The following is a 94,802-nucleotide window of genomic DNA, read 5'->3' on the forward strand; positions in this document are numbered from 1 at the left end:
ACCGGGACAGCCGGCATTGTTGACCAGCGCATCCAGTCTGCCGCGCTCCTCCGCGATCCCCTCCAGAAGATTCGGTCACGTTCTCGGTGACGATGATATCCGCGCCGCGGTACGAGATGATCCCGCTCGACGCCGCAGTCTGCTCCGGGGCGGCATCGGCACGCCCGGCGGCGATGCCTTCCACCCCGGCACCGGCCAGACGTTCGGTGATGGCCCGGCCGATGCCGCTTCCCGCACCGATCCCAGTGCGACACCGTCCTTCCGCTCCAGGCCCACGGTGTGCCCCCATCCCCTCTCCGAGTCGGCGTACCCGAGCATCCGGTTCCTCTGCAGACGCGGCCGACCGGGCGCCGGCCCGCCCCTGACCCCTCTCGGCCAGCGAGATGAGCCCCTCGGCGCGGCGGAAGAGCGCCCCTCATCGGTGAGGATGATGTCGTGACCGATCCTGCGGAACAGCCCGACGCCCGCCTCCTGCTCGAGCCGGCGATCCGCCGCGAGGGCATGGGCTGGGTGACGAAGAGCGTCCGGGCGGCCCGGGGCATGTTCCGCTCCCGCGCGACCATCAGGAAACAACGCAGTACGCGGAAGTCCATGTCGTCCTTCCTCTCACGACCACAGACCGCTCACGAACGCATGCGGCGTCGCACGTGTGCCGATCAGCGAAACGCCGGCACAGGCCGATCGGTGGGCCCCGCGAGGGCACAGCCACCCTTCTGCCGAGGGCGGACATGGTCCGGCCCCGCGTACGCGCCGTTCGGACTCGCGGCGAAACCCCGCCGCCGACCGGAAAAGACAGATGATCAATAGCTGGTTCCAAGGATATTCCAATGAACAGCTGTTCAGCGGAACGGGATCGGCGACGAGTCCAGAACCCAGATTTAATTCACCCCTCGACTCACCCATTGATATAGGCTCGCAGTCCGGCGCTCACCGTCCATACCGCGGCGTACCGGAACAATCAACGAGACGGTACGGGTGAATCGCTGTGCCATGCACCGGGGGCGGGTGAATCCGCATACCGGCGGGGGGCGCCGCCAAGGCCTCCCCGCCGCACTGCCCGTCGCAGGCTCTGGGCCCCGACGAGGTCGCCGTCAGGAGCACGCGCACCCGATCACCCGTGCGTCGGCCCCGAGATGCCCGTGGCCGTGCTCGTCAGTGACGGGTCGGTCATCGGCAAGGAGGCGCTCATCACCCGGGGGGTCATGAACCCGCCGGGACGACCGCCGTGCGGGGGATCTCCGGCGAGGCCCCGGCGCCCGCCAAGGCCTTCCTGTGCGCGTAAGGAAGAACCGGCCGGCCCGGCCCGCCCAGAAAACCTGACGAAACCATCGGGGAGTTTCCAGAATCAGCGGAGCAGAATTCAGCTCGCTGGTGGACCGCGCCGCGAGAAATATTTGTGCTGATCTAATATGATGTGGCCCGTGTTCGGTGGGGGTCCGTCGATGAGAAGTAGGGTCTGTGAGTAAAAACCCGTACAGGCGCCGCAGCACCGCCAGGTACGCGGGCGTGTCAACGTCGCTACTGGCGCTGTGCGGGGCATGGTGCCTCGTGCTCACCGCGATCGACGATCCGCTGGTGCCCCGGGGCGAGATCCCCGCCCTCGAGGTCACGAATGCTGCCGACAGCGGCTCAGAGAACCCGGGCAGCCGGTCCACCGATGCCAACGACAACAGCACCGTGTCGCTGCCTAGCCTGTCGCTGCCTAGCCTGTCGCTGCCGAATCCGTCGTCCACGATCACGATCGTGTCCGAGGGCGGCGGCAGGGGGCGGCAGCGGACCGTTCGCATCATCGAGATCGCGCGCACCGATCCGAGGGGGCCGCAGGACTCCCTGGCGGACGCCCGGATCGTCGAGCGGCTCGTCTCCGCCGAAGCCCGGTTGTACGCCGCGCGCCTGGCCATGGTCGCCGCGCAGCGAGACTACGACATCGCCGCCACCGAACTGGAGTGGGCCAGGCAGCAGGCCGAGGCCGCCGGCCAGCTGCTGAGCCTCGTCTCGATGAGCACCCGCCTGCAACAGTTCGTCAACGAGGCCCGGACCGCCGCCGACCGGCTCAACGAGCAGGCCGATGCTCTCGAAAGGATTCTCGCGCAGACCGACAGCGGCGGCCGGAGCACGACCGGCGGCTCGTACCGAGTGTCGTCGAGCACCCCGGGCTACGTCATCCACATCGTGATGAGCTCCGATGACGCGGGCACCGTCACGGCCTGCAGCGTCTACGGAGCCGCCGAGGACAGCCTCAGCTGCACCCCGCAGACCGAGGTGAACGAGTACATCTCCTGGCTGAGGTCCTCCGCCGAGGAGGAGGAGAGGAGTGCCCGTGAGGCGCAGGCGCAGCTCGACGCCCTGTACGACGCCGAGGGCGGCCAGCTGGTCACGATCCTGCGCACTCTGCTGTCCGGTCTGCTGGCGAGCGGCGACCCGTCGGACGCAGAGTTCGCCAGAAGCATCACCGAGGACGGCTGGGTGAGCCTGGAGGAGGCCAACGCGCTGGCCGGCATCATCGACCGGCGCGTCCGTATCGCCTACAGCAACCACGCCATGGCCGAGATGCGCCTCGAGCAGGCCGTTCGGAACTCCCTGTCCGCTCAGGAACTGGTCGGGGACCTCTCGAGCATGTCCAGGGGGCATCGCACGAACACCTCCGACGCCCCTTCCGGATCGAGAACGGACGATCCCGCATCGGCCGGTACCAGCGGGGGCTCCGGGACCGTCCCGGACACCACGGACGACGAGGCCGCTGACGGCGACCCGAGTACCGCGCAGACCATCGAGGGCACGATCCCACCCGTCGACGAGGCGGCCGCCTCTGCAGAATCCACGATCCCGGACGGGACCGCGACCCCATCGATGGCCGGCACCGGGGAACCGGAGGATTCCGCGGGGTCCTCCGAGGCCGGCTCCGTGGTCCTCGCGTCGCCCTCTCAGACGCAACCCGCTCCTGCGGACACGTCCTCCCCCGCGTAGCATCGCGGGAGATCACCGGGACCGGGGTCGCCCATGACCGGAGGCGGATCGAGGACCGCATCGGGTCCCGGCCCCGCGGTGCGCCGGGCCGCCGCTGCTGCCCGAGCCTCCCCGGCCTGACCTCGCTGAGAGGCACATCGCACTGCCCTGGAAGCGCTTGAGGACGGCCCAGCCGGCCTGCCCGTGCCGTCACAGCGCGAGGCGGGCGCCGGGACCGGTCACTTGTCGTCCCCGGACGCCGGGACGGCATCATCGGGAACGGCCTCGAGTCCGATGGCCGGGCAGTCGCGCCACAGGCGCTCCAGCCCGTAGGCGGCACGATCATCTGCATGCATGGCGTGCACGACGAGGTCACCGTAGTCGAGCAGTACCCAGCGGTTCGTCCCGTAGCCCTCGCGGCGCAGCGGGCGCTCGCGCAGTTCGAGGAGACGGTCCTCGACGGCATCGACGATGGCGCCGACCTGACGCTCGGTGCGCCCGGACAGGATCAGGAAGACATCGGCGATGGCCAGCTGCTCGCTGACGTCGAAGGCCTCGACGTTCTCGGCGAGCTTGTCCTGCGCGGCCGCCGCCGCAGCCCGGGTGATCCGGAGTGCGCGTTCAGTGGCGCTCATCTGTCTCCTTCCCCGGGGCCGCCCCGGTAGGTCGCGCGGGCCGCGGCGCGTCGTCGAGGACGAGCACCTCGGACTCGTTGGCGCCGGTGTACAGCCCGCGCTTGGCGACGTACTGGACGACGCCGTCGGGCACCAGATACCACAGCGGCAGTCCCGAGGCGACGCGATTGCGGCACTCGGTGGACGAGATGGCCAGGGCCGGCACTTCGAGCAGAGTGACCTTGTCGGAGGGCAGATGGCTGACGTCATTCCTGGCCAGGTCGACACCGGGCCGGGATACGCCGACGAAGTGCGCCAGGCCGAAGAGTTCATCGCTGCCCCGCCAGGTGAGGATCGAGCGCAGGGCGTCCGCGCCGGTGATGAAGAAGATCCCCAGGTTGCCCCCGCGTTCGGCACGGATGTCCTTGATGGTGTCGACCGTGTAGGTGTTGCCGGGACGGTCGATATCCACGCGGCTGACCGTGAACTGCGGATTGGAGGCGGTGGCCACCACCGTCATGAGATAGCGGTCCTCGCTCTTGGAGACGCGCCGGCCCGCCTTCTGCCACGGCACGCCGGTGGGGACGAAGACGACCTCGTCCAGCCCGAAGCGAGCCGCGACCTCGCTGGCGGCCACGAGGTGGCCATGGTGAATGGGGTCGAACGTGCCGCCCATGATGCCCAGGCGGTAGGGGCGGACCATGCTCGTGCGCGGCAGCCCCAGACTGCTCTCCTGCTCGTCACCGGCAGCCGCCGGCTCAGCTGTCATCGTCGGCCCTCCGAACGCTTCCGCGACATGGGGCCCAGCCTAACTCGCATCGTCCTGCACTAGGCGCGCGTCTGCCCGGTGCCGGTCAGGAGGTACTTGGTGGTGGTCATCTCGCTCAGGCCCATCGGGCCGCGGGCATGCAGCTTCTGGGTGGAGATGCCGATCTCGGCACCGAAACCGAACTGGCCGCCGTCGGTGAAGCGACTCGAGGCGTTGACCAGCACGACCGCGGCATCCACCTCGGTGGCGAAGCGTCGCCAGCTGGCGGCGTCCGAGGTGATGATCGTCTCGGAGTGACCGGTGCCGTATCGACGGATGTGGGCCAGGGCCGCGCCGATGTCGTCGACGACGGCGCAGGCCAGGTCCAGGCTGAGGTACTCCGCCTCGTACTCGTGCTCGCCGGCCGGCACGATCCGGGGGTCGATAGAACGGCTCGTCCCGTCCCCGTGGACGGTGACGCCCGCCGCGGCGAGGGCGTCCAGCGCCCTGGGCAGGAACTCGCCGGCGATCTGGCGGTGCACGAGCAGCGTCTCGAGCGCATTGCAGACGCTGGGCCGCTGAGTCTTGGCGTTGAGCATGATCGAGATGGCCATGTCCTGGTCGGCCGAGGCGTCGACGAACAGATGGCAGTTGCCGGTGCCCGTCTCGATGACCGGCACGGTGGCATCCTCGACGACGGTGCGGATCAGGCCCGCTCCCCCGCGCGGGACGAGCAGGTCGACGAGTCCGCGGGCTCGTATCATCTCGCCGGTGACCTCGTGGCCGCCCTCGACGAGGTTGACGCAGTCGGCCGGCAGCCCGGCGGCCGCAAGGCCCTCGCGCAGGGCCCGCACGACGACCCGGTTCGTGCCCAGGCAGCTCGCCGAGCCGCGCAGCAGGCTGGCATTGCCGGACTTCAGGCAGATGCCGGCGGCGTCGGCGGTGACGTTGGGGCGCGCCTCGTAGATCATGCCGACGACCCCGAAGGGCACGCGCACCTGGTCGACGTGCACGCCGTTCGGCAGATTCCAGCCGCGGACCGTCTCGCCGATCGGGTCGGGAAGCGGCGCCAGGTCGCGCAGCCCTCCTGCCATGCCGGCCAGGCGCGCAGGGGTCAGGGTGAGGCGATCGAGAAGGGCCTCACCGGTGCCCCTCGCGCGGGCGGTCTCGACGTCGGCCGCGTTGGCGTTCAGGACGCCGGTCGCCTCTGACTCGAGCGCATCGGCCATGGCCGCCAGCGCCGCGTCCTTGCGCTCACGATTCGCTGCGGCCAGTACGCGGGAGGCGGTCCTCGCGCGCCCGGCCAGTTCACTGATCTGCACGCCTCAACAGTAGCGGGCCGGCGACCCGGCTCGCCGCCCGCGCTCAGTCACCGCGGTGCATGAGGACGAGCATGTCGCGGTGCACGACCTCGCGCTCGTAGCCGACGCCCAGTTCTGAGGCCAACTCGGCCGAGTTGCGCCCGAGCATCCCGGGCAGTTCCTCGCTGGAGAAGTTGACCAGGCCGCGTGCGACGACCGCACCGTCGGGCCCGACGAGCTCCACCGGGTCACCGGCCAGGAAGCGGCCGCTCACCCCGGTGATGCCGGCCGCGAGCAGGGACGCCTTGCGCATCGTCAGCGCGCGGACGGCACCGGCGTCGAGCATGAGGCGGCCGCGGCTCTGCGAGGCGTAGGCCAGCCACATGAGACGACGCGGACGCATGTGGTCGACCGGCGCGAAGACGGTGCCGGTCACGCCGGCGAGCGCCTGTTCGGCCCGGGAGGCGCCGGTGAGGAGCACCGGGATGCCGGAGCCCGTGGCGATCTGGGCGGCCTGCACCTTGGTGGTCATGCCTCCGGTGCCGACGCCGGCGGTACCGGCGCGGCGGGTGTCGACCGTCAGCTCGTCGATGTCGCCGACGAAGTCGATGCGCTCGGAGTCCGGCTCGTCGGGGTGGCCCGTGTAGAGACCGCTGACGTCCGAGAGCAGGATCAGAGCGTTGGCCCGCACGACCTGGGCGACGAGCGCCGCCAGGCGGTCGTTGTCGCCGAGGCTGATCTCATGGGTGGCGACGGTGTCGTTCTCGTTGACGATCGGTACTGCTCCCATGCGCAACAACGTGCCCAGCGTGCGCGAGGCGTTGCGGTAGCTGGACTGGCGGGTCATGTCATCGGCGGTGAGCAGCAGCTGGCCGGCGAGCAGCCCGCGCGCCGCGAAGAGCTCGGCGTAGCGCTCCATGAGCAGACCCTGGCCGACGGCCGCAGCCGCCTGCTGGTGGGCCAGGTCGCGCGGGCGCCCGGCCAGCCCGAGTGGGCTCATGCCCGCTGCGATGGCGCCGGAGCTGACCAGGACGACGTCACGGCCGGCGTCGTGGGCGTCGGCCAGCGCCTTGACCAGCCCGGCCAGGCGCATCGTGTCCATGCCGTTCGCGGCACTGGAGATCGACGAGGAACCGACCTTGACCACGACCCGGTGCGCGCCGGCGATGATCCCGCGCAGCGCCGCCTCCTCCCCGGCAGCGCAGGCGTCCCGGGTGTCCTGCTCAGTCATTCATCGTCCATCCCGGTCCGGGCCTGGATGCCGCAGTGCGGATCGCCCCCGGCCCGCTCGGGCTCGGCGCCGTCGTCGTGGGCGGAGACGGCTCGGATCTCGCCGAGCCGGGCGCTGCGCACCTGACGCCAGTCGGCCCCGCGATCGTCACCCATGAGGGCCTCGCGCTCGGCCCGGTAGGCGGCGTCGCGCTCGCGGCGGCGGCGGACGGCGCCGCGGGTCCGGGTCAGACGCTGGTCCTCCCCGCGGCGCGAGAGGATCTCGGCGCCCGCTTCGATCTGCGGGGCGAAGTCGAAGACGACGGGGCGCTCCCCCGAGCCGATCGCGACGGCGTCGTGCGGCTGGGCGCCCGCCTCGAGGAGCCCGTCCTCGACGCCGAGACGGTTGAGGCGGTCGGCGAGATAGCCGACGGCCTCGTCGTTCCCGAAGTCGGTCTGGCGCACCCAGCGCTCCGGCTTGGAGCCGCGCACGCGCCAGACGAAGCCGCCTTCGCCGTCGCCCTGGCGCTTGATGGTGAAATCGGCCGCCTCGTCGACGGCCTTCGGGCGGACGACGACGCGCGGCGCCGGGGTCGGAGGACGCTCGGCCCGGCGCTTCTGGACGAGCTCGCTCATCGTGAAGACGAGCTCCTGCAACCCCTGCCCGGTCATGACGGAGGTCTCGATGACGCGCAGTCCGCGGGCCTCCAGCTCAGGTCCGGCCATGTCGGCGATGACCCTGCCATCGGGCACGTCGATCTTGTTGATGGCGACAATGCGCGGCCGGCCCTCCAGACCTCCATGGGCCCCGAGTTCGGCCTCGATGGCGTCCAGGTCGCTCAGCGGATCCCGACCTGATTCGTAGGTGGCCGCGTCGATGACGTGGACGATCGCCTGGCAGCGTTCGATGTGGCGCAGGAACCCGTGCCCCAAGCCCCTGCCCCGGCTGGCGCCCGGGATGAGGCCGGGCACATCGGCCACCGTGTAGGTGTGCCCGCCGGCCCTCACGACGCCGAGATTCGGCACGAGCGTCGTGAAGGGGTAGTCGGCGACGCGCGGTTTCGCGGAGCTGATCGCGCCGATGAGGCTGGACTTCCCGGCGGATGGGAAGCCCACCAGGCCGACGTCGGCGATGACCTTGAGCTCGAGCTGGATGGTGCGCCGCCCGCCCTCCTCGCCCAACAGGGCGAAACCGGGGGCCTTGCGCGTCCTGGAGGCCAGCGCCTCGTTGCCCAGACCGCCCCGCCCCCCCTCGGCGACCACGCACTCGGACAGCTCGCCGGTCAGGTCGGCCAGGACCTCATCGGTGTCGGCGTCGGAGACGACGGTGCCGGCGGGAACCGGGAGGATGACGTCCTCGCCGTTGGAACCGGCGCGATGCCCCCCCATCCCGTGCTGGCCGTTGGCGGCCCTGAGCTGGGACTGGCGGTGGTAATCGACCAGGGAATCGACCTGCGGGTCGACGCGGACGATGACCGAGCCGCCGCGCCCGCCGTTGCCGCCGTCCGGCCCGCCGAGCGGTTTGAACTTCGCGCGGTGCACCGAGGCGCAGCCGTTGCCGCCATCGCCGCCGCGGACGAGCAGCCTGACTCGGTCGACGAACGAGGGGATTGCCATGGCGACGCTCCTGTAGTGGCTGGGTGAGAGCCAGTCTATTTCGATCCGATCCATTCGGATCCGGTGCGCCCGTGCGGGCCCGGCCCGCCACTGGATGCCGCCCTGCCGGAACGGGTCGCGGGACAGCGTGCGGGCCGGCCCCTCCAGGGGCCGGCCCGCAGATGGCAGGTGGTCTTGCAGGGCTCAGGCGGTGGCCTCCGCCGGTTCGACGTTGACGACACGACGGCCGCGGCGGGTACCGAACCGGACGGCGCCGGGGACCAAGGCGAACAGCGTGTCGTCGCCGCCGCGGCCGACGCCCTCACCGGGATGGAAATGGGTGCCGCGCTGGCGCACGATGATCTCCCCGGCGTTGACGAGTTGTCCGCCGAAGCGCTTCACGCCGAGGCGCTGAGCATTGGAGTCACGGCCGTTGCGGGAGCTGGAACCAGCCTTCTTGTGTGCCATGTCTGTCTCCTCAAGCGTTGATTCCGGTGACCTTGACCCGGGTGTAGCGCTGACGATGACCCTGATGGCGCCTGTAACCGGTCTTGTTCTTGTAATGGAGGACGTGGAGCTTGGGGCCCCTGGAGTCGCCGAGGACCTCGGCGGTGACGCTCACCTTGCCGAGAGACTTCGCGTCGCAGGTGACGGTCCCGCCGTCCACCACGAGCAGGGGTTGGAGCTCGACGCTCTCGCCCACCCCTCCGGCGACCTTGTCGATCTCGACGACGTCGCCCACCGCCACCTTGTGCTGGTGGCCGCCACTGCGCACGATCGCGTACACCCTGACCCACTCCACTTCCTGTATCGCGCCGTCCCCCGCGGGCGGCGCAGCCCTTCTCCATCGGGGTCCCGATGACCCCGTCCCGGCCGACGATCGGGAATAGCCGGGCCAGGGCGCCGAGGAACCAGGTTACCGCCGACCCCGGGCACGGTCAAACGGTGCGCCGGTCGACATGTCGGGGGATCCCCCGGCGCGATCAAGTTGACTCATCGACACGCCTCCGCCTACCATCGAGAAGTCCGCATCGCGGGCCCCCTGTCCAGGGGATGAATCCTATCCAGAGGATGAATCCAGATGAGCGTTCTCGACGGCGGCGACGTCATCGGTGCCGTGCTCTTCTGCCGCCAGCACATCGATCTGATGCTGGTCATCACCGCGTCCTGTTGATTACGGCCCTCATCGCCCCGACGCGCACCATCACACACGCCTGAGGGACTCGGCCCCTCTTGGCTCCTCCCCCGCACGACCGGGCCTCTGCGCCCGGTCGTGCCCCTCGGTGGTTCTCGTGCCGCATTCCGGCCGGCGAGCAGCTGCCGCGCATTCTTCTGGACAGCCATGACCATCCTCGCCCAGCATCACCGGTCCGCCGGTTCCGCCCCGTCGGAGCAGGCCGCGCCCCGGTTGATCAACAACTACTTCGACGGCCTGCCCGTGCGGACCGCCCACCGGCGCGTATTCATCCTGGTGATGATCGCCTATTTCTTCGACCAGCTCGACAACTGGAATTTCGGATACATCGCACCCGCCCTGCGCGGCTCCTGGGGGCTGGATCTGGGACAGATCGCCCGAATCAACAGCGCCTACTTCGTCGGCATGACCGTAGGCGGTCTGCTGGGCGGATTCTGCTCGGACCGCTTCGGGCGCCGCAAGGTCTTCATGTACGGCATGGCGCTGTTCAGCGCCTGCTCGCTCATCAACGGCCTCGCCACGAGCCCGGCCCTGTTCGCCGTGGCCCGGGCGGTCACCGGAGTGGGCCTGTTCGCGATGATGGTCTGCTCCCACACCTACCTGGCAGAACTCTCCCCCGGGGAGTCCCGCGGGCGTTGGCAGGGCAGGGTGGCGGCGGCCGGCTACTGCGCCGTCCCGGTCATCGGCATCGCCGCGAACCTCATCATTCCCCTCGGCTCGCACGCCTGGCGGGCCCTGCTCTTCATCGGCGGGCTCGGGATCATCCCCCTGGCCCTGGCCTGGAGATCGCTCCCGGAGTCGCCGCGCTGGCTGGTCGCCCAGGGACGCCTGCCCGAGGCCGAGCGAACGGTGCGCGCCCTGACCGGCTACGACGTCGACCTCTCCCGGGCTGCTGCGCACGTGCGGAAGCCGCCCGGGGCACTGGCCCGCCCGCGGGCGCTCCTGTCCCGCGCCAACCTGACCCCCACTGTCGTACTGCTCGTCCTGTTCGCCCTGGAGACCCCGGCGAGCTTCATCGTGCGCACGTGGATCACGACGCTGCTGGACGCCCAGGGCATGGGCATGCGGTTGGCGCTGGTCGCCACCTTCTGCATGCAGACCGGAGTGCCCTTCGGCTGCTGGGTCTCGTCGCGCCTGTCCGACTTGGGCGGACGCAAGTGGTCCATCGTCGCGCTGCTGCTCGCCGAGTCCGCGCTCGCGCTCGCCTTCGGCCACCTCCGGGGGCACTGGGCCCTCATCCTGGTCGGTTTCCTGCTCACGGCCAGCGGCATGGCGGTCGGTTTCATCAGCTACACCTACGCCACCGAGAACTACCCGACGGGACTGCGCAACAGCGCCGACGGCGTGCACAACGCGGTCGGGCGCTCCATGGTCGCCGCAGTCCAGCCCCTCGTGCCCGGCCTGTTCGCCTCGGCCGGTTTCGCCGGCGTCTTCTCCACCATCGCCGTCGGCCTGCTCCCCGCGGCGGCCATCGTCGCCGCGGCGGGACGACGCACCGGCGGGCGCCCCCTGGAGGAGATCTCGTGAGCCGGCGGCACGGCAGAGGCCTCGTGGTGCGATGTCGTACTCGCGCCACGGCCCGAAACATCAACGAAGGAATTCCGCAATGACACGAATACGAACCGAGGACGAGCTGCACGCCATCGCCGACCAGGCGGCGCGCGAGCACGCTCGGGACAGCGCCGAGGAACTGCTGGCCTGGGCGGCGCGGACCTTCGGGCGCTCCCTGGCGGTCGCCTGCTCGATGGCAGCCGACACGGTGGTCTCCGATCTGGCCGCCAGGGCCCTGCCGGGGGTCGACGTGCTCTTCCTCGAGACCGGCTACCACTTCCGCGAGACCGAGGACCTGCGGATCGACCTGCCGGTCTTCCAGGAGATCAACCTGATCGAGCTGCGGCCCGATCAGAGCGTGGCCGAGCAGGACGCGCAGTACGGTCCCCGACTGTACGAACGGGACCCCAACACCTGCTGCCGGTTGCGCAAGGTGATCCCGCTCGGCCGGGCGCTGGCCGGGTACGAGGCCTGGGTCACCGGCATCCGCCGCGAGGACAACGACCTGCGCACCCGTGCCGGGCTCGTCGAATGGGACAAGAGCCACAAGATGGTCAAGCTCAATCCCATCGCGGCATGGGGCGCCGATGAGCTCTTCGAGTACGTCGGCGCTCACGGCGTGCCGGTCAATCCCCTGCTCGGGCAGGGTTATCCATCCATCGGGTGCGCGACCTGCACGCGCAAGGTCGCCCCCGGGCAGGACCCCAGGTCCGGCCGCTGGGCCGGCCTGACCAAGACAGAATGCGGGATCCACCTATGACCACCACTGCACCGACTGCGCCGACGAGGACTCCGGGCAGCACCGGGGACGATCACCTGGACGCGCTCGAGAACGAGTCGGTCCACATCGTCCGGGAGGCCACGGCCGAGGCCGAGCGGCCCGTCCTGCTGTTCTCCGGCGGCAAGGACTCGGCCGTCATGCTGCACATCGCGCGCAAGGCCTTCTGGCCCGCCCGGCTGCCGTTGGGCCTGCTGCACGTGGACACCGGGCACAATTTCCCCGAGGTGCTCGCATACCGCGACGGCATCGCGGCCCGCTACGGCCTGCGGTTGGCCGTCGAGAAGGTCCAGGACTGGATCGACGACGGCCGTCTGATGGAGCGCCCCGACGGGACGCGCAATCCGCTGCAGACCCAGCCGCTGCTGCACGCCATCGCGGCCGGCGGCTTCGACGCGGTCTACGGCGGGGGCAGGCGCGACGAGGAGAAAGCACGGGCCAAGGAGCGGATCGTCTCGTTGCGCGATGCCTTCGGCCAGTGGAATCCGCGCAACCAGCGCCCCGAGCTGTGGGGCCTGTACAACACGCGGCATCTGCCCGGCGAGCACGTCCGGGTCTTCCCGCTGTCGGACTGGACCGAGCTGGACGTGTGGAGCTACATCGTGCGCGAGGGCATCGAGCTTCCCAGCCTGTACTTCGCCCACGAGCGCCGGGTCTTCTCGCGCAACGGCATGTGGATGCCGCTCAGCCCCATCACCCCGCCGCGCGACGACGAGCAGGTCGTCACGAGAGTGGTGCGCTACCGCACCGTGGGCGACATGTCCTGCACCGGCGCCGTCGAGTCGACGGCCGCCGACGCCGCGGCGGTGCTCGCCGAGGTGGCGGCCACGAGGGTGACCGAGCGCGGGGCGACCCGCGCCGACGACAGGCTCACCGAGGCGGCCATGGAGGATCGCAAGAAGGAGGGGTACTTCTGATGGGCGAGCTGCTGCGCCTCGCGACCGCGGGCAGCGTCGACGACGGCAAGTCCACTCTCGTGGGCCGGCTGCTCTACGACACGAAGAACATCATGATCAACCAGTACTCGGCCGTGGAGCGGGCCTCCGCCGAGCGGGGCCTGGACCAGACCGATCTCGCGCTGCTCACCGACGGGCTGCGCGCGGAGCGCGAGCAGGGCATCACCATCGACGTCGCCTACCGGTACTTCGCCACGCCGAAGCGCTCGTTCATCCTGGCCGACTGCCCCGGCCACGTGCAGTACACGCGCAATACGGTCACCGGCGCCTCGACCGCCCAGGTCATCGTCGCCCTGGTGGACGTGCGCCATGGCGTCCTGGGGCAGACCCGCCGTCATCTGGCCGTCGCCGCCTTGCTGCGCGTGCCCCATGTCGTGGTGGCCATCAACAAGATCGACCTGGTCGACTTCGACCGGGGCACCATCGAGGGGGTCGCCGGGCAGGTCCGCGAGCTGGGCGCCGGACTGGGCATCACCGATCTGACCGTCATCCCCGTCAGCGCATTGCTCGGGGACAACGTGGCCGAGCGCTCCGGGCGCACCCCCTGGTACCGGGGGCCCGACCTGATGGAGTACCTCGAGGAGGTGCCCGTCGGCCGGCCCCAGGAGGGCGGCCCCGGGCGTCTCCCGGTGCAGTACGTCCTGCGCCCCCAGTCCGGCGCGGGCGGGGAGCTCCGCGACTACCGCAGCTACGCGGGCCGCGTGGAGAGGGGCTCCTTCGACGTCGGTGACGAGGTGCTCGTCCTGCCCGGCGGGCACCGGACGAGCATCGTCGGCATCGACCTGCCGGGGGGCGGGAGCGCCGAACGGGCCGAGGTCCGGCAATCGGTGGCGCTGCGGCTGGCCGATGACATCGACGTCGCGCGCGGGGAGCTCATCGCATCGGGCCAGAAGCCCGAGCCCGTCACGTCCCTCGATGCGACGGTGTGCTGGCTGGGCGACCGGGCGCTGCACGTCGGGGACCGCCTGCTGGTCAAGCACACGACCAGGACCGTCACCGGCATCGTCACCGCCATCGGCGGACGCCTGGACCTGACCACGCTCGGCGAGGAGCCGGCCGACGAGCTGGCCCTCAACGACATCGGACGGGTCGGTCTGAGGCTGGCCGAGCCGATCTGCCCCGACCGCTACGCGGACTCGCGGGCAACGGGCTCGTTCATCCTCATCCACCCCCAGGCCGGCAACACGCTGGCGGCCGGCATGGTCGCCTGAACCGGAGCACATCCCCGGGACCCTCGGTCTCCGGCGCACCCGGACGCCTCCAGCGAATGCCGCGCTCCCCAGCAGACGCCGCGGACATGCGCACGCTGAGGCAGGGACGGTGTTCGCGGGGGCGCGCGACGGCCCCGGGCCCAACTCCAGGATCCAGGACCCACTGGCCGGTGGAGTCGGTTCAGGAGCCCTTCCTTCTGCCGCCGCGGCGACCGCGGCGGTGGCGCTCGCCGCCGTCGGCCGGGGCCTGGCTGGCGACGGGCTCGTCGTGGCGGATGTAGCCGCGGCCGCCGCACGCGTCGCACTCGACGGTGAAGGCCTCGGCCAGGCCGGTGCCGATGCGCTTGCGCGTCATCTGGACCAGACCCAGGCTGGTGACCTCGCTCACCTGGTGACGGGTGCGGTCGCGCTCCAGGCACTCGACCAGGCGGCGCAGCAGCAGCTCCCGGTTGGCCGGCAGCACCATGTCGATGAAGTCGACCACGACGATGCCGCCCAGATCACGCAGACGCAACTGGCGGACGATCTCCTCGGCCGCCTCCAGGTTGTTCTTGGTGACGGTCTCCTCGAGGTTGCCGCCCGAGCCGGTGAACTTGCCGGTGTTGACGTCGATGACCGTCATGGCCTCGGTGCGGTCGATGACCAGCGAGCCGCCGGAGGGCAGGAAGACCTTGCGCTCAAGGGCCTTGGAGATCTGCTCGTCGACGCGGTACGTGGTGAAGGGATCGCCCTGCTCGTCGTTCCAGCGCTGCAGGCGGTCGCGCAGACTCGGAGCCACGTGCTCGACATAGGCGTCGATCGTGTCGAAGGCGTCGGAGGGCCCGCCGTCACCGGCGATGACCAGCTCGGAGAAGTCCTCGGTGAACAGGTCGCGCACGATGCGCAGGGTCAGGTCGGGTTCGGCGTAGAGCTGCTGGGGCGCATTGCCCGTGGCGACCTTCCTCTCGATGACCCCCCACTGGGCTTTGAGCCGGTCGACGTCGTGGCGCAGGTCGTCGGCGGAGACGCCCTCGGCCGCGGTGCGGACGATGACCGAGCTGGACTCGTCCACCACTTCGTTGATGATCTCCTTCAGCCGGCGGCGCTCGGTGTCGGGCAGTTTGCGGCTGATGCCGGACAGATGACCGTCCGGGGAGTAGACGACGTAACGACCGGGCAGCGAGATGTGTGCGGTCAGGCGGGCGCCCTTGGCGCCGATCGGGTCCTTGCTGACCTGGACGAGCACGGTCTGACCGGGTTCGAGCGCGGTCTCGATCGCGTGCGGGGCGTTCTTGTCGGGCGCGGCGTCCCAGTTGACCTCGCCGGCGTAGAGCACGGCGTTGCGGCCGCGACCGATGTCGATGAAGGCGGCCTCCATGCTGGGCAGGACGTTCTGCACCTTGCCCAGGTAGATGTTGCCGATCAGCGAGGTCGAGGCCTTGCGGTCGACGTAGTGCTCGACAAGGACGTCGTCCTCGAGCACGGCCAGCTGCGTGTACTCCTCGCGCTGACGGATGATCATCTTGCGGTTGACGGACTCGCGGCGGGCCAGGAACTCGGCCTCGGACAGGATCGGGGCGCGGCGCCGTCCCGCGGCCCGGCCCTCCTTGCGGCGCTGGCGCTTGGCCTCCAGGCGGGTGGAGCCCTCGATGCCGGTGACCTCGTCGACGGCGCTGTGGCGGGGCTCCCGCACGCGCACGACGACATCGCTGGGGTCGTCGTCGGAACCGCCGACGTCCTCTCCTCGGCGGCGGCGGCGACGACGGCGACGGTTCTGGCCCTGGCCGCCCTCCCCGCGCTCGGAGCCCCCGGACTCATCCTCGCCGGGCTTCCCCCCGGGTTCGGGGGACTCGCTCTCGACGCCGTCCTCGTTCTCGCCGGGCTCGGAGCCGCGATGGCGACGACGACCGCCGCGACGACGACGGCGGTGTGTGGCCGGCTCGGCCTCGGCGCCGTCGTCCCCGCCCCGGGCCGACCCGTCCCGTTCCTCGGCGGCGGGCAGACCGTTCTCCTCGGCCGGTCCGCCGGGAACCTCGGCGGGCGCCTCGCCGCCGGCGATCGCAGCCGTCAGGGAGTCGAGAACGGCCTGCTTGTCGAGATCCTCCTCGTCGGCGCCCCTGGTATCGCCGCGGCCCTTGCCGACCGCCGCCCGCTCCGCCTCGCTCAGCAGCGCGTCGACCTGCCCGGCCGCGGACCCCCCGTCCTCCCCGTCGCCGGGCGCGGGCCTGCGGCGGCGGACGGGCTTCTCGGCGGGCTCGGGAAGACCCTCGAGTCCGGCCTGCTCGGCCGCGCGCTCGGCGGCGACCTCGTTCATCACGGCGGCGATGGCGGCGGCGACCGGGTCGGACTGCTCGGACCCGGACTGCCCGGCAGGGGGCTCCCCGGCCTCGCCGGTCACGGCCCCGGCGGTCTCCGGGTGCGGCTCCTCGGACTCGGGGGCCACGATGGGATCGGCCTGGGGCGGACCGGCCGGGCGGGTCCTGGCACGGCGACCGCGCGGGGGGCACGGCAGGTCGTCATCAGCGGTCTCGGATGCTTCAGATGTCGCGTCATCGAGCATGGAGTGCTCCTCTTGCACCTGGACAGGTGCACGTCAGTCGCATCACGTGCGACAAAAGCTGGCGGCTCCCGCTGCTACCGGGATCCCCCGCGGTCGGCTCTCGCGTCGCGGTGAGGATGCATCCAGCGGCCCGCGGGCACAGGCGCTTGGCGGCCCTTACCTGGAACCAAGTATGACACATGCGCCAATTGCCGAGTGGGGCGGCGCGCTCGCGGGCGCCGTCGTTCATTCGTGGTCCTGCGGCCCGCCGGGAAACCCCGGGATCGTCGGGTCGGGCACGTCGAGCGGGTCGCCGATCGATCCGTCGGGCAGCAGCGGGCCCTGGCGCAGGCGGGTGAACAGGCCGGGGTGGTCCCCGCCCAGCCCGGGGTGCAGCCGACGCAGCGCTTGCAGCACGTCATCGGGGCGCACGAGCGGGGCGCCGTGGGTCACGCGCACCTGCACCCGGCCCTCGTCGTCCACCCGTGCAGAGCTGATGGCCGGGCGCGCATCGAAGACGCGTTCGCCCTTGCGGGTGATACGGCTGACCTCGACGGATCCGGCGGCCAGCAGATCGCGGACCGCCCGTCCGAGGTCCTGCTCGTCAACGACGCCGACGTCGATCGCCCAGTCGGAGGCCTGCAGCACGTCGGACAACGAGGGGCGGCGCTTCTCGACGATGCGCAGCACGCGGAAACCGATCGGCAGGGCGGCATTGAGGTCCCCGCGCACCTGGTCGGGATCGAGCGCCTCGAGGACGGCGATGTCGGCGTACTCGGCGTACGAGGCGGCCGAGGTGGGCGCCGAATTGGCGTAGCTGATGCGCGGGTGGGGCGAGAAGCCCGAGGAGTAGGCCATCGGGATGCCGGCACGGCGCAGCGCACGCCCGAAGGCCCTGGAGAAGTCGCGGTGGGAGGCGAACCTGGCCGCACCGAGCTTGGAGTAGCTCAGACGCAGGCGTTGCACGGGCGGCGGCTGGCGCGGCGGTTCTCGACGGGACACGCACGTATGGTAGGCCCGGCGGGCGGGGTGCGTGGACCGTACCGGCGCCCGCGGGCGATTCCGGACACCGCGCCCCGGGCTCCGGGGTCGGGTCAGGCGTCCGCGCCGGTCCCGGCCCGCCGCGGCGGCAGGGGCGCCAGGGGGAGCAGGGACCTGCCGGAAGGACCCATTTCGATGCCGACACCGAAGTGCGGGCAGACGCCGCAGTCCTTGCAGTCGTCCCAGCGGCAGTCGGCGAGCTGCCGCGCGGCGCACCCGGCGACGTACTCCTGCCACAGCCAGGTGCGGTCCAGGCCGGAGTCGAGGTGGTCCCAGGGCAGCACCTCGGGTTCGGTGCGCCGGCGGGTGGTGTACCAGGCCAGGTCGACGCCCAGGGGTTCCAGCTCGATCGCCGCGCAGTCGACCCACCGCTGGTAGTCGAAATGTTCCCGCCAGCCGTCGAAACGCCCGCCGTCGAGCCAGACGGCCTCGATGACGCGTCCCACCCGGCGGTCGCCGCGGGCCAGCAGGCCCTCGATCTGGCCGGGCTCGCCGCCGGTCCAGCGAACCGTGATGGCCCGGTCGAAGCCGTGGTCCGAGCGCACGGCATCGCGCAGTACGCCGATGCGGTGGTCGATGAGCTCGGCGTCGGCCTGGACGGCCCACTGGAACGGGGTGTGCGCCTTGGGCACGAAACCGCCGATCGAGACGGTGCACGAGACGTCCCGCCTGCCGGTGATCTCCCGGCCGGTCTCGACGACGCGGTGGGCGAGGCGGGCGATGGCCAGCACGTCCTCGTCGGTCTCGGTGGGCAGGCCGCACATGAAGTACATCTTCACCGAGCGCCAGCCCTGGCTGAATGCGGCGGAGACGGTCGTGATGAGGTCGTCCTCGCTGACGTTCTTGTTGATGACGGCGCGCAGGCGCTCCGAACCGGCCTCGGGGGCGATCGTCAGGCCCGGGCGGCGTCCGTTGCGGGCCAGCTCGCGGGCCAGGTCGACGTTGAAGGCGTCGACGCGGGTGCTGGGGATCGACAGTGAGACATTGCCGCCCTGGTACCGGTCGGCCAGCTGGTGGGTGATCTCGTCGATCTCGGTATGGTCGGCGCTCGACAGGCTGAGCAGGCCGACCTCCTCCAGGCCGGTGGAGCGCAGACCGTGGTCGACCATGGTGCCGATGGTGGCGAGCGAGCGCTCGCGCACGGGGCGGGTGATCATGCCGGCCTGGCAGAAGCGGCAGCCGCGGGTGCAGCCGCGGAAGATCTCGGCCGAGTAGCGCTCGTGCACGGTCTCGGCGAGCGGGACGATCGGCGACTTCGGGTAGGGCCAGGCGTCCAGGTCGGTGAGCACCCAGCGCTGGACCGAGGCGGGGACGTCGTCCCTGTTGGGGCTGATGCGCACGATGGCGCCGTCGGAGCCGTAGTCGACGTCGTAGAAGCGCGGCACGTAGAAGCTCCCGGTGGCCGCCAGGGTCCCGAGGACCCCGTCGCGCCCGCCGGGGCAGCCGGCCAGACGCCACTCGCGGACGATGCGCGACAGCTCGATGACCGCCTCCTCGCCGTCGCCCAGGACGACGACGTCGACGAAGCCCGCGATGGGCTCGGGGTTGAACGCGCAGTGTCCGCCGACCAGCACGAGCGGGTCGTCCATGGTGCGCTCGTCGCTGTGGATCGGGATGACCGCCAGGTCGAGGGCGTTGAGCAGGTTGGTGTAGCCGAGCTCGGTGCTCAGACTGATGCCGAGCACGTCGTAGGCCCTGACGGGGCGGTGACTCTCGAGTGTGAACTGCGGCAGGCCGCGGGCGCGCATGAGAGCCTCGAGATCGGGCCAGACGCTGAAGCTGCGCTCGGCGCTCGCCCAGCCGAGCTCGTTGATGACCTCGTAGAGGATGGCGAGCCCCTGGTTGGGCTGGCCGACGCCGTAGGCATCGGGGTACATGAGCACCCAGTGCACCTGCGAGTCGCCCCATTCGCGCAGCTGCGAGTTGATCTCGCCGCCCACGTACTGCACCGGCGTCGAGACCTGGGCCAGCAGCGGGCTCAGCCGGTCGAAGAGTCCGGCCGGCTCGGGGCGCGACCACTCGATCATTCACTCCTCCTGCCGCGGGACGGGCCGCTCCGCAGCGGGCGGTTCCCCGTCCCCATCCATGATCCGCGGCCGGCCGACGGGCGGCTGCCACGATGCCAGGACGTCATCGCCCGGTTCGGCGCCTGGCGCCACGGCGTCCTGCGCGCTCGCCGGCGATCCGCCCCAGGGCTGGTACGGCACCGGCTGCCGATAAGGCATCGGCACGCCGTGGGGACCGGGCGCGGCCGGGTCGCCGCCGACCGGGACCGGGCCGGGTGCGTAGCAGGTCCGCTGCCAGTGGCCGGCCGGCGGCAGGGGGGCCGGGACGGGCTCCGGCTCGCTGGTCGTGGCGAGTCCCCTGGCCCTGGCGCGCCAGCAGGTGAGCGCTGCGGCGATGGCGAGGACGACCAGCTGCAGAAGGCTCGCCGGGCTGCCGGTGCCCTCGGAGCGGTCGAACATGCGGCTGATGTCGCTGAACGGCACGAAGACCATGGACGTCATGTTGTTGAGGATGTGCATGGCCGTGGAGGCCTCCAGGCCCCCGGTGCGATAGCACATGAGGCAGGCCACGACGGCGAAGCCGAAGTAGGTGATGTTGAGCCACGGGTCCTGCGCGCTGTGGGCCCGCATGAAGCACAGCGAGCTGACCGCGCCGCCGACGAGCGCCGAGACGATGCCCAGTGTCCTGGTGCGCTGCGGGAAGCAGCTGGCGACCAGCCGGTTGATGCCGCCGCGGAAGAACCACTCCTCCCCGGCGCACTGGATGGGCGTGGTGAGCAGCACGCCGAGAATGAGCACGGGCGTGTCGGCGGTGACGGCCAGGCCGTCGAAGCCTCCGGCGAGGAGCGTTTCGACCGCGATGAAGACGACCCAGACCGGCAGGAGCACGAGCAGGCAGTGGCCGAACCAGCGCCAGCGGAAGCGCCCGGTGACCGAGTGGACGAAACCGATCGGCTGGGAGTGCAGCCTGGCCACGAGCCAGACGATCGGGATCGAGCAGGCGAGCGCCAGGTTGTTCGCGATGAAGATCGCCGGCGTCAGGCCGCCCCCCGTGGCGGCCTCCCTGAGGTACTCCTGGAAGGAGCCGTAACGTCCGCCGGCGAGATCGATGCCGACGCCGATCGTGGAGAAGACGCTCAAGGCCACGAACCACAGGACGCCGCCGACGAGAGCGCCGACGATCGGCCGCCACACCCGCCAGCGCGGCGAGCGCCACAGCCCGTGGTACCGGGTGGGTTGGACGGGCAGCCCCGACTCGTAAGGCTGCTGATGGGCCGCCGGCCTCGGCGGACAGGCCATCGGCGGGTACGCGGTGCTCATGGCATTCCACCCTAACGGGCCGGCACCGCTGCTTCCGGGCCATCCACAACCGGACACGCCCCCGAACGACCCGGATGGCCCGGCTCACCGCCCGGGGCCGTCAGGGTCCCCGGCGACCGACACGGTGAGCGGGTCGACGACCGGTCCCGGCCCCTCGTCCGCGAGGATGTCGCGGACTTCCCCGGCCAGGTAGACCGAGCCGATGACGAGCACGCCGGCTCCGCCCCCCGAGTCCCGGGCGATCATCATGGCCCTGCTGAGCGCGCCCGTCGTGTCAGCGGCGGTGTGCACGCGGGTCCGGCCGAATGCCCCGATGGCGGCCGAGGCGAGATCCTCGACGCCCATGGCGCGCGGATTGCCGTGAACGGCGGTGACGACGATCTGGTCGAGTTCGTCGGCGAGCAGCCCCAGTACGGTGCCGATCTGCTTGTCGGCCATCATGGCGAGCACGCCGATGGCGGGGCGGGCGTCGAAGGCCTCGCGGAAGCCGGCCAGCGCAGCGCGCACGCCGTGCGGGTTGTGGGCCGTGTCGAGCACGACGAGCGGATCGTGGTGGACGGCCTCCAGGCGGGCCGGCGCCCTGACCCGGGCCAGGCCGCCGGCGAGGATGCCGGGCTCGACGGCGCGGCCTCCGCAGAACGCCTCGACGGCGGCGGTGGCCACGGCGGCGTTGTGGGCCATGTGGGCGCCGTACAGGGGCAGGAAGAGATCGCCGATCGGCCCGCCGGCGCTCTCGATGCGCAGCAGTTGGCCCCCGACCGCGGGCCGGCGGTCGAGCAGGGCGAAGTCCAGGCCCTCGCGCACCATCGCCGCACCGACCTCGACGCAGTGTCGGGACAGCACGGCTGCGGCCTCGGGCTGCTGGCCGGCCAGGACAGCGGTGGAGCCGGGTTTGATGATGCCCGCCTTCTCGCCGGCGATGGCGCCGAGCGTGTCACCGAGGTACTGCATGTGATCCATGTCGACCGGCCCGACGACGGCGACCCGGGCATCGGCCACATTGGTGGCGTCCCATCGCCCGCCCATGCCGACCTCCACGACCGCCGCGTCGACGGGCGCATCCGCGAAGGCCGCGTAGGCCATGGCCGTCATGACCTCGAAGAAGGTCATGGCGATGCCGTCGATCCGCCGGGCATCGACCATGCCGACCATGGGGCCGATCTGCTCCCAGACCTCGTCGAAGCGCTCGGCCGCGATCGGGGCGCCGTCGATGCAGATGCGCTCGGTGACGTCCTGCAGGTGCGGGGAGCTGAAGCACCCGGTGCGCAGGCCCATCGAGCGCAGGACGGCGTCGATCATGATGGCCGTGCTGCCCTTGCCATTGGTGCCGGTGACCGCGATCACCGGGCAGGCGTCCTGCGGTGAGCCGAGCAGGCCGCACAGTGCCCGGACGCGCTCCAGCGAGGGGCCGACGCGGTGCTCGGGCCACCGCGAGGTGATCGACTCGACGATGCGGGCGTGGCCGGTGGGCGGGACGTGGTTCTCAGGTGTCCTGGTCATCGCGCTCAAGAGTAATTGCCGGCCCCGGGCCGGGTAGACTGCCCTCCAGCTCTGTGCACGGACCAGAATCCCCGAGCCGGAAGGTTGACATGGCCTCGAAGAACCCAGGCAAGAAGCAGACTCCTGCTGGCGGGGCGGGCACGAACCGCCGCGAGGCCCTGCGCCAGGCCCAGGCCGCGCAGGCGGCCCATCAGAAGCGCATGCGCGCGATCCTCATCGCAGTGGCCGCCGCCGTGGGCATCGCGATCATCGTCGTCGCGGTCCTCGGCGCCACCGGCAGGCTCGGGACCGGGAAGAACGAGCCCACCACCGTCGTGACGACCCTGGGCGAGCAGATCACCCCGCCGCACGCGAATGCCGACGGCACCGGGATCGTCTCGCAGCTCGGCACCAACGCCTCCGCGCCGACCCTGGTCGTGTACGAGGACTACCAGTGCCCGATCTGCAAGACCTACGAGCAGTACTTCGGACCGACCTTCGAATCGCTGGCCACCAGCGGCCAGATCCAGCTCGAGTACCGCACCCGCACCTTCCTCGACCAGAACCTGCAGCAGCTCAACGAGTCCAACGGCACGCCCGAATCCTCCAAGCGCGCCGCCATGGCCGCCGCCTGCGCCGATCAGGTCGGGAAGTTCCAGGAATACCATGACGCCGCCTACGCCAACGCGCCCGCGCAGGAGGGCAACGGCTACACCATGCAGCAGCTGCGCGAGGACTTCGCCGACACGGCCGGAATCACCGGCGAGAACCTGACGACCTTCCAGAGCTGCGTGGACCAGAACCAGACGAAGACCTTCGTCGAGAACGTCGAGCAGGCCGGCAAGGACGCCGGCGTCAATTCGACGCCGACCTTCACGGTCAACGGCGAGCAGGTCTCGTTCACGGACGCCGATCCCAACAGCGAGCAGTCGGTCATGGACGTCATCAACGCCGCCGTGGCCTGAGCCGGCCGAGCGTTCGTTCTTCCGCAGGGGAGCACCCGCCGCGGCGGGTGCTCCCCTGCGCGCCGAGGCCGCCCGGACGCGGGGTTACGGGTTAGTAGGATGTCCTTCATGACCGAGACACCCGCATCGCCGACCGCTCCGACCTCTCCGGGCTGGCGGGTGCCGGACCGTCCGGCGCTCGAGGGCCTCGAGGACAAGTGGTCGGCGATCTGGGAGGCCGACCAGCTGTACGCGTTCAAACGCCCGCAGGGCCGCCACCAGGTGTTCAGCATCGACACCCCCCCGCCCACAGTCTCGGGCTCGCTGCACGTGGGCCACGTGTTCAGCTACACTCACACCGATGTGGTGGCCCGCTACCAGCGCATGACGGGCAAGCACGTCTTCTACCCGATGGGCTGGGACGACAACGGCCTGCCCACCGAGCGCCGCGTCCAGAACTACTTCGGCGTTCGCTGCGACCCGTCGATCCCCTACGATCCCGACTTCGAGCCCCCGGCCAGGCCGAACCCGAAGAGGCAGGTCCCGATCAGCCGCCGCAACTTCGTCGAACTGTGCCACCGCCTCACCGGGGTGGACGAGCAGGCCTTCGCCGAGCTGTGGCACAAGGTCGGCCTGTCGGTCGACTGGAGCCAGCTGTACACGACGATCGGCGCCGAGACGCAGCGCATCTCGCAGCTCGCCTTCCTGCACAACTACGAGCGCGGCGAGGCCTACATGAGCGAGGCCCCCACCATGTGGGACGTCACCTTCCAGACCGCCGTCGCCCAGGCCGAGCTGGAGGCCCGCGACTACCCCGGCGCCTACCACCGGCTGGCCTTCCACAAGGGGGACGGCACCGATGTCTTCATCGAGACGACCCGTCCCGAGCTGCTCGTCAGCTGCTGCGCCCTCATCGCCCACCCGGACGACGAGCGCTACCAGGGGCTGTTCGGCACGACGGTGACCACGCCCGTCTTCAGCGTCGAGGTGCCCGTCCTGGCCCATCCCGCCGCTGAGATGGACAAGGGCGCCGGCATCGCCATGTGCTGCACCTTCGGCGACCTCACCGACGTCCAGTGGTGGCGCGAACTGCAGCTGCCCACGCGCACGGTGATCGGCCGCGACGGACGCCTGCTGCGCGAGAGGCCCGACTGGCTGCCCGATGCCTCCTTCTACGCGGCCGAGCTGGCCGGCAAGACCGTCTTCAGCGCCCGCGCCGCCATGGTCGCCGAGCTCCGGGCCACCGGGGAGATGACCGGCGATCCCAGTCCCACCCAGCGCATGGCCAACTTCTACGAGAAGGGGGACAGGCCGCTCGAGATCGTCTCCACCCGCCAGTGGTACATCGCCAACGGCGGCCACGACGAGGAGCTCAAGGCCAGGCTGCTGGCCCGCGGCGAGGAGATCTCCTTCGTGCCCGAGCACATGAGGTTCCGCTACTCGAACTGGGTCGAGGGCCTCAACGGCGACTGGCTGATCAGCCGCCAGCGCTTCTTCGGCATCCCCTTCCCCGTCTGGTACCGGCTCGACGGGAACGGCGATCCCGACTACGGTTCCCCGATCGTCGCGGCCCCCGAGGACCTGCCCGTCGACCCGAGCTCGGACTGCCCGCCCGGCTACGGGCCGGCCCAGCGCGGCGCACCCGGCGGCTTCATGGCCGAGCCCGATGTCATGGACACCTGGGCCACCAGCTCGTTGACCCCCGAGATCGTCTGCGGCTGGGAACGCGACCCCGAGCTGTTCGGGCTGACCTTCCCGATGGACCTGGCCCCGCAGGCCCACGACATCATCCGCACCTGGCTGTTCAGCCGCGTCGTACGCTCCGACTCCGAGTTCGGCACCGTGCCGTGGAGGCGCGCCACCGTCTCGGGCTTCGTGGTCGACCCCGACCGCAAGAAGATGAGCAAGTCCAGGGGCAATGCGATCGTGCCCACCGACATCATCGACAGGTACGGCGCCGATGCCGTGCGCTGGCGCGCCGCCATGGCCCGCCCGGGCATGGACTCCCCCTTCGACGAGCGCCAGATGAGGGTGGGCCGCCGCCTGGCGATGAAGGTGCTCAACGCCAGCAGGTTCGTACTCGGCATGGGCGCGCCGACCGGCCCCGACGCCATTACCGAGGCCATCGACCTGGCCGAGCTGGCCGCCCTGCGCGAGGTCGTCGGCAGGGCGGGCCGGGCGCTGGCCGAGTTCGACTACACGAGCGCCCTGGAGGCCACCGAGACCTTCTTCTGGAGCTTCTGCGACGACTACCTCGAGCTCGTCAAGGAGCGCGCCTACGGGGCCCGGGGCGAGCGTGCCGCCGCCTCGGCGAACGCCAGCTTGCAGCTGGCCCTGTCGGTCCTCCTGCGGCTGCTGGCACCGTTCATGCCCTTCGTCACCGAGGAGGTCTGGAGCTGGTGGCAGCCGGGCTCTGTGCACACCTCCGCCTGGCCGGGCGTCGACGAGCTGCCCGCCGGCGGCGACGCCTCGCTGGTGACCGACACGGCCACGGCGCTGGTCCTGGTGCGCGGCGCCAAATCGGACGCCAAGGTCTCCATGAAGACCCCGGTCGAGGCCATTACGGTGACTGCCCCGACGGCATCGATCGCCAGGCTCAGGCTGGTCCGCGAGGACCTGTCGGCCGCCGGCCACATCCGGTGCCCGATCGTCTTCGAGGAGGGCGGCGAGTCCGTCACGGCCGAGATCGTCCTGGGCGAGCCCCCGGCGACGAGGTCGAGGCGAACGCGCCACCAGCGCCGGTAACGAGGACCACCACGGCCACGTCGGGAAGGGCCTGGTCCAGAACCCGACCACTCACATCCGGTGACCGATGCTGCCGCCCCGGGACGCGGGAGCCGTCCGCCGCGGCTCTTCGCGAGGCCGGACAGCCGATGACGGCGACGACGAGCAGGTCACCGCCGGGGCGGTGTCGGGGCCGCGTTCTCAGCACAGAGCCAGGTACCGGCGCCGATTGCACAGCCCAGCGCCAGCGAACCGCGTTAACCTCGGGGCGTCCGCCCTGATCAGGGCCCCTATCCAGGAGTTTCCCACAATGTCCACCACCGTCCAAGGAGTCGTCTCGCGCGTCAGGGGAGCGCCCGTCGAGCTGGCCGACGTCATCGTCCCCGACCCCGGCCCGGGCGAGGTCGTCGTGGACATCACGGCCTGCGGCGTCTGCCACACCGACCTCCACTACGCGACCGGGGCCATCACCGACGACTACCCCTTCCTCCTCGGCCACGAGGCGGCCGGCACCGTGTCCGCCACCGGCGCGGACGTCACGCACGTGCACGTGGGCGACCACGTCGTACTGAACTGGCGCGCCATCTGCGGCCAGTGCCGCGCCTGCCGGCGCGGCGAACCCTGGTACTGCTTCAACACCGCCAACGCCGCCCAGCGCATGAGGCTGGCCGACGGCACCGAGCTGACCGCTGCCCTCGGCATCGGCGCGCTGGCACCCAGGACGCTCGTCGCGCAGGGCCAGTGCACGAAGGTCGACCCGGCGGTGCGGCCGCAGGTCGCCGGTCTGCTCGGCTGCGGCGTCATGGCCGGTCTCGGCGCGGCTCTGAACACCGCCGCGGTACGGCGCGGCGAGCAGGTGGCCGTCATCGGCCTGGGCGGCGTCGGCATGGCCGCCCTGCTCGGTGCCCGGACCGCCGGCGCCACCGGCCTCATCGCCGTCGACACCGATCCCAGGAAGCTGGCACTGGCCGCGGAGCTCGGCGCCACCGCCACGATCGACGCGACCAGTACCGACGTCGTCGCGGCCGTCCATGAGCTGACCGGCGGTTTCGGCGCCGATGTCGTCATCGACGCCGTCGGCACCCCGGCCACCTGGAAGCAGGCCTTCTACGCCCGCGACCTGGCCGGCCGCGTCGTCCTGGTGGGCGTGCCCGTCCCCGAGATGCAGCTCGACATCCCGCTCATCGACGTCTTCGACTACGGCGGCTCGCTCGAATCCAGCTGGTACGGCGACTGCCTGCCCGAACGCGACGTTCCCATGCTGCTCGACCTGTACCGGCAGGGCCGTCTGGACCTGGACGTCTTCGTCTCCGAGACGATCGGCATCGGCCAGGTCAACGAAGCCTTCGAGAAGATGCGCACCGGGCAGGTGCTGCGCTCGGTCGTGCTGATGTAGACGGCTCCGGCACGTGCGCGAACGGCACCGGGGTGCACGGCGGGACGACCGGCCCGACCCGGATGCCCTCGACCTCGAGCATCGCGGCCGCATCCGGCCCGCGCCCCCTGCATCCGCAGCGCTCACCCTGTCGCGGGCCCGGTGGGAGTCGATTTCACGGTGACCCGGTGCCGCGGCCGCGTGCAACCGGCAGGGGCCGGGAACCGTCAGTCGCCGAAACCGGTGTTGACCTCCTTGGCTGCTCTGATCCAGGGGTGATCCGTGGGCACGTAGCGGATCTTGCCGGCCACGTCCTCCAGCGGCACGGGCACGGCGGTCTCCCCCCTCGCGGCGACCATGACGCCGAACCGGCCCTGACTGATCAGGTCCGCGCCGGCCGTGCCGAGCAGGGTGGCGAGCTGGCGGTCGCGGCCGCACGGGATACCGCCTCGCTGGACGTAGCCGAGGATCGAGACGCGCGACTCCAGGCCGGTGGCGGCCTCGAGCTGCTCGGCCAGGGTGAAGGTGTGGGCGCGGTGCGAGGCCTCGACAGCCCTGCGGTGCCTCTTGGCGGCGTCCCGGGCCTCGGACGAATCGGCCTCTCTGACGAGGGTCTCCGCTGCGGCCAGTTCGGCGGCGTCCCTGACGTTGCGGGCGCCCTCGGCGACGGCCACGACCGAGAAGTTGCTGCCGTGGGCGCGGCGGCGCCTGATCGTCTCGGCGATCGACTCGACGTTGTAGGGCATCTCGGGCAACAGGATGATGTCGGCGCCGCCGGCTATGCCCGCACCGAGCGCGAGCCAGCCGGCGCGGTGCCCCATGATCTCGGTGAGGATGATGCGATGGTGGCTGTGGGCCGTCGAGTGCAGGCGGTCGATGGCGTCGGTGGCGATCTCGAGGGCCGTCGCGAAGCCGAAGGTCTGGTCGGTCCCGACCAGGTCGTTGTCGATCGTCTTGGGCAGCGTGATGACGTTCATGCCGGCATCGGACAGGCGCTTGGCGTTCTTGGCCGTCCCGCCGCCGCCGAGGCAGACGAGCGCATCGAGCCTGTCCTTCTCGTAGTTCTTCTTGATCGTGTCGATCATGTTGCGCAGTTTGCCGTCCACCATCATCTTGTGGACCTTGTCGCGGCTGGTGCCCAGGATGGTACCGCCGACGGTGAGGATTCCCGACAGGGCGGCCGAGTCGAGTTCGATGAACCGGTTCTCGGCCAGGCCGCGCATGCCGTCGCGGAAGCCGATCAGCTTCATGTCGTAGGTCCCGATGGCCGCCTTGCCGAATCCTCTGATGGCGGCATTCAGGCCGGGGCTGTCGCCGCCTGCGGTGAGGATGCCGACGCGCATCGTCATGATGTCTCCTTCTTCTCCGGGCGGCCCGCCTCAGCGGGCCGGTTGGACAGTGACTCGACCGTGCTCACGACGAGTCCTCTGAGGGCGTCCACGTCATTCGGCAGCTCGACGACGCGGCGCGGTCCCTCCTCGATGTGGGCGAAGCGCTCCGGCACGGGCGGCGGCTGGCCGGTGGCCTCCTCGATCGTGTCGGCGAACTTCACCGGCAGGGCGGTCTCGAGGACGACGATGGGCTCGCCGACCGCCGCGTGCTGCTCCGCGACCTTGACGCCGTCGGCGGTATGCGGGTCGACGAGGACGCCGTACTCGCGTCGGAGACGACCGATGGTGGCGATGCGGTCGGCATGCGTCGAGGAGCCGGAGACGAAGCCGTATCCGCTGCGCATGGCCTCGAACTGCGGGGTGCCGGAGATGTCGAAGAAGCCGTCCTCCGCGACGGCGGCGAACAGTTCGCGGACCCGGGCGCCGTCGCGGCCGTACAGATCGGCGATGAAGCGCTCGAAGTTGGAGGCCTTGGAGATGTCCATGCTCGGCGAGCTGGTGGCACGGGTCTGCGCGGAGCCGCGCGGACGGTAGACGCCGGTGCGGAAGAACTCGTCGAGAACGTCGTTCTCATTGGTGGCCAGGATGAGGCGACCGATGGGCAGGCCCATGGCGCGGGCGATGTGGCCCGCGCAGATGTCCCCGAAGTTGCCGGTCGGCACGCTGAAGCTGATCGCCTGGCCGGGGCCGTCGGTAACGCGCAGCCAGCAGGCGAAGTAGTAGACGACCTGGGCCATGAGGCGGGCCCAGTTGATCGAGTTGACCGCGCCCAGGTGGTACCTCGCCTTGAACCCGGCATCGGCGTTGACGGCCTTGACGAGGTCCTGGCAGTCGTCGAAGACCCCCTTGACGGCGACGTTGACGATGTTCGCGTCGGTCAGGGAGAACATCTGGGCCTGCTGGAAGGGGGTCATGCGGCCGGCGGGTGTCAGCATGACGACGGAGATGCCGGCGCGACCGCGCATGGCGTACTCGGCGGAGCTGCCGGTGTCGCCGCTGGTGGCGCCGAGGATCGTCATCCAGGAGCCGCGGCGGGCCAGCTCGTACTCGAAGAGCTCGCCGAGCAGCTGCATGGCCATGTCCTTGAAGGCCGCCGTCGGGCCGTTGGACAGGTGACCGAGCCACAGCGGGCCGGCGCCGATACGGGTGACGGGAACGATCCGCGGGTCGGAGAACTTCTGCGCGGTGTAGGCCGCCGCGCTCAGACGCTCCAGGTCGCCGGCCGGGACGTCGTCGATGAACAGGCCGATCAGGCGGGCGGCCAGGGCCGCATAGCCCTCGGCGTCGAGCAGTCCGCGCCATTCCTCCAGCGTGTCGGCGTGCACCTGCGGGTACTGCTCGGGCAGGAAGAGCCCGCCATCGGCTGCGAGGCCCTCGAGCAGGATGTCGCAGAACGGCTTGGCGTCGTCGGCGCCCAGGGCACGGGTCGAAAGATAACGCACAGGTGCAGGTTACCGGTCGCGACTGTGCCGTGCGCATCGCAGTCGTCGGAATGTCGGGCGCGGTGGCGCAATGCGAGCTGTCCCGGTCCGGTTCGGATGGAGGTTGCACCATGCCGTCGTTCCGCGCTCAGCTGCCCGTGCACGACGTGCGCCCCGGCCATCGCCCGCCCGAGGTGCTCGGCGCCGCCCGGGATGCCGTTCCCGGGTTCGCCCACTGCGATGACGTGCGCCTGGACCTGCCGCGCGGCGTACCGATCGTCACCGTCCGCTTCTCGATCCGTCCGGGCAGCGGGAAGGACGAGGACGCCCGGGCCCGGGCGTGCGGCGACGAGATCAGGAACAGGCTCGAGGCCGTGGCCGTCGTCTCGCCACCGCGCATGCACAGGAGACGGGGCGGCGGCTGGCTGGCGCTGCTGCGCTGAGGCCCGCTCCACCGGTCCGCCGGACGGCCCTCATGCCGCCGGCTCGCCGGCCTCGGCCCTCGTGACGAGCTGCGGCTGCGCCGCGCCCAGCACCGCGTCACCGGTGATGACCACCTGGACGACGTCGTCGCGACTGGGCACCTCGAACATGACGTCGCCGAGCGTCTCCTCGAGGATGGCGCGCAGGCCGCGCGCGCCGGTACCGCGTTCGATGGCCCGCTGGGCCACGGCGCCGATGGCGTCCTGCGTGAACTCCAGGACGACACCGTCCAGGTCGAAGAGCTTGGTGAACTGCTTGACCAGGGCGTTGCGCGGCTCGGTGAGGATGCGGCGCAGGGCCGTCTCGTCGAGCTCCGGTACCGTAGCGATGACGGGCAGGCGTCCGATGAACTCGGGGATCAGCCCGAAGGAGTGCAGGTCCTCGGGACGCACGCCGACGAGCGGGTCGGCGCCGACCGGCCGGCTCTCCACCCCGTCGGTGGTGAAGCCCACCGAGCGCCTGCCGACGCGCTCGGCGATGATGTCCTCGAGACCGGCGAAGGCACCGCCGACGATGAACAGCACATTGGTGGTGTCGATCTGGATGAACTCCTGGTGCGGGTGCTTGCGTCCGCCCTGCGGGGGGACCGAGGCGACGGTGCCTTCGAGGATCTTCAGCAGCGCCTGCTGCACTCCCTCGCCGGAGACGTCACGGGTGATCGAGGGGTTCTCGGACTTGCGGGCCACCTTGTCGATCTCATCGATGTAGATGATGCCGGTCTCGGCCTTCTTGACGTCGTAGTCCGCGGCCTGGATGAGCTTGAGCAGGATGTTCTCGACGTCCTCGCCCACGTAGCCGGCCTCGGTCAGGGCCGTCGCATCGGCCATGGCGAAGGGCACGTTGAGCATGCGGGCGAGGGTCTGGGCCAGGTAGGTCTTGCCGCAGCCGGTAGGGCCGATCAGCAGGATGTTGGACTTGCCCAGCTCGATGTCGTCGGCGACGCGCTTGGTGCCCTCGGCACCTGTCCGGGCGTTGAGGCGCTTGTAATGGTTGTAGACGGCCACCGCCAGCGATTTCTTGGCATCGTCCTGGCCGATGATGTACTGGTCGAGGAATTCGCGGATCTCGGCGGGTTTGGGCAGCTGCGAGGGGGCCTCTGCCTCATCGAGCTGGGAGAACTCCTCCTCGATGATCTCGTTGCACAGGTCGATGCACTCGTCGCAGATGTAGACCCCCGGGCCGGCGATGAGCTTCTTGACCTGCTTCTGGCTCTTGCCGCAGAACGAGCACTTGAACAGATCGCTGCTCTCTCCAATGCGCGGCATGGCCACCTCCTCGATGAGCGCTGATCCGGCGCACGACAGCGCACCGGACCGGGTCGATCCGACCCCTCGAATCCATTCAAGCATGCCCGCTCCCATTGGACGCGGCATGGTCACAAAGATTAGCCCCGCCCGCGCAGCGATCCCGGCAGGGACTACTGCGCGGACAGAGTCGTCGTTCAGTCCTTCAGCGAGGTGAGGATGTCGTCGATGATGCCGTACTCGACGGCCTCGGAGGCGGTGAGGAACTTGTCGCGCTCGACGTCGGCGCTGACCTTCTCCTTGGGCTGGCCGGTGGCGTCCGAGAGCATGGTCTCCATGAGCTCGCGGATGCGCAGGATCTCATTGGCCTGGATCTCCAGGTCGCTGGACTGGCCGTAGCTGCCCTCCCCGCCCATGGACGGCTGGTGGATCAGGATGCGGCTGTTCGGCAGGGCCAGGCGCTGGCCCTTGGTGCCGGCCGCCAGCAGCACGGCCGCGGCCGAGGCGGCCTGGCCGAGGCAGATGGTCTGCACGGCCGGCTTGATGTAGCGCATCGTGTCGTAGATGGCGGTCAGCGCGGTGAACGAGCCGCCGGGCGAGTTGATGTACATCGAGATGGAACGATCGGAATCCATCGACTGCAGGCACAGCAACTGGGCCATGACCGCATTGGCGATGTCATCGGTGATCGGCGTACCGAGGAAGATGATGCGATCCTCGAACAGCTTGGTGTAGGGGTCGACCCGGCGCACGCCGTAGCTGGTGCGCTCCTCCCACTGGGGGATGTAGTACTCGGCCGTGGGCGAGACCGCCGTACCGTCTGGGGCAGGGGGCAGCGCCGCGCTGTAGTCGTCAGTCATGGGGTTCCTCACTGGTTCGGCGCGTCGTCCATGGAGATCTTCGACGCGCGGTCGTAGACGTGATCGATGAAGCCGTACTCGAGGGCCTCGCCGGCCGTGAACCAGCGGTCGCGGTCGGAGTCCCTGGTGATCTGCTCGACGGTCTGACCGGTGTGCCTGGCTATGAGCTCGGCCATCTCGTGCTTGAGGTGGATGCTCTGCTCGGCCTGGATCTTGATGTCGGAGGCGGTGCCGCCGATGCCGCCCGAGGGCTGGTGCATCAGGATGCGGGCGTGGGGCAGCGCGTAGCGCTTGCCCGGGGTGCCGCCGGACAGCAGGAATTGGCCCATCGAGGCGGCCAGGCCGATGGCGACCGTGGCCACGTCGTTGCTGATCCACTGCATGGTGTCGTAGATCGCCATGCCGGAGTCGATCGAGCCGCCGGGCGAGTTGATGTAGAGGTAGATGTCCTTGTGGGGGTCCTCGGCGTTCAGGAGCAGCATCTGCGCGCAGATCGCATTGGAGTTCTCGTCCTTCACCTCGGAGCCGAGGAAGACGATGCGATTGGCCAACAGGGACTGGTACACGTTGTCGGTCAGGCCGACGCCACCAGTACCGGCGGCCATTGCGGGCAGCGCGGGATCCTTGACCATGTCGTTGTCATTCACACCGTCGAACCCTACCCGTAGGCCCTGACAAACCGGAGCGGCGTTCTCCCGGGTTTCACTTCTGGCGTGAAAGTTGAGTCTCTGCGACTCATGTTCGTTCGGGGAATCTCCGCCGAGCCGTCCGTGCCGGGCCCAGGAACCGGCTCAGGCGCGCTGCCGGACGGCCCCCTCCGCGTCGTGCGGGTCCGAGGCGATCAAGGCGTTGACCCATTTCGTACGGGGATCGGTGTCGATGACGAGCGCCTTGACGAGCAGGGTCATCGGCAGGGCCAGCAGGGTGCCCAGGGCTCCGAGCACGGCGCCCCATACGAGCAGGGAGATGAACGAGACGGTGGGAGTCACGCCGACGGCGTCGCCGGTGAAGCGCGGCTGGATGATCGTCTGAACGACGAAGTTGAGCACGCAGTAGATGACGATGACGGCGACGGCCTGCTTCCAGCCCAGCGAGACGAGGGCGACCAGGGCCGGCGGGATCAGGCCGACGACGAAGCCTATGTTCGGGATGTAATTGGTCAGGAAGCTCAGCAGGCCCCAGACCACGACGCCCGACACGCCCATGATCTGCAGGGCGACGACGTCGAGCACGGCCACGATGAGGCCGAACACGGTGGTGACGATCCAGTAGGAGCGGACGCCCTGGCTGAAGGAGCGGAAACCCGCGACGATCCGGGAGTGGGTCGAGGCGGCGATCGACAGGCGCTGGGCGAAGCCGGCGGTGTCCATGGCGATGAAGACGAGGGTGCAGACCAGGATCGACAGCCCGCCGAGGAAGCCGGTCGATGCGGTGAGCAGCGAGCTGGCCGCGTTGAGCAGCGAGTTCGGGTCGATCTTGCTCAGGACCCCCGTCAGCGAGGAGCGGTCGAGACCCATGTCGGAGGCGAAGGAGATCGCCTGGTCGTACAGGACGATGAACTGGTCGGCGTACTGCGGGATGATGCCGATGATCTCGTTGACGGCCCAGATGAGGCCGGCCACCATGGCCAGCAGCAGGACGAAGACCATGAGCGCGACGACGGCCGCCGACAGGGCGGGAGGGCAGCCCTTGCGCACGAGCCAGGCATGGAGCGGGTAGGCCGTCACCATGAGGTTCAGCGCGAGGAAGATCGGGCCGAAGATGCCCGAGTAGTTCTTCAGCATCATGAGGGCGGCCAGCACCAGGACGACGCCCAGTGCGACCTGCAGGAATCTCGGCAGACCGCCGATCGGCGTCTGCGCCCCGTCGCCGCTGCCCGTCTCGCCCATGAATGATTCCTTTCGCCCTCTCACCGACCGGACCGAGCGCTCAGCCTGGCAATGCGGAGTCCGGGCCGTCGGCGACCCTGTGCTGCGGATGCCCGGCGCCTCCACCACCGGCCGGCCCCGGATCAGGCCTCGGCCTCCTCCTCGTCCCCGGCGGTCGGGGCCCGCCCGTCCTCGGACTCAGCGGATTCGGGGGCGATGGTGCCGTCGTTCTGCAGGCGGGTGAGCTCGACCTCCTCGCCCCCGGTGTCGGTGACGGTGGCCTCGTCGACGATCACGCCGAGGGCCTTGCCGCGGCGGACCTCGGCCATCCATTCGGGCATGTGGTTGTGCTCGGTCATGTGCTTGATCTCCTGCTCGGGAGACGTGCCGTTCTGCCGCGCCTTCTGGAGGAGCAGCTGGGTGAACTCCTCCTGGGAGACACCGATCTGCCTGTCCTCGGCGAGCTTGTCCAGGATGATCTGGGCGCGCAGGCCCTGCTCGGCGCGCTCGTCGACCCCCTTCCAGAACTCCTCGGGGGTCTCGGCCGTCTCGTCCTCGGCATCGGCCAGGTACTGCTCGACGGTCAGGCCGGCGGCGTTGAGCTGGGACTCGATCTGGTCGTGGTAGGCCTTGACGTCATTGTCCAGAACGGTCTGCGGCAGCGGGAAGTCGAGCTTGCCGATGACCGCCTCGAGAACCTTGTCGCGAGCGGTGTTGGCCTGGTCGAGCCGGCCGATGCGCACGAGGTTCTCGCGCACATCGGCGATCATCTCGTCGACGGTGTCGAACTCGGAGACGAGCTGGGCGAAGTCGTCGTCGAGGTCGGGCAGCTTCTGCTCGTTCACCTTGGTGACGGTCACCTCGATGTCGGCGTCCTCGTCGCGGTGCGGACCGCCGACGAGTTTGGAGGTGAAGGTCTTGGTCTCGCCGGCCCTGAGGCCGATGAGGGCATCGTCGAGCCCCTCGACCATGCCGCCGGCGCCGATGCGGTACTGCATGCCGTTGCTCGCGGCGTCCTCGATCGCCTCGCCGTCCCTCGTGGCGGACAGGTCGATGAGAACGACATCGCCCTCGGCGGCGGCGCGATCGACGACCGTGAGGGTGCCGAAGCGCTGGCGCAGCAGTTCGACGCGCTCATCGACATCGGCGTCGGTGACCTCGACCGGCTCGACCTGGACCTCGACCTCGGAGAAGTCGGGCAGGTCGAATTCGGGACGGACATCGACCTCGGCGGTGACCTCGGCGACATCGCCGTCCTCGAGTCTGGTCAGTTCGACCTCGGGGTTGCCCAGCGGGGCGACCTTGTGCTCGCTGACGGCGGCCGAATAGGCGTCCGGGATGGCGTTGTTCACGGCCTCCTGGAGCACGGTGCCGCGACCGAAGCGCTGATCGATCAGACGCGGCGGCACCTTGCCGCGTCGGAAACCGGGCAGATTGATCTGCTGGGCGATCTGCTTGTAGGCCTCGTCGATCTTCGGCTGGAGGTCGACGAAGGGCAGTTCGATGGTGAGCTTCACCCGGGTCGGGTTCAGCTGCTCGACGGTGCTCGGCACTGGGGACTCCTGTATGTGGGACACATGTGCGCGCCATGGCGCAAAACATGCTTGTGGGCGTGCGCGGGGGCGCACATAACGCCCGCCGATTTTAGTCGGCCGCGCGACAGGCACCAAGAACGCCGCGCCAGCGGTGCGGGATCATGGCGGGCGCGCCACTGGTCGGGGCGCGGCGGGTTCGAGCGAACGACGGGAATCGAACCCGCGTAGCCAGTTTGGAGGACTGGGGCTCTACCATTGAGCTACGTTCGCGCGGCCCCGATGGGCCGTGCCCCATGGTAGCCGACGCGCGGACGGTGTTTCATCCCGGTGAGCCGCCGGGCTCCTGCTCCGACGATGGTCGGGGTGACCGGACTCGAACCGGCGACTTCCTGCTCCCAAAGCAGGCGCGCTGCCAACTGCGCCACACCCCGCGTGATCCGTACGCCCGCCGGGCGGGCACACAGGTGAAGGCTACCGCAGAAGGCCCCGCACCGCCGGGTCCGCGACCGGGCGTTCAGGGCCGGCGCCCGGTGGCGCCGCCCCGGGCCCTGGCCAGCAGATCGGGCAGCTCAGCGGCGGCCCGCCTGCGGAGGGCCTCGCCCGGGCGGCTGATCTCCCGAGCGCGCAGGGCGCGCTCGTGGTCGACCATGACGGTGATGCCGTCGCGGCCCAGCCCCCTGCGGCGTCCGCCCGCCGTGCGAGTACCCGCGGCCATGCGGGCACGCTAGCAGTGGACCCTCCGCCCTGCCCCACCGGGGCCGGACGCTCCGTGCGTAGGGTTGAGGCGATGAACGCGACGACGCCCCGCACGCTGAGCTGGGAGCACCTTCGCCTGGACTGCGCCCCTCGCGAGGTGCGCGTCTCGGACCGCGAGCAGGATCGACCCGTCGGCACGGCCACCATTTCGCTGGGCGAGCAGTGGGACTTCGAGGGTCTTGAGGCCGACGCCGACGAGGCGACCTGGCGCTGGAGCTCACCGGAGGCCGGTGCACGCCTGAGGCTGACGGCCGATCGGACCATCAGCGCCCGTCTGTCGGTCACCGCGGGCGGCTCGGGCGCTGCCGTTGCGGCGGGGCCCGCCGTCGACTGGCGAGGCGCCTTCTCCTGCCCGTCCTGGCCGGGCGGCAGCAGCGGCCTCGTCCTGCTGGACGAGCGCCCCGCCGACGGACTGGTGGTCACGGCCAGCCAGACGCGCGGTCACGTCCACGAGGAGGACCGGGGCCTGGTCCTGGTGCCGGAGGGGCTGGAGCTGGCCGCCGGCCGGTCCTGGGTCAGCGCCTGGACGATCGACCTGCACCCGCACCGCGCGGCGGCCCTGGCGGGCCTGCCCGCATGGCTCCCCCATCGGCTCGACGTCGCCGTGGGCGAGCCGGTGCGGATCGGGCTGCCCGACGCCGCGGTGAGCGGGCCGGGCAGGATCTCGACGGACGAGGGGGGCAGTCTCATCGAAGCCGGGTCCGGGGTGCACCGCTTCAGGGTCGCCGGCCCCGGTGTGGACGCCCAGCTGCAACTGGCCTGGGCCGGATCGGTCGCCGACACGGCCCTGCGGCGGGCGCACGGCATCATCGGCGCCGACCCCCGCACGACGAGCACCGCGCAGGCGATGGTCGTCGCATGGGCGGACGCCCGCCACGGGCTCCCCCACGACCAGGCGAGCGGGTTCCTCAGGACGTGGGCGGACGAGCTGCTGGACCGCCCCGGCGTGCCGGTCGACCCGCTCGGCATCGTCCCGCTGCTGGTGGCGGCCGAGGACGACCCGGCCCGGCTCGGCGCCGTGGCGGGACGCCTCGACGCGATTCCGGCCTCGGCGGGCGCGCTGCTGGCCTGGATGAGCGCCGCACCCGTGCTGGCCCGTTCCGGGCTCGCGGCGCCCGTCCCCCCGGTGGACCGGGCCGACGCCCTCTGCCGGGTGCTCTCGGCGGTCGTCACGCACGCGCCGGGCGCCCCGCAGGAGCTGTGGGAGCTGCTCCCCCGTCTGCACAGCGGTCTCCCCTGGCCGATGGCCCCCGGGCACGCCGCCGACGCCGCCATGCACTGCGCAGCGCTGGGCCTGGCACCCGCCGGCTGGGACATCGGCGCGCGGATGCCGTGGTCGCTGCCGGACCTCATAGCGGCCACCCGCGCATGGCTGTGCGCGGGCGGCCCCGATGACGCGGCGCTGGCCTGGCTGGTCTGGGGCTGAGGCCGACCGGCCCGGGCGGCCTCAGGTCAGCGCCCCTGCAGTCCCTTCTCGAGCAGTTCGCGGAAACCCGCCTCGTCGAGGACTGGGCGCCCGAGCTCCTCGGCCTTGGCGGCCTTGGAACCGGCGTTGGCGCCGACCACGACGAAGTCGGTCCTCCTGCTGACCGAGCCGGTGGCCCTGCCGCCGCGGGAGACGATCGCCTCCTTGGCACTCTCGCGGGTGAAGCCCTCGAGCGTTCCGGTGACGACGACGGTCAGCCCGGCGAGCGTCTGCGCGGGCCCGTCGGGCGCCTCGTCGGCCATGCGCACGCCGGCGGCGGCCCAGGCGTCGATGATCTGCCGGTGCCAGTCGACCTCGAACCAGGCCCGCAGCGAGGCGGCGATGACACCGCCGACGCCCTCGGTGGCGGCCAGCTCCTCGGCGCTCGCGGCGCGGATGGCCTCGATCGAACCGAAGCGGGAGGCCAGCGCGCGCGCTGCGGTGGGCCCGACGTGACGGATGGACAGGGCCACGAGCACCCGCCACAGCGGCTGGGACTTCGCCGCCTCGAGGTTGACGAGCAGCTTGCGGCCGACGGCCGACAGCACCCGACCGTCCACGACGCCGGGAGCGGGCGCCTCCTGCTCGCCGGCGATCTCCCTCTTCGTGGCGCCGCGCGTGTAGATGTCCACCTTGACCAGGTCGTCGGCGGTCAGGTCGAACAGACGGGCCTCGTTGTCGATCACGCCGGCGCGGAGCAGGGCGGCGGCCCCCTCCTCGCCGAGCGCCTCGATGTCGAAGGCCGAACGGGAGGCGGCCGAGAAGAGGCGCTCCCGCAGCTGGGCCGGGCAGGACCGCTGGTTCGGGCAGCGGATGTCCTTGTCGGACTCCTGCTCCGGGCGCAATCCGGTACCGCACTCGGGGCAGTGCGTCGGCATGACGAACTCGGTCTCGCCGCCGGTGCGCAGCTCGACGACGGGCCCGACGATCTCGGGGATGACGTCGCCGGCCTTGCGCAGGACCACCATGTCGCCGATGAGCACGCCCTTGCGCCTGACCTCGAAGGCGTTGTGCAGGGTGGCCATCGACACCGTCGACCCGGCGACGCGCACCGGGTCCATGACGCCGTAGGGCGTGACGCGGCCGGTGCGCCCCACGTTGACCCGGATGTCGCGCAGGCGGGTGTTGACCTCCTCGGGCGGGTACTTGTAGGCGATCGCCCAGCGCGGGGCGCGGCTGGTGGACCCGAGCCGTTCCTGGTCGGCCAGGTCATCGACCTTGACGACGATGCCGTCGATCTCGTGCAGCAGGTCGTGGCGGTGCTCCCCGAAACGGGCGACGAAGCCGAGCACGGCGCGGGCGTCCCCGACGCACTCGTAGTAGGGGCTGACCGGCAGGCCCCACGTCCTGAAGACCTCGTAGACCTCGCTCTGACGGGCGACGTCGAGCCCCTGGTGGGAGCCTATGCCGTGGCAGATCATCGACAGCGGGCGGCGGGCCGTGGCCGCGGGGTCCTTCTGGCGCAGCGAACCGGCCGCGGCATTGCGGGGATTGGCGAAGATCTGCTTGCCGGCCCGTTCCAGCTCCGCGTTGAAGGCGTCGAAGGCCTCGATCGGGAAGAAGACCTCGCCGCGGGCCTCGACCAGGGCGGGGGGCGGGAACTCCGGGGAGGGGGCGAGGCGGTGCGGGACGGCCTCGATGGTGCGGGCGTTCGGCGTGATGTCCTCGCCGACCCGCCCGTCGCCGCGGGTGGCCGCCGTCGCGAGCGCGCCGCCGGCGTACTGCAGATCGATGGCCAGGCCGTCGATCTTCACCTCGCACAGCCAGGTGGGTTCGCGGCCGAGGGCCTCGGTGGTCCGGGACATCCACTCCTGCAGCTCGTCCAGGCTGAAGACGTCGTCGAGGCTGAGCATCCGCTGGGGGTGCTCGACCGGGGCGAAGCCGGTGACCGTCTGCGGGGCGCCGACCCGCTGGGTGGGGCTGTCGGGCGTGCGCAGCTCGGGGAAGTCGTCCTCGAGGCGCTCGAGCTCGACCATCATCTCGTCGTAGGCGGCATCGGTGAGCACCGGGGCGTCGAGGCCGTAATAGGCCTGCTGGGCGTCGTCGACGAGACCGACGAGCTCGGCGTGGCGGCGTTGCCGGGCCGGGCCTGGCCTGGCCGGCTCGGGAGCGGAACCGTCAGCGGGGACGGCATCGAGGGCTGCGTCGGTGTTCATGGCAACCATGATGCCCAACAGGGCCGACGGTCCGGCCGTACGACGCCCGGACGGCGAGGGGAATCCGGTCACGCACCGCCGGAGCCGCCCCAGCCGGTGGCCTCGCTGGCGATGGTGTAGCTGGTGATGACCCTGTGCTCGGACAGCTCCTCGGGCTTGTTGAGGAGCCACTCGGCGAGATCGTTGCGCTCGATGACGGCCACGTCGTCGGGGGCCTGCTGGATGATCAGCCGGCGGTCCTTGACCGGCACGACGACGCCGGTGACGCCGAGGTCGAGGCCGGAGTCACGGCTCATCAGGTCCATCGCACGCGAGGCGTTCTGGCGGCTCCTCGAGATGTAGGGGCGGTCCTTGCCGTTGACGCGGAAGATGTCGCCCTCGACGAAGAGCTTGGCGCCGGGATGGTTCTTGGCGCTGAGCAGGAAGACGCCGCCGGGACCGACCACCATGTGCTGGGGGACGACGATGCCGTTCGCCGTGCGGGCCATCTGCACGAAACCCCAGCGGGGGTCCAGTGCGGCCATGCGCACGAGTTCGGAAGCGAGCATCTCGTCGGCGTCCACCTCGAGGCGCTGGGCGCGCGAACCCCCGCCGAAGCCGAGAAGACGATCGAAGAAGGCCCGGACGCCGCGGGTGCTGCGACGGGCCTCGTAATCGCCATCGCCCGCTCGCAGCTGCGCCAGGAAGGCGTCCCACTCGTCGCGCGTCTCGGGATTGGGCATGGCCCGGCGCGCCGAGTAGCCGCGGGTGGCCTCGATGAACGATTCGTCAAGAGGCTCAAGCGCCCGCCGGGCGGGCACGTAAGTCAAGGTGTCGCTCACTCAAGTCACCTGTCAGTGCAATGAAAGGATCCAATCAACGAGTCTTGCGGGGGTATTCGCCCGCCCGGCTCGGGCATGATCAAATCACAATGGCATTGTTCATGGACGCGAAATCGCCCGGTCAATCGCACACTACGAGCCCCTCCATAGCCTGTTCACAGGCCTTTCACGGCTTCGGGCTCGGCGACCGACCGGGCGAGTCGTTCCGGGGCCTCGCGCACTCCCGGAGCGTCCGTTGCATGCAGTTGTGCGTATATGCGTTGCATCCCCCGATCCCCGGATATCCCTGCGAAGTGAATGCGCGGGGCCCGCGCCCCGGAGCGCCCGCGTCTCAGTCGAAAATCGGACCGACGGTGCGGGTGCGCTTGAGCTCGAAGAAACCGTCGTACGCGGTCATGAGGGAAACGCCGTCGAAGAGCCGGCCGGCCTGCTCGCCCCTGGGCGCGGGGCTGATGACCGGGCCGAACATGGCCTTGCCGTTGACGTGGATGACCGGGGTGCCGACGTCGGCCCCGACCGGGTCCATGCCGGCGTGGTGGCTGGCGCGCAGGGCCTCGTCCCAGGCATCGGTGGTGGCCGTCTCGGCGATCGAGGTGTCCAGGTCGAGGGCTGCGAGCGCGTCGCGGACGACCCCGGCATCGCCGACGGGCTCCCCTCTGAGGTGGTATCGGGTGCCGAGCTCGGTGTAGAAGGCGCGCAGGGCGCCCTGGCCGTAGGCCTGCTCGACGCCGACGGCGGCGCGCGCGCCGACCCAGCCGCGATCCATGAGGTCCCGGTAGTCCGGATCGAGGTCGCGTCCCTCGTTGAGGACGGACAGGCTCATCACGTGGAACTCGGTGCGCACGGGCCGCACCCTCTCGACCTCGAGCATCCACCGGCTCGCCAGCCATGCCCACGGGCACAGGGGATCGAACCAGAAGCCGACGGTCTGCAGCTGAACGGGAGTCGAAGTGTCAGTCATGGGTCCAACTGAACCCGTCCGGGTCCGCCCGCACAAGCGCCTGCCGTCACGCCGACCGTGGACACCGGGCGCGCCGCCGGGGCGCCGATTGCGCGTACCGCGTTAGCCTCGAGCTGAGTCGATGCCCTCGCCAACAGTTGGGAGACCATCAGATGAACCCTGCCAATCTCACCAGGGAAGAGGCCGCCGGTCGTTCTGCCGCGCTGTCGATCACGTCGTACGAGGTCACCGTCGACCTCACCGGTCACGGGGCCGCCTCCGCACAGCTCACGGAGCCCGAGGAGACCTTCCTGTCGACCAGCACCGTGAAGTTCACGAGCACCGCCACGAGCACCTGGATCGATCTCATCGCCGACGAGATCGCCGTGGCCACCCTGGACGGTGAGCCCCTCGACCCGGTGCGCTTCGCCGACTCGCGTCTGCCCCTGAGCCTGGGCGACGGCGAGCACGAGCTGACCATCACCGCGATCTGCCGCTACTCGCACACCGGCGAGGGCCTGCACCGCTTCGTCGACCCGGCCGACGGCGACGTCTACCTGTACACGCAGTTCGAGACGGCCGACGCCCGCCGCATGTACGCCTGCTTCGAGCAGCCGGATCTGAAGGCGACCTTCCAGCTCACCGTGCGCGCGCCCGCCGGCTGGGTGGTGAAGTCGAACTCCCCCACGCCCGAGCCCTTCGGCCCCGATCCGATCGGCGCCGAGATCTGGGACTTCGCACCGACCCCGCGCATCTCCACCTACGTCACCGCGCTCATCGCCGGCCAGTACCACGTCGACCACGGCACCGTCGAGTCGGCCAAGGGCACGCTGGACGCCGACCTCGTCTGCCGCGCCTCGATGCGGCCGTACCTGGACGCCGAGCGCATTCGCACCACGACTCAGCGCGGCTTCGAGATCTACGAGAAGGACTTCGGCCGCCCGTACGCCTTCGACAAGTACGATCAGCTGTTCGTGCCGGAGTACAACGCCGGGGCCATGGAGAACGCGGGTGCCGTCACGATCCGCGACGAGTACCTGTACCGCTCGAAGGTGACCAGCGCCGCGTACGAGGCCCGCGACAACACGATCCTGCACGAGCTGGCGCACATGTGGTTCGGCGACCTGGTGACCATGCGCTGGTGGGACGACCTGTGGCTCAACGAGAGCTTCGCCGAGTGGAGCGCCTACCACTGCCAGGAGCGGATCGCGGACGCCCACGGCGGAATCGACCCGTGGGTGAGTTTCGCCAATGCCCGCAAGGCCTGGGCCTACACCGCCGATCAGCTGCCCACGACGCATCCGATCGCGGCCGACATGGTCGACCTGGAGGCCGTCGAGCAGAACTTCGACGGCATCACCTATGCCAAGGGCGCCTCGGTGCTCAAGCAACTGGTCGCCTATGTCGGGCAGGACGACTTCCTGACCGGTGTGCGCCAGTACCTGAATGACCACGCCTTCGCGAACGCCCAGTTCTCGGATCTGCTGGATGCGCTGGGCGAGATCAGTGGCAAGGACCTGGCGGAGTTCTCGACCCAGTGGCTGTCCACCAGTGGCGTGAACACGCTGTCGAACGAGATCGTCACCGACGAGGACGGCGTCATCACCGCCTTCTCGGTCCTCCAGAGCGCCCCCGCCGACCACGGGACGCTGCGCACGCACCACATCGCCATCGGCCTGTACGACGCCGGCGCCGATGAACTGGTGGCCGGCGACTCGCTCGAGGTGGACGTGCACGGCCCCTCCACGCCGATCGCAGCGCTCGAGGGGCGCAGGCGCCCGGCCCTGATTCTGCTCAACGACCGCGATCTGAGCTACGCCAAGGTGCGTCTGGACGAGGACTCGTTGGCCACGGCCATCGGCCGTGTCGGGCAGATCACCGACCCGCTGGCCCGCGCGCTGGTGTGGAACTCGGCCTGGGACATGACGCGCGACGCCCAGATGACCGCCGCCGATTACATCGCGATGGTCATCGAGGGCGCCGGCAAGGAGTCCGACATGACGGCCGTCACCACCCAGCTGACCCGGGCCCTGACCGCCGCGACCGCCTACACGGCGCCGGCCCAGCGCGAGGCCAACAACGGCGCGCTGGTGGCGGGCGTCGCCGCCCAGCTGAAGGAGACGGTCCCCGGCAGCGAGCACCAGCTGGCCTTCGCCGACGCCCTGATGGCGGCGGTGAACAATGCGCAGGGGGCCGGCCTCATCGCCGGCTGGCTGAACGGCGAGGAGCTGCCGCTGGGCCTGGCCATCGATCAGGACCGCCGCTGGGCGATCCTCACGAGTCTGGCCCGCCTGGGCGTCATCGACGAGGAGCGCATCGAGGTCGAGACCGCCATCGACCAGACGATCTCGGGCGCGGAGCGCGCTGCTGGCGCCCGCTCGGCGATGGCCGACGCGGACGCCAAGGCCAGGGCGTGGGAGCTGGCCACGGCGACCAGGGGCGTGCCGAACGCCACGCATCTGCACATCTGCCGCCAGTTCATGCAGTACGGTCAGGACGAGCTGCTCGCCGGCTACGTCGAGAAGTACCTGCAGGCGGCCGAGGAGATCAGCGCCAGGGCGGGCATCTGGGCGGACCAGGGCCATGCCGCCTCGAGCGCCGTGCTCACCTGGCTGTGGCCGGCCCCGCTGGTCACCCGCGAACTCATCGCCGGCCTCGACGAGTGGGCCGACTCGGCGGACCTTACCGAAGCGGTCCGCCGGACGATCTCGGAACGCCGTGACGCCGCCCTGCGCGCGCTGGCCGCCCAGGAGTACGGCGCCAGGGCCGCAGGCGCCTGACGCCCGCGGCCGCCCGCGGCCCTGGCGGGAACCGCGCGGGTCGGGCGCTCACCGGTCCAGCTTGAAGATGCGCATCGGGTTGCCGACGACCAGGGCCCCGGCCTGTTCGACAGCCTCGTCCTCGTCCAGCCGATGGGTGACGACCAGGTCGGCCAGGTGCGCGGCGTCCAGGCGGCGGCTCATGTCGTGGCGGGCCGGGATCGAGCAGAAGGCGCGGGTGTCGTCGATCATGCCGCAGACCCGGCTGAAGCCGGCCATCTCGGTGACCTCCCGTTTGAAGCGCATGATCGACTCCGGGGCGTCGATGAACCACCACGGCACACCGATGTAGACGCTGCGGTACCAGGCGGCGAGCGGCGCGATCTCGCGGCTGTAGACGTCCTCGTCGAGGGTGAAGATCACGAAGTTGAAGTCGGGGTCGTTGCCGTAGGCGTTCAGCAGCGGCTGCAGGGCCCGGGTCGCCTCGAGCCCGACCGGGATGTCGGCGCCGACGTCGGCACCGTAATGCTCGAAGGCATCGGCGTCGTGGTTGCGGGCCACGGCCGGGTGCACGGTCATGACCAAGCCGTCCTCGCAGGCCAACCGGGCCTGGTCTGTGAACAGGTGGCGGCGCAGGGCCAGGGCCTCGTCGGCGCTGGCCCTGCCCCGGCGAGCCCTGTCGTAGAGCCTGGCGGCCTCGTCGTGAGGCAGGACCAGCGTGACCAGGTCGGCGTGCGAGTGGTCGGAACTGACCGCGCCGTGGTCCTTGAAGTACTGGCGGCGGGCGGCCATGGCCCGCGTGTATCCGTCCAGGGTCCCGACGTCGGCGCCGGCCGCGGCGCCGAGGGCGTCCACGAGCTCGTTCCAGTCCGGACGCGCCGGCTCCAGGTAGCGGTCGGGGCGGAAGGTCGGCACGACGCGATGGGCCTCGCTGAACCCGCCGTCGGCGGCCAGTTCGGCGTGCGGGCCGAGATCGTCGCAGGGGTCGTCGGTGGTGGCGATGAACCGGATCCGGAAGGCGTCCATGAGCTGGCGGGGGCGGAAGTCCGGCTCGTCGAGCCTGGCGGCGATGACGTCGTAGATGGCGTCGGAGGTCTCGGCGCTGGGCCGTACGTCGACGCCGAAGATGCCCACGAGCTGATCGGTCAGCCAGTAGCGCATCGCGGTGCCGTTGAGGTCGGACCAGTGCTCGCACAGCAGGCGGAAGGCCCTGCGGTTGTCGGCCTCGGTCATCTCGTCGCCGCGGCCGACGCCGAGGTCCGACAGGTCGACGCCGTTCGCGTGCAGGACGCGGTTGATGTAGTGGTCGGGCGTGAGCAGCATCCTGGTCGGGTTGCCGAAGTGCTCGTTGCGGGCGAGCCAGCGCGGCGGGACGTGACCATGGGGGGAGATGATCGGCAGCCCGCGCGTGACGGCGTGGATCCGACGGGCGACATCGCGCGAGGCCGGATCGGCCGGGAACAGTCGGTCGTCGTGGAGGGTCAGCTTCGGAGCCATGGCGCCATCGTGCCGTCCGCCCGGCCGTCCCCGCCCCGTGTTGCCCGGGGTTGCGCCGGATCGTCGCCGCCGGTTGCTCGCCGGCGGGCGGCCCCACCGGCCTCGCCGCTCGGTGGTTTCGCACGAGGGCCCCGCCGGGACTAGCGTGAGGGCGGGCCCCGTCGGCGGGTCCGCCCTGGTACACGCACTCGGGAAAGGCGACGCTGATGGGGTGTCAGACGATCGGCGGGGCCGGTTGCACGATCGGCCCCGAGGAGCTCGACGGCTTCCTGTCCGAGCAGCTCGCCGGCCTCGACGTGGACGGCAGGTCGGTCGCCCTGGTCATTCCCGACGACACGCGCTCGTGCCCCCTGCCCCGCCTGCTGCGGATCGTCCACCGCAGCCTCGTCGGCCGCGTCCGCGAGCTGGTCTGCGTCATAGCCCTGGGCACCCACGAGTACATGGGCCCGGCCAGGATCGCCGAGTGGACCACCGGCGACCCCGGCGCGGACCTCGCCGAGGCCTTCCCCGGCATGGAGATCGTCAACCACGAGTGGCGGGACCCCTCCGCTCTGGTCAGGGTCGGCCGCATCGGCGACGAGCGCATGGCCGAGCTGAGCGGCGGCCGCCTGTCGGAGGGCTCGGACGTCCTGGTCAACCGCCGTGTCGCCGAGGCCGACGTGAAGCTCGTCATCGGCCCCGTCCTGCCCCACGAGGTCGTCGGCATGTCGGGCGGTAACAAGTACTTCATCCCCGGCGTCGCCCAGGAGGGTTTCATCTCGCGCACCCACTGGGTGGGCGCGCTGATCACCAGCTCGCACATCATCGGCGCCCCGGCGGTCACGCCGGTGCGCGCCATGATCGACGAGGGCGCCGCCATGGTCCCCGGCGAGCGCTACTGCATCGCCTTCGTCGTCCGCTCGCACACCACCGAGCTGGAGTCGGTCTCGATCGGGACTCCCGAGGACGCCTGGCACGCCCAGGCCAGGATCGGCGCGCGGACCCACGTCGAGTACGTGGACGAGCCGATGCCGACTGTGCTGAGCCTCATCCCGGACCGCTACCACGACATCTGGACCGCGGCCAAGGGCTTCTACAAGACGGAGCCGGCCGTCGCCGCCGGGGGCGAGGTCATCGTCTACGCCCCGCACATCACCGAGGTCAGCCAGGTCCACGCCGAGATCTACGAGATCGGCTACCACTGCCGCGACTACTTCGTGAAGCAATGGGACCGATTCAAGCAGGTGCCGTGGGGGGTGCTGGCCCACTCGACGCACCTGCGCGGCCTGGGCTCCTACGACCCCCGTACCGGCGTCGAGGCCGACCGCGTGCGGGTCTCGCTGGCCACCGGCATCCCCCGCGAGGTCTGCGAGTCGATCAACCTCGGCTACTACGATCCGGCCACGATCGATCCCGGCGAGTGGGCCGGCAGGGATGGCGTCACCGTGGTCCCCGACGCCGGTGAGGTGCTCTACCGCCTGCACTCCGGCGGAATCGACGGCGCGGACGGCCCCTTCCCGGTCACCAGCGGCCGGCCCGTCTGAGGCCGGCCCGGCCCCGGGCTCAGACTTCGACGCGGGCCGGGCCGGTGGAGCCGCGCTCGATGAGGCGCATCGGCATGATCACCGGCTCCATGAAGTCGGCCGGCTCGTCATGGCGCTCGATGAGCGAGAGGACGCTGCGGGCGGCCTTCTCGCCGACCAGGCCGAGCGGCGAGGCGATCGAGGTGAGACGCGGCGTGACCAGGTCGGAGGCGAAGATGTTGTCGAAGCCGATGACGCTGAGGCGATCGGGCACGCGCATACCGGCGGCGGCCATGCCGCGCAGGACTCCGATGGCGATCAGGTCGTTGTAGGCGACGACCGCGGTGACCTTGCGCTCGCGGACCTGGGGCAGCGCCTGCTCCCCGCCGCGGACCGTCGGCATGACGGGGCCGAGCTTGCAGTCGACCATGTCCAGACCGGTGGCGGCCTCGTGGAAGGCGCGCCAGCGTGCACCGTCGGCCCAGGAGGCGGGCGGGCCGGCGATGTAGGCGACGCGCCGATGGCCCAGCTCGACCAGGTGTTCCAGGGCCCTGCGCACGCCGCGCTCGTAGTCGCTGACGACGCACGGCAGGCCGGCGACGACGCGGTTGAGGACGACGGTGGGCACCTTCTTGGCGAAGCCCCGCAGGGCGGTGTCGGACAGGCGCGAGCTGGTGACCACGACGCCGTCCAGGACGGGAAGGGCGCGCTCGAAGATCTCGCGCTCGCGGGGGCCGGACTCCTGGGCGTCGAAGAGCACCATCGCGTAGCCGTGCCGGGTGCAGACCTGCTCGGCGCCGCGCAGCAGGGGGAAGAAGAAGGGGTTGGTGGCGTCGGTGACCGCCAGGCCGATCATGTGCGTGTGCGTCGGCACGGCCTGCTGGTAGACGCGGTCGGTGCGGTAGCCGAGTTCGGCCGCCACCTTGCGGATGTGCGCGGCGGTGCGATTCGCGACGCGCCCGGGCCGACTGAACGTGCGCGAGACCGTGGAGGGGCTGACGCCGGCGGCCTTCGCAACGTCGTAGATGGTCGTCTGCCTGGGCAGCCCGAAGGATCCGCCGTCGCCGCGCGCGTCGCTCACGAGTGCACCTTACGGTTCCGGAGCATTATTCACAACGACCGGCGCGCGGGCAAGACCGTGGCAACCCCGGCGCGGCGACTACGCACGATGGCATGATCACGATGGCATGATGGGGGACAGGCATGCGCCGCTTCGCCGGCGGCCCCGCGACCACAAGGAGATCCTCAATGACCGAACAGTCCGGCAAGGCGAACATCGGCGTCGTCGGCATGGCGGTGATGGGCTCGAACCTGGCCCGCAACCTCGCCCACCACGGCTACACGGTCGCCGTCTACAACCGCACCTACGCCAAGACCCGGGCCCTCATCGAGAACCACGGGTCCGAGGGCGATTTCATCGCGTCCGAGACCGCCGAGGAGTTCGTGCAGTCCCTGGCGAGGCCGCGCTCCATCATCCTGATGGTCAAGGCCGGTGACCCGACCGACGCCACCATCGAGACCCTGCTGCCCCTGCTGTCCCCCGGCGACATCATCATGGACGGCGGCAACGCCCACTTCCGCGACACCATCCGCCGGGAGAGCCGGATCTCCGCCGAGGGCTTCCACTTCGTCGGCGCCGGCATCTCCGGCGGCGAGTACGGCGCCCTGACCGGCCCGGCCATCATGCCCGGCGGCAGCCCCGAGTCCTACCGGATCATCGGTCCGATGCTGGAGGCCATCTCGGCCCACTACGAGGGCGAGCCCTGCTGCGCGTGGATGGGGCCCAACGGCGCCGGCCATTTCGTCAAGATGATCCACAACGGCATCGAGTACTCCGACATGCAGGTCATCGGCGAGGCCTACCAGCTGCTGCGCGGCGCGGGCCTGTCGAACGCCGAGTGCGCCGACGTCTTCGCCGGATGGAACACCGGCGACCTGTCCGGCTATCTGATCGAGATCACCGCCGAGGTGCTGCGCGCCAAGGATCCGCGCACCGGCAGGGACCTGGTCGAGGTCATCAGGGACCGCGCCCAGATGAAGGGCACAGGCACCTGGACCGTCCAGACCGCCCTCGAGCTCGGCGTACCGGCCAATGGCATCGCCGAGGCCGTGTTCGCCCGCGCCGAGTCCAGCCACGATGACCTGCGCGCCGCCGGCCAGGGCCTCCAGGGGCCCGACGGCGCTGTGGCCGTGGATGACCGGCAGGCCTTCATCGAGGACGTCCGCAAGGCGCTGTGGTGCTCGAAGGTGGTCAGCTACTCGCAGGGCTTCGACGAGATCCGTACCGGCGGGCGGGAGTTCGGCTGGGACATCGACGTGGCCGAGGCCGCGAAGATCTGGCGCGACGGCTGCATCATCCGCGCCGCCCTGCTCGAGCGCATCCGCAAGGAGTACACCGACGACCCGGCCCTGGTCTCCCTCATGTGCGCCGGCTCGGTCGCCCCGGAGATGGCCGCCAACCAGGACGCCTGGCGCCGCGTGGTGGCCGGGGCCGCCGCCTCGGGCGTGCCGGCCCCGGTGTTCAGCGCCACCCTGGCCTACTACGACATGGCCCGCGCCCCGCGCGTGAACGCCGCCCTGACGCAGGCCCAGCGCGACTTCTTCGGCTCGCACACCTACGAGCGCGTCGATGACGACGGCCACTTCCACATCGAGTGGATGGCCGACCGCTCGGAGACGAGGATCGACTGAGCGGAATAGCTCACCACGGCCTGCTGGGGTGCTCCGGGCAAAAGGATGCAAACAATCAGCGGAATCCGGCCGTTTCGGGGCGCCCGAGGCCCGGAGCAGCCGGATCCGGCCAGAAGACGCATCCCTTCCGGCGCCTGATACGGACCTCACCCGCCCGCGGGCCCGACGTGGACCACAATGGGCCCCATGACCAAGATCGCTCTGTCCATCGCAGGGTCCGAGGCCTCCGGCGGCGCCGGTGCCCAGACCGACATCAAGACCTTCACCCAGCTGGGCGTCTTCGGCGCCACGAGCCTGACGTGCATCGTCTCGTTCGACCCGGCCGCCGACTGGGCCCACCGCTTCGTGCCCATCGATCCGCAGGTCATCCGCGATCAGATCGAGGCCGCCGTCGCCGTCCACGGCCGCATCGACGCCGTGAAGATCGGCATGCTCGGCACGCCCGTCACCATCGCCGCCATTGCCGACGCCCTCGAGGAGCACGACTTCGGTACGGTGGTCCTCGACCCCGTCCTCATCTGCAAGGGCCAGGAGCCCGGCGCCGCGCTCGACACCGACAACGCCCTGCGCGCCAAGGTGCTGCCCCACGCCACGATGGTCACCCCGAACCTCTTCGAGACCCGGGTGCTGTCCGGCATGGCCGAGATCACCGATGTCGGGCAGCTCGAGGAGGGCGCCCGACGCATCCACGACCAGGGCGTCCCCTTCGTCCTGGCCAAGGCCGGCACCCTGTTCGGCACCGGGACCGCTCTCGACGTCTTCTACGACGGCTCCACGATGGAAGTCCTCGAGGTCCCGGCCATCGGGCGGGAGCGCGTCTCCGGCGCCGGCTGCACACTGGCCGCCGCCGTCACCGCCGAACTCGCCAAGGGCGCCAGCCCGCTGGAGGCCGCCCGCACCGCCAAGCAGGTCGTCGTCTCGGCGATCGAGCACCGCATGCACGGCAACGCCCCGTTCGACTGCGCCTGGCAGGGCTACTACGGCCGCTGAGGGACCCGGACGGACCCACTACCCACTGCCCCGGAACGGCCTCCGCAACGAGGCGTTCATCGCCTCTCAGCCGTCGGCCACGAGCCGGGCCCGCATCGCGGCCGCGGTGGCCCCGGACAACGGGGCCGGACGCCCGTCCTCGCCCAGGTGGACCAGAACCGTGCGCGACCGGGTGCTCACCGAGGCGTCCCGCGGGTCGACGATCTCGCAGCCCAGCGTCAATGACGTGGTGCCAACCCGCAGAGGCGCCGTGTGGGCGATGTAGGGGCGGAGAAGCCACTGCATCTGCTCGATGTAGTCGATCTCCTGGCGGGCCACGACCCAGCCCCCGCCCGTGTCCCGCCCCATGCCGGCGCGGGCCATCGACGGGTCGATCGCGGTCGTCGCCTCGACCCGGGCCTGCTGGATCCAGTCGATGGTGCGCACATTGTTGATGTGGCCGTACCTGTCCTGGTCGCTCCAACGGGCGAAGAGCTCGGTCGGCTCGCCGCGGCCCCCCAGATGCGCCTTGGGCAGCGGGCGCCAGCGCGCCTCGCCCTCGATCGCTATCCCGGACAGGGTCCTGCGTTCATCGGCGGTGAGCCGGCGCAGCCGCTGGGCGGAGAACTCGAAGGGGCACATCGAGGTGCGCACGCGAGCGCGCAGCTCGCCCTCGTGCCAGATGCGGTAGCCCATGATGAATCGGGCCGAGCGCACCTCCACAGTGCCGAACTCCACGGTGAGCGGCTCTCCGGAGTAGCGCATCGGCCTGAGGTACTCGACCTGCTGGCCGACCATGACGCAGCCGTCGGTGAGCAGCTGGGGTGCGTCCGAGCCCTGCATGAAGCGCGCCCGCGCCTCCTGGGTGAAATCGACCATCATCACATTGTTGACGTGCCCCTGCGGGTCCAGGTCGGACCAGCGCAGCGGAACGTCGACGACGAACGGGGCCACGGCTCAGGCCCCGTGGCCGTCGGGGGTGAGGTCCGAGCGGGACTCCTGCTCGTACAGGGTGTCGATCGCCTCGGCGTAGCGCTCGAGCACCACGTTGCGCTTGACCTTGAGGCTGGGCGTCAGCTCACCGACGTCCTGGCTGAACTCGTGGTCGAGGATCTCGTAGCGCTTGACCGTCTCCCAGCGTTCCAGGCGGGAGTTGGCCCGGCGCACGTAGCGGTCGATCGAGGCGCGGATCTCGGGCAGCTGGGACAGCGTGGCGTAGTCCTCTCCCCCGTGCCCGTGGTTCTTGGCCCATCTGAGCAGGTCCCCGCGGTCGAGCGTGAGCAGCGCAACGGCGTACGGACGGTTCTCGGCGCTCACAACGGCCTGCGTGATGTACGGGACATTGGCCAGCAGCGTCGACTCGACCTTCTGCGGGGCGACGTACTTGCCGTTCGACGTCTTCATGAGGTCCTTCTTGCGGTCGGTGATCCGCAGGTAGCCGTCCTCGTCGAACTCGCCGATGTCGCCGGTGTGGAACCAGCCGTCGGCGAAGGCCTCGGCGCCCTCCTCCGGCATGTTGTGGTAGCCGTTGGCGATGATCGGACCGCGCAGCAGCAGTTCGCCGTCGGCGGCCAGCTTGTGGTCGACGCCGTAGGTGACCGGGCCGACCGAGCCGAACCGTGGTCTGTTGGGCACGTTGACGGCGGCGATGGCCGCGGTCTCGGTGGCCCCGTAGCCCTCGATAACGGTGATCCCGGCCGAGTAGAACCACTCCTGGACCTGCTCGGACAGCTTCGCCGAGCCCGAGATCATGAAGCGCACGCGGCCGCCGAGGGTCTGCCTGAGGCGCCCGAACACCAGCCTGTCGGCGATCGAGTAGCGCATGCGGGCGTCCCACGGCATCCGCTGCCCGGCCAGGCGGTAGCCGCGCGACTCGCGGCCGACGGCGAAGGCCCAGCGCGAGACGCGCCCCCTGACGCCCCTGGGCGAGCTCATCGTCATGACGGCGGCGCGGATCTTCTCGTAGATGCGCGGCACGCCCACCTGGATCGTCGGGCCGGTCTCGCCCATGCCCTCGACGATGCGGTCGATGCGCCCGTCCACCACCATGCGGAAGCCGATGGCCAGCTGGGTGGCGACCAAGTCGCGGCCGAAGACGTGCGACAGCGGCAGCCACAGGTACAGGGAGTCGCTCTCGTCGACGACGTCCTGCCACATGACGCGCATGGCATGGCCCTCGTAGGTCCAGCAGCGGTGCGGCAGCTCGACCCCCTTGGGGCGACCGGTGGTGCCCGATGTGTAGATGAGGGTGGACAGGGTCTCCGGCCCCATCGCCGACATGCGCTCCGCGAGGGCTGCGGGGTGGCCGGCCAGGTACTCGCGCCCCAGGTCGCGCAGCCGCCCCCAGGCGACGAGGCGATCGTTGAGGTATCCGACAGGGCGGTCGTCGTCCATCAGGACGATGCGGCGGACCTGATCGTCGAGCTCGTGGAGATCGATCACCTTCTGGGCCTGAATCCAGTTCTCGGCCACGACGACGACCGAGCCGGAGTCGCGCAGGACGAACAGCTCGTCGGCCGATTTGGTGTTCGGGTAGACGGTCGTCGTGGCCCCGCCGGCGCAGGCCACGGCCAGATCGGCGAGGATCCACTCGATGCGCGTCATCGCCACGATGGCCACGCGCTCCTCGCTCTGCAGCCCGAGCGCGACGAAGCCCGCGGCGAGCTCGTCGACCTCGTTCTCGGCCTCCGCCCAGGTGATGTCGACCCACCGCTCGGGCTCGGTGTGGAGGGGCGCCTGATAGGCCACGGCACCCGGATCGGCGGCCGCGCGGGCCCGGAACATCGCCGGGTAGCTGGGCTCGCACTCGGCGAGGATCCGTTCGCGAACATCCGCCATGAGGTCACCTTCCATCGGGTGCATTCGGGGTGAGTCATCGGGTTTCAGACTATCGGCCCTGCGCCCCTCCCCGGAGAGGGGCGCGCAGGGGGCGAGCCGAAAGCCACACCAATAGCAAACCGCGCAGGCAAGCACTTTCACAAAGTTAACGAAAACTGTGAAGCACTCATAGGATGTTCAGCATGGAAGAAGTCCCCTACACCCGCTGGCTCGACGACGAGCAGCAGATGGTCTGGCGCAGCTGCCTCGCCGGCAGCGCCTGCATTCTCGCCCAGCTGGGCCTCGCCCTGCGCCAGTTCGATCTCGACATCAACGAGTACGAGATCCTTGTGAGGCTTTCCGAGTGCAACCCCCACGCCCTGCGCATGTCCGAGCTCGCGAAGGACACGTACCAGTCCCGTTCGCGCCTGACCCACACGGTCTCCCGCATGGAGAAGCGCGGCCTCGTCACCCGCAGGCGCGCCCCCGAGGACCGTCGCGGCATCATCGCCGAACTCACCGAGGCCGGCATGGGACTGCTGCGCACGGCGGCCCCAGCCCACGTCGAATCGGTCCGTCGAGTCCTCATCGACCGCATCGCCCGCGAGGACCTGAAGGCGCTCGGGCGGATCATGACGGCCGTCCTCGAAGGAGCCCCCGCCGACCCCTACGCGCGATGCTGAGGGGATGCCGTGACGCCTGGACATGCACCGGCCCGGGGATCGGGACCGCACCGGTCCGCAGGCCTGGAACGGGCCCGGGGCCTCCCACGCCGGGTGACACACTTGTGCACGTGAGCGCACCAGCACAGGGAACGAGTCGTCTGCAGACCCCGACCCGGGAGTCCTCGGGCCGGATCGGGGCGCTCGGCGCCGCCCTCGGCGCCGACAACTGCCTCGACGCCTCCACGCTCACCAGGGCCGTCTACTCCTCCGACGCCTCGGTCTACCGCGTCGTGCCCCAGGTCGTCGCCAAGCCGCGCGACACCGACGAACTCGAGGAGGTCATCGAGACGGCCATCGAGACGGGCATCCCGATCACCGGCCGCGGCGCGGGCACCAGCTGTGCCGGCAACGCCGTCGGCCCGGGTCTGGTCATCGACATGAACAGGCATCTTCGCCGCATCATCGACATCGACCCCGAGGCGCGTACGGCCACCGTCGAGCCGGGCGTGGTCCAGTCCGAGTTGCAGGCCGCCGCCAGGCCGTACGCGCTGCGCTTCGGTCCCGATCCGTCCACCTCGAACCGCTGCACCATCGGCGGCATGATCGGCAACAACGCCTGCGGGCCGCGCGCCCTGGGCTATGGGCGCAGCGCCGACAACACGCTCGCGCTCGATGTCATCACCGGCGCCGGCGAGCACCTGCACCTGGGCGAGCACGACGTCTCCAGCGAGGTCTCCCGCCGTCTGGCCGCCCTCGTCGACGACAATCTCGCCCCCATCCGCACCGAGTGCGGTCGCTTCACCCGCGAGGTCTCCGGCTACTCGCTGGAGCACCTGCTGCCCGAGCGCGGGCGCAACACCGCCAAGTTCTTCTCCGGCACCGAGGGGACGCTCGGCCTCATCACGAGGGCCACCGTCCGCCTGGTCGCCGACGCCCCGTACAAGACGATGGTGGCCCTGGGCTATCCGACGATGCCGATGGCCGGCGCCGCCACCACGAGGATCCTCGAGTACGGCCCGACCGCCATCGAGGGCCTGGACGCCCGGCTCGTCCAGCTGGTCGCCGACAGGCTCGGCCCCTCGGCGGTGCCGCCCCTGCCCAGCGGCGAGGGCTGGGCCCTCGTCGAGATCGTCGGCGAGGACCCCCGCGAGATCGCCGACCGCGCCAGGAAAATGGCCGCCGGGTGCGGCGCCCTCGAGGGCTGGGTGGTCGACGACCCGGCCCGGGCGGCCCGCCTGTGGGGCATCCGCTCCGACGCCGCAGGTCTGGCCGGCGTCGCCCTGGAGAGCCCGGCCTACGCCGGCTGGGAGGACTCGGCCGTCCCGCCCGAGCACCTGGGCGAGTACCTCACCGCGCTCGACCGGCTGCTCGCCGAGCACGGCCTGCACGGCCTGCCGTACGGCCACTTCGGCGACGGCTGCGTGCACTGCCGCATCGACTTCCCGTTCGAGAGCCCCGGCGGTGTGGCGCGCTACCACGAGTTCATGCTGGACGCGGGCCGGCTGATCGCCGACTTCGGCGGCTCGATGTCGGGCGAGCACGGCGACGGCCGGGCGCGCAGCGAGCTGCTGCCGCTCATGTACTCCGAGCGGACCATAAGCCTGTTCGGACGGGTCAAGGACGTCTTCGATCCCAGCAACGTCATGAACCCCGGCGTGATCGTCGACCCCGACCGCACGGACGAGGCCATCCGCGTACCGGCCACGATCACCGCTCCGCTGCGCATCGCCGACCCGGATTTCTCCCGTGCCGTCCACCGGTGCACCGGGGTGGGCAAGTGCCTGGCCAGCACCACGGCGGCCGGCGGCGTCATGTGCCCGAGCTACCGGGCGACCGGTGACCAGAAGGACTCCACCCGGGGCCGCTCCCGCGTGCTGCAGGAGATGATCAACGGCGGCCTGCTGACCGGCGGCTGGCGCTCCCCGGAGGTCGGCGAGGCCCTCGAGTTCTGCCTGGCCTGCAAGGGCTGCCGCCGGGACTGCCCCACCGGCGTCGACATGGCCGCCTACAAGTCCCGCGTGCTGTACGAGAAGTTCAGGCACCGCTTCTGGGCTCGGCCGCGCTCGCACTTCGCCATGGGCCGGCTGCCCACCTGGGGGCGGCTGGTCACCGGACTGCACGCCGGCGCGATCGGCAACTTCTTCCTGCAGACCCCCGGTCTGCGGCATCTCGTCCGCTGGTTCGCGTGGGTCGACCAGCGTCGCCCGATGCCGCGCTTCCGCACCGGCGGTTCGGCCCGCTCCGAGATCGCCGCCGGCCTGCGCAGGCGCTCCGGGACTGCCGCCGGCTCGCGCGGGCGGCCGGCCGCGCAGAGCAGGCCCGTGGCAGTCTGGATCGACTCGTTCTCCGACGCCTTCGAGGGCGGTCAGGCGACGGGCCTGGTCCGGACGCTGCTCGCCGCCGGTTACGAGCCGCAGGTCGTCGAGCAGGGCGCCTGCTGCGGTCTGACCTGGATCACCACCGGCCAGCTGGACGGCGCCCGCACCCATCTGCGGCATGCGCTCGAGGCCCTGTACCCGATCGCCGCCCGGGGCATCCCGATCGTCGGCCTGGAGCCCAGCTGCATGGCAGTGTGGCGTTCGGACGCCTCCGAGCTGCTGGCCGGCGACGAGCGCGTCGGTGTCGTGGCCGGGGCGATGAGCACGCTGGCAGAGCTGCTCACCGCCACCGAGGGCTGGCGGGCGCCCGATCTGTCCGGGCACACGATCATCGCCCAGCCGCACTGCCACCACTCGTCGGTGCTCGGCTGGCAGTCCGATGAGAAACTGCTCGAGGCGACCGGCGCGAGGGTCGTCCCGCTAGCCGGCTGCTGCGGCCTGGCCGGCAACTTCGGCGTCGAGAAGGGCCACTACGACCTCAGCGTCAAGGTGGCCGAGCACGACCTGCTGCCCGCCATCGACGCGGCCGGCCCGGACGCGATCCTGCTGGCCGACGGCTTCAGCTGCCGCAAGCAGATCGCCGATCTGCGCGGCCGCAGGGCGATGAGCCTGGGCGAGCTCATCGCGGCCCACCTGTAGTGGGCCCTGCCCCTCGGGCCGATCCTGCGCGAGCCCGCGGACGCCCCCGTCGAGCCTGCCCGCTCGAGGACGGTCTCGTATGCTGGGGGGCCGTCCGAGGACCACGGGCTCGCCTAGACTTCGGTCATGGGCAATGAGGGCCACGTCGAGCCGATCCGAGTAATGCCAGATGGCACCGTCAAGCAGGCCAACCCTCTGTCGGGGGTCGAGGTCTGGACCGTTCCGGGGCGCGGTAATCGTCCGTTGACGAGACCGGCCGAGGACGTCCGCCCGCTGCAGCCGGGCGACAGCACGCACGCCTGCATCTTCTGCCTCGGGCGCATGTCCGAGACTCCCCCGCCCAAATCGCGTCGGGTGAGGACCGCCGAGGGCTGGCGGACGCTGTCCGGCGTGCTGCCCAATCAGCGCGCCGATACGGTCGCCGAGTTCCGCCGGGTCCCGAACCTGTTCGAGATCCTCGGCTTCGACTACTGGCGGACCAATTACGACTACCGGCCCTCGGCCGGGGTACGGGCCGCCTACGAGCGCTACCTGGCGGACCCGGCCGGACGCCAGCACCTGCTGGGCGTCTGCCGGGCCAAACTGGCCGCCTCGGGCATGAGTCCCGACCGGATCGCCGAGGTCGGCGAGGAGAAGATGCTCCAGGACTCCTTGGCCTTCTTCGCCTCCTCCCACGACGTCATCGTCGCCCGCCGCCACTACGTGGACTTCGCGGCCGACACCAGCCAGCTGGCGGGCTCCGGCTCGCTGAGCGCCGAGGAGCACGAACAGTACATCCTCTTCACGATCGAGGCCCTGCACGACCTGTACGAGGAGAACCGGTACGCCCGCTACGCAGCGGTCTTCCAGAACTGGCTGCCGCCGGCGGGGGCCTCCATCGATCACCTGCACAAGCAGCTCGTCGCGATGGACGAGCACGGCGCCCAGACCAATGCCGAGGTGACCGCACTGCGCGCCAACATCAACGCGTTCAACCAGGACGTGCTCAACGTGGCGGTGCAGCACAACCTGGTGATCGCCGAGAACGACTCGGCCATCGCCTTCGCCGGTTTCGGCCACCGCTACCCGACGATCGAGATCTACTCGAAGTCGGCCACCTGCGAGCCCTGGTTGCACGGCCCGAAGGAGATCGCCGACGTGTCCGCCCTGCTGCACGCCTGTCATGCGGCGACCGGCGCCGAGGTGCCGTGCAACGAGGAGTGGCACCACCGCTCCCCCGACATGGACGTGCCGATGCCCTGGCACATCAACCTCAAGTGGCGCGTCTCGACGCTGGCCGGCTTCGAGGGCGGCACGAAGGTCTACCTCAATACGATCGACCCGTGGCACGTCCGCGACCGCGTGGTGCCCCGCCTGCACGAGCTGCGCCGCGAGGGCCGGCTCGCCGAGGGCATCCTCCTGGACGAGCAGTGCCCGGCCCGGTACAACAGTCTGCGGTACAACCCGTTCCTGCAGCGCTGAACACGGCCGGAGTCCCTCGTGGCGGGCGCCCGCGGCGCCGGCGGCCGCCTCTGCACGGCATCGTCATCGCCGGGACGCGCGGGGACCAGATCGCCTTCCCGAAGGGCTGGGACGCCGGCCGCATCATGGTGGCGGCCCGGCAGGTGCTCGACCGGCCCATGGAGCCGTCGATGCAGGGCGGAGCGCAGGATTCACCCGGCTTGCTCCGCGCCGGGCGCTCCTGGGGCCCGGGCGGGGCCGGGCCGCCGGCTCTCACAGCGAGGCGAGGGCCTCTCCGATCGGCGTGCCCCCGCCGATCATCGGCACGGTGCGCCGACAGGTGTTGGGCCGGTCCAGCACTTCGACGAGGACCTGGGCGACATCGGGGATCGGGTTGGGCCCGAAGTCGGGCGGGTCGAGCCGGACACGGCCCGTCCCCGGTGTCTCGGTGAGCGCTCCGGGCTGGACGATCGTCCAGTCCAGGTCGGTCTGCTCGCTGATGTAGTTGTCGGCGAAGAACTTGGCGATGTTGTAGTCGCCGATCCCGGCCAGGCCCGGCCTGTTCCATTCGTCCGGTCGCAGCGAGAACAAGGAGCTGAGCAGGACGAAGCGCCTGATGCCCCGACGCTGCGCCGCCCGAGCCAGTTTGACCGCGCCGAACGCGTCGGTGGCCAGCAGGTCGGCACCGCGCGATCCGGCCAGGAAGTACACGGCGTCATGACCGCTGATCGCCTCGGCGAGCGTCTCGACGTCGTCGTGCAGATCGAAGGCGACCGGCTGCACGTGCTCGCGGACCGTGACCCTGGCGGGGGTGCGCGCACCGGCGGTGACCTCGTGCCCGGCGCCGGCGAGGCGGACGATCACCTCACCGGCGACCCGGCCGTTGGCCCCTGCCACGAAGATTCTCATGAGTCCTGCTCCTCTCGGTCGTGCCGGCGCCCGGCGGGCGGGGGCGTCTGCTGCCACTGCCTGCCCGCCGCGCGGTAGCGGGCCAGCTGCTCGGAGTACATCTCCCGCAGGTCGGGGTCGTGCAGCACCATGTAGACCAGCCCGCAGTCCTGAGGGCCGGTGGCGTAGGCCTGGCACTGGCTGCAGTAGTCCTCGGGCCTCAGCGGACACATCGGGGTGACGGTGCCCGCCGGTCTCCCGGCGGAGCGGACGGCCGGGCCCCGCCGGGAGCCGGCAGCCGCCCGCTGCGCGCCTGAGCCCATCCGAACCACCTCATCCTGCGGGGCCGGCGGCTCGCCGGCCCGCCCTCGACGATACGCCGGGTACGGGCGTGATCACGAACCCTGCGGCCCGGGGTGAGCAGGACCCTGCGGGACGAAGGCGAGGAGGGCCATCGAGCCGTCGGCGATGAGTTCCTCCAAGTGCTCGAAGGTCCAGTCGTCCTCGTTCTCGAGCGGGCCGAGGCCCGTGGTGATCCACTCGGTGCCGGACGCACGGAGCAGGGTTCCGGCCACGGCCCGCAGCGGACGACACGCATGGCGGCCCCCTCCCCTGAGCCTGAATCATGCCGTGACCGCCCGGGGGACTCAGACGGCCGGCTCCAGCACGGCGACGGTCTCCACGTGGTGGGTCATCGGGAAGATGTCGAGGGCGCGCACGCCGGTCAGCCCGTAACCGCGGGCGGTGAAGAGGCCGACGTCGCGGCCAAGGGCCGCCGGGTCGCAGGCGACGTAGGCGATGCGGCGAGCCCCGAGACCGGCCACGGCCTCGACGACCCGTTCGCCGGCGCCCGAGCGCGGCGGGTCGAGGACGACGGCGTCGGCCCCGGCGGGCCAGGCGGCGAGGCTCCGCTCGACACGGGAGGCGATGAAACGAGCATGCGGCGCATTGGCGCGGGCCAGGCGGATCGCCGGACCGTCCGCCTCGATGCCGGTGACCCGGGCCCCGGCCCGCGCGAGCACGCCGGCGAACAGGCCGGCCCCGCAGTACAGGTCCAGGGCGCGCTCCCCGGCGCGCATCTCGAGCGCATCGGCGACCGCGCCGGTAAGGGCCTCGGCGGCCCCGGGATGCATCTGCCAGAAGCCGTCGGCGCGAACCCGGAAGTCGAGCCCGCGCACGGACTGGGTGACGACCGCCTCACCGGCCAGGACGCGATGCCCGCTCATGACGGACACGCCGGAATCGGCGACGGCGACGGCGATCTCGCGTCCCGCGCGGGCGGCGTACCGCATCAATTCCCGCGGCTGCGGCCCGCGCGGGTCGGCGAGCAGGAAGCCCGTCCCGGCCGGGGCCTCGACGAGCTCCTCGGAGCGGAAGGCTCGCAGGCCGATGCGGCCGCCCTCGTGCAGATAGCGCATGCGGGTGCGCCAGCCCCAGCCGTCGTGGTCGCCGGGCACCTCCTCGACGCGCACGTCGGCGTCCACGCCGCCCAGGCGCCTGAGCTGCTCGGCGACGACCTGCGCCTTGAGGAGGCGCTGCGCCCTCAGCGCGACGAAGGCGAAATCGGCCCCGGCATAGGCGGCCTGCGGCAGCTCCAGCCCGACGCGGTCCGGCGAGGCCTCGATCACCCGCCCGACGCGGCCCCTCCAGAAGCGGTCGTGGCGGGTGTCGGTGAGCTCGACCATGACGGTCTCGCCGGGCAGCCCTCCGCGCACGAAGACGACCCGGCCCTCGTGGCGCGCCACGACGTGCCCGCCATGGGCGACGGGGCCGAGCCGGAGCGGTCCGACGGATCCGCTCATGAGGCGGCGCCCCGGAGGGGCCTCGCCCCGGCCGCCTCCCGCTCCAGACGCGCCTGCCTGCGGCGCTCGGCGAGCTCCCGCCCCGAGCGGATCTGGTAGGGCACCGAGGTGACCATGACGCCCTTCATGAAGTGCAGGTGGGCACGGATGATGAGGGCCGTCTGGTTGTGCAGCATCTGCTCCCACCAGTGGCCCACGACGAACTCGGGGATGTACACGCAGACGATGTCGCGCGGGTTGTCGCTGGTGATCCGGCGCACGTAGTCGATGAACGGGCCGGTGACCTGCCGGTACGGGGAGGCGACGATCTTCAGCGGGACGCCCAGGTCCTCCGCCTCCCAGGCCTCCTGGAAGCGACCGGTCTCGGCCGGGTCGATGGCCACCGTGAGGGCCTCGAGCTGGCTGGGGCGGGTGGCCTTGGCGAACTGGATCGCCTTGACGGCGGGCTTGGTGACGGCGTTGACCATGACCAGTGCGTGCACGCGGCTGGGCAGGGCGAGATCGGACTCGTCGATGTCGCTGATCTCCTCGTACACCGTCCCGTAGTGACGATTGATGGCGTGCATGAGGACGTAGACCACGGCCATGGCCAGCAGGGCCATCCAGGCGCCGTGGATGAACTTCGAGGCCAGCACGATGACGAGCACGATGCCGGTCATGACGGCGCCGATCGTGTTGATGGCGCGGCTGCGCCGCATACGTCGACGGGCGGCCGGGTCGGTCTCGGCCCCCAGGTGCCGGGTCCAGTGGATGATCATCGAGATCTGGCTGAGCGTGAACGAGATGAACACGCCCACCACGTACATCTGGATCAGCATCGTGACCGAGGCGTTGAAGACGAGGACGAGCACGGCGGCGCCGGCCGCCAGCGTCATGATGCCGTTGGAGTAGGCCAGGCGGTCGCCGCGCTGGTGGAGCTGGCGGGGCAACCAGCCGTCGCGCGAGAGGATCGAGCCCAGCGTCGGGAAGCCGTTGAAGGCGGTGTTGGCGGCCAGGAACAGGATGATCACGGTCATCGTGATCAGGAAGTAGAAACCGACGCCGAAGCCCGGGTAGAAGACGGCGCGCGCCAACTGGCCCATGACCGTCGTCGCCCCGCTGCGGACCCGCGTGCCGTCGGGGGCCACGAAGTAGCTGCCCGACCTCGGGTCGATCATCTTGGCGCCGGTCAGACGGACCATCACGAGGATGCCCATGAGCATCGAGATGGCGATCGTGCCCAGCAGGAGCAGCGTCGTGGCCGCGTTCCTCGACTTGGGGCTGCGGAAGTTCGGCACGCCATTGCTGATGGCCTCGACGCCGGTCAGAGCGGCGCAGCCGGACGAGAAGGCGCGAGCCAGCAGGACCACCATGCCGAGACCGGCGAGCGGTTCGTGGGGGCCGGTGCCCACCACCAAGTAGCCGGCGGTCTCGGCCCGGACGCCCTGGTGCAGGACGAGGATCCGGACCAGGCCCCAGACGATCATGACGCCCACACCCAGCATGAACAGGTAGGTGGGTACCGCGAAGATGCCGCCGGAGTCGCGCACGCCGCGCAGGTTGATGCTCATGAGCAGGACGATGACGACGGCCGCCACGACCCCCTCGTGACCGGCCATCCACGGCAGCATCGCCTCGGCGTTCTGCACGCCGGAGCTGACCGACACGGCCACCGTCAGCACGTAGTCCACGAGCAGCGAGCTCGCCACGACCAGTCCGGCCCCGGGTCCGAGGTTCTTGGTGACCACCTCGTAGTCTCCGCCGCCCGAGGGGTAGGCGTGCACGGTCTGACGGTAGCTCGCCACGACGACGAGCAGCACGCAGCCGACGGCGACGCCGATCGGGATGGCGAACACGAAACCGGACATGCCGGCCAGTGACAGGGTCAGCAGCACCTCGTCGGGGGCGTACGCCACCGAGCTCAGTGCATCGGACGCGAAGATCGGAAGCGCGATGCGCTTGGGCAGAAGCGTGTCGCCGAGCTGAGTGCTCGCGAGTTTGCGTCCGACGAGTATGCGCTTGACACGATCTGTGGCACCCACGGGCAGCCAGCCTAGACCCGCGGGGAAGGGACGGGTGACCGGTTCACCAGCGGAACGCCGTCCCGCGGCACCGGTCGGCCGCGTCCGGCCGGTGCTGCCGGTTTGGCTACTCTTGTTGGCGTTGATGCCGCCGCGGGAACGCCGGCCGGCGGCCCGGAGCGGAGGTCGATGTGCACATCATCATCATGGGTTGCGGACGCGTCGGCTCGACACTGGCCCGTGGCTTGGAGAAACGCGGCCATGCGGTCTCGGTGATCGATCAGGACGCGGATTCCTTCCGCCGCCTCGGATCCGAGTTCGGCGGCCACACCTACAAGGGCATCGGTTTCGACCGCGATGTGCTGATCAAGGCGGGGATCCGCGCCACCGACGGTTTCGCCGCGGTGGCGAGCGGCGACAACTCCAACATCCTGGCCGCGCGCGTCGTGCATGAGGAGTTCGGCGTGCAGAACGTGGTCGCCCGCATCTACGACCAGGGCCGGGCCGAGGTCTACGAGAAGCTCGGCATCCCCACCGTCGCCACCGTCCGCTGGGCGGCCGGCCAGGTGATGAACCGCCTGCTCGACGACGCCGCCACCCCCGTGTGGCGCGATCCCTCGGGCGCTACGGCCCTCTACCAGGTGCCCTTCGCCCCCGAGTGGGTGGGCACCCCCGTCGGCGACATCGAGAACGGCCTGCACCTGAAGGTGCCCTTCCTCACCCGCCTGGGCACCGGAATGGTGCCAGCCGGCGACGCACTGGTCCAGGAGGGCGACGTGCTCTACGTCGCCGTCGCCTCCGACCGCATCGCCTCGGTCTTCGCAACCATGTCGAACGCTCCCGAGCAGGCCTGAGGGAGGAACAACGATGCGCGTCTCCATCACCGGCGCCGGCAACGTCGGCCGCTCCATCGCCCGCGAGCTCATCGCCAACGGGCACGAGGTGCTCCTCATCGAGAAGGATCCCCACACCATCCGCTCCGACGCCGTCCCCGAGGCCGAGTGGCTGCTCGCCGACGCCTGCGAGATGGACTCGCTGGCCGAGGCCGACCTCGAGACCTGCGACGTGGCGATCGCAGCGACAGGCGATGACAAGGCCAATCTCGTCTACACGCTGCTGGCCAAGACCGAGTTCGGCGTGCCCCGTACCGTCGCCCGCGTCAACCACCCGAAGAACGAGTGGATGTTCAGCGAGCAGTGGGGCGTCGACGTGGCCGTGTCCACGCCGCGCATCATGTCGGCCCTCGTCGAGGAGGCCGTCTCGGTCGGCGCCGTCGTGCGCCTCATGACCTTCAACAGGAGCTCCGCGAACCTCGTCGAGCTGACCCTGCCGGCCGAGTCCGGGGCCATCGGCCAGCGGGTGCGCGACCTGAGCCTGCCGGGAGACGGCGTACTCGTCGCGATCATCCGCGACGGCAAGGCGCAGCCCCCGCGGCCGGATGCGGCGGTCGAGGAGGGCGACGAGCTGCTCTTCACGATCAGCGAGGACCACGAGAGGGAGCTGTCCGCCTATCTGACGGGCAGATCCTGAGACTCGCCGGCGTGCGCCGGTCAACGGGGTTCAGGCCAGCAGCTCGTACCTCGGGTTGAACATGACGCGGCGCCCGCCGTGCTCGCTGATCAGACCGGTCACGCGCAGGCCGCGCCCGGGCGTGACGCCGGCGATCTGGTGGCGGCCCATCCAGATGAGCGTCACCGTGCCGGTGCCATCGGTCAGGTCGGCCTCGAGCCAGCGGTGCTTGGAGCTGGGGTTGACGGTCAGGACCGCCACTCGCCCCTGCACCGTCAGATGCTCGCGGACGGGGGCGCCGGCGATGGGGACCGGCCCGGCCCCGGCCTCCCGCTCGGGGAGCGCCCGCTCGCCGGTGCGGACGCGGCCGAACCAGCGGGTCAGGAGTCCCCTGGAGCGCCCATCCTTGCCGGCCACGCTCATCCCGCCTCGGCCACGGACCCCTGCCGGGCCGCGACCTCGGGCGGAATCGTCATCGGGATCAGCTCGCCGGGCACCTTCGGCTTGTCGCCGCGGCGCACGACGGTGTTCGCGAAGAGCTCGTAGAGCAGCTCGGTGGAGCCCTCGACGCCCTCGGCCAGGCCCGCCTCGCCCATGAGGACGCCGCGCAGCAGCCATCGGGGGCCCTGCGCGAACCAGGTGCGCGAGACGTGATAGCCGTGCTGACCCTGCTGAGTGGTGATCGGGACGACGCGGCGCACCTCAGTACCGAACGGCCCCTCGGAGAGGGTGGCCCTGCCGCCGGCCCTCTGGGCGTTGGCGATCATCTCGTTGCGCACGTCGGCGCGCATGTCACGGTCGGCGGGGGCCGCGAACAGCGACAGCTCCATGACGGACTGGCCGGAGACGACCAGGAGCGCCTGCAGCTGCTGGGTCCGCTGGTTGACCTGCAGCTGGAGCTGCATGCCGTCGAACGGGGTCAGGACCAGCGCGTCGAAGTCCATGCGCTCGACGTCGTCGGCATCCAGGTCGACCTCGGCCAGGTCGAAGGGGCCCTCCTCGCGCCAGTCGCGCGAGGCGTCGAGCCGCTGCCACTCGTCCAGCTCGGCCTCGGGCTCCTCGTCCCCGGCCTCGTCGGGCTCTTCCTCCTCATCGGCACCGGCGCCGTCCCCGCCGGAAGCGGCCTCCTCGAGGATTCCCTCCTCGAGCTCGTCCCCATCAGCTGCCTTGCGCTTCTTGCGACCGAACATTCAGGCTTCCCACTATCGTCTGCGTCTACGTGAAGTTCACATTGCGACAGGCCCGGTGCCATGCCGTGCCCAAGCCTAACGCCGCGGGCACAACCGACCGGGACGCCCCCGGCGGCGCGGATGCGAGGGCCGGCCCGCCGGGGCCCTAGGATGAGAGAACCGCCGGTCGCGCGCCCGCGGACCGGCACCAGAGGGGAGACAGGATGGCATCTCGCGCCACGAACACCCAGTTCAAGGTGATCGCCGGGGTCCTCGGCACGGTCGTCGCCTTCACCGGCCAGAGGCTCTTGAACGCCTCGTGGAAGAAGGTCACCGGCGAGGAACCGCCGGACCCGAACGACCCCGAGGTCCCGCTGACCAAGGCGGCCGGCTGGGTCATCGCCAGCGGGGTCGGCCTTGCCGTCCTCCAGCTCGTCCTGGAGCGCTTCGCCGCGACCAGGGTCGCCAGGCTCACCGGCGAACTCCCCGACCCGGCCAGGCGCAGAGTCAACATCGGCCTGAGGAAGTGAGCGGGTGACGAGCCGCCCCCGCCCGCCCTCCGACGGGGAGGGATGAGGAAAACGGGGCACGCATCCCCCGGGTGCGTGCCCCTCCTCGTGGTACGTGGTACAGCTGGCGCGCCGGGTCAGACGCAGTCGATGCAGTACATCTTGCCGCCGCGCTCCTCGGCCAGTTGGCTGCGCGACTTCACCAGGAAACAGCCCGCGCAGGTGAACTCGTCGGACTGACGGGGCAGGACGCGCACGGTCAGTTCCTCGTGGGACAGATCGGCGCCGGGCAGCTCGAACGACTCCGCGGCCTCGGCCTCGTCCTCGTCAACCTTGCCGGAGTTCTTGTCGTTGCGACGGTTCTTGAGTTCTTCGATCGAGTCCTCGCGGGACTCCTCATCGGTTTTGCGAGGTGCATCGTAATCAGTCGCCATGATGACCTTCCGGGAATATGGGTGGGCGTGGCTACCGGCGCCGGCTGACAGTGCCCTTTGGCCGGTAAATCGTGGGCATCATATCCAAAGAACCCCCCGAACAAGCACCGGGATGATCAGCGGACCGCGAACCGGTGGCGGACGGGGCCCGCCCGGCGGGCCGACGGGGCGACGAGGGGGCCATCGCAGCCGCGGAGCACGCCATGGCAGCCGGTCAACAGGCCGGCGCGGTAGATTTGCCCCAGTCATGCGTCCAGTCGCGTGACCCCATGATCGATCGACCAGGCCCGGGCCCCGGGCAGTAGCAGTATGCGGAGAGATGCCAGATGGACAGTGCCCTGACGCCGCGAGAGATCCAGTCCCGCATCCGCGCCGGCGAGTCTCCCGCTGACGTTGCGCGCGCGGCCGGGGTGCCGGTCGACGACATCGAGGGCTACGCGGCCCCCGTCCTGGCCGAGCGCGAGCACATGGCCGCCATGGCCCGGGACTCCCAGTGCCGCCGCGGCAGCGGCCGCGGCCTGGTGCAGTTGGGCCAGGCGGCCCGCACGCGTCTGGAGTCCCAGGGCGTCGATGCCGAGTCCGTCGCCTGGGACGCCTGGCGGGAGGAGGACCGCGTCGACCGCCACTGGACGGTGCAGGCCAGCTACCGCATCGGCTCCGCCGTCAGGCAGGCGCGGTTCGACTTCGATCCGCGCGGCCGTTTCGCGATGGCCACCAACGATGACGCCCGCTGGCTCCTCGGCGAGGAGCCAGCGCCCCCGCGCGCCCCGATCCGCAGGGCCGATCCCGATGCCGAGCCCACCGTGGACCTGAACGACGAGATGGCGATCGTCCGGGCCGTCCAGCCCGCCGAGCAGCCCATCGTCGGCGGCGGGGCCGCGCTCGCCGAGGTCTACGAGGCCGCCGAGACCAGCGGTCTGGAGGACGAGGAGGACGAACTCGAGCACACCGGCCTGACCAAGGTCGACGGCGTCTACGATCTCGTCCCCAACCCGACCTCCGACATGGACGTCTTGTACGACATGCTTTCGGGCTTCGACGAGGACTCCGTGCACGTCTATGCCGGCCTCAACCGGCCGGTGGCGATGAACAGCGAGGGCACCGGCCCCGCCGATGCGGAGGACGGGCAGGACGAGAGCGCGGCCGTCCCGGAGCACGAGACCGAGCGGGCCGCCGGGGAGGAATCGGCCGGCGCTGAGGCCGGGGAGGGGTCCGACGATCCCGAGCCCGAGCAGGATCCGCTGCCGGAGACGCCGGCCAGGCCCGTGGCGAAGAAGTCGTCCTCGCGCAGGCGCAAGAACCGCCGCGCCTCGGTCCCCAGCTGGGACGAGATCATGTTCGGCGGCCCGAAGAAGCCCGGCCCCTCCGGCGCGCCCTCGCGCTGACGCGCCGGAGGGGCCGTCGCCCTCAGGCCCAGCCCGCGTCGACGACGAGGGGCACCCGCATCTCGTCCGGCTCCAGAGATCCGTGCTGGCCGATCAGCGAGAACTCGCCCCGGCGGGCGCGGGTCATGACGGCCCAGTCCTCACGGGCCGCGACCAGGACGTCGCCCAGGCGCACGGCTGCGTCCGCCCCGACGCTCGGCCCGAACCAGCCGGCCGCGACGGCCTCCCCGCGGGTGCAGACCCAGGCGCGCTCCCCCATGACCGCGGCCCAGCGGGCCGCGACGGCCTGCGGCTCGCGCGTGTAGAGGTGGCGCAGCCGCCCCTCGCCGCCGACGGCCTCGACCTGGTCGCCCAGGCCCGGGGTGTCCTCGATGACGATCCGGTGCCCGGCGGGCACGTCGACCATGCCGTGATCGGCGGTGACGAGCAGGCAGACGTCGTCGGGCAGCGCCCGGCGCAGCGACTCGATGTCGGCATCGATGCCGACCAGCCGGTCGAGCCACGGGCGGGATGCGACGCCCCTGCCGTGGCCGGCATGGTCCAGGTCGCTCTCGTAGACGTAGGCCAGGGCAGGGCCCGCAGCCACAGAGGCCCTGATGGCCTCGATCTTGGCGGACATGGGGGTGTCCCTGCCGAAACCGCGGAAGACCCCCCCGCGCAGAGCCGCGCGGGTCAGGCCGCTGCGGTGGAACTGGTCGCGGGAGACGGTGGTGACGGCGACGCCGTCCCGTTCCAGGCGTTCGAACCAGGTGGGGATGGGCTGGAACTGTTCGGGATCGGGGTCGGAGAGGCCCCAGTCGAGAGGGCACAGGAGCCCCCCGGAGGCGCCGGGCCTGAAGGTGTAGCCGACGATGCCGTGCAGGCCGGGCGCGCAGCCGGTGCCGAGCGTCGCCAGCGAGCAGGCGGTGGTCGCGGGCACGGGCGCGCTGATCGGGCGCGCCTCGCCCAGCAGCTGCGGGATGTACGCCAGTGAAGGGAGATTGGAGCGCAGCTGGTTCCAGCCCATCCCGTCGACGAGCATGAGCACGTAGGCGCGGGCCGGCGGTATGCCCAGGGCGTCGGCGGCCTCCGGCCGGCAGGGGCCGCCCGCGCCCAGCCGCTGGGCGACGGCCGGGAGCACCTCGGCGAGGGTGCCGCTCCCGTAGGCGGGGCCGGCGGGGACGCTCGTGCTCACCGGGCGCCCTGCCCGTGGGCCAGGCGCTGGAGCGTCGAGGAGAACTCGACCAGGCGCCGCACGTTCTCGGCGCCGTCGGCGGCCGGGCTCATGCGGATCATGATGTCCTCCCCCGCCGTCTCGCCGTCGAACCCGTGGTCGGCCGTGCACGTCGGGTCGCCGCAGTGGGCGGGAACGACCTGCAGACGCCGCACGGCGCCCCAGGTGAGCGTCAGCCAGGTCTCGGAGACGGCCGAGTCGGACGTGCCGTAGCGCTCGGGATGGGTCACGGCGCGGCTCAGCGTGATGACGCCGAGCAGCCGCAGGGGCACCGACTCGCTCGTGGTGACCGCGGAGTCCCTGCCGCGGGCGTCGGCCTCCTCGTCGGTATGGCTGACGATGAGGCGCCCGGGCGTGAGGACCAGGACGGTGAGATGCCGGATGATGCCCTCGGGCCCGACCGTGGCCTCGTGCTGGACGAGGAAATCGACGACCGTCTCGTCCCCGACGGCCATGGACACCGAGTCCTCGACGAGCTCGGGGAAGAATCCGCATTCGTCGACGCGATCGCGCAGGGGCTGCGGCAGTGCGGGCTGGCTGGCATTCGTCACAGCCATTATCGTGCCACCCGGAGGCCCGCTGCGGCAGCGCAGCCGGCCTCCGCGATCACGACGGGCCATTATGGTTGGAGGTCATGAGGCACGGACCTGCGATCGGCATTCGCGTCAACGACTTCGTGACGCGCCGGGTCGGTGCTGTGCTGCGCCGCCGCGGCTGGCGCGAGAAGCCCGTCCCCTTTATCGGTTACGGCACCCCCGACGGCGTGCGCGTCCTGGGACGACTCGTCCTGCGCCCCGATGACGAGAAACTGCTGCCGGCCCACGCCGGCGCATGGCTGCGCCGCCGCGGCTGGCGCAACTTCCTGGAGCTGCCGGCGCCGCACCGGCCGGTGCGGCTGACGGTCGCCGGGCGGACCCGGACCCTGCGCACCGACCGGCGCGGCTATGTCGACACGACGGTCGGGTCCGGCCTGGAGCCGGGCTGGCACACGGTGCGCCTGGCCGCGGCCGACGGCACCGAGGCGGAGGTGCCGGTGCAGATCGTCGGCCCCGACGAGCGCTTCGGCATGATCTCCGACATCGACGACACGATCATCAGCACGTGGATGCCGCGCCTCTTCCTGGCCGTCTGGAACAGCTTCTTCCAGCTGGAGGGCAACCGCCAGGCGGTGCCGGGGATGGCGCGCATGTACCAGCGGCTGCTGGCGGAGCACCCGGGCGCGCCGATCTTCTACGTCTCGACCGGCGCTTGGACCTCGATCCACTTCCTCAAGCGGTTCATGGCGCGCCACGGCTTCCCGCGCGGCGCGCTGCTGCTCACCGACTGGGGCCCCACCCCGACCGCGTGGGTCCGCTCGGGCACGGACCACAAACGCAACGCCATGGCCGAGCTCGCCGGCGAGTTCCCGGGCATCCGCTGGGTGCTCGTCGGCGACGACGGCCAGCACGATCCCGAACTCTATCGGGAGTTCGCGCAGAAGCATCCCGACAGGGTGCGGGCGGTGGTCCTGCGCTCGCTGAGTCCCACCGAGCAGGTCCTCGCCCATGGCACGGCGACGCTGCTGGCCGGGTCGCGCCGTGCCTGGCTCCCGCGCGGGGTGCCCTCCCTGCACGGGGCCGACGGCGACGCCCTGTGGCCCGCGCTGGCCGATGCGCTGGGTCTGAGGGCCGAGCGCCCCCCCAAGACCCGCGGGCGGTCCGGCCGCCAGGCGATGCGCCGGCCGGGCTCCCTTGCGGAGTCCCGAACGGACACGGCATGCTGGGAGGGTTCCCCGACGACCGCTGGAGGCCCCGCATGACGCGCGCCATCGTCATCCGTTCCAATCCCGCCCACGAGCGCGGCGACGGCCAGCCCGTCAACACGGCGGCCATCGAGGAGGTCGACGAGTCCTTCCTCGGCGACGACCCGGTGCTCGTCGAGGTCAGCCACTCGAGCATCAACTACAAGGACGCCATGGCGCTCACCGGCCTGCCCGGCATCGTCCGCAGGACCCCGCTCATCGGCGGCATCGACCTGGTCGGCACCGTCAGGGAATCCGTCGATCCGGCCTGGCAGGCCGGTGACAGGGTCATTCTCAACGGCATCGGTATGTCCGAGAGCCGCAACGGCGCCTTCAGCGAGCTGGCCCGCGTGCCCGGCGACCGCCTCATCGCCCTGCCCGAGTCCATGAGTCCCGAACGCGCCGCCGCCATCGGCACCGCCGGCTACACCGCGGCCCTGTGCGTACTGCGTCTGGGCCGGGCCGGCCTGGTCTCCGCGCCCGGGCGACCCGTGCTCGTCACCGGCGCCACCGGCGGGGTGGGCTCCGTCGCGCTCCTGCTGCTGGCCGCAACCGGCCACCACGTCGCCGCTCTCACCGGCCGCCCCGACGAGCTGGGCGGTTATCTGCGCGGTCTGGGAGCCGAGCAGGTCATCGACCGCTCCGAGCTCGTAGACCAGAAGGGCGCCCTGCAGAAGCAGCGCTGGTCCGGCGTCCTCGACACCGTTGGCGGCGAGGTGCTGGTCAACGCGCTGGCCCAGACCGTCTACTCCGGCACCGTCGCGGCCTGCGGCCTGGCCGGCTCCGCCAAGCTCCCCGGCACCGTCATGCCGTTCATCCTGCGCAATGCGACCCTGACCGGTGTCGACTCCGTCGAGGCACCCGTCGAGGCCCGCCGCGAGGCCTGGGCGCTGCTGGCCACGCTGCCCGGCGAGCGCATCGACGCCATGTCGAGCACCGTCCCGCTGGCCGGCGCCTTCCGGGCCGCCGAGGACCTCATCGGGCACCGTTCGCACGGCCGGGTGGTCGTCGACGTGCGCTCCTGAACGGATCGCATCACGGGGCCGGTGACCGGCCCGCCGCGCGCCCCCGGGGCCCTCGTCCCCATACCCCGATCGAGCCCCGCCCGGCGTGGAATGACTCCCCCGCCGCCCCGATGCCCGATAATCGAGGTCGGCCGACAGTCAGGAGCAGATCAACAGATGGCACGCACCAAGACGCCCGTCGAGGACGACTTCGCCGAACGCATCATCGATGTCGACGTCTCGAACGAGATGGAGTCGTCCTTCCTCGAGTACGCCTACTCGGTCATCTACGCACGCGCGCTGCCCGACGCCCGCGACGGCCTCAAGCCGGTGCAGCGGCGGATCCTGTACGGGATGGACCAGCAGCGCCTCCTGCCCGACCACGCATTCGTCAAGTGCGCCCGTGTCGTCGGCGACGTCATGGGCAAGCTGCACCCGCACGGCGATTCGGCCATCTACGACGCCCTCGTCCGCCTGGGCCAGGACTGGTCGATGCGCCTCAAGCTCGTCGACGGCCACGGGAACTTCGGCTCGCTCGACGCCGGCCCCGCCGCCATGCGCTACACCGAGTGCCGCCTGGCCCCGGCGGCCCTGCCGATGATCGAGGGCCTGGACGAGGACACCGTCGACTTCCGCCCCAACTACGACGGCAAGGAGACCGAACCGGTCGTCCTGCCGGCCGCATTCCCGAACCTGCTCGTCAACGGCGCGACCGGCATCGCCGTCGGCATGGCCACGAACATGCCCCCGCACAACCTCGTCGAGGTCGTCCAGGCGCTCAAGCACCTGCTGGAGCACCCCGACACCGACCTCGACGAGCTGATGCGCTTCGTCCCCGGCCCGGACTTCCCCACCGGCGGCAGGATCGTCGGGCTGGACGGCGTCCGCGACGCCTACGCCACCGGCCGAGGCACTTTCAAGACCCGTGCGACGACCCGCGTCGAGCAGGTCAGTCCGCGCCGGCGCGGCATCGTCGTCACCGAACTGCCGTTCGCCGTCGGCCCCGAGAGGATCATCGAGCAGATCAAACACCTCGTCCAGGCCAAGAAGATCATCGGCATCGCCGACATCAAGGACCTGACCGACCTGACCAACGGCCTGCGCCTGGTGATCGAGGTCAAGAACGGCATCAACCCCGATGCCCTGCTCGCCCAGCTGTACAGGCACACGAAGCTGGAGGACTCCTTCGGCATCAACAACGTGGCCCTCGTCGACGGCCAGCCGCGCACGCTCGGTCTCAAGGAGCTGCTGCAGGTCTACCTGGAGCACCGCCTCGACGTCTGCCTGCGGCGCACCAAGTTCCAGCTCGGCAAGGCCCAGGACCGCCTGCACCTGGTCGAGGGCCTGCTCCTGGCGATGATCGACATCGACGACGTCATCGCGATCATCCGGTCCTCGGAGGACGCCGGCCAGGCGCGCGAACGCCTCATGGCGGCCTTCGAGCTGGACGAGGTCCAGGCGAACCACATCCTCGACATGCAGCTGCGCCGCCTCACCAGGCTCAGCCGCATCGAGCTGGAGACCGAGCGCGACGAGCTGACCAGGCGCATCGCCGAGCTCACCGGGATCATCGAGGACCCCGGGCGCCTGCGCGGCGTGGTGGCCGAGCAGCTCACCGACGTGGCCGAGCGGTACGGCATGCCGCGCCGCACCGTCCTGCTCGAGGGCTCGGGCGCCACCCTCCCGGCGGTCGCCGAACCGCTGGAGATCCCCGACGGCCCCTGCTGGGTGATGCTCGGCTCCGCCGGCCTGGTCGCCCGCATGAACCGTCCCGCCGACGCCGAGGAGCCGGATGCGCTGCCCGCCGGCGGCCCGCGCGGACGTCACGACGTCATCGTCTCGGCGATCGCCGCGAAGACCCACTCGGAGTTCGGCGTCATCACCACCAGGGGCCGTCTGGTCAAGGCCCGCGTCATCGACCTGCCCGAGACCGTGCAGACGGCGAACGCGCCGAATCTTCGCGGCGGTACCCGGCTCGCCGAGCTCCTCGCCCTCGACCGCGGTGAGCACCCCATCGCCCTGACGACGCTCGACCCGCAGGGCCCCGGTCTGGCGATCGGCACGCGGGGCGGCGTCGTCAAACGCGTCAACCCCGAGGTGCTCACCCGCGACTCGTGGGAGGTCATCCGCTTGGACGGCGACGACGAACTCGTCGGCGCCGTCCAGCTGGTCGACGAGAGCGACGACCTGGTCTTCGTCACCTCGGACGCGCAGCTGCTGCACTTCCCCGCCCCGCTCGTACGCCCTCAGGGCCGCGGCGGCGGCGGTGTGGCCGGTATCAAACTCGGCAGGGGCGCCCGGGCCATCTGGTTCGGCGCCACCCCCACTGCGGGCGCCGTGGTCGTAACGGTGTCGGGTTCGTCGGACGCCCTGCCCGGCACGGGGGCGGGCAGCGTCAAGCTCACCGATTTCGCCGAGTACCCGGCCAAGGGGCGCGCCACGTCCGGCGTGCGCTGCCATCGCTTCCTGAAGGGGGAGGACGCCCTGACGCTGGCCTGGGTCGGCCCGGCGCCCGCCGTCGCAGCCGCCTCCGGCGGTTCGGCCGTTGAGCTGCCGGCGTTCACCGGCAAGCGGGACGGTTCCGGCACACCCCTGGCCCGGTCCGTGGCGGCCATCAGCTCGCGGGTCATGCCGCACTGAGTCGAAGGGGGAGGGGCGAGCCCCCGACCCGTGCCCGCGCGCCACCACGCGGGCAGGCCGTTGCGCTCGTGCACCGGAGGGGCGAGCCCTGTCCCAACCTCAACCCGCTGAATGCGGAGGCCCGCGGCCCTAGGCTTGCCCCATGAAGTTCGCAGTGATCGGAGCCGGCGGCGTCGGCGGTTTCCTCGGCGCCCGGCTCGCCCTGGCGGGCCACGACGTGTCCTTCGTGGCACGGGGACGCGCTCTCGATGCGCTGCGGGCCGACGGTCTGCGGCTGATCGAGGACGAGGAGCTCACCGTCCCGGTGACGGCCGACGACGATCCGGCGACGATCGGGCCGGTCGACTACGTCCTCAGCTGCGTCAAGGCCACCCAGATCACCGAAGCCCTGTCGGGCGCCGGGCCCCTCATCGGGCCGGACACGGCCGTCGTCACGACCCAGAACGGTGTGGACGGCCCGCGCCTGACGGCCGACATCGTCGGCGAACGGCGCACCCTGCCCGGCGTGGTGCGGGTCTTCGCCATGATCGAGCGGCCCGGCGTGATCGCCCGCCACGGCGGGCCCGGAACGCTCGAGGTCGGCGAATGGGACAACGCCGACAGCAGGCGCGTCCGAGCACTGCGCGGGGCCCTCGAGGAGGCGGGCGCGGGCTCCCCCGTACCCGCCGACATCTGGACCGCGCTGTGGACCAAGGCCATGTTCGTCATCCCCGTCGGCGAACTCGGCGCCATCACCGGTCTGACTCTCGGCCGGATGCTCTCCCGGCCCCGGTTGGAACGGCTGCTGGCCGGGACGATCACCGAGATCGCCTCGGTCGCCGCCGCCCGCGGCATCGCGCTGCCCACGGACATCGTCAAGACGACGATGGACTTCGCTCGCGCCCAGCCGCCGTCCAGCACCGCCTCGCTGCACCGCGACCTGGCCGCCGGGCGCCCCAGCGAGCTCGAGACGCAGACCGGCGCGATCGTCCGTTGCGGTGACGAGGCCGGCGTACCGGTCCCCCTGCACGAGCTCATGTACGAGGTGCTGCGGCTGGGCCGCGGTCGCGAGCACCAGGAGCAGGCCTGACCGGCGCAGACCGGGGCCCGTGATCGGCCGCGCACAGGCGGTGTGGTTGGCGGAGCCCGGCGGGCGGGCCGACCGCCGGCGCGCCGAACGGTCCGGGACTCAGACGTCGATGCGGTCCTCGTCGAGCTGGTAGGCGCCGGCGACGATGAACTCCTTGCGCGGGGCCACCTCGTTGCCCATGAGCAGTTCGAAGGTCCTGGAGGCGTCCTCGGCGTCGTCGATGGCGATACGGCGCAGCATCCGGTGGCGCGGGTCCATGGTGGTGTCGGCCAGCTGGTCGGCGTCCATCTCGCCCAGGCCCTTGTAGCGCTGGGGCTCCTTGAAGCGGATCCTCTTCTTGGTGAGTTCGGCCATCTTCCGCTGGTACTCGGGGTCCGAGTACGTGTAGACGTACCTCTCCATGCCCTTGCGCGGGTTCGTCAGCTCGAAGCGGTGCAGCGGGGGGACGGCGCTGTAGACGCGGCCCGCCTCGATCATCGGGCGCATGTAGCGGAAGAACAGCGTGGCCAGCAGGCAGCGGATGTGGGCGCCGTCGGAATCGGCATCGGCCATGAAGATGACCTTGCCGTAGCGGGCCTGGTCGATGTCGAAGCTGGCGCCCGAGCCCGCGCCGACCACCTGGATGATCGAGGAGCACTCCAGGTTCTTCAGCATGTCGCCGAGCGAGGCCTTCTGGACGTTGAGGATCTTGCCGCGGATGGGCAGCAGCGCCTGGAACTCGCTGTCGCGGGCGCGCAGCGCGGTGCCCAGGGCGGAGTCGCCTTCGACGATGAACAGCTCGCTGCGCTCGCCGTCGACGCTGCGGCAGTCCTTCAGCTTGGGCGGCATGGAGCTGGACTCGAGCGCGTTCTTGCGGCGCTGGTTCTCGCGGTGGGCGCGGGCGGCCCTGCGGGTGCGCGAGGCGTTGACGACCTTCTCCATCAGCATGCGGGCCTGGGCGCGCACGGCGGGCTTGGTGGACCCGAGGTACTCCTCCATCCGGCTCTCGACGATCCTGGCGACCAGGCGGGTGACCGGCGGGGTGCCGAGCACCTCCTTGGTCTGGCCCTCGAACTGAGGTTCGGGCAGACGCACCGTGACGACGGCGGTGAGCCCCTCCAGGATGTCCTCCTTGAGGACGTCATCACCGGCCCTGAGCAGGCGCGTGCCATCCAGCCCCGCAGTGAACGCCCTTGTCAGACCGCGCTCGAAGCCCTGGACGTGCGTGCCGCCCTTGGGAGTGGCGATGATGTTCACGAAGGAGCGCTCGACGGTTTCGTAGCCGTTGTCCCAGACGACGGCGATGTCGACGTCGAGCCGCCGCTCCACGTCGGTAGGCGTCATGACGCCCTTGGCGTCGAGCATCGGAACGGTCTCGACGAACGAGTCGGAGCCCTGCAGGCGCAGCACCTCGGTGAGGGGTTCGCCGACGCTCAGGAAGTCGGCGAACTCGCTGATACCGCCCTCGTGCCGGAAGGACTCGACGACGGGCTCGGCGCCGCGCTCGTCGTCGATGACGATCTCGAGGCCGGGCACCAGGAAGCTGGTCTGGCGGGCCCGCTCGACGAGCCGCTCGATGGACAGCTGGGCGTCCCTGAGGAAGACCTGGCGGTCGGGCCAGTAGGTGATGCGCGTGCCGGTAACGCCCTTCCTGACCCTGCCGGTCTTGCGCAGGCCGCCGCCGGGGGTGAAGCCGGCGTCGGGGCCTTCGCCGCTGAAGACGCCGGGGACGCCCCGCTGGAAGCTCATCGCCCAGGTGGCCCCGCCGCGGTCGACCTCGACGTCGAGCCGGGAGCTCAGGGCGTTGACGACGGAGGCCCCCACGCCGTGCAGGCCGCCGGCGGCGCCGTAGGAGCCCGCGCCGAACTTGCCGCCGGCGTGGAGCTTGGTGAAGACAACTTCGACGCCGGCGAGGCCGGTGCGGGGCTCGACGTCGACGGGTATGCCGCGCGCGCCATCGGCCACGTGGATCGACCCGTCGGCGCGCAGCTCGACCCTGATGCGGTCGCCGAAGCCGGCCAGCGCCTCGTCGACCGCGTTATCGATGATCTCCCACAGGCAGTGCATGAGGCCGCGCGTGTCGGTCGAGCCGATGTACATGGCGGGGCGCTTGCGGACGGCCTCGAGCCCCTCGAGGACGAGAAGGTTCTTCGCGCCGTAGGAGCGCGCGGCGCCGGAGCCCTCGGGGCTCTTGCTGATCGTAGATGTAGGCACGAGCGGGAGTCTATCCGCGAGCGCCGACGATTCCGACGAGCGGCAGGCCGCAGCCGCCCCGCGCCCGGGGCCGGTCCGACGCATTCGCATACCAAGTTGTCCCCGGCGCGTACTGTGGAGACGTGAGCACGCCTGTTGTTGAAAACACCCAGTTGACCGCAGCCGATCGCTGCGACCGGTGCGGTGCGCAGGCTCATCTCCGCGTGAGTCTCGCAAGCGGCGGCACGCTTCTGTTCTGTGCACACCACGCCCGGGCGCACGCCGAGAAGATCAGGGAAGTCGCCGTTCGCCTCGAGGGCGACGTCTCGCTCCTCAGCTGACCCGGCCCCGGCACGGTCGCTCCCGCGCGCCCCGTCGCGTCCTCAGCGCAGAGAGGGGTCATCCGTGGAATGACCGTCCGGCCCGGCGCCCGTCCCGGCGGGTTAGTCTTGCCCGGATCCGCCCCGATGGCGGCCCAGCGAGCAAAGGCCGACAATGAGCAGCACCTCCAGCACCTATCTGCCGAACTGGACGATCGGCGGTGCCGACGCCTACGCCGCTGTCCCCGAGACCGTCGCCGCCTACGGGACCAGTGCCGTCATCATCGGGGGCGAGCGGGCCATGGCCGCAGCCGGACCGAGGATCCGCGAGGCCCTGGCCGGCTCCCCCACAGCCGTCACCGGCTCCCTCGTCGCCGGCGACGAGGCCACCCAGGAGAAGGCCGACGAGTTGCAGTCCACCGGCGAGGTGCGCAGCGCCGACATGATCTTCGCAGTCGGCGGGGGCAAGATGATGGACCTGTGCAAGCTGCTGGCCATCCAGGCCGGCAAGGTGCTCCTCACCTTCCCGACGATCGCCTCCACCTGCGCGGCCGTGACGCGCGTCGGCGTGATCTACCACCGGGACCACTCGTTCAGCAGGTACGTCTTCCGCGAGCGCCCGGCCGAGCACACCTTCATCAACACGGACATCATCGCCAAGGCCCCCACCGTCTACCTGTGGGCGGGCATCGGCGACGCCCTCAGCAAGCAGGTCGAGAGCCCGTTCAGCTCGCGCGGCCTCGACCTGGGGCACTCCGACCGCGTCGGCGTCGACATCGCCCGCCACGAGGCCGACCCGCTGTTCGCCCACGGCGCGCAGGCCTTGGCCGACGCCGACCGGAACGAGGCCACTGAGGCCCTGCGCGAGATCGCCCTCAACATCCTGGTGACCACCGGCCTGACGAGCGTGCTGGTCAAGCATCAGTTCAACTCCTCATTCGCGCACGCGGTCTACAACGCTCACACGAGGATGCCGAACGTCTCCGGTCATCTGCACGGCGAGGTCGTCAGCTTCGGCGTCCTGGTGCTGCTGACCCTCGACGGGCAGCTCGCCGAGCGCGACCGTTTCCACGGGCTCAACGCCTCCCTCGGTCTGCCTACCAGAACCACTCAGGTCTCGGTCGGGCCCGAGCGCATCGACGAATTCGCCGAGCGCATCATGGATTTCGTCAGGCCCGAGGAGGCCCCCTACGAGATCACCTACGACATGGTCCGCCGGGCGCTGCTCGACCTGAACGCGTACTCGGCCGACCACGAGGCCTCCCCGGCTCGGCGGTGACCGGGCGGGCCCGGCCCGTCGACGGGGCCGGTCGTCCGAACGGTTCAGTCCAGGTAGTCGCGCAGCACCTGGGAGCGGCTCGGGTGGCGCAGCTTGCTCATGGTCTTCGATTCGATCTGGCGGATGCGCTCGCGCGTCACCCCGTAGACCTTGCCGATCTCGTCCAGCGTCTTCGGCTGGCCGTCGGTCAGCCCGAAGCGCATCGAGACGACGCCCGCCTCGCGCTCGGACAGGGTGTCGAGCACGTCGTGCAGCTGCTCCTGCAGGAGCGTGAAGTTCACGGCGTCGGCCGGGACGATGGCCTCGGAGTCCTCGATGAGGTCGCCGAACTCGGAGTCGCCGTCCTCGCCCAGCGGGGTGTGCAGGCTGATCGGCTCGCGGCCGTACTTCTGCACCTCGATGACCTTCTCGGGTGTCATGTCGAGCTCGACGGCCAGTTCCTCGGGGCTCGGTTCGCGGCCCAGGTCCTGCAGCATCTGGCGCTGGACGCGAGCGAGCTTGTTGATGACCTCGACCATGTGGACGGGGATGCGGATCGTGCGGGCCTGGTCGGCCATGGCTCGGGTAATGGCCTGCTTGATCCACCAGGTGGCGTAGGTGCTGAACTTGTAGCCCTTGGTGTAGTCGAACTTCTCGACGGCGCGGATCAGGCCGAGATTGCCCTCCTGGATGAGGTCGAGGAAGAGCATGCCGCGGCCCGTGTAGCGCTTGGCCAGGGAGACGACCAGACGCAGATTGGCCTCCAGCAGGTGGTTCTTGGCGCGGTGGCCGTCCTCGGCGATCCACTCGAAGTCCTCGCGATCGGCGGCCCGGATCTTCCCGGGATGCTGCGAGAGCTGCTCATCGGCGAACAGGCCCGCCTCGATGCGCTTGGCCAGGTCGACCTCCTGGGCGGCGTTCAGCAGGGCGACCTTGCCGATCTGCTTGAGGTAGTCCTTGACCGGATCGGCCGTTGCGCCGGCAACGGTCACCTGCTGCTCGGGCTCGTCGCCGTCGTCCTTGTCGGAGAGGCTGAAGCCCCTGGTGTCCTCGTTGATCTCGGCCTCATCCCGCTCGGCCTCGCTCTTGTCGAACTTCGACTCGTCGATGTCGTCGAGCGTGCGCTTCTTGCCCCCGGCGCGGACCACGATGTCGTCGCCGTCGCGCTCGAAGGTGACCTCGATGCCGTCGGCCTCGGCGACGCCCTCCACCTTGCCGGCCATGGCTCTCGTCAGAGCGGCCTTGCTCACCGCGCCCCGCGCACCCGCTGCCGGTTTCTTGGCCGTGCTCCGACGGGCGGTCTTCTTCGCGGAGGCCCCGCTCGACTTCTTCTTCGCCGTGGCCGCCTTGGCGGTGGTGCTCTTCTTGACGCGCGGACGAGTCGCCCTCCTCTCCGCCGACGCGGCGCCGGCTTCCTCTGAGGTCTGGGCCGGGTTCTTGGTGGGAGCCGTCACAGGGGACCTTTCCAACTAGTGAAGCGCTCGACGAACCCGAACGCCGGTCCGGATTCAGGGCACGCTCAAGTCTGCCTGCGTCAAGAAGACGCCACCTCCAAGTGTGTCACCCGGCGACAAACGGCAGCGCCGCGGCCCCGCCCGTCCGACGGCCCGGGGCGGCCCAGGGCCCGGCCACCGGGCCGAGGACCCCGCCCGGGCGGGAAAACCCTGATGAACGGGGCCATGAGCGTGCGGCGCCGGCCTCCTGCCACAGTCCCCGGGGCATCAGACCGTGGTTGCACGCTCACCCGCGGTTGCGCCTCTTTTCAACTTTCCGCTGGCAACTGGAATGGTTTTCGCCCACCGCATTGTTAGAGACTATGAACGACGGAAGGGAACCGATGGAGAAATCTCGCGCACGCAGCAACGACGGCATCGACGGCAAGGACTCGGTGGGGCTCTACCTCGAGTCGATCGCCAAGACGCCACTGCTGGATGCGGCCGAAGAGGTCGAGCTCGCTCGACTCATCGAGGCCGGCCAGTACGCCCAGGCGATCCTCCGGGGGGACGCCGAGACCGCAAGCGACGCCACTCGCGAGGAGTTCGAGCTCGTCGCCGAGGAGGGTGAGCGCGCCATGCAGCACTTCGTACGCGCCAACCTGCGTCTGGTGGTCTCCGTGGCCCGCAAGTACGGACGTTCTCAGATGCCGCTCCTCGACCTCGTCCAGGAGGGCAACACCGGTCTGATCCGCGCGGTCGAGAAGTTCGACTACGCGAAGGGCTTCAAGTTCAGCACCTACGCCACCTGGTGGGTCCGCCAGGCCATCAGCCGCGGCATCGCCCAGCAGGGCCGTATCGTGCGCCTGCCCGTGCACGTGGCCGAGCAGGTCAACCAGATCCTGGCCGTGCGCCGCAACCTGGAGCGCAACCTGGGTCGCGAGCCCGAGGTGGCCGAGATAGCCGAGGAGCTCGGGGTCGAGGAGTCGAAGGTCGTCGACCTCATCCGCTACTCCCGCGAGCATGTCAGCCTCGACGCCCCGGTCGAGGACGACGGTGACACCTCGCTCGGCGATCTGATCGCCCGCGAGACCGCGCCCGGCCCCGACGAACTCGTGCTCGACGCCGAGGACCGCACCCGCCTGGAGGGCATGCTGTCGGACCTGGACGAGCGCTCGGCAGACGTCATGCGCCGCCGCTACGGCCTGCTCGACGGCCGCCAGGCCAAGCTGGCCGACATCGGCGCCGTGTGGGGCATCACCGCCGAGCGCGTCCGCCAGATCGAGCGCGCAGCCCTCAACCAGCTGCGCCAGACCGCCTAGGCCACCCGGTTTCAGGTGAGGAGCTCGCGCTCCTGCTCGATCACCCGGATGAGGCCCTCCTGGGAGCAGGAGGCCACCATCTTGTCGCCCTGGAAGAGCCGGCCGGTGGCGATGCCCAGGCTGTTGGAGGCCGAGGGCGAGAGCATGTCGTAGAGCAGCCAGCGGTCCGCACGCACCGCGCGGTGGAAATGCATGATGTGGTCGAGCGTGGCCACCTGCAGGTGCGGGGACATGTAGGCGACCGAATGCGGGATCACCGTCACCGACAGCAGGGTCAGATCCGACAGGTAGGCCAGCACGGCCTGATGGATGGCGCTGTCGTCCTCGGGCAGGGCCTCGGTCGTCCTCACCCAGACCCGCATGTGCGCCGGGTGGTTGGCCGGCTCGATGAGACCGCCCTCGCTGGAGTCGCCGGCGAAGCGCACGTCCAGGGCGTCCCACTCGTGCCACAGCGGTGAGGCGCCGTAGCGCTCCGCGCTGATGTCGAGGAATCCGGGGCAGTCGTCGGGTGAGGGCACTTGCGCGGCAATCGGGTCGGAGTGGTCCAGCCCCTCCTCCATCTCGTGGAAGGAGTACGAACCGGTGAAGATCGTGCGCCCGTCCTGCAGGGCGGTGACCCGGCGCACCGAGAAGGTGCGCCCGTCGCGCAGCGGCTCCACGACGTACTCGATGTCGATGTCGGCCTGGCCGGGACGAATGAAATAGGAGTTCAGGGAGTGCGCGATCCGGTCTTCGGGGACCGTGCTGTAGGCGGCCATGAGGGACTGGGCGAGCACCTGCCCGCCATAGGTGCGCTGCATCACCGTGCGCGGATGGCGTCCGATGAAGACGCTGTCGGGCTCCTTGGTCAGACGCAGCAGATCAACGAGTTCAGCTGTGGTTGCCGGCATGGTTCAACTCTGCCACGACGGGGCGCGCGGATCGACTAGGTGGACTGCGGCCCGCCGGGCTGCTCGACGGCGTCCTGGATGCGTCTGCCCAGGCGCTCGACGCGTTCGGAGCCCTTTTCGGCGAGACCGCTCGAGGCCTCGACCACCCGATCGCTGACGGCGGTGGCCCTCTCACTCGCCCTGACCGACCAGGCGTCGATCCTGTCAAGGACCTCACCGGAGCGTCTGCGCACCTTGTTGAAGGCGGCCGCGCCGCCGTCGACGGCGGCGTCGAGGCCCCTGTCGAGCCGCGAGGCGGCCCGGGACACGAACTCGCCGCCCTTCTCCCCGGCGGTCCCGATACCGCGGGGGAACAGAGCGCTCAGACGCCCCCGCACGCCGGCGGTCTCCTGCCGATCACTCATGGGTCCCCCCTCGAAGACTGGGATGTCCCCATCGTGCCGCACCGCGGCTGAACGGGCAACGCGTCTTCCGGCCGGGCCCGGCGGCGGGCGGGTGGCACGTGGCAGGGCGCCGGGGTCCGATGGCGTAGGATCATGCCAGTCGCGCCCGAGTACTGACGAGCGTACCGACCCGACCAATCGCCCCCACGTACGCGCCGACGAATGGAACCGCCCGTGTCCGAGAACGCTGCAATGGCCGAGGCATCGCATCCCCGGCTCTCCTGCGTCTCCCCGCTGCGGTCGGCCCCGGTGCGGCCCGGCGTGCAGGGCTCCCCCACCTGGATCGGCGGCGCCGACGACTATCTGGCGGCCTGGGTGCACGCCCCCAGCTGCGGAACCGCCGCCGGCATCGTCGTGATCGCGGGCCCGGTCGGCCGCGAGTCCATCATCACGTTCCGCGCGCTGCGGGCCCTCGCGATCTCGTGCGCGCGTGCCGGCCTGGTCGCCGTGCGCTTCGACTGGCGCGGCGACGGCGACTCCCACGACCTCTCCGAAGGGGCCGCCCCGGCCGACGCCTGGTGCGACGACCTGACGTGCGTGCAGCGGTACGCCGCGCGGCTCCTGCCCGGGCACGAGGTGACGACGCTGGGCCTGCGCCTGGGCTGCGCGATCGCCGCCCATACCGGCGCCGTGAGCCGGCTCATCAATTGGGAGCCCATCGACGGGCGCCACCAGCTGCGCCAGCAGCAGCTGCTGCGCAACGTCTCGGTGCAGATCGCCCCTGAGAACGGCGTCGTCGAGACGCCGGGCCGCCGCTGGACCGTCGAGCAGGCCGCGTCCGTGCGCGCGCTCGACCTCAGGACAGAATCGGCCGCCCGGGCGGCCGTGATCCTCGAGGAGGACCGCGAGACGGCCGAGCGCCTGTACGCCGTCGCCCCGCACCTGTCACGGGTGCCGTGGGCGCGCCTCGGCCGGATCGCCGGGATGATCCCGCGAGCGCGGGCCACCGCCGTCGCGTTCTCCCCCACCAGGTTCGTGAGCACCGCCCAGGGCGGCGCGAGGATCAGCGAGGAGTTCGTGAGCGTGGATGGCATGCCCGGCGTCCTGACCCGCCCGGCCGGGCCCCCGCGGCTGACCGTCGCCTTCACCAGCATCGGCGGGGAACCGCGCGACGGCGGCACCGGCCTGTGGGCGCAGAGCGCGCGCGAACTCGCCGCGGCCGGAGCCGCCAGCCTGCGCTGCGAGCGCAACGACCAGGGCGACGCCTACACCGGCGTCACCGACGGCGAGCCCAATCCGTTCAACGACCAAGGCGTCGCCGACTGCATCGGCACCGTCCGCGCGCTGCGCCGTCTGGCACCCCGCGTACCGGTCATGGCCGTCGGCGCGTGCATCGGCATGTGGCTGTTCGGCCGGGCCGCCGCCCGCGTACCCATCGATCGCCTGGTCATCCTCAACCCGACGGGTTGGAACCCCAGGGCTTGCCACTACCGCCACGTCCTCGAGGGCCCCTGGCTGAAACAGTATCTGCAGCGGCTGCGCGTCGACCGTCCGCTCACCGTCGAGGACGCCTTCGCCGGGCTCACGCGGTACCAGCGCGCCAAGCAGACCGCCAAGCGCGTCCGCCAGCGGATGCGCCTGGCTGCACCCCGCCGCGTCTGGACGGCGCTGGCCAGGCTCGGCGTCCTCGACGACGCGGCGATCCTGCTCGAGCAGGTCCCGGCGGGGACAGCCGTCGAGATGCACATCGGCGCCGACGACGCTCCGCACTGGCGCACCGAGCGCGGCGCCGAGGCCGTCGCCCGCCTCAGCCGGCGAAGGCGGCGGATCACCGCCGACTACGAGCGCACGCTCGACCACTCGCTGCTCGCCCAGGCCTCGCGCACCCGTACCCGCCGGATCATCCTGGAGGCGGCCGAATCCCTCATGGCGGGGGCGGACGCAGACCGGCGCGCACGAGGCGCGGAGGCGCCGCAAGGAGGGCCGGACCAGCCCCTCGGCCCCTCGCAGTAGCTCTCAGCCCCTGATCGTCCTGCCCGTGCTGGGCACGTACAGATCATTCGTGTGCGGGTGGCGCCGGTGGAACCAGGCCCCGTCGACCTTCTTCTTGAAGACGGCCGGGCTGCCGGCGTACAGCCCCTCGGGGCGCTCGACGCCCTCGGGGCGCAGGAGAGTGGAACCGGCCGCCAGCACCGAGTGCGGCGGCAGCTCCGCGCCGCCGAGCAGCAGGCAACGAGTGCCGACGAAACTGCGTTCGCCGATGGTCACCGGGTAGGCCGCCTGGGCGTCGCGCTTCAGATCGACGCTGTGCGTCAGGATGTTCGTACCGTGGCCAGCGATCGAGGCGAAGGAACGCACCCGCACGGCCGCCGAGCAGTCGAGCTGATGCCGGCTGAGCACCTTGGCGCCGGCCTCGAGGAAGAGGCCGTTGGGCTCGGGATAGCTGTCCTTGTACGCGGGATGGGCCGAGACGAGGTTGAAATTCGCCAGCATCGCGCCCTCACCGATCTCGACGGCGCTGAGGTGGCGGATCACGTTGCCGACGAGCACCGATGCGTCATCGGCAACGGTGAACTCGTCGACGTCCCACACCAGGCTCGGCGCGGCGCGCGCCCTCGAGCTGACGTGGTGGCCCAAGCGGGTCAGCAGACGGTTCTTCGCCGCGCTGGCGGGCAGCAGCCAGGCCAGGGTCCGTACCATCTTCAGAAGACGTGAAGCGGACATCCGGGCAAGCTCCTCTCAGGTGCTTCTTCAGCCTAGTGGATCGGGGGCTCCGACGATCTCGTCCGAGCTCGGTGGCGACCCTGAACCATCACCCGGTTCGGCCGGCCCCGCTCGTGCCGTATCGGGACGCGGTCCCACCTGCGGGGCGCCGGGACACGGCCCCGCCTGCAGGGCATCGAGGCAGGGCCGCGCAACGCGCTCCACGACGGCCAGCATCACCAGGAAGTCCTGTATGCGCATCGTCATGCGGGTGTTGTACTCGCAGAACTGCACCGCCGCGATGACGCCCAGCGCGATGCCACCGGCCAGCACGATCGGCATCGTGGCATTCGCACTGCGCCCCAGCGACAGCAGGCACGCCCTGGTGAGCAGGCCGAAGACGATCACCGAGCCGACGACGCCGGCGACGCCCCACAGGGAGGTCCACTCGCCCACCGCCGAGAACGGGATGTACGTGTGCACGCGCATCTTGTCGGCGATCTGGGGCCAGCCAGCCGCCCCCGAGGGCAGCGGGTTCAACTCGACGAGCAGCTGGTGCAGGGTGATCCAGGGCACCCGCGAGCAGTAGATGATCAGCGGAACGATGAATGCGATGTTCTCGGCGAAGCTGTCCCAGATCGACGACAGATAGTCCGGGCCGGTCAGCAGGTCGATCGCGGCGCGCGAGTACGGGATGAGCCCGTGGGTCGCCTGGCCGCGGCTGTGGAGCGGCACGGGCAGGGCGAACAGCGCGAAGGCGACGCCCCCCAGCCATGCCCACCAGGGCGCTGCCCGTCCGCCGAAGACACGGCCCAGCAGGTAGAGCACGACGATGCCGCAGAAAATGCGGGTCGCCGAACCGAACATGAACGCGAACGAGACGGCGAAGAAGAGCGCGCTCAGAACGCGATGGCGGCGCCCGATCATGCCGGACAGCATGGGCAGCAGCGGCGAGAGGGCGCTGGCCACCACGACCATCGTGTGCGGACCCGACGTCTGGAGGTACCCGGTGGCGAAGAAGAGGTACCGGCCCTTGGCCATCGCGTTCGTCACGATGACGACGAAGCCCAGCAGGACCCATACGGGCATGAGGACCTCGACGGGTTCGCGAGCCCGCTCGGCGACCTCGGACAGGGTCAGGCCCCCGCCCAGGGGCAGGACGAGCACGATGAGAGCGCCGACCACGACCGCGGCGACCAGACGCACGGCGGCGTCGTGGTCGTAGACCTGCCAGACCCTCACGAAGGGGCCCGTCTGGCCCGAGGAGGGCTGCCTGACGACCCACTCGGCCACCGGCAGGCAGACGAGGAAGAGCGCCCCGACGATGAGGACCGGCAGGCGATCGACGGTCAGCCTCATGGCCGGCTCAACCGATTTTCGTGACGATGTCGTCGCCCGCATTGCAGAAGGCGACGTCCTCGGCGCTCTGGACGGGTCCGATCTTCGTCCGGATGGCCTCGCTCGGGGACCGGCGGAAGGCCAGCACGCAGGAGGGCACGCCGCCCGAGATCGTGATGGGCCCGATGTAGCAGTCGGTGACGTTCGGCGTCGCGGACACGACGGCGCCCTCGTAGCCGTCGCCGTTCCCGGCGAAGTTGCAGCCCGTGATGGTGTGGCCCGAGATGTATCCGCTCGAGATGGCGCTCGAGGGCATCGCCCGGGAGAAGTCATCGCCGTCCTGGTCCAAGTAGGCGATGCGCAAGTCGGAGCTGTCGGCGAACTCGTTCCCGAACTTGTTCGCATCCACGAGCAGGCCGGATCCGGCGTTCACGGTCCTGTCGCCCGGCACGATCCACACCGCGACCCGGCTGGTCCCAGAAGCCGTCTGGATGAAGTCGTTGTTCTGGATGTGCGTGTTGTTCCCGCCGCGGCCCAGCTTGATGTGCACCCGGTTGTTGACGAAGGCGTTGTCGGAGATCGTCGTCCCGTCGGTCAGGCCGGGCAGGGCCACGGCGATCGAATGCTCCGAACCGGCTGCCGCGAAGTAGTTCTGGGTGATCTTCCAGTAGGGCATGTCCGAGGAGGCGTGGCAGATGGCGTTCTCCTCGTAGCCGACGAAACGGCAGTTGCGCACGACGTGCATGGTCGTCACATTCGCACCCCGGTAGCGGTTGCGGATGACCGCACGGCCGCCGGTGAAGCTGACGCCCTCCACGAACAGGGAGCTCCACTGCCGATCGGAGTCGATGAGGTAGTCCGAGTCGATGGTGATGAAGGTGCGCCCGGCGCCCAGGCCGCGCAGTACCGGGGAGGCCACGTCGATGCCGGAGCCCCGGTAGACGAAGGCGCCCTCGCCGAGGGTGAGCCCTTCGCGTACGGCCCGCTCGATGGTGTCGGTGTCGTCGACTCCGGTCGCGACCAGCCCCTCGCCCGTCACCGGGGCGTATTCGGGTTCGGAGGGCGCGCCCGGCTCCGTGCTGGAGGCGGCCGTCGGGTCGACGGACGCGGAGCCGGGGTCGGACGCGGCCGGGCCGGAGCCCGACGTGGTCGGATCGGACGTGGCCGGGCTCGCGACGGGCGTGATCGGGGTACCGCTCGAGACGACCAGGCCCGATGAGCCGATGCACGAGCCGGACGACGTGGCCCCGTCCACGGACCGGACCGGGGGGTCCTGGGTGCCGCAGCCGGCCGTGCCCAGGGCGACGGCGCCGGCGGCGCCGGCGCCGAGGAAGAATCGTCGAGAAGCCTTCATGAGAGTTTCACAACCTCCTGATCTCCTGATGATCTGCGCCGCAACGGGACCCTAGTCCCATCTCGCCCGCGGCGCAGGACGGACTCGATGGCGAGGGCGATGAGGACGCCGACGAGCAGACCGGCGAGCAGCCCGGCGATGCCGTTGGTCAGGGGGCTGGGCCCGGTCTCGACGACCCTGTCGGCGCCGTCCTGGATGATGACGGCCTTGAGCGCCGGGGATCCGGAGCTCTGTTTCATGCCGGAAGCGATGATCTCGTCGCCGAGCACGTCGATGGTGGTGTTGGCCAGCTCGACGGCGCTGCCGGCGTCACCACCGGTAGCGGTGACCTCGATGATCGAGGTGCTCAACGGGACGGTGGCACTGATGCGGTCGGTCAGCTCCGTGGCCGACTGGTTCAGGCCGAGACGGGAACCGACCTCGTTGAGGACGACGCCGGAGGTGGCCAGCGACGAGTAGGTGCTCATCGAATCGGAGATCACCGTGGACACCGAGGACTGGTAGGTCTGCTCGACGCCCTCATCGGGATCGGCCGCACCGATCAGCACCGAGGCCGTCGACGAGTAGCTGGGTGCGCTCAGCACGGCCCGTCCGGCACCGCCGGACAGGCCGACGATCGCGACGACGAGGACGACGACCCAGTGCGCGCGGACGGCTTGACGGATTGTTGAGGTCTTCACTGCACCGATCCCTTCGTGTCGGTCGGTCCCTTCGGTGGTGGGCAGAGGAGCGCGCATCAGGGGCACGCCCCCATGACGGCGGCCTTGACGAAGGCGATGCCCTGGTAGATGACCTGATACCCCCAGCCCAGAGGCGTCGTGCCGCCGCTGTAGGCGAGGACGGTGACCGGGCCCTCTGCGCACTGATCCATGATGTAGCGGGTCCGGCTCACATGCGGGCGGGCCGTCAGCACGACGATCTCGTCCCACCCCCGCTCCACCCGCCAGCGGGCGAGCTGGGTGGCCTCGCCCCTCGTCGTGGAGGGATCCGGGACGAAGCAGGTGACCGGATAGGGGTGCTCCTCGGTGCAGAACGAGGTGCTCGGCTCGGGGCGGAGCAGCGAGCCGAGGAGCGGGGTGGACACGACCAGTTCGTCGGCGATGCCCTTGTCCATGAGCCGGAGGGCGTAAGCGATGCGGCCGGTGTCGTGGGGGCCGAGCACGAACAGGACGTCGGCGTGATCGGGGGCCGCCTCCTCGGCGGGGAAGGCGACGTAGCGCACGTCGACGACCACCAGGACGAGCAGGACGGCGGCGACGAGCAGACCGATGCGCCCGCCCCGCCCGATCCTGCGCTCAGGCCGGCGCGCGGTACTCACAGGACCTCCGCAACGGGTTCGCCGACCGTCCGGGCCAGATCGGGGCGCACGCCCAGGTACTCGTCGATGATGCGTACGAGCATCGAGACGAGAACACCGACCAGGGCGCCGCTGGCGCCCCAGACATGGACGCCGACGCCGACCAGTACGACGGCCAAGGCGCCGCCGGCCAGGTTGGCCCGGGTGATGCGCCGCAGGCGGCCGAAGGTGGTCAGCACCGCACGGCTGAGGACCGCCTCGTAGCTGCCGAGCGCGACGAACAGGGCCATGAGGACGGTGATGAACAGGCCCGGGCGGATGATGCCGTCGCCGAGGTAGTCGGTGAGGAGGGGACCGAGGACGACCACGCCCACGACGATGAGCCCGCACAGCGGAACCATCCAGAGCAGCGCCCTGCGGCCGCGGCCGCGCCGGTCGCCGCGCGGCACCCAGCCCTGCATGACGGTGGACAGCGGCGTGAGGGCCACCGTGATCTGGCGCTGCACCCTGTCGACGAAGGCGAACATCGGGCGCGCAGCCGGGTTGATGAACGAGACCAGCACCATTGGCAGCGACAGGACCAGGGAGTTCGTGATCGACGCGGCCACGCCGTCGAACTTCTCGCGCAGGACGGCGCGGACCGGACGCGCCCTGCGGGCGACGGCGCCCTCGCGGCGCAACCTGGCCAGGATGTAGGCGGTGCTGGAGGCGACGGCCACCACGATGCCGAGGCACTGGCAGCCGGTACCAGCGATGGCGCCGGCCCCGGCGTGGTTCATGAGGAACCAGCCGGTCATCGTGCCGATGACACGCGGAACGGTCTCGACGACCAGGAACCAGTAGGGCGCCACGACGCCCACGAAATACCACTGGCCGCTCATGCCGACGACGGCTTGGGCCAGCGCACCGATGGCGCCGAAGCCCCGCATGCCCGTCCCGGCGACGACGGCCCCGACGACGCAGCAGGCGAAGCAGACCGGTACGCACAGGAACAGGCGGGTGCGCAGGGCCTCGACGTACTCGGCGCGGCGCCCATCGGCATCGGCGCGGGCGATGACCGCCGGTCCGGCCATGCCCCAGCCGTATCCGATGATGACGGCCCCGACCGAGCCGATGACCTGACCGGCGCTGAGGGCTCCATAGGCCGCATCGCCGGAAGCCCGGATAAGAGCAGGGATGACCATGAGAGATGCCAGTGCCAGCAGGACCACCGACAACCCATAGCCGATGGCCTTGAATGCACTTCGCATGCGGGAACTCCTCGCTCAGCTGCGCTCGCCCGAGGGCGTCAGGGAATGATGAGGGACGAAATCAGGGGGGTGGTGCCGGACGGTGCCCCACGGCCCGCGGAAATGGTTCGCGGAAAACCGTCCGTGCGCCATGTTAGCGCCCGCCTTTCTAGAATCTTAGAAAGACCACGTTCTCATCACGCTCTCGGCTACGGAACTTGAGTGATTCTGAGAATAACATAAGAAAACTGTGTGTTAGCTGTCGAATTCTGGAATCAAGCGAGGAGTCAGCCCAGTCATGACAGATTCCACCGTCTCCGCGCACCGTCACAGGCTCGCCGAGTTCACCGGGCGGAGCTACGACAAAGGTCGCGGACGACTCATGTGCGCGGTATGGGCTCTCGTCGCCGATCCCATTCAGCGCTCGGTACTCGTGCCCCCCTGGCTGCGCGCCCGCCTGTTGCGCGCCTTCGGGGCGAGGATCGGACGCGGCACGCTGATCCGTCACGGTGTGCGCGTCCACTGGCCGTGGAAACTCACCGTCGGGCGCGACTGCTGGGTCGGCGTCGGCGCCTATCTGCTGAACCTCGACCGGATCACGATCGGCGACGACGTGTGCATCAGCCAGCAGGCCATGCTCTGCACCGCCTCGCACGACGCCGACGACCCCCACTTCGAGATCGAGCTCGGCCCCGTCGTCGTGGGCTCGGGCAGCTGGATCGCCGCGCGCGCCACCGTGCTGCGCGGCGTCACCATCGGCGAGGACGTCGTGGTGGGCGCGACCGCCCTGGTCGTCGGGGACGTTCCCGACCACACGAGGGTCCTGGCTCCGAGACCCGAGGAGAGGGCCCGGTGAGGATCCTCCAGATCGTTGCCGCGGTCAGCCCCGACAACGCCTACGGCGGTCCCACGACCGTTGCCGTCAACCAGTGCCGCGCCTTGGCCGCCGCCGGGCACGACGTGACGCTGGCCGCCGCCGGGCTCGGATTCGTGAACGGCTTCCCCGGCGATTGGGAGGGCGTGCCGGTGGAGCTCTTCGCCGGCCACCGGGTGCTGCCCGGGGCGGGCTTCGCCGGCCTGGCAAGCCCCGCCCTGCATCTCTGGCTGACCCGTCACGTGCGCGAGTTCGACGTCGTGCACGTCCATCTGGCGCGCGACCTCGTCACGCTGCCCGCGGCCGACATCGCCCAGCGCGCCGGGGTGCCGGTCCACGCCATGACGCACGGCATGATCGATGCCTCCGCCAACCCGCTGGCGGTCCCGCTCGACAGGGTCATGACCGCCCGCGTCCTGCGCGGCTGCGTCCGCGTCTTCCACCTCACTGAGCGCGAGCGCGATGACCTGCGTTCGCTGTTCGGCGAGGGACTCCGGCTCGAGGAGCTGCACAACGGCGTCCTGGTGCCAGCGTCGAAGCCCGAGCACAGGACCGGCGGCGCCCTGACGGTGCTGTACCTGGCCCGTCTCCAGGAGCGCAAGCGCCCGGGCACCTTCGTCGAGATGGCCAGGCGCCTGGCCGGCGAGTTCCCGGCCGCGCGCTTCGTCATGATCGGTCCCGACGAGGGCGTCGGCCAGTCGATCCGCACGCAGATCGCGGCGACCGGTCTCGGCGACCGCCTGGTCTGGAAGGGCCCGGCGACGCACGAGGAAGCCGCCAGGGCGATGGCCGCGGCCGACGTCTACGTGCTCCCCTCGGTCGACGAGCCCTACCCGATGAGCGTCCTCGAGGCCATGGGCCAGGGACTGCCGGTCGTACTGACCGACACCTGCGGCCTCGCCCCGGCCGTCGCCGAGCACGGCGCGGGCATCGTCACCGACGCCTCGACCGGGCAGGTCGCCGGCGCCGTGCGCGCCCTGCTGTCCGACGCCGGCGGGCGCCTGGCAGCAGGCGGGCG

Annotated in this window: 79 protein-coding genes and 2 tRNA genes (1 of these 81 running past the window's edge); 31 read left to right on the forward strand and 50 right to left on the reverse strand. The window is 70.7% G+C overall.

What is annotated here, in order from left to right; translation table 11 throughout:
* A protein-coding gene (locus R2N01_RS11365; protein WP_399553201.1) for a LysR family transcriptional regulator crosses the window boundary here: on the reverse strand, window positions 1-593 show its 5' portion. Its footprint begins 67 nt before the window's first position; only the first 593 of its 660 coding nucleotides appear in the window; the start codon lies at window positions 591-593; its stop codon lies beyond the left edge, outside the window.
* A gap of 913 nt (window positions 594-1,506) precedes the next feature.
* On the opposite strand from R2N01_RS11365, the gene R2N01_RS00540 reads away from it, so the two are divergent.
* A complete protein-coding gene (locus tag R2N01_RS00540; protein WP_316667364.1) occupies window positions 1,507-2,967 on the forward strand; it encodes a hypothetical protein in 1,461 nt (486 codons plus the stop codon).
* Between the two features lie 218 nt (window positions 2,968-3,185).
* On the opposite strand, the gene rsfS is transcribed toward R2N01_RS00540, so the two are convergent.
* The 7 genes from rsfS to rplU all read right to left on the reverse strand — a co-directional run bounded on the left by rsfS (window position 3,186) and on the right by rplU (window position 9,201).
* Window positions 3,186-3,581, reverse strand: coding sequence for a ribosome silencing factor (gene rsfS, locus R2N01_RS00545; RefSeq protein WP_316667366.1), 396 nt, complete (start codon window positions 3,579-3,581; stop codon window positions 3,186-3,188).
* Window positions 3,568-4,329, reverse strand: a complete 762-nt coding sequence (gene nadD / locus R2N01_RS00550; RefSeq protein WP_399553202.1) for a nicotinate-nucleotide adenylyltransferase — start codon at window positions 4,327-4,329, stop codon at window positions 3,568-3,570. The genes rsfS and nadD overlap by 14 nt, the downstream gene beginning before the upstream one ends.
* Before the next feature lie 59 nt (window positions 4,330-4,388).
* On the reverse strand, window positions 4,389-5,630 hold the full coding sequence (locus R2N01_RS00555) for a glutamate-5-semialdehyde dehydrogenase (protein ID WP_316667368.1): 1,242 nt from the start codon (window positions 5,628-5,630) through the stop codon (window positions 4,389-4,391).
* Window positions 5,631-5,673: 43 nt separating this feature from the next.
* Window positions 5,674-6,840 carry a glutamate 5-kinase gene (proB, locus tag R2N01_RS00560; protein WP_316667370.1) on the reverse strand — a complete coding sequence of 389 codons (1,167 nt, stop codon included), beginning with the start codon at window positions 6,838-6,840 and terminating at the stop codon, window positions 5,674-5,676.
* Complete coding sequence (gene obgE, locus R2N01_RS00565) at window positions 6,837-8,435, reverse strand: GTPase ObgE (RefSeq protein ID WP_316667372.1); 1,599 nt, start codon at window positions 8,433-8,435, stop codon at window positions 6,837-6,839. The genes proB and obgE overlap by 4 nt, the downstream gene beginning before the upstream one ends.
* Window positions 8,436-8,618: 183 nt before the next feature.
* Window positions 8,619-8,882: a 50S ribosomal protein L27 gene (gene rpmA / locus R2N01_RS00570; RefSeq protein ID WP_316667375.1), complete on the reverse strand. Its 264-nt coding sequence runs from the start codon at window positions 8,880-8,882 to the stop codon at window positions 8,619-8,621.
* 10 nt (window positions 8,883-8,892) lie between these two features.
* Window positions 8,893-9,201: a 50S ribosomal protein L21 gene (gene rplU / locus R2N01_RS00575; protein WP_316667376.1), complete on the reverse strand. Its 309-nt coding sequence runs from the start codon at window positions 9,199-9,201 to the stop codon at window positions 8,893-8,895.
* A gap of 555 nt (window positions 9,202-9,756) precedes the next feature.
* Between rplU and R2N01_RS00580 the strand changes: the two genes are divergently transcribed.
* The 4 genes from R2N01_RS00580 (at window position 9,757) to R2N01_RS00595 (ending at window position 14,105) form a co-directional block, all read left to right on the forward strand.
* Entirely contained in the window at window positions 9,757-11,136 is a 1,380-nt protein-coding gene (locus tag R2N01_RS00580; RefSeq protein ID WP_316667378.1) for an MFS transporter, read from the forward strand.
* Window positions 11,137-11,215: 79 nt separating this feature from the next.
* The gene (locus R2N01_RS00585; RefSeq protein WP_316667380.1) at window positions 11,216-11,920 is read left to right on the forward strand and encodes a phosphoadenylyl-sulfate reductase; all 705 of its coding nucleotides are present in this window, start codon (window positions 11,216-11,218) and stop codon (window positions 11,918-11,920) included.
* Entirely contained in the window at window positions 11,917-12,855 is a 939-nt protein-coding gene (cysD, locus tag R2N01_RS00590; RefSeq protein ID WP_316667382.1) for a sulfate adenylyltransferase subunit CysD, read from the forward strand. Before R2N01_RS00585 ends, cysD begins: the two co-directional genes overlap by 4 nt.
* Complete coding sequence (locus tag R2N01_RS00595) at window positions 12,855-14,105, forward strand: GTP-binding protein (protein WP_316667384.1); 1,251 nt, start codon at window positions 12,855-12,857, stop codon at window positions 14,103-14,105. The genes cysD and R2N01_RS00595 overlap by 1 nt, the downstream gene beginning before the upstream one ends.
* 181 nt (window positions 14,106-14,286) lie before the next feature.
* Here the strand turns inward: R2N01_RS00595 and R2N01_RS00600 are convergent, their stop codons facing one another.
* From R2N01_RS00600 to R2N01_RS00620, 5 genes are all read right to left on the reverse strand, one after another.
* Entirely contained in the window at window positions 14,287-16,644 is a 2,358-nt protein-coding gene (locus R2N01_RS00600) for an Rne/Rng family ribonuclease (RefSeq protein ID WP_316667386.1), read from the reverse strand.
* A 225-nt stretch (window positions 16,645-16,869) separates the two neighbouring features.
* Entirely contained in the window at window positions 16,870-17,589 is a 720-nt protein-coding gene (locus R2N01_RS00605) for a TIGR03936 family radical SAM-associated protein (protein WP_316667389.1), read from the reverse strand.
* 128 nt (window positions 17,590-17,717) lie between these two features.
* Window positions 17,718-19,691, reverse strand: a complete 1,974-nt coding sequence (locus R2N01_RS00610) for a TIGR03960 family B12-binding radical SAM protein (protein ID WP_316667391.1) — start codon at window positions 19,689-19,691, stop codon at window positions 17,718-17,720.
* Entirely contained in the window at window positions 19,692-20,990 is a 1,299-nt protein-coding gene (locus R2N01_RS00615; protein ID WP_316667393.1) for a type II CAAX prenyl endopeptidase Rce1 family protein, read from the reverse strand.
* 84 nt (window positions 20,991-21,074) lie between these two features.
* The gene (locus R2N01_RS00620; RefSeq protein WP_316667395.1) at window positions 21,075-22,490 is read right to left on the reverse strand and encodes a folylpolyglutamate synthase/dihydrofolate synthase family protein; all 1,416 of its coding nucleotides are present in this window, start codon (window positions 22,488-22,490) and stop codon (window positions 21,075-21,077) included.
* An 89-nt stretch (window positions 22,491-22,579) separates the two neighbouring features.
* On the opposite strand from R2N01_RS00620, the gene R2N01_RS00625 reads away from it, so the two are divergent.
* The 3 genes from R2N01_RS00625 to R2N01_RS00635 all read left to right on the forward strand — a co-directional run bounded on the left by R2N01_RS00625 (window position 22,580) and on the right by R2N01_RS00635 (window position 27,533).
* Window positions 22,580-23,434, forward strand: a complete 855-nt coding sequence (locus tag R2N01_RS00625; protein WP_316667398.1) for a thioredoxin domain-containing protein — start codon at window positions 22,580-22,582, stop codon at window positions 23,432-23,434.
* 99 nt (window positions 23,435-23,533) lie between these two features.
* A complete protein-coding gene (valS, locus tag R2N01_RS00630; RefSeq protein ID WP_316667400.1) occupies window positions 23,534-26,158 on the forward strand; it encodes a valine--tRNA ligase in 2,625 nt (874 codons plus the stop codon).
* Window positions 26,159-26,447: 289 nt separating this feature from the next.
* Entirely contained in the window at window positions 26,448-27,533 is a 1,086-nt protein-coding gene (locus R2N01_RS00635; RefSeq protein WP_316667402.1) for an S-(hydroxymethyl)mycothiol dehydrogenase, read from the forward strand.
* Window positions 27,534-27,739: 206 nt separating this feature from the next.
* Here the strand turns inward: R2N01_RS00635 and R2N01_RS00640 are convergent, their stop codons facing one another.
* Both R2N01_RS00640 and thrC read right to left on the reverse strand, forming a co-directional pair.
* The gene (locus R2N01_RS00640; RefSeq protein WP_316667404.1) at window positions 27,740-28,861 is read right to left on the reverse strand and encodes an ATP-dependent 6-phosphofructokinase; all 1,122 of its coding nucleotides are present in this window, start codon (window positions 28,859-28,861) and stop codon (window positions 27,740-27,742) included.
* Window positions 28,858-30,345, reverse strand: coding sequence for a threonine synthase (gene thrC, locus R2N01_RS00645; RefSeq protein ID WP_316667406.1), 1,488 nt, complete (start codon window positions 30,343-30,345; stop codon window positions 28,858-28,860). The genes R2N01_RS00640 and thrC overlap by 4 nt, the downstream gene beginning before the upstream one ends.
* Window positions 30,346-30,455: 110 nt before the next feature.
* Between thrC and R2N01_RS00650 the strand changes: the two genes are divergently transcribed.
* Window positions 30,456-30,767 (forward strand): hypothetical protein, encoded by a 312-nt coding sequence (locus tag R2N01_RS00650; RefSeq protein ID WP_316667408.1) that lies wholly within the window; start codon window positions 30,456-30,458, stop codon window positions 30,765-30,767.
* Window positions 30,768-30,797: 30 nt separating this feature from the next.
* Here R2N01_RS00650 and clpX read toward each other — a convergent pair whose 3' ends face one another.
* From clpX to R2N01_RS00690, 8 genes are all read right to left on the reverse strand, one after another.
* Entirely contained in the window at window positions 30,798-32,072 is a 1,275-nt protein-coding gene (clpX, locus tag R2N01_RS00655) for an ATP-dependent Clp protease ATP-binding subunit ClpX (protein ID WP_316667523.1), read from the reverse strand.
* 176 nt (window positions 32,073-32,248) lie between these two features.
* Window positions 32,249-32,911 carry an ATP-dependent Clp protease proteolytic subunit gene (locus tag R2N01_RS00660; RefSeq protein WP_316667410.1) on the reverse strand — a complete coding sequence of 221 codons (663 nt, stop codon included), beginning with the start codon at window positions 32,909-32,911 and terminating at the stop codon, window positions 32,249-32,251.
* Between the two features lie 8 nt (window positions 32,912-32,919).
* Window positions 32,920-33,525 carry an ATP-dependent Clp protease proteolytic subunit gene (locus tag R2N01_RS00665; protein WP_316667524.1) on the reverse strand — a complete coding sequence of 202 codons (606 nt, stop codon included), beginning with the start codon at window positions 33,523-33,525 and terminating at the stop codon, window positions 32,920-32,922.
* A 177-nt stretch (window positions 33,526-33,702) separates the two neighbouring features.
* A complete protein-coding gene (locus R2N01_RS00670; RefSeq protein ID WP_316667412.1) occupies window positions 33,703-34,800 on the reverse strand; it encodes an AI-2E family transporter in 1,098 nt (365 codons plus the stop codon).
* 122 nt (window positions 34,801-34,922) lie between these two features.
* Window positions 34,923-36,332, reverse strand: a complete 1,410-nt coding sequence (gene tig, locus R2N01_RS00675; RefSeq protein WP_316667414.1) for a trigger factor — start codon at window positions 36,330-36,332, stop codon at window positions 34,923-34,925.
* A 181-nt stretch (window positions 36,333-36,513) separates the two neighbouring features.
* Window positions 36,514-36,584, reverse strand: a tRNA-Gly gene (locus R2N01_RS00680).
* Between the two features lie 85 nt (window positions 36,585-36,669).
* Window positions 36,670-36,745 (reverse strand) — tRNA-Pro (locus tag R2N01_RS00685).
* An 83-nt stretch (window positions 36,746-36,828) separates the two neighbouring features.
* Window positions 36,829-37,029 (reverse strand): hypothetical protein, encoded by a 201-nt coding sequence (locus R2N01_RS00690; RefSeq protein ID WP_316667416.1) that lies wholly within the window; start codon window positions 37,027-37,029, stop codon window positions 36,829-36,831.
* Window positions 37,030-37,101: 72 nt separating this feature from the next.
* Here R2N01_RS00690 and R2N01_RS00695 point away from each other — a divergent pair, with 72 nt between their 5' ends.
* Window positions 37,102-38,496 carry a hypothetical protein gene (locus R2N01_RS00695; protein WP_316667418.1) on the forward strand — a complete coding sequence of 465 codons (1,395 nt, stop codon included), beginning with the start codon at window positions 37,102-37,104 and terminating at the stop codon, window positions 38,494-38,496.
* A 26-nt stretch (window positions 38,497-38,522) separates the two neighbouring features.
* Here the strand turns inward: R2N01_RS00695 and ligA are convergent, their stop codons facing one another.
* The 3 genes from ligA to R2N01_RS00710 form a co-directional block, all read right to left on the reverse strand.
* The gene (gene ligA / locus R2N01_RS00700; protein ID WP_316667420.1) at window positions 38,523-40,691 is read right to left on the reverse strand and encodes an NAD-dependent DNA ligase LigA; all 2,169 of its coding nucleotides are present in this window, start codon (window positions 40,689-40,691) and stop codon (window positions 38,523-38,525) included.
* Window positions 40,692-40,759: 68 nt separating this feature from the next.
* Window positions 40,760-41,512 carry a hypothetical protein gene (locus R2N01_RS00705; protein ID WP_316667422.1) on the reverse strand — a complete coding sequence of 251 codons (753 nt, stop codon included), beginning with the start codon at window positions 41,510-41,512 and terminating at the stop codon, window positions 40,760-40,762.
* Between the two features lie 331 nt (window positions 41,513-41,843).
* The gene (locus tag R2N01_RS00710) at window positions 41,844-42,473 is read right to left on the reverse strand and encodes a disulfide bond formation protein DsbA (RefSeq protein WP_316667424.1); all 630 of its coding nucleotides are present in this window, start codon (window positions 42,471-42,473) and stop codon (window positions 41,844-41,846) included.
* A 152-nt stretch (window positions 42,474-42,625) separates the two neighbouring features.
* Here R2N01_RS00710 and pepN point away from each other — a divergent pair, with 152 nt between their 5' ends.
* Window positions 42,626-45,232, forward strand: a complete 2,607-nt coding sequence (gene pepN, locus R2N01_RS00715) for an aminopeptidase N (protein WP_316667426.1) — start codon at window positions 42,626-42,628, stop codon at window positions 45,230-45,232.
* A 48-nt stretch (window positions 45,233-45,280) separates the two neighbouring features.
* Here the strand turns inward: pepN and uxaC are convergent, their stop codons facing one another.
* Entirely contained in the window at window positions 45,281-46,708 is a 1,428-nt protein-coding gene (uxaC, locus tag R2N01_RS00720) for a glucuronate isomerase (protein WP_316667428.1), read from the reverse strand.
* 206 nt (window positions 46,709-46,914) lie between these two features.
* On the opposite strand from uxaC, the gene R2N01_RS00725 reads away from it, so the two are divergent.
* Window positions 46,915-48,231, forward strand: a complete 1,317-nt coding sequence (locus tag R2N01_RS00725; RefSeq protein ID WP_316667430.1) for a lactate racemase domain-containing protein — start codon at window positions 46,915-46,917, stop codon at window positions 48,229-48,231.
* 19 nt (window positions 48,232-48,250) lie between these two features.
* Here the strand turns inward: R2N01_RS00725 and R2N01_RS00730 are convergent, their stop codons facing one another.
* The gene (locus tag R2N01_RS00730; RefSeq protein ID WP_316667432.1) at window positions 48,251-49,291 is read right to left on the reverse strand and encodes a LacI family DNA-binding transcriptional regulator; all 1,041 of its coding nucleotides are present in this window, start codon (window positions 49,289-49,291) and stop codon (window positions 48,251-48,253) included.
* 167 nt (window positions 49,292-49,458) lie between these two features.
* Between R2N01_RS00730 and gndA the strand changes: the two genes are divergently transcribed.
* Both gndA and R2N01_RS00740 read left to right on the forward strand, forming a co-directional pair.
* Window positions 49,459-50,901, forward strand: a complete 1,443-nt coding sequence (gndA, locus tag R2N01_RS00735; RefSeq protein WP_316667434.1) for an NADP-dependent phosphogluconate dehydrogenase — start codon at window positions 49,459-49,461, stop codon at window positions 50,899-50,901.
* A gap of 186 nt (window positions 50,902-51,087) precedes the next feature.
* A complete protein-coding gene (locus R2N01_RS00740) occupies window positions 51,088-51,891 on the forward strand; it encodes a hydroxymethylpyrimidine/phosphomethylpyrimidine kinase (protein WP_316667436.1) in 804 nt (267 codons plus the stop codon).
* Between the two features lie 66 nt (window positions 51,892-51,957).
* Here the strand turns inward: R2N01_RS00740 and R2N01_RS00745 are convergent, their stop codons facing one another.
* Window positions 51,958-52,824: a thioesterase family protein gene (locus R2N01_RS00745; protein ID WP_316667438.1), complete on the reverse strand. Its 867-nt coding sequence runs from the start codon at window positions 52,822-52,824 to the stop codon at window positions 51,958-51,960.
* A gap of 3 nt (window positions 52,825-52,827) precedes the next feature.
* On the reverse strand, window positions 52,828-54,708 hold the full coding sequence (locus R2N01_RS00750; RefSeq protein WP_316667440.1) for a long-chain fatty acid--CoA ligase: 1,881 nt from the start codon (window positions 54,706-54,708) through the stop codon (window positions 52,828-52,830).
* 182 nt (window positions 54,709-54,890) lie between these two features.
* On the opposite strand from R2N01_RS00750, the gene R2N01_RS00755 reads away from it, so the two are divergent.
* The 3 genes from R2N01_RS00755 (at window position 54,891) to R2N01_RS00765 (ending at window position 59,830) form a co-directional block, all read left to right on the forward strand.
* A complete protein-coding gene (locus R2N01_RS00755) occupies window positions 54,891-55,370 on the forward strand; it encodes a MarR family transcriptional regulator (protein ID WP_316667442.1) in 480 nt (159 codons plus the stop codon).
* A 140-nt stretch (window positions 55,371-55,510) separates the two neighbouring features.
* Window positions 55,511-58,369: an FAD-binding and (Fe-S)-binding domain-containing protein gene (locus R2N01_RS00760; protein ID WP_399553207.1), complete on the forward strand. Its 2,859-nt coding sequence runs from the start codon at window positions 55,511-55,513 to the stop codon at window positions 58,367-58,369.
* A 126-nt stretch (window positions 58,370-58,495) separates the two neighbouring features.
* Complete coding sequence (locus R2N01_RS00765; protein ID WP_316667446.1) at window positions 58,496-59,830, forward strand: DUF4921 family protein; 1,335 nt, start codon at window positions 58,496-58,498, stop codon at window positions 59,828-59,830.
* Between the two features lie 252 nt (window positions 59,831-60,082).
* Here R2N01_RS00765 and R2N01_RS00770 read toward each other — a convergent pair whose 3' ends face one another.
* From R2N01_RS00770 to R2N01_RS00790, 5 genes are all read right to left on the reverse strand, one after another.
* Window positions 60,083-60,718, reverse strand: coding sequence for an SDR family oxidoreductase (locus R2N01_RS00770; RefSeq protein ID WP_316667448.1), 636 nt, complete (start codon window positions 60,716-60,718; stop codon window positions 60,083-60,085).
* Window positions 60,715-60,930, reverse strand: coding sequence for a DUF6767 domain-containing protein (locus R2N01_RS00775; RefSeq protein WP_399553203.1), 216 nt, complete (start codon window positions 60,928-60,930; stop codon window positions 60,715-60,717). The genes R2N01_RS00770 and R2N01_RS00775 overlap by 4 nt, the downstream gene beginning before the upstream one ends.
* Before the next feature lie 162 nt (window positions 60,931-61,092).
* Window positions 61,093-61,272, reverse strand: coding sequence for a hypothetical protein (locus tag R2N01_RS00780; protein WP_316667452.1), 180 nt, complete (start codon window positions 61,270-61,272; stop codon window positions 61,093-61,095).
* A gap of 72 nt (window positions 61,273-61,344) precedes the next feature.
* Entirely contained in the window at window positions 61,345-62,499 is a 1,155-nt protein-coding gene (locus R2N01_RS00785; protein WP_316667454.1) for a TRAM domain-containing protein, read from the reverse strand.
* A complete protein-coding gene (locus R2N01_RS00790) occupies window positions 62,496-64,520 on the reverse strand; it encodes an APC family permease (protein ID WP_316667456.1) in 2,025 nt (674 codons plus the stop codon). The genes R2N01_RS00785 and R2N01_RS00790 overlap by 4 nt, the downstream gene beginning before the upstream one ends.
* Window positions 64,521-64,705: 185 nt before the next feature.
* Here R2N01_RS00790 and R2N01_RS00795 point away from each other — a divergent pair, with 185 nt between their 5' ends.
* A complete protein-coding gene (locus R2N01_RS00795; RefSeq protein ID WP_316667526.1) occupies window positions 64,706-65,353 on the forward strand; it encodes a TrkA family potassium uptake protein in 648 nt (215 codons plus the stop codon).
* 13 nt (window positions 65,354-65,366) lie between these two features.
* Window positions 65,367-66,029, forward strand: coding sequence for a TrkA family potassium uptake protein (locus R2N01_RS00800; protein ID WP_316667458.1), 663 nt, complete (start codon window positions 65,367-65,369; stop codon window positions 66,027-66,029).
* Window positions 66,030-66,059: 30 nt separating this feature from the next.
* Here the strand turns inward: R2N01_RS00800 and R2N01_RS00805 are convergent, their stop codons facing one another.
* Together R2N01_RS00805 and R2N01_RS00810 are read right to left on the reverse strand one after the other, a co-directional pair.
* On the reverse strand, window positions 66,060-66,425 hold the full coding sequence (locus R2N01_RS00805; RefSeq protein ID WP_316667460.1) for an OB-fold nucleic acid binding domain-containing protein: 366 nt from the start codon (window positions 66,423-66,425) through the stop codon (window positions 66,060-66,062).
* Between the two features lie 2 nt (window positions 66,426-66,427).
* On the reverse strand, window positions 66,428-67,198 hold the full coding sequence (locus tag R2N01_RS00810; protein ID WP_316667462.1) for a DUF3710 domain-containing protein: 771 nt from the start codon (window positions 67,196-67,198) through the stop codon (window positions 66,428-66,430).
* 203 nt (window positions 67,199-67,401) lie between these two features.
* Between R2N01_RS00810 and R2N01_RS00815 the strand changes: the two genes are divergently transcribed.
* Window positions 67,402-67,707, forward strand: coding sequence for a DUF4235 domain-containing protein (locus R2N01_RS00815; protein WP_316667465.1), 306 nt, complete (start codon window positions 67,402-67,404; stop codon window positions 67,705-67,707).
* A gap of 116 nt (window positions 67,708-67,823) precedes the next feature.
* Here R2N01_RS00815 and R2N01_RS00820 read toward each other — a convergent pair whose 3' ends face one another.
* Entirely contained in the window at window positions 67,824-68,120 is a 297-nt protein-coding gene (locus tag R2N01_RS00820; RefSeq protein ID WP_316667467.1) for a DUF4193 domain-containing protein, read from the reverse strand.
* 326 nt (window positions 68,121-68,446) lie between these two features.
* Here R2N01_RS00820 and sepH point away from each other — a divergent pair, with 326 nt between their 5' ends.
* A complete protein-coding gene (gene sepH, locus R2N01_RS00825; protein WP_316667469.1) occupies window positions 68,447-69,505 on the forward strand; it encodes a septation protein SepH in 1,059 nt (352 codons plus the stop codon).
* Window positions 69,506-69,527: 22 nt separating this feature from the next.
* Here the strand turns inward: sepH and R2N01_RS00830 are convergent, their stop codons facing one another.
* Window positions 69,528-70,679 carry an alkaline phosphatase family protein gene (locus R2N01_RS00830; protein ID WP_316667471.1) on the reverse strand — a complete coding sequence of 384 codons (1,152 nt, stop codon included), beginning with the start codon at window positions 70,677-70,679 and terminating at the stop codon, window positions 69,528-69,530.
* Window positions 70,676-71,269: a DUF5998 family protein gene (locus R2N01_RS00835; protein ID WP_316667473.1), complete on the reverse strand. Its 594-nt coding sequence runs from the start codon at window positions 71,267-71,269 to the stop codon at window positions 70,676-70,678. The genes R2N01_RS00830 and R2N01_RS00835 overlap by 4 nt, the downstream gene beginning before the upstream one ends.
* A gap of 83 nt (window positions 71,270-71,352) precedes the next feature.
* Between R2N01_RS00835 and R2N01_RS00840 the strand changes: the two genes are divergently transcribed.
* The 4 genes from R2N01_RS00840 (at window position 71,353) to R2N01_RS00855 (ending at window position 77,211) form a co-directional block, all read left to right on the forward strand.
* The gene (locus R2N01_RS00840; RefSeq protein WP_316667474.1) at window positions 71,353-72,516 is read left to right on the forward strand and encodes a phosphatase domain-containing protein; all 1,164 of its coding nucleotides are present in this window, start codon (window positions 71,353-71,355) and stop codon (window positions 72,514-72,516) included.
* On the forward strand, window positions 72,513-73,523 hold the full coding sequence (locus R2N01_RS00845) for an MDR family oxidoreductase (RefSeq protein WP_316667476.1): 1,011 nt from the start codon (window positions 72,513-72,515) through the stop codon (window positions 73,521-73,523). Before R2N01_RS00840 ends, R2N01_RS00845 begins: the two co-directional genes overlap by 4 nt.
* 156 nt (window positions 73,524-73,679) lie before the next feature.
* Window positions 73,680-76,142, forward strand: a complete 2,463-nt coding sequence (locus R2N01_RS00850; protein WP_316667478.1) for a DNA topoisomerase IV subunit A — start codon at window positions 73,680-73,682, stop codon at window positions 76,140-76,142.
* 142 nt (window positions 76,143-76,284) lie between these two features.
* On the forward strand, window positions 76,285-77,211 hold the full coding sequence (locus tag R2N01_RS00855; protein WP_316667480.1) for a 2-dehydropantoate 2-reductase: 927 nt from the start codon (window positions 76,285-76,287) through the stop codon (window positions 77,209-77,211).
* A 99-nt stretch (window positions 77,212-77,310) separates the two neighbouring features.
* On the opposite strand, the gene R2N01_RS00860 is transcribed toward R2N01_RS00855, so the two are convergent.
* Window positions 77,311-79,488 carry a type IIA DNA topoisomerase subunit B gene (locus tag R2N01_RS00860; RefSeq protein ID WP_399553208.1) on the reverse strand — a complete coding sequence of 726 codons (2,178 nt, stop codon included), beginning with the start codon at window positions 79,486-79,488 and terminating at the stop codon, window positions 77,311-77,313.
* A gap of 38 nt (window positions 79,489-79,526) precedes the next feature.
* Here R2N01_RS00860 and R2N01_RS00865 point away from each other — a divergent pair, with 38 nt between their 5' ends.
* Window positions 79,527-79,724, forward strand: a complete 198-nt coding sequence (locus R2N01_RS00865) for a hypothetical protein (protein WP_316667483.1) — start codon at window positions 79,527-79,529, stop codon at window positions 79,722-79,724.
* Window positions 79,725-79,878: 154 nt separating this feature from the next.
* Window positions 79,879-80,982: an iron-containing alcohol dehydrogenase family protein gene (locus tag R2N01_RS00870; protein ID WP_316667484.1), complete on the forward strand. Its 1,104-nt coding sequence runs from the start codon at window positions 79,879-79,881 to the stop codon at window positions 80,980-80,982.
* Window positions 80,983-81,026: 44 nt separating this feature from the next.
* On the opposite strand, the gene R2N01_RS00875 is transcribed toward R2N01_RS00870, so the two are convergent.
* Window positions 81,027-82,430 (reverse strand): RNA polymerase sigma factor, encoded by a 1,404-nt coding sequence (locus tag R2N01_RS00875; protein ID WP_316667486.1) that lies wholly within the window; start codon window positions 82,428-82,430, stop codon window positions 81,027-81,029.
* A gap of 368 nt (window positions 82,431-82,798) precedes the next feature.
* Here R2N01_RS00875 and R2N01_RS00880 point away from each other — a divergent pair, with 368 nt between their 5' ends.
* Window positions 82,799-83,716, forward strand: coding sequence for a sigma-70 family RNA polymerase sigma factor (locus R2N01_RS00880; RefSeq protein WP_316667488.1), 918 nt, complete (start codon window positions 82,799-82,801; stop codon window positions 83,714-83,716).
* A gap of 11 nt (window positions 83,717-83,727) precedes the next feature.
* Here R2N01_RS00880 and R2N01_RS00885 read toward each other — a convergent pair whose 3' ends face one another.
* Window positions 83,728-84,606, reverse strand: a complete 879-nt coding sequence (locus R2N01_RS00885) for an acyl-CoA thioesterase II (RefSeq protein WP_316667490.1) — start codon at window positions 84,604-84,606, stop codon at window positions 83,728-83,730.
* Window positions 84,607-84,641: 35 nt separating this feature from the next.
* A complete protein-coding gene (locus R2N01_RS00890; protein WP_316667492.1) occupies window positions 84,642-85,010 on the reverse strand; it encodes a hypothetical protein in 369 nt (122 codons plus the stop codon).
* Between the two features lie 213 nt (window positions 85,011-85,223).
* Here R2N01_RS00890 and R2N01_RS00895 point away from each other — a divergent pair, with 213 nt between their 5' ends.
* Window positions 85,224-87,002, forward strand: coding sequence for a hypothetical protein (locus tag R2N01_RS00895; RefSeq protein WP_316667494.1), 1,779 nt, complete (start codon window positions 85,224-85,226; stop codon window positions 87,000-87,002).
* Between the two features lie 3 nt (window positions 87,003-87,005).
* Here R2N01_RS00895 and R2N01_RS00900 read toward each other — a convergent pair whose 3' ends face one another.
* Genes R2N01_RS00900 through R2N01_RS00925 form a run of 6 tightly spaced genes read right to left on the reverse strand, consistent with a single transcriptional unit; the run spans window position 87,006 to window position 92,931 of the window.
* Window positions 87,006-87,689 (reverse strand): hypothetical protein, encoded by a 684-nt coding sequence (locus R2N01_RS00900; protein ID WP_316667496.1) that lies wholly within the window; start codon window positions 87,687-87,689, stop codon window positions 87,006-87,008.
* Between the two features lie 51 nt (window positions 87,690-87,740).
* Window positions 87,741-89,051, reverse strand: a complete 1,311-nt coding sequence (locus tag R2N01_RS00905; RefSeq protein WP_316667498.1) for a hypothetical protein — start codon at window positions 89,049-89,051, stop codon at window positions 87,741-87,743.
* Window positions 89,052-89,058: 7 nt separating this feature from the next.
* The gene (locus R2N01_RS00910) at window positions 89,059-90,384 is read right to left on the reverse strand and encodes a hypothetical protein (protein ID WP_316667500.1); all 1,326 of its coding nucleotides are present in this window, start codon (window positions 90,382-90,384) and stop codon (window positions 89,059-89,061) included.
* A complete protein-coding gene (locus R2N01_RS00915; protein WP_316667501.1) occupies window positions 90,381-91,064 on the reverse strand; it encodes a Wzz/FepE/Etk N-terminal domain-containing protein in 684 nt (227 codons plus the stop codon). The genes R2N01_RS00910 and R2N01_RS00915 overlap by 4 nt, the downstream gene beginning before the upstream one ends.
* Before the next feature lie 56 nt (window positions 91,065-91,120).
* Entirely contained in the window at window positions 91,121-91,702 is a 582-nt protein-coding gene (locus tag R2N01_RS00920; protein WP_316667503.1) for a hypothetical protein, read from the reverse strand.
* Entirely contained in the window at window positions 91,699-92,931 is a 1,233-nt protein-coding gene (locus R2N01_RS00925) for a hypothetical protein (RefSeq protein WP_316667506.1), read from the reverse strand. The genes R2N01_RS00920 and R2N01_RS00925 overlap by 4 nt, the downstream gene beginning before the upstream one ends.
* A 277-nt stretch (window positions 92,932-93,208) precedes the next feature.
* On the opposite strand from R2N01_RS00925, the gene R2N01_RS00930 reads away from it, so the two are divergent.
* Both R2N01_RS00930 and R2N01_RS00935 read left to right on the forward strand, forming a co-directional pair.
* Window positions 93,209-93,766: a hypothetical protein gene (locus R2N01_RS00930; protein WP_316667507.1), complete on the forward strand. Its 558-nt coding sequence runs from the start codon at window positions 93,209-93,211 to the stop codon at window positions 93,764-93,766.
* The coding region (locus R2N01_RS00935) for a glycosyltransferase (protein ID WP_316667509.1) at window positions 93,763-94,802 on the forward strand (1,040 nt) is incomplete at its 3' end. The genes R2N01_RS00930 and R2N01_RS00935, both read left to right, overlap by 4 nt.

This window comes from uncultured Propionibacterium sp. (genome assembly GCF_963539965.1).
GTDB lineage: Bacteria > Actinomycetota > Actinomycetes > Propionibacteriales > Propionibacteriaceae > Propionibacterium.

Bases quoted from the DNA above. Each gene is read 5' to 3' on its own strand.
- ligA (WP_316667420.1), bottom strand. From the start codon at position 40,691: ATGAACACCGACGCAGCCCTCGATGCCGTCCCCGCTGACGGTTCCGCT.
- R2N01_RS00610 (WP_316667391.1), bottom strand. From the start codon at position 19,691: ATGATCGAGTGGTCGCGCCCCGAGCCGGCCGGACTCTTCGACCGGCTG.
- R2N01_RS00820 (WP_316667467.1), bottom strand. From the start codon at position 68,120: ATGGCGACTGATTACGATGCACCTCGCAAAACCGATGAGGAGTCCCGC.
- R2N01_RS00615 (WP_316667393.1), bottom strand. From the start codon at position 20,990: ATGAGCACCGCGTACCCGCCGATGGCCTGTCCGCCGAGGCCGGCGGCC.
- R2N01_RS00710 (WP_316667424.1), bottom strand. From the start codon at position 42,473: ATGACTGACACTTCGACTCCCGTTCAGCTGCAGACCGTCGGCTTCTGG.
- R2N01_RS00800 (WP_316667458.1), top strand. From the start codon at position 65,367: ATGCGCGTCTCCATCACCGGCGCCGGCAACGTCGGCCGCTCCATCGCC.
- R2N01_RS00625 (WP_316667398.1), top strand. From the start codon at position 22,580: ATGGCCTCGAAGAACCCAGGCAAGAAGCAGACTCCTGCTGGCGGGGCG.
- R2N01_RS00870 (WP_316667484.1), top strand. From the start codon at position 79,879: ATGAGCAGCACCTCCAGCACCTATCTGCCGAACTGGACGATCGGCGGT.
- nadD (WP_399553202.1), bottom strand. From the start codon at position 4,329: ATGACAGCTGAGCCGGCGGCTGCCGGTGACGAGCAGGAGAGCAGTCTG.
- R2N01_RS00795 (WP_316667526.1), top strand. From the start codon at position 64,706: ATGGGTTGCGGACGCGTCGGCTCGACACTGGCCCGTGGCTTGGAGAAA.
- R2N01_RS00755 (WP_316667442.1), top strand. From the start codon at position 54,891: ATGGAAGAAGTCCCCTACACCCGCTGGCTCGACGACGAGCAGCAGATG.
- R2N01_RS00695 (WP_316667418.1), top strand. From the start codon at position 37,102: ATGAACGCGACGACGCCCCGCACGCTGAGCTGGGAGCACCTTCGCCTG.
- clpX (WP_316667523.1), bottom strand. From the start codon at position 32,072: ATGCCGCGCATTGGAGAGAGCAGCGATCTGTTCAAGTGCTCGTTCTGC.
- R2N01_RS00690 (WP_316667416.1), bottom strand. From the start codon at position 37,029: ATGGCCGCGGGTACTCGCACGGCGGGCGGACGCCGCAGGGGGCTGGGC.
- R2N01_RS00845 (WP_316667476.1), top strand. From the start codon at position 72,513: ATGACGCGCGCCATCGTCATCCGTTCCAATCCCGCCCACGAGCGCGGC.
- R2N01_RS00785 (WP_316667454.1), bottom strand. From the start codon at position 62,499: ATGAGCGGATCCGTCGGACCGCTCCGGCTCGGCCCCGTCGCCCATGGC.
- R2N01_RS00890 (WP_316667492.1), bottom strand. From the start codon at position 85,010: ATGAGTGATCGGCAGGAGACCGCCGGCGTGCGGGGGCGTCTGAGCGCT.
- R2N01_RS00840 (WP_316667474.1), top strand. From the start codon at position 71,353: ATGAGGCACGGACCTGCGATCGGCATTCGCGTCAACGACTTCGTGACG.
- R2N01_RS00650 (WP_316667408.1), top strand. From the start codon at position 30,456: ATGCCGTCGTTCCGCGCTCAGCTGCCCGTGCACGACGTGCGCCCCGGC.
- R2N01_RS00725 (WP_316667430.1), top strand. From the start codon at position 46,915: ATGGGGTGTCAGACGATCGGCGGGGCCGGTTGCACGATCGGCCCCGAG.
- sepH (WP_316667469.1), top strand. From the start codon at position 68,447: ATGGACAGTGCCCTGACGCCGCGAGAGATCCAGTCCCGCATCCGCGCC.
- R2N01_RS00880 (WP_316667488.1), top strand. From the start codon at position 82,799: ATGGAGAAATCTCGCGCACGCAGCAACGACGGCATCGACGGCAAGGAC.
- cysD (WP_316667382.1), top strand. From the start codon at position 11,917: ATGACCACCACTGCACCGACTGCGCCGACGAGGACTCCGGGCAGCACC.
- R2N01_RS00600 (WP_316667386.1), bottom strand. From the start codon at position 16,644: ATGCTCGATGACGCGACATCTGAAGCATCCGAGACCGCTGATGACGAC.
- R2N01_RS00660 (WP_316667410.1), bottom strand. From the start codon at position 32,911: ATGACTGACGACTACAGCGCGGCGCTGCCCCCTGCCCCAGACGGTACG.
- R2N01_RS00775 (WP_399553203.1), bottom strand. From the start codon at position 60,930: ATGTGTCCGCTGAGGCCCGAGGACTACTGCAGCCAGTGCCAGGCCTAC.
- obgE (WP_316667372.1), bottom strand. From the start codon at position 8,435: ATGGCAATCCCCTCGTTCGTCGACCGAGTCAGGCTGCTCGTCCGCGGC.
- R2N01_RS00620 (WP_316667395.1), bottom strand. From the start codon at position 22,490: ATGACCAGGACACCTGAGAACCACGTCCCGCCCACCGGCCACGCCCGC.
- R2N01_RS00900 (WP_316667496.1), bottom strand. From the start codon at position 87,689: ATGGTACGGACCCTGGCCTGGCTGCTGCCCGCCAGCGCGGCGAAGAAC.
- gndA (WP_316667434.1), top strand. From the start codon at position 49,459: ATGACCGAACAGTCCGGCAAGGCGAACATCGGCGTCGTCGGCATGGCG.
- R2N01_RS00740 (WP_316667436.1), top strand. From the start codon at position 51,088: ATGACCAAGATCGCTCTGTCCATCGCAGGGTCCGAGGCCTCCGGCGGC.
- R2N01_RS00855 (WP_316667480.1), top strand. From the start codon at position 76,285: ATGAAGTTCGCAGTGATCGGAGCCGGCGGCGTCGGCGGTTTCCTCGGC.
- R2N01_RS00770 (WP_316667448.1), bottom strand. From the start codon at position 60,718: ATGAGAATCTTCGTGGCAGGGGCCAACGGCCGGGTCGCCGGTGAGGTG.
- R2N01_RS00810 (WP_316667462.1), bottom strand. From the start codon at position 67,198: ATGTTCGGTCGCAAGAAGCGCAAGGCAGCTGATGGGGACGAGCTCGAG.
- R2N01_RS00905 (WP_316667498.1), bottom strand. From the start codon at position 89,051: ATGAGGCTGACCGTCGATCGCCTGCCGGTCCTCATCGTCGGGGCGCTC.
- R2N01_RS00585 (WP_316667380.1), top strand. From the start codon at position 11,216: ATGACACGAATACGAACCGAGGACGAGCTGCACGCCATCGCCGACCAG.
- R2N01_RS00750 (WP_316667440.1), bottom strand. From the start codon at position 54,708: ATGGCGGATGTTCGCGAACGGATCCTCGCCGAGTGCGAGCCCAGCTAC.
- R2N01_RS00850 (WP_316667478.1), top strand. From the start codon at position 73,680: ATGGCACGCACCAAGACGCCCGTCGAGGACGACTTCGCCGAACGCATC.
- R2N01_RS00765 (WP_316667446.1), top strand. From the start codon at position 58,496: ATGGGCAATGAGGGCCACGTCGAGCCGATCCGAGTAATGCCAGATGGC.
- R2N01_RS00925 (WP_316667506.1), bottom strand. From the start codon at position 92,931: ATGCGAAGTGCATTCAAGGCCATCGGCTATGGGTTGTCGGTGGTCCTG.
- R2N01_RS00910 (WP_316667500.1), bottom strand. From the start codon at position 90,384: ATGAAGGCTTCTCGACGATTCTTCCTCGGCGCCGGCGCCGCCGGCGCC.
- rpmA (WP_316667375.1), bottom strand. From the start codon at position 8,882: ATGGCACACAAGAAGGCTGGTTCCAGCTCCCGCAACGGCCGTGACTCC.
- proB (WP_316667370.1), bottom strand. From the start codon at position 6,840: ATGACTGAGCAGGACACCCGGGACGCCTGCGCTGCCGGGGAGGAGGCG.
- R2N01_RS00580 (WP_316667378.1), top strand. From the start codon at position 9,757: ATGACCATCCTCGCCCAGCATCACCGGTCCGCCGGTTCCGCCCCGTCG.
- R2N01_RS00640 (WP_316667404.1), bottom strand. From the start codon at position 28,861: ATGACGATGCGCGTCGGCATCCTCACCGCAGGCGGCGACAGCCCCGGC.
- pepN (WP_316667426.1), top strand. From the start codon at position 42,626: ATGAACCCTGCCAATCTCACCAGGGAAGAGGCCGCCGGTCGTTCTGCC.
- R2N01_RS00595 (WP_316667384.1), top strand. From the start codon at position 12,855: ATGGGCGAGCTGCTGCGCCTCGCGACCGCGGGCAGCGTCGACGACGGC.
- R2N01_RS00860 (WP_399553208.1), bottom strand. From the start codon at position 79,488: ATGCGTCGGACCGGCCCCGGGCGCGGGGCGGCTGCGGCCTGCCGCTCG.
- R2N01_RS00635 (WP_316667402.1), top strand. From the start codon at position 26,448: ATGTCCACCACCGTCCAAGGAGTCGTCTCGCGCGTCAGGGGAGCGCCC.
- R2N01_RS00885 (WP_316667490.1), bottom strand. From the start codon at position 84,606: ATGCCGGCAACCACAGCTGAACTCGTTGATCTGCTGCGTCTGACCAAG.
- R2N01_RS00815 (WP_316667465.1), top strand. From the start codon at position 67,402: ATGGCATCTCGCGCCACGAACACCCAGTTCAAGGTGATCGCCGGGGTC.
- R2N01_RS00930 (WP_316667507.1), top strand. From the start codon at position 93,209: ATGACAGATTCCACCGTCTCCGCGCACCGTCACAGGCTCGCCGAGTTC.
- R2N01_RS00670 (WP_316667412.1), bottom strand. From the start codon at position 34,800: ATGGGCGAGACGGGCAGCGGCGACGGGGCGCAGACGCCGATCGGCGGT.
- uxaC (WP_316667428.1), bottom strand. From the start codon at position 46,708: ATGGCTCCGAAGCTGACCCTCCACGACGACCGACTGTTCCCGGCCGAT.
- valS (WP_316667400.1), top strand. From the start codon at position 23,534: ATGTCCTTCATGACCGAGACACCCGCATCGCCGACCGCTCCGACCTCT.
- rsfS (WP_316667366.1), bottom strand. From the start codon at position 3,581: ATGAGCGCCACTGAACGCGCACTCCGGATCACCCGGGCTGCGGCGGCG.